The sequence below is a fragment of the Desulfovibrio sp. JC010 genome (assembly GCF_010470675.1).
Lineage (GTDB): Bacteria > Desulfobacterota > Desulfovibrionia > Desulfovibrionales > Desulfovibrionaceae > Maridesulfovibrio.
In genome coordinates, this window is sequence record NZ_VOIQ01000008.1 from 1 (window position 1) to 115,343 (window position 115,343).

Annotated in this window: 99 protein-coding genes, 1 other RNA gene, 1 pseudogene and 1 riboswitch (1 of these 102 running past the window's edge); of the genes and pseudogenes, 40 read left to right on the top strand and 61 right to left on the bottom strand. The window is 51.1% G+C overall.

What is annotated here, in order from left to right:
* Positions 1 to 105: pseudogene (locus FMR86_RS20825) on the top strand (IS110 family transposase); the annotation flags it as partial.
* A 262-nt stretch (positions 106 to 367) separates the two neighbouring features.
* Here the strand turns inward: FMR86_RS20825 and tyrS are convergent.
* The 20 genes from tyrS to FMR86_RS10265 all read right to left on the bottom strand — a co-directional run bounded on the left by tyrS (position 368) and on the right by FMR86_RS10265 (position 18,785).
* Positions 368 to 1,636 (bottom strand): tyrosine--tRNA ligase, encoded by a 1,269-nt coding sequence (gene tyrS, locus FMR86_RS10175; RefSeq protein ID WP_163351058.1) that lies wholly within the window; start codon positions 1,634 to 1,636, stop codon positions 368 to 370.
* Positions 1,637 to 1,783: 147 nt separating this feature from the next.
* Positions 1,784 to 2,572, bottom strand: a complete 789-nt coding sequence (locus FMR86_RS10180) for a TIGR00282 family metallophosphoesterase (protein WP_163351060.1) — start codon at positions 2,570 to 2,572, stop codon at positions 1,784 to 1,786.
* A gap of 239 nt (positions 2,573 to 2,811) precedes the next feature.
* Positions 2,812 to 4,368, bottom strand: a complete 1,557-nt coding sequence (gene rny, locus FMR86_RS10185) for a ribonuclease Y (RefSeq protein ID WP_163351062.1) — start codon at positions 4,366 to 4,368, stop codon at positions 2,812 to 2,814.
* 204 nt (positions 4,369 to 4,572) lie between these two features.
* Positions 4,573 to 4,756: non-coding RNA, 6S RNA (gene ssrS, locus FMR86_RS10190), on the bottom strand.
* Positions 4,757 to 4,793: 37 nt separating this feature from the next.
* Positions 4,794 to 5,042: a cell division protein ZapA gene (locus FMR86_RS10195; protein WP_163351064.1), complete on the bottom strand. Its 249-nt coding sequence runs from the start codon at positions 5,040 to 5,042 to the stop codon at positions 4,794 to 4,796.
* A 78-nt stretch (positions 5,043 to 5,120) separates the two neighbouring features.
* Positions 5,121 to 5,297, bottom strand: a complete 177-nt coding sequence (locus FMR86_RS20400; protein WP_203544846.1) for a hypothetical protein — start codon at positions 5,295 to 5,297, stop codon at positions 5,121 to 5,123.
* Positions 5,298 to 5,328: 31 nt separating this feature from the next.
* Positions 5,329 to 6,711 (bottom strand): bifunctional UDP-N-acetylglucosamine diphosphorylase/glucosamine-1-phosphate N-acetyltransferase GlmU, encoded by a 1,383-nt coding sequence (gene glmU, locus FMR86_RS10200; protein ID WP_163351066.1) that lies wholly within the window; start codon positions 6,709 to 6,711, stop codon positions 5,329 to 5,331.
* Between the two features lie 154 nt (positions 6,712 to 6,865).
* Positions 6,866 to 7,294 (bottom strand): F0F1 ATP synthase subunit epsilon, encoded by a 429-nt coding sequence (locus tag FMR86_RS10205; protein ID WP_163351068.1) that lies wholly within the window; start codon positions 7,292 to 7,294, stop codon positions 6,866 to 6,868.
* A gap of 14 nt (positions 7,295 to 7,308) precedes the next feature.
* Positions 7,309 to 8,712 (bottom strand): F0F1 ATP synthase subunit beta, encoded by a 1,404-nt coding sequence (gene atpD / locus FMR86_RS10210; protein ID WP_163351070.1) that lies wholly within the window; start codon positions 8,710 to 8,712, stop codon positions 7,309 to 7,311.
* 17 nt (positions 8,713 to 8,729) lie between these two features.
* Entirely contained in the window at positions 8,730 to 9,608 is an 879-nt protein-coding gene (locus FMR86_RS10215) for a F0F1 ATP synthase subunit gamma (RefSeq protein WP_163351072.1), read from the bottom strand.
* 15 nt (positions 9,609 to 9,623) lie between these two features.
* Entirely contained in the window at positions 9,624 to 11,132 is a 1,509-nt protein-coding gene (atpA, locus tag FMR86_RS10220) for a F0F1 ATP synthase subunit alpha (RefSeq protein ID WP_163351074.1), read from the bottom strand.
* A 4-nt stretch (positions 11,133 to 11,136) separates the two neighbouring features.
* The gene (locus tag FMR86_RS10225; RefSeq protein ID WP_163351076.1) at positions 11,137 to 11,688 is read right to left on the bottom strand and encodes a F0F1 ATP synthase subunit delta; all 552 of its coding nucleotides are present in this window, start codon (positions 11,686 to 11,688) and stop codon (positions 11,137 to 11,139) included.
* Entirely contained in the window at positions 11,688 to 12,242 is a 555-nt protein-coding gene (gene atpF, locus FMR86_RS10230; protein ID WP_163351436.1) for a F0F1 ATP synthase subunit B, read from the bottom strand. Before atpF ends, FMR86_RS10225 begins: the two co-directional genes overlap by 1 nt.
* A 45-nt stretch (positions 12,243 to 12,287) precedes the next feature.
* Positions 12,288 to 12,704 carry an ATP synthase F0 subunit B gene (locus FMR86_RS10235; RefSeq protein ID WP_163351078.1) on the bottom strand — a complete coding sequence of 139 codons (417 nt, stop codon included), beginning with the start codon at positions 12,702 to 12,704 and terminating at the stop codon, positions 12,288 to 12,290.
* Positions 12,705 to 12,846: 142 nt separating this feature from the next.
* Entirely contained in the window at positions 12,847 to 13,215 is a 369-nt protein-coding gene (locus FMR86_RS10240; RefSeq protein ID WP_163351080.1) for a polymer-forming cytoskeletal protein, read from the bottom strand.
* Between the two features lie 50 nt (positions 13,216 to 13,265).
* The gene (rodA, locus tag FMR86_RS10245; protein WP_163351082.1) at positions 13,266 to 14,381 is read right to left on the bottom strand and encodes a rod shape-determining protein RodA; all 1,116 of its coding nucleotides are present in this window, start codon (positions 14,379 to 14,381) and stop codon (positions 13,266 to 13,268) included.
* Complete coding sequence (gene mrdA / locus FMR86_RS10250; protein WP_163351084.1) at positions 14,381 to 16,177, bottom strand: penicillin-binding protein 2; 1,797 nt, start codon at positions 16,175 to 16,177, stop codon at positions 14,381 to 14,383. The genes rodA and mrdA overlap by 1 nt, the downstream gene beginning before the upstream one ends.
* Positions 16,164 to 16,625: a hypothetical protein gene (locus FMR86_RS10255; RefSeq protein WP_163351086.1), complete on the bottom strand. Its 462-nt coding sequence runs from the start codon at positions 16,623 to 16,625 to the stop codon at positions 16,164 to 16,166. Before FMR86_RS10255 ends, mrdA begins: the two co-directional genes overlap by 14 nt.
* A gap of 3 nt (positions 16,626 to 16,628) precedes the next feature.
* A complete protein-coding gene (gene mreC / locus FMR86_RS10260) occupies positions 16,629 to 17,519 on the bottom strand; it encodes a rod shape-determining protein MreC (RefSeq protein ID WP_163351088.1) in 891 nt (296 codons plus the stop codon).
* Between the two features lie 225 nt (positions 17,520 to 17,744).
* The gene (locus tag FMR86_RS10265) at positions 17,745 to 18,785 is read right to left on the bottom strand and encodes a rod shape-determining protein (RefSeq protein WP_163351089.1); all 1,041 of its coding nucleotides are present in this window, start codon (positions 18,783 to 18,785) and stop codon (positions 17,745 to 17,747) included.
* A 231-nt stretch (positions 18,786 to 19,016) separates the two neighbouring features.
* Between FMR86_RS10265 and FMR86_RS10270 the strand changes: the two genes are divergently transcribed.
* Complete coding sequence (locus FMR86_RS10270) at positions 19,017 to 19,985, top strand: TIGR01212 family radical SAM protein (protein ID WP_163351091.1); 969 nt, start codon at positions 19,017 to 19,019, stop codon at positions 19,983 to 19,985.
* A gap of 46 nt (positions 19,986 to 20,031) precedes the next feature.
* Here FMR86_RS10270 and pstA read toward each other — a convergent pair whose 3' ends face one another.
* The 3 genes from pstA to FMR86_RS10285 all read right to left on the bottom strand — a co-directional run bounded on the left by pstA (position 20,032) and on the right by FMR86_RS10285 (position 23,316).
* Positions 20,032 to 20,880, bottom strand: coding sequence for a phosphate ABC transporter permease PstA (pstA, locus tag FMR86_RS10275; RefSeq protein WP_373682474.1), 849 nt, complete (start codon positions 20,878 to 20,880; stop codon positions 20,032 to 20,034).
* 135 nt (positions 20,881 to 21,015) lie between these two features.
* Positions 21,016 to 21,879: a phosphate ABC transporter permease subunit PstC gene (gene pstC, locus FMR86_RS10280; protein WP_373682475.1), complete on the bottom strand. Its 864-nt coding sequence runs from the start codon at positions 21,877 to 21,879 to the stop codon at positions 21,016 to 21,018.
* A 618-nt stretch (positions 21,880 to 22,497) separates the two neighbouring features.
* A complete protein-coding gene (locus FMR86_RS10285; protein ID WP_163351093.1) occupies positions 22,498 to 23,316 on the bottom strand; it encodes a PstS family phosphate ABC transporter substrate-binding protein in 819 nt (272 codons plus the stop codon).
* A gap of 307 nt (positions 23,317 to 23,623) precedes the next feature.
* On the opposite strand from FMR86_RS10285, the gene FMR86_RS10290 reads away from it, so the two are divergent.
* The 4 genes from FMR86_RS10290 (at position 23,624) to FMR86_RS10305 (ending at position 27,331) form a co-directional block, all read left to right on the top strand.
* On the top strand, positions 23,624 to 24,973 hold the full coding sequence (locus FMR86_RS10290) for an NAD(P)/FAD-dependent oxidoreductase (protein ID WP_163351095.1): 1,350 nt from the start codon (positions 23,624 to 23,626) through the stop codon (positions 24,971 to 24,973).
* Positions 24,974 to 24,981: 8 nt separating this feature from the next.
* A complete protein-coding gene (locus tag FMR86_RS10295) occupies positions 24,982 to 26,058 on the top strand; it encodes a Xaa-Pro peptidase family protein (protein WP_163351097.1) in 1,077 nt (358 codons plus the stop codon).
* 222 nt (positions 26,059 to 26,280) lie between these two features.
* On the top strand, positions 26,281 to 26,562 hold the full coding sequence (locus FMR86_RS10300; protein WP_163351099.1) for a DUF4911 domain-containing protein: 282 nt from the start codon (positions 26,281 to 26,283) through the stop codon (positions 26,560 to 26,562).
* A 160-nt stretch (positions 26,563 to 26,722) separates the two neighbouring features.
* On the top strand, positions 26,723 to 27,331 hold the full coding sequence (locus tag FMR86_RS10305) for a TetR/AcrR family transcriptional regulator (protein ID WP_163351101.1): 609 nt from the start codon (positions 26,723 to 26,725) through the stop codon (positions 27,329 to 27,331).
* A 13-nt stretch (positions 27,332 to 27,344) separates the two neighbouring features.
* Here the strand turns inward: FMR86_RS10305 and murI are convergent, their stop codons facing one another.
* Complete coding sequence (murI, locus tag FMR86_RS10310; RefSeq protein ID WP_163351103.1) at positions 27,345 to 28,175, bottom strand: glutamate racemase; 831 nt, start codon at positions 28,173 to 28,175, stop codon at positions 27,345 to 27,347.
* Positions 28,176 to 28,326: 151 nt separating this feature from the next.
* On the opposite strand from murI, the gene FMR86_RS10315 reads away from it, so the two are divergent.
* Positions 28,327 to 28,809: an isoprenylcysteine carboxylmethyltransferase family protein gene (locus tag FMR86_RS10315; protein WP_163351104.1), complete on the top strand. Its 483-nt coding sequence runs from the start codon at positions 28,327 to 28,329 to the stop codon at positions 28,807 to 28,809.
* A gap of 108 nt (positions 28,810 to 28,917) precedes the next feature.
* Here the strand turns inward: FMR86_RS10315 and FMR86_RS10320 are convergent, their stop codons facing one another.
* Together FMR86_RS10320 and FMR86_RS10325 are read right to left on the bottom strand one after the other, a co-directional pair.
* Positions 28,918 to 29,685, bottom strand: coding sequence for a class I SAM-dependent methyltransferase (locus tag FMR86_RS10320; protein WP_163351106.1), 768 nt, complete (start codon positions 29,683 to 29,685; stop codon positions 28,918 to 28,920).
* A 91-nt stretch (positions 29,686 to 29,776) separates the two neighbouring features.
* Positions 29,777 to 31,303 carry a YifB family Mg chelatase-like AAA ATPase gene (locus tag FMR86_RS10325; protein WP_163351108.1) on the bottom strand — a complete coding sequence of 509 codons (1,527 nt, stop codon included), beginning with the start codon at positions 31,301 to 31,303 and terminating at the stop codon, positions 29,777 to 29,779.
* A 219-nt stretch (positions 31,304 to 31,522) separates the two neighbouring features.
* Between FMR86_RS10325 and FMR86_RS10330 the strand changes: the two genes are divergently transcribed.
* The gene (locus tag FMR86_RS10330; protein WP_163351110.1) at positions 31,523 to 33,592 is read left to right on the top strand and encodes a radical SAM protein; all 2,070 of its coding nucleotides are present in this window, start codon (positions 31,523 to 31,525) and stop codon (positions 33,590 to 33,592) included.
* A 59-nt stretch (positions 33,593 to 33,651) separates the two neighbouring features.
* On the opposite strand, the gene FMR86_RS10335 is transcribed toward FMR86_RS10330, so the two are convergent.
* The 4 genes from FMR86_RS10335 to FMR86_RS10350 all read right to left on the bottom strand — a co-directional run bounded on the left by FMR86_RS10335 (position 33,652) and on the right by FMR86_RS10350 (position 37,940).
* A complete protein-coding gene (locus FMR86_RS10335) occupies positions 33,652 to 34,227 on the bottom strand; it encodes a flavin reductase family protein (RefSeq protein ID WP_163351112.1) in 576 nt (191 codons plus the stop codon).
* A gap of 62 nt (positions 34,228 to 34,289) precedes the next feature.
* On the bottom strand, positions 34,290 to 34,676 hold the full coding sequence (locus tag FMR86_RS10340; RefSeq protein ID WP_373682476.1) for a MarR family winged helix-turn-helix transcriptional regulator: 387 nt from the start codon (positions 34,674 to 34,676) through the stop codon (positions 34,290 to 34,292).
* Positions 34,677 to 34,784: 108 nt separating this feature from the next.
* Positions 34,785 to 35,201: a bacteriohemerythrin gene (locus FMR86_RS10345; RefSeq protein ID WP_163351116.1), complete on the bottom strand. Its 417-nt coding sequence runs from the start codon at positions 35,199 to 35,201 to the stop codon at positions 34,785 to 34,787.
* A gap of 81 nt (positions 35,202 to 35,282) precedes the next feature.
* Positions 35,283 to 37,940 (bottom strand): cobyric acid synthase, encoded by a 2,658-nt coding sequence (locus FMR86_RS10350; protein WP_163351119.1) that lies wholly within the window; start codon positions 37,938 to 37,940, stop codon positions 35,283 to 35,285.
* Between the two features lie 158 nt (positions 37,941 to 38,098).
* On the opposite strand from FMR86_RS10350, the gene FMR86_RS10355 reads away from it, so the two are divergent.
* Complete coding sequence (locus tag FMR86_RS10355) at positions 38,099 to 38,467, top strand: cupin domain-containing protein (protein ID WP_163351121.1); 369 nt, start codon at positions 38,099 to 38,101, stop codon at positions 38,465 to 38,467.
* A gap of 25 nt (positions 38,468 to 38,492) precedes the next feature.
* Here the strand turns inward: FMR86_RS10355 and FMR86_RS10360 are convergent, their stop codons facing one another.
* The 3 genes from FMR86_RS10360 to lepA form a co-directional block, all read right to left on the bottom strand.
* Positions 38,493 to 40,775: an ATP-binding protein gene (locus FMR86_RS10360; protein WP_163351123.1), complete on the bottom strand. Its 2,283-nt coding sequence runs from the start codon at positions 40,773 to 40,775 to the stop codon at positions 38,493 to 38,495.
* A 195-nt stretch (positions 40,776 to 40,970) separates the two neighbouring features.
* A complete protein-coding gene (lepB, locus tag FMR86_RS10365; RefSeq protein ID WP_163351125.1) occupies positions 40,971 to 41,573 on the bottom strand; it encodes a signal peptidase I in 603 nt (200 codons plus the stop codon).
* 46 nt (positions 41,574 to 41,619) lie between these two features.
* Positions 41,620 to 43,425: a translation elongation factor 4 gene (gene lepA, locus FMR86_RS10370; protein ID WP_163351127.1), complete on the bottom strand. Its 1,806-nt coding sequence runs from the start codon at positions 43,423 to 43,425 to the stop codon at positions 41,620 to 41,622.
* A 1,164-nt stretch (positions 43,426 to 44,589) separates the two neighbouring features.
* Between lepA and FMR86_RS20830 the strand changes: the two genes are divergently transcribed.
* The 3 genes from FMR86_RS20830 (at position 44,590) to FMR86_RS10385 (ending at position 46,304) form a co-directional block, all read left to right on the top strand.
* Positions 44,590 to 45,303, top strand: a complete 714-nt coding sequence (locus FMR86_RS20830; RefSeq protein WP_373682477.1) for an RHS repeat-associated core domain-containing protein — start codon at positions 44,590 to 44,592, stop codon at positions 45,301 to 45,303.
* A complete protein-coding gene (locus FMR86_RS10380) occupies positions 45,304 to 45,750 on the top strand; it encodes a hypothetical protein (RefSeq protein WP_163351131.1) in 447 nt (148 codons plus the stop codon). It begins immediately after the preceding gene.
* A gap of 110 nt (positions 45,751 to 45,860) precedes the next feature.
* Positions 45,861 to 46,304, top strand: a complete 444-nt coding sequence (locus FMR86_RS10385; protein WP_163351133.1) for a hypothetical protein — start codon at positions 45,861 to 45,863, stop codon at positions 46,302 to 46,304.
* Positions 46,305 to 46,610: 306 nt separating this feature from the next.
* Here FMR86_RS10385 and FMR86_RS10390 read toward each other — a convergent pair whose 3' ends face one another.
* A complete protein-coding gene (locus FMR86_RS10390) occupies positions 46,611 to 47,030 on the bottom strand; it encodes a hypothetical protein (RefSeq protein ID WP_163351135.1) in 420 nt (139 codons plus the stop codon).
* Between the two features lie 411 nt (positions 47,031 to 47,441).
* Between FMR86_RS10390 and FMR86_RS10395 the strand changes: the two genes are divergently transcribed.
* Both FMR86_RS10395 and gltA read left to right on the top strand, forming a co-directional pair.
* Positions 47,442 to 48,287, top strand: a complete 846-nt coding sequence (locus FMR86_RS10395; protein WP_163351137.1) for a sulfide/dihydroorotate dehydrogenase-like FAD/NAD-binding protein — start codon at positions 47,442 to 47,444, stop codon at positions 48,285 to 48,287.
* Positions 48,277 to 49,692, top strand: a complete 1,416-nt coding sequence (gltA, locus tag FMR86_RS10400; RefSeq protein ID WP_163351138.1) for an NADPH-dependent glutamate synthase — start codon at positions 48,277 to 48,279, stop codon at positions 49,690 to 49,692. The genes FMR86_RS10395 and gltA overlap by 11 nt, the downstream gene beginning before the upstream one ends.
* Positions 49,693 to 49,807: 115 nt before the next feature.
* Here gltA and FMR86_RS10405 read toward each other — a convergent pair whose 3' ends face one another.
* From FMR86_RS10405 to FMR86_RS10420, 4 genes are all read right to left on the bottom strand, one after another.
* Positions 49,808 to 51,103 carry a serine dehydratase subunit alpha family protein gene (locus tag FMR86_RS10405; protein ID WP_163351140.1) on the bottom strand — a complete coding sequence of 432 codons (1,296 nt, stop codon included), beginning with the start codon at positions 51,101 to 51,103 and terminating at the stop codon, positions 49,808 to 49,810.
* Positions 51,104 to 51,377: 274 nt separating this feature from the next.
* Complete coding sequence (locus FMR86_RS10410; protein WP_163351142.1) at positions 51,378 to 52,574, bottom strand: dicarboxylate/amino acid:cation symporter; 1,197 nt, start codon at positions 52,572 to 52,574, stop codon at positions 51,378 to 51,380.
* Positions 52,575 to 52,654: 80 nt separating this feature from the next.
* Positions 52,655 to 53,029, bottom strand: coding sequence for a RidA family protein (locus tag FMR86_RS10415; protein WP_163351144.1), 375 nt, complete (start codon positions 53,027 to 53,029; stop codon positions 52,655 to 52,657).
* A 310-nt stretch (positions 53,030 to 53,339) separates the two neighbouring features.
* Entirely contained in the window at positions 53,340 to 54,038 is a 699-nt protein-coding gene (locus FMR86_RS10420) for a transcriptional regulator (RefSeq protein ID WP_239057212.1), read from the bottom strand.
* Between the two features lie 197 nt (positions 54,039 to 54,235).
* On the opposite strand from FMR86_RS10420, the gene FMR86_RS10425 reads away from it, so the two are divergent.
* Entirely contained in the window at positions 54,236 to 55,237 is a 1,002-nt protein-coding gene (locus tag FMR86_RS10425; protein ID WP_163351147.1) for a sensor domain-containing diguanylate cyclase, read from the top strand.
* A 1-nt stretch (position 55,238) separates the two neighbouring features.
* Here FMR86_RS10425 and FMR86_RS10430 read toward each other — a convergent pair whose 3' ends face one another.
* The 3 genes from FMR86_RS10430 to FMR86_RS10440 form a co-directional block, all read right to left on the bottom strand.
* Positions 55,239 to 55,979: a WecB/TagA/CpsF family glycosyltransferase gene (locus tag FMR86_RS10430; RefSeq protein ID WP_163351149.1), complete on the bottom strand. Its 741-nt coding sequence runs from the start codon at positions 55,977 to 55,979 to the stop codon at positions 55,239 to 55,241.
* A gap of 206 nt (positions 55,980 to 56,185) precedes the next feature.
* Positions 56,186 to 57,010 (bottom strand): TatD family hydrolase, encoded by an 825-nt coding sequence (locus FMR86_RS10435; protein ID WP_163351151.1) that lies wholly within the window; start codon positions 57,008 to 57,010, stop codon positions 56,186 to 56,188.
* A gap of 167 nt (positions 57,011 to 57,177) precedes the next feature.
* Positions 57,178 to 58,161 carry a glycosyltransferase family 4 protein gene (locus tag FMR86_RS10440; protein ID WP_163351153.1) on the bottom strand — a complete coding sequence of 328 codons (984 nt, stop codon included), beginning with the start codon at positions 58,159 to 58,161 and terminating at the stop codon, positions 57,178 to 57,180.
* 202 nt (positions 58,162 to 58,363) lie between these two features.
* On the opposite strand from FMR86_RS10440, the gene FMR86_RS10445 reads away from it, so the two are divergent.
* From FMR86_RS10445 to nhaB, 7 genes are all read left to right on the top strand, one after another.
* A complete protein-coding gene (locus FMR86_RS10445) occupies positions 58,364 to 59,764 on the top strand; it encodes a sigma-54 interaction domain-containing protein (RefSeq protein WP_373682470.1) in 1,401 nt (466 codons plus the stop codon).
* Positions 59,765 to 59,767: 3 nt separating this feature from the next.
* Positions 59,768 to 60,103 carry a dinitrogenase iron-molybdenum cofactor biosynthesis protein gene (locus tag FMR86_RS10450; protein ID WP_163351154.1) on the top strand — a complete coding sequence of 112 codons (336 nt, stop codon included), beginning with the start codon at positions 59,768 to 59,770 and terminating at the stop codon, positions 60,101 to 60,103.
* Positions 60,104 to 60,362: 259 nt separating this feature from the next.
* On the top strand, positions 60,363 to 60,725 hold the full coding sequence (locus tag FMR86_RS10455) for a response regulator (protein WP_163351156.1): 363 nt from the start codon (positions 60,363 to 60,365) through the stop codon (positions 60,723 to 60,725).
* A 41-nt stretch (positions 60,726 to 60,766) separates the two neighbouring features.
* A complete protein-coding gene (locus tag FMR86_RS10460; protein WP_163351158.1) occupies positions 60,767 to 61,312 on the top strand; it encodes a CBS domain-containing protein in 546 nt (181 codons plus the stop codon).
* A gap of 28 nt (positions 61,313 to 61,340) precedes the next feature.
* Positions 61,341 to 62,810 carry an SLC13 family permease gene (locus FMR86_RS10465; protein ID WP_163351160.1) on the top strand — a complete coding sequence of 490 codons (1,470 nt, stop codon included), beginning with the start codon at positions 61,341 to 61,343 and terminating at the stop codon, positions 62,808 to 62,810.
* Between the two features lie 141 nt (positions 62,811 to 62,951).
* On the top strand, positions 62,952 to 64,391 hold the full coding sequence (locus tag FMR86_RS10470) for a transferase (RefSeq protein ID WP_163351162.1): 1,440 nt from the start codon (positions 62,952 to 62,954) through the stop codon (positions 64,389 to 64,391).
* A gap of 48 nt (positions 64,392 to 64,439) precedes the next feature.
* Positions 64,440 to 65,930 (top strand): sodium/proton antiporter NhaB, encoded by a 1,491-nt coding sequence (gene nhaB / locus FMR86_RS10475; protein WP_163351171.1) that lies wholly within the window; start codon positions 64,440 to 64,442, stop codon positions 65,928 to 65,930.
* A 182-nt stretch (positions 65,931 to 66,112) separates the two neighbouring features.
* On the opposite strand, the gene FMR86_RS10480 is transcribed toward nhaB, so the two are convergent.
* From FMR86_RS10480 to FMR86_RS20695, 10 genes are all read right to left on the bottom strand, one after another.
* Positions 66,113 to 66,994, bottom strand: a complete 882-nt coding sequence (locus FMR86_RS10480; RefSeq protein WP_163351172.1) for a DMT family transporter — start codon at positions 66,992 to 66,994, stop codon at positions 66,113 to 66,115.
* 167 nt (positions 66,995 to 67,161) lie between these two features.
* A complete protein-coding gene (locus FMR86_RS10485; protein WP_163351174.1) occupies positions 67,162 to 69,474 on the bottom strand; it encodes a methyl-accepting chemotaxis protein in 2,313 nt (770 codons plus the stop codon).
* Positions 69,475 to 69,686: 212 nt separating this feature from the next.
* Positions 69,687 to 69,917 (bottom strand): hypothetical protein, encoded by a 231-nt coding sequence (locus tag FMR86_RS10490; protein WP_163351445.1) that lies wholly within the window; start codon positions 69,915 to 69,917, stop codon positions 69,687 to 69,689.
* Positions 69,918 to 70,075: 158 nt separating this feature from the next.
* Positions 70,076 to 72,133: a ribonucleoside triphosphate reductase gene (locus FMR86_RS10495; RefSeq protein ID WP_163351176.1), complete on the bottom strand. Its 2,058-nt coding sequence runs from the start codon at positions 72,131 to 72,133 to the stop codon at positions 70,076 to 70,078.
* Positions 72,134 to 72,334: 201 nt separating this feature from the next.
* Positions 72,335 to 72,496: riboswitch (cobalamin riboswitch) on the bottom strand.
* A gap of 265 nt (positions 72,497 to 72,761) precedes the next feature.
* On the bottom strand, positions 72,762 to 74,954 hold the full coding sequence (locus FMR86_RS10500; protein ID WP_163351177.1) for a methyl-accepting chemotaxis protein: 2,193 nt from the start codon (positions 74,952 to 74,954) through the stop codon (positions 72,762 to 72,764).
* A 307-nt stretch (positions 74,955 to 75,261) separates the two neighbouring features.
* Positions 75,262 to 75,672, bottom strand: coding sequence for a MarR family transcriptional regulator (locus FMR86_RS10505; RefSeq protein WP_163351180.1), 411 nt, complete (start codon positions 75,670 to 75,672; stop codon positions 75,262 to 75,264).
* A 15-nt stretch (positions 75,673 to 75,687) separates the two neighbouring features.
* Positions 75,688 to 76,422 (bottom strand): sulfite exporter TauE/SafE family protein, encoded by a 735-nt coding sequence (locus FMR86_RS10510; protein ID WP_163351182.1) that lies wholly within the window; start codon positions 76,420 to 76,422, stop codon positions 75,688 to 75,690.
* 177 nt (positions 76,423 to 76,599) lie between these two features.
* Positions 76,600 to 77,064 carry a Cys-tRNA(Pro) deacylase gene (gene ybaK, locus FMR86_RS10515; RefSeq protein WP_163351184.1) on the bottom strand — a complete coding sequence of 155 codons (465 nt, stop codon included), beginning with the start codon at positions 77,062 to 77,064 and terminating at the stop codon, positions 76,600 to 76,602.
* 98 nt (positions 77,065 to 77,162) lie between these two features.
* Positions 77,163 to 78,668, bottom strand: a complete 1,506-nt coding sequence (locus FMR86_RS10520) for an APC family permease (protein ID WP_163351186.1) — start codon at positions 78,666 to 78,668, stop codon at positions 77,163 to 77,165.
* 439 nt (positions 78,669 to 79,107) lie between these two features.
* Entirely contained in the window at positions 79,108 to 79,242 is a 135-nt protein-coding gene (locus FMR86_RS20695) for a hypothetical protein (protein ID WP_275406863.1), read from the bottom strand.
* A 13-nt stretch (positions 79,243 to 79,255) separates the two neighbouring features.
* Between FMR86_RS20695 and FMR86_RS10525 the strand changes: the two genes are divergently transcribed.
* Complete coding sequence (locus tag FMR86_RS10525) at positions 79,256 to 79,816, top strand: DUF4125 family protein (RefSeq protein WP_163351188.1); 561 nt, start codon at positions 79,256 to 79,258, stop codon at positions 79,814 to 79,816.
* Between the two features lie 6 nt (positions 79,817 to 79,822).
* Entirely contained in the window at positions 79,823 to 80,557 is a 735-nt protein-coding gene (locus FMR86_RS10530; RefSeq protein ID WP_163351189.1) for a sulfite exporter TauE/SafE family protein, read from the top strand.
* Between the two features lie 157 nt (positions 80,558 to 80,714).
* On the opposite strand, the gene FMR86_RS10535 is transcribed toward FMR86_RS10530, so the two are convergent.
* Positions 80,715 to 82,211: a sigma-54-dependent Fis family transcriptional regulator gene (locus FMR86_RS10535; protein ID WP_163351191.1), complete on the bottom strand. Its 1,497-nt coding sequence runs from the start codon at positions 82,209 to 82,211 to the stop codon at positions 80,715 to 80,717.
* A 334-nt stretch (positions 82,212 to 82,545) separates the two neighbouring features.
* Here FMR86_RS10535 and FMR86_RS10540 point away from each other — a divergent pair, with 334 nt between their 5' ends.
* From FMR86_RS10540 to FMR86_RS20745, 4 genes are read left to right on the top strand one after another with little or no spacing between them, the layout of a single operon-like run.
* Positions 82,546 to 84,999, top strand: a complete 2,454-nt coding sequence (locus FMR86_RS10540; RefSeq protein ID WP_163351193.1) for a glycyl radical protein — start codon at positions 82,546 to 82,548, stop codon at positions 84,997 to 84,999.
* 53 nt (positions 85,000 to 85,052) lie between these two features.
* Entirely contained in the window at positions 85,053 to 85,946 is an 894-nt protein-coding gene (locus tag FMR86_RS10545; RefSeq protein WP_163351195.1) for a glycyl-radical enzyme activating protein, read from the top strand.
* Positions 85,947 to 85,969: 23 nt separating this feature from the next.
* Positions 85,970 to 86,497 carry a C-GCAxxG-C-C family protein gene (locus tag FMR86_RS10550; protein ID WP_163351197.1) on the top strand — a complete coding sequence of 176 codons (528 nt, stop codon included), beginning with the start codon at positions 85,970 to 85,972 and terminating at the stop codon, positions 86,495 to 86,497.
* 25 nt (positions 86,498 to 86,522) lie between these two features.
* Positions 86,523 to 86,816 carry an ErpA-related iron-sulfur cluster insertion protein gene (locus tag FMR86_RS20745; RefSeq protein WP_163351200.1) on the top strand — a complete coding sequence of 98 codons (294 nt, stop codon included), beginning with the start codon at positions 86,523 to 86,525 and terminating at the stop codon, positions 86,814 to 86,816.
* Positions 86,817 to 86,895: 79 nt separating this feature from the next.
* On the opposite strand, the gene FMR86_RS10560 is transcribed toward FMR86_RS20745, so the two are convergent.
* Positions 86,896 to 87,159 carry a type II toxin-antitoxin system RelE/ParE family toxin gene (locus tag FMR86_RS10560; RefSeq protein ID WP_163351202.1) on the bottom strand — a complete coding sequence of 88 codons (264 nt, stop codon included), beginning with the start codon at positions 87,157 to 87,159 and terminating at the stop codon, positions 86,896 to 86,898.
* Entirely contained in the window at positions 87,143 to 87,367 is a 225-nt protein-coding gene (locus FMR86_RS10565; RefSeq protein WP_163351204.1) for a DUF6290 family protein, read from the bottom strand. The genes FMR86_RS10560 and FMR86_RS10565 overlap by 17 nt, the downstream gene beginning before the upstream one ends.
* Before the next feature lie 388 nt (positions 87,368 to 87,755).
* On the opposite strand from FMR86_RS10565, the gene FMR86_RS10570 reads away from it, so the two are divergent.
* Together FMR86_RS10570 and FMR86_RS10575 are read left to right on the top strand one after the other, a co-directional pair.
* Entirely contained in the window at positions 87,756 to 90,236 is a 2,481-nt protein-coding gene (locus tag FMR86_RS10570; RefSeq protein ID WP_163351206.1) for a glycyl radical protein, read from the top strand.
* Between the two features lie 343 nt (positions 90,237 to 90,579).
* Positions 90,580 to 91,512, top strand: coding sequence for a glycyl-radical enzyme activating protein (locus FMR86_RS10575; RefSeq protein ID WP_163351208.1), 933 nt, complete (start codon positions 90,580 to 90,582; stop codon positions 91,510 to 91,512).
* A 384-nt stretch (positions 91,513 to 91,896) separates the two neighbouring features.
* On the opposite strand, the gene FMR86_RS10580 is transcribed toward FMR86_RS10575, so the two are convergent.
* The 3 genes from FMR86_RS10580 to FMR86_RS10590 form a co-directional block, all read right to left on the bottom strand.
* Positions 91,897 to 93,081, bottom strand: coding sequence for a mechanosensitive ion channel family protein (locus FMR86_RS10580; protein ID WP_203544847.1), 1,185 nt, complete (start codon positions 93,079 to 93,081; stop codon positions 91,897 to 91,899).
* A gap of 82 nt (positions 93,082 to 93,163) precedes the next feature.
* Positions 93,164 to 94,603, bottom strand: coding sequence for a sigma-54-dependent Fis family transcriptional regulator (locus FMR86_RS10585; protein WP_163351209.1), 1,440 nt, complete (start codon positions 94,601 to 94,603; stop codon positions 93,164 to 93,166).
* A 17-nt stretch (positions 94,604 to 94,620) separates the two neighbouring features.
* On the bottom strand, positions 94,621 to 95,346 hold the full coding sequence (locus tag FMR86_RS10590; RefSeq protein WP_163351211.1) for a sulfite exporter TauE/SafE family protein: 726 nt from the start codon (positions 95,344 to 95,346) through the stop codon (positions 94,621 to 94,623).
* A 103-nt stretch (positions 95,347 to 95,449) separates the two neighbouring features.
* Between FMR86_RS10590 and FMR86_RS10595 the strand changes: the two genes are divergently transcribed.
* The 4 genes from FMR86_RS10595 (at position 95,450) to FMR86_RS10610 (ending at position 99,968) form a co-directional block, all read left to right on the top strand.
* On the top strand, positions 95,450 to 96,289 hold the full coding sequence (locus tag FMR86_RS10595; RefSeq protein WP_163351213.1) for an amidohydrolase family protein: 840 nt from the start codon (positions 95,450 to 95,452) through the stop codon (positions 96,287 to 96,289).
* Between the two features lie 531 nt (positions 96,290 to 96,820).
* Positions 96,821 to 97,939 (top strand): TRAP transporter substrate-binding protein, encoded by a 1,119-nt coding sequence (locus tag FMR86_RS10600; protein WP_163351215.1) that lies wholly within the window; start codon positions 96,821 to 96,823, stop codon positions 97,937 to 97,939.
* Positions 97,940 to 98,021: 82 nt separating this feature from the next.
* Positions 98,022 to 98,639 (top strand): TRAP transporter small permease subunit, encoded by a 618-nt coding sequence (locus tag FMR86_RS10605; protein ID WP_163351217.1) that lies wholly within the window; start codon positions 98,022 to 98,024, stop codon positions 98,637 to 98,639.
* 9 nt (positions 98,640 to 98,648) lie between these two features.
* Positions 98,649 to 99,968 (top strand): TRAP transporter large permease subunit, encoded by a 1,320-nt coding sequence (locus tag FMR86_RS10610; protein ID WP_163351219.1) that lies wholly within the window; start codon positions 98,649 to 98,651, stop codon positions 99,966 to 99,968.
* 181 nt (positions 99,969 to 100,149) lie between these two features.
* On the opposite strand, the gene FMR86_RS10615 is transcribed toward FMR86_RS10610, so the two are convergent.
* The gene (locus FMR86_RS10615) at positions 100,150 to 101,772 is read right to left on the bottom strand and encodes a tetratricopeptide repeat protein (protein ID WP_163351221.1); all 1,623 of its coding nucleotides are present in this window, start codon (positions 101,770 to 101,772) and stop codon (positions 100,150 to 100,152) included.
* Positions 101,772 to 103,058, bottom strand: a complete 1,287-nt coding sequence (locus FMR86_RS10620) for a hypothetical protein (protein ID WP_163351223.1) — start codon at positions 103,056 to 103,058, stop codon at positions 101,772 to 101,774. Before FMR86_RS10620 ends, FMR86_RS10615 begins: the two co-directional genes overlap by 1 nt.
* A 237-nt stretch (positions 103,059 to 103,295) precedes the next feature.
* Here FMR86_RS10620 and FMR86_RS10625 point away from each other — a divergent pair, with 237 nt between their 5' ends.
* From FMR86_RS10625 to FMR86_RS10640, 4 genes are read left to right on the top strand one after another with little or no spacing between them, the layout of a single operon-like run.
* Positions 103,296 to 104,921 (top strand): TolC family protein, encoded by a 1,626-nt coding sequence (locus FMR86_RS10625; protein WP_163351225.1) that lies wholly within the window; start codon positions 103,296 to 103,298, stop codon positions 104,919 to 104,921.
* Between the two features lie 8 nt (positions 104,922 to 104,929).
* A complete protein-coding gene (locus tag FMR86_RS10630; protein WP_163351227.1) occupies positions 104,930 to 106,678 on the top strand; it encodes a PAS domain S-box protein in 1,749 nt (582 codons plus the stop codon).
* Positions 106,678 to 107,346, top strand: a complete 669-nt coding sequence (locus FMR86_RS10635) for an ABC transporter ATP-binding protein (protein ID WP_163351229.1) — start codon at positions 106,678 to 106,680, stop codon at positions 107,344 to 107,346. The genes FMR86_RS10630 and FMR86_RS10635 overlap by 1 nt, the downstream gene beginning before the upstream one ends.
* Positions 107,343 to 108,518, top strand: a complete 1,176-nt coding sequence (locus FMR86_RS10640) for an ABC transporter permease (protein WP_163351231.1) — start codon at positions 107,343 to 107,345, stop codon at positions 108,516 to 108,518. Before FMR86_RS10635 ends, FMR86_RS10640 begins: the two co-directional genes overlap by 4 nt.
* A 15-nt stretch (positions 108,519 to 108,533) precedes the next feature.
* On the opposite strand, the gene FMR86_RS10645 is transcribed toward FMR86_RS10640, so the two are convergent.
* Positions 108,534 to 109,121, bottom strand: a complete 588-nt coding sequence (locus tag FMR86_RS10645) for a TetR/AcrR family transcriptional regulator (protein WP_163351233.1) — start codon at positions 109,119 to 109,121, stop codon at positions 108,534 to 108,536.
* Positions 109,122 to 109,272: 151 nt separating this feature from the next.
* Between FMR86_RS10645 and FMR86_RS10650 the strand changes: the two genes are divergently transcribed.
* Entirely contained in the window at positions 109,273 to 110,598 is a 1,326-nt protein-coding gene (locus tag FMR86_RS10650; protein ID WP_163351235.1) for an efflux RND transporter periplasmic adaptor subunit, read from the top strand.
* Positions 110,585 to 113,734: an efflux RND transporter permease subunit gene (locus tag FMR86_RS10655; protein ID WP_163351237.1), complete on the top strand. Its 3,150-nt coding sequence runs from the start codon at positions 110,585 to 110,587 to the stop codon at positions 113,732 to 113,734. The genes FMR86_RS10650 and FMR86_RS10655 overlap by 14 nt, the downstream gene beginning before the upstream one ends.
* Here the strand turns inward: FMR86_RS10655 and glmS are convergent.
* Positions 113,712 to 115,343, bottom strand: partial view of a glutamine--fructose-6-phosphate transaminase (isomerizing) gene (gene glmS, locus FMR86_RS10660; protein WP_163351238.1) — the 3' portion only. The gene runs 192 nt beyond the window's last position; 1,632 of the gene's 1,824 nt are visible here — the last part of the coding sequence; its start codon lies off the right edge, out of view; it ends in the stop codon at positions 113,712 to 113,714. The two genes, FMR86_RS10655 and glmS, sit on opposite strands and share 23 nt — an antisense overlap.

Below are 115,343 nucleotides of genomic sequence, written 5' to 3' on the forward strand. Positions count from 1 at the left end.
GGCAAAGCTCATAAAGTTGCGATGGTCGCATCAATGAGAAAGTTACTTGGCATTTTGAATGCCCTAATTGCTAACGACCAATATTGGTCTGAGCAGCCTGCGTAGCTTGACTTTTGCCACCGTTGCTCCGGCGGCTGGGGAAGGGAAAACTTTTGCAAAAGTTTTCCCTTCCCCAGACCCCATCCCTTTCAAAACCTTTTAATAAGCTTCGCTACGTTAGCGGAAAACCACCATAAATAAAACCGCACTATTTTGGACAAATAGTGCGGTTAATAATGTTCTCTGGCGAAGCCCTACTAAAAAAGTTTGGGATTCTTAAACCCTTTTCAAAGGGTTTAAGGCCCCCGGCAGGGCCGTCGGAGACATCCTACTTCAAAGTAACAAGACCGTAGTTCTTCTTACCTTTGCGGATCAGCATGCATTCGCCGCCGATGAAGTCGCCATCACCGGGCACGTAGTCGAACTCGGCAACGCGCTCGTTGTTGATGTACAGACCGCCGCCCTTGATATCCTTGCGGGCCTGACCTTTGGACTTAACCATACCGAGGTCAAGCAGAATCTGAGGCAGGTCGGGCAGATCGGATTTGGCGTATTCTACTCCGGGAGCAGCTTCCATGGCTCCGCGCAGGGTTGCGGCGTCAACGGACTTGATGTCGCCCTTACCGAACAGAGCTGCGGTTGCGGCCTGAACTTTTTCCAGTTCTTCCTTACCGTGGATCATAATAGTGGTCTCTTCGGCCAAACGCTTGTGCGCTGCGCGCATATGCGGAGCTTCTTCGTGCTCTTTGGCGATCTCGGCAATCTCTTCCTCGGTGAGGAAAGTGAAGTACTTGAGGAAGTTGATCACGTCACGGTCGTCGGTATTGATCCAGAACTGGTAGAAAGTGTACGGGGAAGTGAGTTCAGCATTCAGGAAAACTGCGTTGCCTTCACTCTTACCGAACTTCTGGCCGGATGCGGTGGTAATCAGCGGGAAGGTTACAGCAAAACCTTCGCCCTGCGCCTTACGGCGGATCAATTCGCAACCCGCGGTGATGTTGCCCCACTGGTCGCCGCCGCCGATCTGGAGCTGGCAGCCTTTTTCCTTGAACAGGTGATAGAAATCGTAACCCTGCAGGATCATGTAACTGAATTCGGTGTAGGAAATACCTACATCGTCGCGACCGAAACGGCCTTTCACGGACTCTTTGGCCATCATCCAGTTAATGGTGAAATGCTTGCCCACATCGCGCAGCATATCAAGATAGGAAATATCTTTGGTCCAGTCGTAGTTGTTCACAACCTCAGCTTTCTCGCCGGTGTTGCGTTCGCAGAAAGCTTCAATCTGAGCCTGAATATTTGCAGCCTGAGATTCCACTTTATCGATGGAAGTAAATTCACGTTCCTTGTCCTTGCCGCTGGGGTCGCCGATACGTCCGGTTGCGCCGCCGAGCAGGAAAAGGGGATTATGGCCCGCACGCTTCATGCGCACAAGGCAAAGCAGGGGAACAAGGTTACCGATATGCAGGCTGTCCGCAGTGGGGTCGAAGCCGCAATACATGTACTGACCCGGAGTATCCAGATACTCGCGTACCTTCTCTTCGTCAGATACCTGATTGATCAGCCCCCGCCACTTTAGTTCGTCATAAATGTTCATCGGTTTTCCTCTTTAATTATTATTTTGCCTTCGGCGACCCTGCCGGGGGCCTTAAACCCTTTTTGTAAAAAGGGTTTAAGAATCCCAAAAACTTTTACTAAGCTTCGCTGGGTGGGATCAACTCTAGGCAGTATTTTTACAGAAATTTTATACAGTCATGCGGCCTGAATTATATGTCTCAATGGAGACTGTCCGGCCTGTTTCTTCGTCTATTTCAAGCAGTACCCCCTGTAGCTCTACGGGGCCTCCTGCGACTTTCCATTTCTGGGGCAATCCGGTCACGAATCTTTTGATTACCGGATTGGGACTGAGGCCCAGACAGGATTCAATAGGACCGCACATACCGAGATCGGTGATGTAGCCTGTGCCGCCCTGAAAAATTCTTGCATCGTTAGTCTGCACGTGGGTATGGGTTCCCACCATGGCACTGATCCGTCCGTCCAGATAACGCCCGAGACTCTGCTTCTCCGAAGTGGCCTCGGCATGAAAATCAACAAGAATGATTTTGATCTCCGGGTCGATCTCGTTCAGAATTTTATCCGCTGTATGAAACGGACATTCTGCCGGATCCATGAAAACACGACCCTGCAGGTTGATGACCGCAACGTGCACTTCATCACGGACTTTAAAAGATGTCCAGCCCTTACCCCGCGTTCCTTCCGGCAGATTGGCCGGGCGGATAAGTTTATCACTGGTCTTCAAAAACGCATAAATATTGCTGTACTTCCAGATATGGTTCCCGGAGGTCAGCAGATCAATCCCGTATTCCAGAAGCTGCTGCGCATTCTTTATGGAAAGCCCGATCCCCTGTGACGCATTCTCCCCATTGGCAACAATCAGGTCAAGAGCAAGCTCCTCACGAAGATGCCTGACCTTAGCGGCAATGGCTTTGCGTCCGGGCCTGCCGAATATGTCACCAAGAAATAAAATACGCATGGGGTCAATAGATAAATTAAGACACGTCTATTCAAACAAGAGCTGAAACAACTAATCGGGATTCCAAAGGGACTTGTTCCTTTGGTCCCGCTGAAAGCGCCCGCCGGGAGGCTCCCCGAAGGGCCGCCGGAGGCTCCCCGAAGGGCCGCCGGAGGCGAAATCAAATCATCAAAAGCGCAAGCGCATCATATCAATTCTTACAAAAAAGGCCCGGTGAACCGGGCCTTTTCAGAAGTTATTTACTTTGCATAGCCCACCGAGCGTCGTTCGCGGATAACGGTCACGCGAATCTGCCCGGGATAGGTCATGTTGTTTTCAATCTTGGTGGCGATGTCCTTACAGAGCATATGGGTATTATCGTCAGAGACTCTTTCAGAATCGACCATAACCCTGATCTCGCGGCCTGCCTGAATGGCGTAGGCTTTGGAGACACCGTCAAATCCGGTTGCCACATTCTCAAGCTCTTCAAGACGCTTGACGTAGTTTTCCAGAAGTTCCTTACGCGCACCGGGACGGGCACCGGACAGGGAGTCGGCAGCCTGCACGAGGGTAGCGAGTACGGATTTGGGAGGCACATCTTCGTGGTGGGCCTGAATAGCGTGGATGATCTCTTTGGATTCACCATGCTTCTTGGCGAGATCAGCACCGATAACAGCGTGCGGACCTTCGATTTCGTGGTCCACGGCTTTACCGATATCGTGCAGCAGACCTGCGCGCTTGGCCATCTTCTCGTCGATACCCAGTTCAGCAGCCATAATTCCACAGAGGAAAGCCACTTCAAGAGAGTGCTGAAGCACGTTCTGGGAGAAACTGGTGCGGTACTGCAGCTGACCGATGAGCTTGACGATTTCAGGATGGATACCGTGTACGCCCACGTCAAAGGTTGCCTGCTCACCGATTTCACGCAGCTTAACGTCCATTTCCTGCTCGACCTTGTTGACGATGTCTTCAATGCGTGCGGGATGGATACGTCCGTCGTGGATCAGACGCTCAAGAGCCTGCTTGGCCACTTCGCGGCGCAGCGGGCTGTAAGCGGAAAGAACAACTGTTTCCGGGGTATCGTCGATGATCAGGTCAACACCGGTGGCAGCTTCAAGGGCGCGGATGTTGCGACCTTCACGGCCGATGATGCGGCCTTTCATGTCTTCGGAAGGCAGGGTCACAGCGGTAACGGTCTGTTCATTGACGTAGTCACCGGAGTAACGCTGGATGGCAAGGGCCAGAATCTTACGGGCCTTGCGGGTTCCTTCTTCCTTGGCTTCCATTTCAATGGCCCGAACCATTTTACCGGCTTCGTGGCGGGTGCGGCTCTCGATTTCAGTCATGAGCTTTTCGCGTGCTTCCTCAACAGTGAGGCCGGAAACTTCCTGCAGCTTGCGTTCGTGCTCATCTTTACGTTTTTCAAGATCTTCCTTCAGACCTTCGAGCTTCTTTTCTTTCTTGATCATACGCTTTTCAAGAGCCACAACTTCAGACTCTTTGCTGGCGACTTTCTCAAGCTTGTTTTCAAGACGCTCTTCTTTTTCCTGGAGGCGTTCTTCCTGGCGTTTCAGACCGCGCTCAACTTCTTTATACTCATTTTCCTGCTCTTTTTTCAGAGCGTATACTTCATCCTGCCCCTGAAGCTTGATCTCTTTTTTCATAGCTTCAGCTTCTTTACGGGCTTCCTGTACAATCCTGTCTGCCAATCCCTGTGAATCGGCCAGACGCTTGGAATTCACGTACCTGTGCAAGGCGTATCCGCCTGCGGCACCTAGGACTATTCCAATTATTATTAGAAAAATATCCCCAAACATGCCTTTCTCCTTGTGTATGTTGACAGGTCGTAGCGGACCTGATTCGTCATTACCGATCTGTTAAATCGGAAAAGATTATAACAATCTGCAATGGAAGGTAAGGCAGAGAATAAAAGCAGGCTGGGTGAGATAAGTTTTTAAGCGGTCTGGCAGAAATTAAATACAATTATCCTGTAAATTCGTACCAATTCTTAGAATCCCTGACGGGACCCCGGAGATGCCGTGTTGCCGTATACGTTAGAACCTAGTCTAACAGGTGGGCGCCGCCCCCGAAGTTTCAGGCTTCCCGGTCGAACCGGGCCTGCACACCACTCCGGCGATGCATGGCTCCCTTACTTTTTATATTGGTTCAAAAGCCATAGGGCAATCACGCACTCCCCAGGGAAATTTCTTATATCTTAAAAAGCAGTGCAATGCACAGCTTATCACTTCTCTAACAGCGCGTTAATCTTCTCTTCCATTGTTTCGAGCTTGCGGCTGTGTTCAAGGTAGTCATCGGCCAGACTGAGTGCCAGACAGGTAAGCAATTTTTCCCTGCTGACATCGGTCCCGCCCCGTGAAAGTGCACCGAATCTTTCTTCCAGTACATCTTTTGCGGCGTCTATTCTCTCTTTATCCGCATCGGTCTTGAATGAAATCTCAAGACCGAGAACGGGCATAGTGTAACGGGGCATATTATTCCGGTGACCGTAATCCTCTAGAATTTATATAAAACCAACCCACTGTTTTCAGATGGCCGGAGCTAAAATAATTTATTCGAGGGTACCTTCAACTTTATTCAGGAGAACCTCAATACGACTGCGGACATCGTCCTTGCGCTTTTTCTCCTGTTCAAGCTCCTCAAGAAGAAATGCATTCTCTTCTTCGAGTTGCTTAATTTTTTGCAGCATTTTATCGAAACGTTCTTCCAAATGAGCGATTATTTCCATAGTCCTAACCTAATACCTTATCTTTACAAAATCAAGACTTCTTAGAAGTCCGGGAAATGTTGACCTGCTTGCCTCTTGCGACGCCCAGATCTCCATCCTTAACATTCTTGGTGATTGTGGATCCGGCTCCGACCAGGGCACCTTTACCGATGGTCACCGGGGCCACCAGCGCAGTGTTGCTGCCGATGAAAGCACCTTCGCCGATAACGGTCTTGTGCTTGTTCACCCCATCATAGTTGCAGGTGATGGTACCCGCACCGATGTTTGCTCCGGCACCGATTTCACTGTCACCCAGATAAGTCAGGTGACTGGCTTTGGCACCTTTGCCGAGCACGGCCTTCTTCATTTCAACGAAGTTGCCGACCTTGGCCCCCTCTTCGAGAACTGCCCCGGGACGAAGTCGCCCGTAAGGTCCGACCATGCAGTCAGGGCCGACCTGTGCTTCTTCGAGATGGCTGTAAGCCTTGATCAAAGCACCGCCGGCAACAACGCTGTCCACAATGCGTACTTGTGACTGAATCACAGCACCGCGCGAAATTTTGGAGTGTCCGTATATTTCACAGGGCCCGAAAATTTCAGCACCCGGCTCAACGACCACACCGGGACCGACCACGACGGACTCCCAGTTATGCAGGGTAACCCCGCTCTTAAGCAGTCTTTCAGCGGTGCGCAGACGAAGCGCGGACTCGGCCTGAGCAAGTTCGAACGGACTGTTGATGCCCATAAGATCAATGGAGTTTCCAGCATTTACTGCGGTGACGTTCATGCCACATTCCACAGCAAGGTCAACAAGATCAGTAATATAATACTCGCCGCTCTTATTATTGTTGGTAAGCTTGCTAAGCAGTGTATCTACGGCAGTAATTTTCAAGCAGTAAATTCCGGCATTCACTTCCCCGGAAGCCGGGCCGTAGACAGCCTCATCATAATCCTTGGCTTCCACAATGGCGGTAACCTGACCTGAATCGTCACGGATTACACGCCCGAAAGCAGCAGGAACATCCGGGGTGATACTCATGAAAGAAAGGTCGGCACCGTCCTGTTTCACCGCTTCCAGAAAATCAGTAACAACCTGCTCCTGAATGAGCGGGGTATCGCCGTTGATGACCAGACAGTATTCAGCTCCGGCAGCCTTGATGCGTTCCCAGCCCATCTGCAGGGCATGGCCTGTTCCAAGCTGCTCGGCCTGAAGCACAAAGCGGTCTTTCATATCCGGAAAAGCCTCTTCCACCTGTCCGGCTTCAAAGCCGACAATGGTGAAAACAGACTCTCCGAGAGATGGTTTCAGGGCTTTATATACATAGTAGAGCATGGATTCACCCAGCAGAGTCTTGAGCACCTTGGGACTGTCCGAATGCATACGAGTTCCCTTTCCTCCGGCGAGAACAAGGGCACAAGCAAATGAATTATTCATATCAACTATTCTCCAATGTTTATTGCTCGACACTTGTTAGCAGGTAGATGGGCTTGCGTAAATATAGATTTGATGCGCTCCAATAAAAAAGGAGCAGACTGTAAACAGTCTGCTCCCTGATAGCCATGGGGCTTTTTGAGGCTGAAACTAAGCTCTAGTGAGTGGTAGTCCCGGCCTTCTGGGCCGCATCTTTGCAGCTTAAGCGTGCGAGTGCTCTCTGAAGAGCGGCCTGCGCGCGAGCGGATTCGATGCGATCCTGTGCTTTAGCCAAACGAGCCTTCGCTTTTTCCTGAGCTTTCTGAGCCCGAGCGATGTCGATCTCAACGGCCTTTTCAGCAACTTCGGCGAGAATGGTCACTTTATTGCTTCCTACTTCGGCAAAGCCGCCGGAAACAAAGATGTAGTGAGTGCGGTTACCTTCTTTAAAGTAGAGGTTACCTACGCCGAGAGCCGAAAGAAAGGGTATGTGATTGGCCATAATACCAAACTCACCCTCAATCCCGGGTGCGCCGACATAGTCGACTTCCTGGGAAAGGACCTTGCGATCAGGAGTAACGATTTCCAAAAGGAGCTTACTAGCCATAATCGCGTCCTATGCTATTTGTTTTTCTCTTTCTCAATGGCTTCTTCGATTGCGCCAACCATGTAGAAGGAGTTTTCAGCCATGTCATCGTATTCGCCGTCGAGGATTCCTCTGAAAGCCTTAACAGTGTCTTCCAGCTTTACGTATACGCCGGGGGTACCGGTGAATACTTCAGCAACGTGGAAGGGCTGGGAGAGGAAACGCTGGATGCGGCGTGCACGTGCAACAGTCTGCTTATCTTCGTCGGACAGTTCGTCCATACCGAGAATGGCGATGATGTCCTGAAGGTCTTTGTATTTCTGCAGAACCATCTGAACTTCACGTGCAGTTGCGTAGTGCTCGGCACCCAGAACATCCGGAGCGAGAATACGGGAAGTGGAGTCAAGAGGGTCAACCGCAGGGTAGATACCAAGCTCTGCAATCTGACGGGAAAGAACGAGAGTACCGTCAAGGTGAGAGAAGGTGGTTGCCGGTGCGGGGTCAGTCAAGTCATCCGCAGGGACGTAAACAGCCTGAACAGAGGTAATGGAACCTTTGTTGGTGGAGGTAATACGTTCCTGGAGTCCACCAAGGTCAGTACCGAGAGTCGGCTGGTAACCAACTGCGGAAGGCATACGACCGAGAAGTGCGGATACCTCGGAACCTGCCTGGGTGAAACGGAAGATGTTATCAATAAAGAGAAGAACGTCTTCACCTTCTACATCACGGAAGTACTCAGCGATGGTCAGAGCGGTCAGTGCAACACGAGCACGTGCTCCCGGAGGTTCGTTCATCTGGCCGTATACGAGAGCAGACTTCTCAAGAACGCCTGCGTCTTTCATTTCGTGGTAGAGGTCGTTACCTTCACGGGTACGCTCACCAACACCTGCGAAGCAAGATTTACCACCGTGCTGTTTCGCAATGTTGTTGATCATTTCCATCAGAATAACGGTTTTACCAACACCTGCGCCGCCGAAGAGGCCCATCTTACCACCCTTGGGGAAGGGTACGAGAAGGTCAACGACCTTGATGCCGGTTTCCAGCAGTTCAACTTTGGTGGACTGCTCGGTGAATTCCGGTGCTGCGCGGTGAATGGGCAGAGAATCTTTAGCGTCGATGGGACCCATTTCGTCAACAGGACGGCCAACAACGTTAAGGATACGACCCAGTACGCCATTACCGACGGGTACGGAAATGGATTCGCCGATTGCTACAACTTCCATGCCGCGGACAAGACCTTCGGTAGCGTCCATAGCAATGGTACGAACAACGTTATCACCGAGGTGCTGTGCAACCTCACACACCAGGTCAGGTGCGTCGGTGTTGTTCGGGTTGTCAATCTCGACCGCAGTCAGAATGTTGGGCAATTGCCCTTCAGGAAATTCGACGTCAACAACCGCGCCGATAACCTGAACAATTTTACCTGTAACTTTACTCATCAGAGTAACCCCCTATATTATCCTTTCAGCGCTTCTGCGCCGCCGACAATGTCCATAAGATCCGCAGTAATAGCGGCCTGCCTGGTCTTGTTGTAAAGCAGTGTCAGAGTTTCGGTCATATCGTCGCATGCTCTGGAAGCGTTATCCATGGCAGCCATACGTGCAGCGTGTTCACTGCAGGATGTGTCGAGAAGACCGCGGTAAACCTGAACCTTAACAAAACGGGGCAGAAGCTCTGCGAGAAGACCTTCAACAGAAGGCTCGTAAATGTATTCGCTGGAAGCACCGGACTCAGCTTCTTCACCTGCTGCGTCAGAAGACATGGGCAGGATCTGAAGGGTGGTCGGGGGCTGGCTGGCAACGTTTACGAACTTACCGAATACAAGGAAAACCTCATCAAGTTCTTCGGCAAGGTAGGCGTCGATAACTTTGTTACCGATGGAAGCGGCCAGATTAAAGTCGAAAGAGCTCATGTCATCGTTATATGCTTCGATGATTTCGTACTCAGTCTTCTTAACGGCGGCTGCGCCTTTTTTACCTACGCAGTAGAACTTTACAGCTTTACCTTCAGCCTTCTTTTCCGCAGCCAGTTTCAGGGCTGCGTTTATCATATTCGCATTAAAACTACCGCAAAGTCCGCGATCGGAAGTAGCGAGGACAATACCTACACTCTTGATCTCTTCGTGGACTTCAAGCAGCGGATGGACTGAAGAGTCCGCACCAGCTGCCAGATCGCCAAGCATTTCATAGAATTTGTCAGCATAGGGGCGAAAGCGCTCAATTCTGTCCTGAGCACCACGCAGTTTCGCCGACGCAACCATGTTCATGGCCTTGGTGATCTGCTTAGTCTTTTTAATACTGACGATTTGGTTTTGGACATCCTTAAGAGAAGCCATCAGTACCTCCCTGGATTAAGCTGTGAAACCTTTATTGAACTCTTCCAGAGCGGCCTTCAGCTTGCCTTCGATTTCGTCATCAAGAGCACCTTTGGTCTTGATACCTTCCAGAATTTCGGGCTTCGCGTTAGCGATGAATTCCTGGAGTTCGTCTTCGTATTTACGTACTGCGGTAACGGGGAATTCATCCATGTAGCCGCGAGTACCGGCGTACAGGGAGACTACCTGTTCCATAACGTTCATGGGCTTGTACTGAGGCTGCTTGAGAAGCTCAACCATGCGGGCACCGCGGTTCAGCTTCTGCTGGGTGGCCTTATCAAGGTCGGAACCGAAAGCTGCGAAAGCTGCCAGTTCACGATACTGTGCGAGGTCAAGACGCAGAGTACCTGCAACCTGCTTCATAGCTTTAATCTGAGCAGCACCACCAACTCGGGATACGGACAGACCTACGTTAACAGCAGGACGGATACCGGAGTTGAAGAGGTTGGGCTCGAGGTAAACCTGACCGTCGGTAATGGAGATAACGTTGGTCGGGATATATGCGGATACGTCACCTGCCTGGGTTTCAATGATGGGCAGTGCGGTCAGAGAACCGGCACCGAGGTCATCATTTACCTTACAAGAACGCTCGAGGAGCCTTGAGTGCAGGTAGAAAACGTCACCGGGGTATGCTTCACGTCCCGGAGGGCGACGAAGCAGGAGAGACATCTGTCTGTAAGCAACAGCCTGCTTGGAAAGGTCATCGTATGCGATCAGGGCGTGCTTACCACCGTCACGGTAGTACTCAGCCATGGTTGCACCGGTGTATGCAGAAATAAACTGCAGAGGAGCAGGCTCAGATGCTGTTGCAGAAATGATTGTGGTGTATTCCATTGCACCGTGCTTACGCAGAATGTCAGCAACAAGAGCAACTGCTGCTTTCTTCTGACCGATAGCTACGTAGAAGCAGTGGATACCGGAATCTTTCTGAGCGAGGATAGCGTCAACACAAATCGCAGTTTTACCGACCTGACGGTCACCAATTACGAGTTCGCGCTGTCCACGTCCGATCGGAGTCATTGCGTCAATAGACTTGAGACCGGTGTACATGGGTTCATGTACGGATTTACGTGCGATGATACCGGGAGCTTTAAGCTCAACGGGGCGTTCTTCTGCCGCTTCAATGGGTCCGAGACCGTCAATAGGCTGACCCAGAGGGTTAACAACGCGGCCCATGACTGCGTCACCAACAGGTACGGAGAAGAGTTTGCCGGTACGTTTTACCGGGTCACCTTCTTTAATACCGGTGTCGTCACCGAGGAGAGCAACACCGACGTTATCTTCTTCGAGGTTGAGAACCATGCCCATCAGGCCGCCGGGAAACTCGAGGAGTTCCATAGCCATTGCGTTCTCAACACCATGAACACGAGCAATACCGTCACCAACGTACAGTACGGTACCGGTTTCGCTCATTTCGACCTTAGACTCATAATTCTGAATCTGATCTTCAATGATCTTGCTGATTTCTTCCGCTTTAATCTGCATGGCCCTACACACCCCTTTTAATCTGTTCTTTCATCATTTGCAGCTGTGCGCGAATGCTTGCATCAAGAACTTTATCGCCAACCTGAAGAACAACACCTCCGAGGATGTCTTTATCCATAGCAAAGTCGAGTTCGAGTTTGCTTTTGAGCTGTTCTTCAAGACGTGCTTTAATTTCTTTCTGACGCTTAACGGTCAGCTTGATTGCAGTCACCAGTTTGCCACGGACGACACCCTGAACGTTGTCGAGCATTCCTGCGTAGTCGCTTGCGATTTCAGGAATTACGGACAGACGTCCTTTGTCGGCCAGAAGGCTGCAAAAGTTTTTAACCACAGGTCCTGCCGAGGTCTTCTCAAGCAGTTTTTCAAGCACGGCTTTCTTTTCTTCCGCACTGAAAACCGGATTCTGGAAGAGCCTCAGGGCCTCCGGGGAATCTTCCAGCATCTGGGACAACTCGGACAGTGCCTTACCATACGCCGCAAGGTCTGTTTCTCCCTGCTTCTGGCCAACGGAGAACAGCGCCTTGGCGTATCTGCGTGAGACTATGTTCCCGGTCATTAGAGCACCACCTTTGTTAAGTATTCATCCACCAGAGTCTCGTGCTGAGCTTTGGTAAGCTTGCTCTTAACGATCTTCTCAGCTGCTTCGATGACCTGATCGGCCATTTCAGCGCGCATTTCGTCAAGCGCAACGTTTACTTCCTGCTCTGCGGAGACTTTGGCCTGAGCTTTGATCTGCTCGGCAGTCTGCTCGGCTTTCTGGATGATCGCCGCCTTCATGGCCTCGCCCTGAGATCTGGCCTCGGAAAGGATGGAATCCTTTTCCTGTTCCAGATTAGCAATACTTGATTCGACGTCACGGAGCTTTTTCTCTGCAGCTTCCTTGCGGGACTGCAGATCGTTGAGCTCCTGCTTGATGCCTGACTGGCGTCCTTTAAAGAGAGAAGCGATTTTCTCGCCTGCAAACTTGTAAAGGATCCCAATAACGAGGATCAAGTTAAGTACACGCCAACCGAAGTTTGCCCAGGGAATCTCGTGCGCCCCTTCTCCACCGCTTGCATAGGCTGCGCCTGCTGCCAGCAGTACGGAAAGAGCGGTTGTTGCCATGATCATGTTTTTCCGCTTCAAGGCTAAACCCCCCTTCGATATTGATTAGGCCTAGCCAAGAACCTTGGCTGTAACCTTCTGAGCAAAAGCTTCAACTTCGCCACCAAGAACTTTCATTGCTGCACCCTTATCGGCTGCAACCTCCGCACGAGCTTCCTTCATAGTTGCGGCTGCAACTTTTCCGGCCTCGGCAAGCAATGTCTGTTCCTGAGCAGCTCCCTGATCTTTGAAGTCGTTCCGGATTTCCATTCCCTCTTTACGGGCAGAGTCCAGAGCAGCTTCGTAATCCTTAACCTTGGTTTCAGCCTGTCCGTTGAAATTTTCCACCTTGGAAAGCTGGTCGCTCATGAGCTCCGCGCGTTTCCTGATGATTTCGCGAATAGGACGAAACATAAGAAGGTTGAGAACAAGAAGGGTGATGATGAAGTTCGCTAACTGGATAAAAAAGCTAATATCTAAATCAATCATGCCTGCTCCCGAAAAGGTTGTGAATTTTTGTCCAAAGTCAGTTGCGGTGTAGCTAAATTTAGAGCTTGTGTCAAAGGGTTTCTGAAAATGAATCGGTTACTTTTCACCGATTAACCCCCGTGAACACTGGCTTGTTATTTTTTTAACTAATTTCTTCTGTTTCTGTTTCAACTGCCGGAGAGGAGCTGGAACTCATGGTCACACGCCCTTCCAGAACAGCTCCTTCTTCCACTACCAGAGTGGGGGTAACCAGATTACCCTGCAGGTTGGCTGTCTTATGCAGGACCGCTTTTTCATTGGCATAAACTTCTCCGGTCACCCGGCCGCTGAGAACCAGCTGGCCTACGCGCAGAACACCCTCAACCTTTGCTTCACGGCCCACAACCAGAGTTCCTTCGGATTCAACTTCGCCGTTGAAATTACCGTCAATACGCACAGCACCCTGAAAGTTGAGCTTGCCCTGATAATCAGTGCCGCTGCCTAAAAATGCATTTATTTCATCTCTTGCCATTTTAATCTCCTTTTCCCCTGAGCCGGTTTTGGAAAATCCGAACATGCGGCTTACCCCTGTTTAAATACGTAACGCCTCATGGAAACGTTCAAAACGAGTCCCACAAGGCACAAATTTACTACGGTGCCACTGCCGCCGTAGCTGATAAAAGGTAAAGGTATGCCTACTACCGGCATTAGTCCGAGGACCATACCCATATTGATAAGGATTTGCCAGAAGAAATAAAAGAATACGCCTGCCGCAAGATAGCTTCCGAACAGGTCTTTTGCCTCTCTGGCGGTAACAACCATCTGGTACAGAAAAACACAGAAAAGACTGAGCAGGGCCATGGCCCCGGCAAAGCCCCATTCCTCCCCGAAAACCGCAATGGCGAAATCGGTATGCTTTTCCGGCAGAAAACGCAGCTGGGACTGCGTACCGCCGAGAAAACCCTTGCCCCAGACCCGCCCGGAGCCGATGGCGATTTCCGACTGGATAATATGATATCCCGCGCCCAGCGGATCGCTGGCCGGGTTCATGAACGAGACAATGCGCCTTTTCTGGTAGTCGTGCAGGAAAAACCAGCCGATAGGAACAAGGCACGGTCCCAGAACAGCCAATGTCTTGAACAGCTTGGGCGTCAAACCTCGATACAGGATCATGCCGCCTAAAATGAGCAGGATATTCAGCCCGGACCCAAGGTCGGGCTGGGTGATGACCATGCCCGCAGGAATCAGCCCCACAGCCACAACATAAGCCAGTTTTTTAATATCCAGCGGATCGCTGCTGCGCGAAAGAATCTTGGCCCCGATGACCAGAATGGTGATCTTTGCCATCTCGCTGGGCTGGAAATTGAAAAAACCCAGATCAAGCCAGCGGCGGGCACCGTAAATGGTTTTACCGATCACCGGAACACAGGCCAGCAGAGCCACGGTAATCCAGAACAAAGGCCAGGCGATGGTCCGCAGATGGCGGTAATCAAAGAGCATGAAAGTGATCATGCCCGCAAAACCCATCAGCCCCCAGATGAGCTGTTTCTGATAGAAAGAGCTCACGCTCATTCCCTCTTCCAGCCTGAATCCACTGGCGGAATAAAGGTTCAGCACACCTACAAAAAAAAGCATGGCCGCCAGTCCCAGCAGGAACCAGTTCATATGGATAAGCAGTCTGCGGTCAATGGGGGACATTACTTCTTTTCCTTCCTGCCTTTGAAAATATGATCATAGATGGCTTTAACTATGGGTCCGGCACCGGAGGAACCGTGCAAGCCGTGCTCAACCATGCAGACCACCACGTAACGCTCGGTTCCTTTTTCAGCAAAACTGGCCATCCAGGCGTGGTCCCTGTATTTGTAAGGGATATCCTCGTCCTTCATTTTCTTAAGCTCATCAGTGAGCTTGACCACCTGCGCGGTCCCGGTCTTACCGCCGACAACCACCCCTTTCATGCGCAGCCTGCGCGCGGTTCCGCGAGGCTTGTCCACTGTGGCGATCATGGCCTTGCGAATTAATTCACGCTTAGCATCGGTAAGAGGAAGAACCCCTTGTTCTTCCGCAGGCTCCCCGGCCAGCAGCTGCGGCCTAAGCAGCCTGCCGCCGTTTATAAGTGATGAAATGGAACGGGCCACCTGTAAGGGAGTGACGAGGGTGTAACCCTGCCCGATGGAAAAGTTCAGGTTCTCGCCCGGATGCCAGATCTCACCGAATCTGCGTTTTTTCCACTTACGGGTGGGAATAAGTCCACCTTTTTCATGAGGCAGGGCAATCCCGGTGGGCTTGCCGTATCCGGCGGCAAAGGCATACTCGCTCATGCGGTCAACGCCGAGTTTTTTACCTAACTTGTAATAATATACGTCACAGGACTCGACCAGGGATTTTTCAAGATCAGTCTTACCGTGGCCGCCTTTACGCCAGCAGCGAAAAGTATACTTCCCCAGATTCATATGCCCGGGACAGAACACCGTGTCTTCCGGGGTGATCATCCCGTAATGCAGTCCGGCCCCGGCCACGGTCATCTTAAAGACGGATCCCGGGGGGTACACGGACTGAATAACCCTGTTCTGGAGCGGAGTACGCGGATCGTCTCGCAGAGCCACCCACTCTTTCTGGGACAGACCGTCAGTGAAAGAGTTGTTGTCATAGGAAGGGGCACTGACAAAAGCCAGAATCTGACCGTTATCCGGATTCATAACCACCACGGCTCCGGCTTTGCCCTCAAGCAGACTGCCGCCCAGTTCCTGCAGATCGAGATCAATGGAAAGATCAATATCCTCACCGGCAATGGGCGGATTCAGGATGCGCTCCTTGAGCCTGCGCCCGGTGGCGTCCACCTCATTCTGCCTGCGGCCCTTAATGCCCCGAAACCTTTTCTCCAGCACGTATTCAAGCCCCTGCTTGCCCACATAATCGCCTACAGCAAGATCCGGATCAGCCTCAAGCTCCTCTTCGTCCACCTCGGACACATAGCCGAGCACATGGGAAAGAAGAGGCCCCTGCAGATATTTACGCCGGGGACGCACGACAACTTCCAGTCCCGGCCAGTGCAATGAATTGGCTTCAATCACCGCCACCTGTTCAAAGGTAAGGTTGGGAACGAGAATAAGCGGCTCAAACGGCTTTACCCTGCGCCGGGATTTCTTAAAAACTTTCTTGAGCTTGCCCAGGTCCACCCCGGTCCACTGGGAAACAGTTTTCAGGGTGGCATCAAGATCCTTGCAGTCCTCACGGACAATACCCAGTGCGTAGGCCGGTTCGTTAACTGCCAGCAGATTGCCGTTCCGGTCCCTGATCAGACCGCGCGGAGCATAAAGATTATCCTGACGAAGCTGGTTATTTCGGGCCTGTTCGGAAAAATAATCGCCCTTATGTATCTGTAAATACCAGAAACGCAGGGCAAAAATGCAGAACAAAAGAAGGATAAGTCCCTGCAGCAGCAGAAGACCGTTCTTAGGGGGCTGCTGGGTTTTGGATTCATACAGGCTCATGTTTAAACCTTTGCGGATAAATATATTTCAGCAGAAGCCATTCGGCAGGAAAGACCACAGCCTGAAGTATTCCTTCGAAAATATAACGGTCGGGAACCCAGACCATATCGGCGAGCATGGACATCATTGCGGTCAGGGTCGGATGCAGCGCGCCGAGCACGCAACCGCAAAGCAGGGCGAACATCATGGACTGCACGTCAAAAAACATGGCCCCGCAACGATACAAAAAGAAAATGGATGAATACCAGACAACAGAATAGCCGAAAGGCAGCCCCCCGATTCCGTCTTGAATCAGGGACCAGATAAGGATCAGCCAGAAAACATGGTATTTCTTTTCAAGCTGAATACACAGCAGGATTCCCGGCGCAAGGAAATCCACTCCGGGTACAATTTTCTGCGCCCAGATTGCCGCAAAGCTGAAGCAGGCCCACCAGAAAGCGGAATACATGACCTACCTCCCTTCAGCAGCAGTGGAATTAGCAACCTGTGCCGTTGAATTGGCAGTCCCGGCAGTGGCATTGGAGACAGACGCTGCCCGATGCAACAGGAGAACCTCTTCTATGTTCTCCATGTCCACCAACGGCTCGGCCTCAACGTCAAGGAAAAGGGAAATATCGGAACGCTCAACAGAAACAATCTTAGCCACCGGCAATCCGGGAGGGAAAAGTCCGGCAAGGCCGGAGGTAACCAGAATCTCCCCTTCGGCGACCGGGGCGTTGAGCTTCATATATTTTACATTGAGAAGATCGCCCTCGCCATTACCGACCAGCAATCCGGTGGAACGGTGAATCTGTCCGCGCACGGAAATTCTGCTGTTCAGGTCGGTGAGCAGCAATGCTTTTGATGCACTGATCCCCGGCTCAACCACCCGGCCCACAACTCCCAGCGGAGTTATGACCGGAGTATCCGGCTCCACACCGGAGACAACACCTTTATTTATTATGATTGAATCGAGAGCGGCGGTAGGTCCCATTCTATGGGCAATGATCCGGGCACCGTCAGTATTCCAGCCCCGGAGGGGCTTTACTTCAAGCAGCAACCTGTACCGTTCGGCCTCAGCGGCCTTTTCACGCAGCTTCATGATCTCCAGCCGCATGAGTCCGTTCTGGGAGCTGAGCTGATCGTTGAGCTGTTTCAAGCCCACCAGATAAACATATTTATCCCAGAATTCCACAGACTGGTCATGAACCCATTCGCAGGGCCACAGAACCCATTTAACGATTTCAAGCCCGGTAAACCCGGCCAGACGGTCCAGCTGCCCCGACCTCAGGTTCCATGAATAGAGACTGAGGTAGACAAACAGGCCAATAATGACGGCTATAGCGGCACGCTTAAGCTTCACACTTAATCCTCTGTAAAAGAAAAGCAGAGATTGAAAACAAAATCAGAAAATTAAAAAGCTATAACCAGTAAGACGAGACTCCGGAATCAGAAAGTTGTAATCAATCTCAAATCCGGATGCGGTTAATTTCTGAGGACATAGTTTTTTACAGATCAAATCCGTAAAAAACTATGCCCTCAGCCGTAACTGGTGCACTCGATTCATCCGCGGCAAAAGAAGCGGATATTAATCAATAGTTACGTCTTTATAGATGTTTATTTCATCTAAAGCTCTACCGGAACCGACAACAACGGCATCAAGGGGAGTATCCACCACAGTGATGGGCAGATGGGTTTCCTGACTCAAAAGCTGGTCAAGCCCCTTAAGCAGTGCTCCGCCGCCGGTGAGCACGATGCCCCGGTCAACGATGTCGGCTGCAAGTTCAGGAGGAGTCTGTTCAAGGGCCACGCGTACACCCTGAACAATGGAATCCACCTGTTCGGAAATTGCTTTCCTGATCTCTTCGGAGGTGATCAGGATATTCTGGGGAATACCGGTCACAAGGTCACGGCCCTTTACTTCCATCTCGATCTCTTCTTCCAGCGGAAAAGCGGAACCGATCTTGATCTTGATGGATTCGGCAGTGGATTCACCGATAAGCATGGAGTACTTGCGCTTCACATGCTGCATGATGGCTTCATCCATCTTGTCTCCGCCCACACGTACGGAACGGGCGTAAACAATACCGGAAAGGGAGATTACCGCGATCTCGGAAGTACCGCCGCCGATGTCTACAACCATGTTGGAGGTAGGCTCGGTGATGGGCAGGTTCGCACCGATGGCCGCTGCCATGGGCTCTTCAATGAGGTAAACCTCACGGGCACCTGCGGACTGGGCACTTTCCTTGACCGCCCTCTTTTCAACCTGGGTAATCCCGGTGGGCACGCAGATCATGATCCGGGGACGGACCAGCCTGCGGCTGTTGTGGACTTTTGAAATGAAATGGCGCAACATGGCTTCAGTGACCTCAAAGTCAGCGATTACGCCGTCTTTCATGGGTCTGATCGCAACAATGTTACCGGGAGTTCGACCAAGCATCCTCTTGGCTTCCAACCCAACGGCGAGCACCTTGCTACCGCCGTTAACGTCTCTCTTAACAGCGACCACAGAAGGCTCGCTGAGCATTACGCCTTTACCTTTTACATAAACCAGTGTGTTAGCTGTACCGAGGTCGATTGCAAGGTCACTGGAAAACGAACCGAGTATCTTGTCGAAAATCGATGCCATATTAAACTGGAAACTCCAAAAAAAATGTGATTCTAAAACACCTCGCAGGAGGCGGACTTAACGTCTATCAAAAGAAAATCCTAGGAGTTAACTAGCAGAAGAAACTGCGGCAGGCAACACATTAGAGCACTTCGAAGGGTTGATGTATTTTGCTGATAACAATCTGGAAAACCATATATATTTTCAATCGTAATGATTAAAGGGCTTACCCCGCCCAGAAAAGGAGATTCCATGCACCGTTTTTACGGTCTGGCCGCCCGTCTGCGACAGAGCTTCGGGGAGCGGGTCCAGAAAATTCCACTCGATTTCGGATTCACCTGCCCCAACCGGGACGGACACCTTTCCCGTAAAGGCTGTATCTTCTGCAGCCCGCAGGGCTCCGGCTCCGGGCTGCACAAACTATCCATGTCCATCCCCGAACAATGGGCCCACTGGCAGGAGAAACTTTCCAAGCTGTACACGGCCAAACTTTACCTTGCCTACCTGCAATCTTATTCCAACACCTATTGCAGCATTGATGAACTCAAGTGCGCTCTCGAACAATTGGAAGGTCTGCCCGGCCTTGCCGGACTGTGCATCGGTACCCGCCCGGACTGCCTTGATGACGAAAAGCTGGTACTGATCAAAAATCTCGGTCTCAAAGAAACATGGATTGATCTCGGATTGCAAAGCTCAAACAACCAGACTTTGGAACGCATCAACCGCGGCCATACCGCCGAACAATTCGCCGAAGCCGTACACATGGCCCACGCACATGGGCTGGATGTCTGCGCCCACCTCATCGCCGGGCTGCCCGGAGAATCCACCGCCGACTTCCTTGAATCAGTCCGTTTTCTCAATGAACTGCCCATTGCCGGAATCAAATTCCACAACCTCTTTGTCGGCAAGGGAACCCCGCTCAAAAAAATCTACGATGCCGGAGAATACACTCCCATTGGAAAAGACGAATACATAGCTGCGCTGGTGCAGGCCATATCCATCCTGCGCACCGATATCGTCATCCACCGCCTTAAAGCAGACGCAATTCCCGGCGGCCTGATCGCCCCTGAATGGGTGCGCCAGAAACGCAAAGTGCTCAACGAAATTGAGCAGGCCATGAAGGCCCAAGGAGTCTGGCAGGGCTGCGCGCGGGACGACGCCCCGGATGAACCGCCTTTGTGGTATAGCGCAGAGCACAAACGAGAAACGGCCCGCACGTAATACGCACGGGCCGTTCCAAGCACGGTCAAGAGGTTGAGGATGAAAATTACTTGTTGCCTTTTCTCTGCATTTTGGCCCTGATGAAAATAGCCAGCATGTTCATGCTAAGTACAAGGGTGATCAGTACGAGTGAGGTTCCGTACTGGATGTGTCTTGTTTTTTCGATCTCAGTACCGGCGGTTGCCAGAACGTAGATATGGTAAGGCAGAGCCATTACATCATCAAACAGGGATTCAGGCATTTCAGGGGTAAAAAACACGGCTGCGGTAAACATGATCGCTGCGGTTTCACCTGCGGCTCTTGAGAGAGTCAGGATGGCACCGGTGAGCATACCGGGCAGCGCAGCGGGCAGAACAACCTTGTAGATGGTCTGCCATTTGGTAGCCCCGAGACCGAGGGAAGCTTCGCGGTAAGTCTGGGGGACCGATCTGAGAGCCTCTTCGGATGCGCCGATAACAAGGGGAAGTGCCAGCGCACCGAGGGTACAGACCCCGGCCATGATACTTACGCCCATGCCCATAACGGTCACAAACAGGGAAAGTCCGAAAAGGCCGAAAACAACGGACGGAACACCCGCAAGGTTATTGATTCCCAGACGGATGATGCGCACCAGTCTGGGGGAGGTAGCATATTCATTGAGATAGATCGCAGTGGCGATACCCCAGGGCAAAGCAATCATCAGCGCACCGTAACTGAGCACGATGGTACCTACGATACAGGGGAAGATCCCGCCCGCGGTCATGGATTCACGAGGATTCTCAGTGAGGAATTCCCAGCTCATGGCCGGCAGCCCGTAGTAAAGCACGAAGCCGACGATGATCAACAGTGCCAGACCATTGATGGCGGCAGCACCTTTGAAAAGCAGGAAGACCGCTTTCTGGATCTTCTCCCTCATTGAATAATTATCATTATCGCCGGGTTCCATTCTGGGCTCGGCCACTTGTACGTTACTTTCCATCATGGAATCCACTTGTTCTATTGTTTCAGCATTGTTCATTTCTTTCACCGATTTTATTCCCGTACGTTTCAATTACAGGGTAGCGGAACCGACCTGCTTGTATTTGTGGGCCACATAGTCCGCAATAAGGTTGAAAGCCATGGTAAACAGGAAGAGCACCATACCGATGGCAAAAAGTGCGTAGTAGTGATCGCTGTGAAAAGGAGCTTCACCCATTTCCGCAGCAATGGAAGCAGGCATGGGCCGAACCGGATCAAATATAGATCCGGGCAGCAGGCCCGCACCACCGGCAACCATAAGCACAACCATGGTTTCACCGATGGAACGCGCCATACCGAGAATAACCCCGGTGGAAATACCGGACAGGGAAGCGGGTACGATAACCTTGTAAATTGACTGCCAGTGGGTGGCACCCAGAGCAAGGGAAGCTTCCTTGAGTTCCGGCGGAACGGAGTAAAGCGCGTCTTCGGAAATACTGGTGATGGTCGGAACAGCCATGAAAGCGAGCATTACCGAGGCGTTGAAAAGGTTCAGGCCGACCGCGATATCAAAAGTGTCCTGCAGGAAAGGAGCAACAACAACCATACCGAAAAAACCGATAACAACGGATGGCAGGGCAGCCAGCATCTCAACTGCGGGCTTGACTATATTACGAATCCTGAGCGGCGCGATTTCAGCAAGATAAATTGCGGTCATCACGCCAAGCGGAATTGCGATCAGTGATGAAAGAGCAGTTACCGCACCGGACCCCACAATAAGGGGCCAGATACCGAAAGCAGGTTCTTCATCAGTGGGGTACCATTCATGGCCGAAAATAAAATCACCCACTGAAACATGCTTAAATATGGGCAGCCCTTCAACAAAGAGGAACAACATAATCAGGAAGAGGACCAGAATGGATGTAAACGCGGTGATCAGAAAAATTGAATGAATGATCCGCTCAGTGGTGCGCCTGCCAAGGGAAAGAAAAGATATGCCGAGAACAGCCAGTCCGAGAGCACCCAGAATTCCGCTAAATACGTACCAGCCGGTGGCTCTGGAAGAAACCATGCTCTGGGCACTTTCCTTGATCAGAGTCAGAATTTCTGCATCCTGTTTGCCCTTGGTACCCATGACAGCCGGATCAGTACGAACATGGGTATAAACCCTGTTCAACTCGGCTTTAAGCTCTTTGACTTTAAGATCTCTCTCGGCTTGAATCAGGCCGGATTCTTCAGTGCTCTCAGCAATTTCGTGGTTGGAGAGCATCATGACTTTCTTGAGCGCACCGACCGCGCTCTTGGAATAGTCACCCCTCTGAGCAACCTTTTCGGCTGAGGAAATAAAAATCTGTTCAGCTTCGGATCTTACGCCCAGTTTGTATGCGTAAACTCCGGTCATAACTGCGAGGATAATAAGCAGTAAACAGATGTTGCGGGACGTAATCACGACTTTTCCCCTGATATAAAATTTGTTTTAACTGTTCGCCTTAGAGACTTGAAATTCCGGGGGGACTTTTGAAGTCCCCCCGGACGTATTTATTCGTCGGACCCGGTTATTCCCGGAAAGCCTGTACTATTTTACGGGGATGAAGCCGGTATCAGCTGCAAGCTTCTGACCTGCGGGGCTCATCATGTAGTCGAGGAGAGCTTTGCTTTCGCCGGTGGGCTCGCCGGGAGTGTAGAGGTTCAGGCCGCGAGATACGGGGTAGGAACCGTCTTTAGCAGTAGCAACGGAAGCGAGTACGCCGTTTACTTCAACACCCTTGAGTTCTTTGTTCAGGTAAGCAAGACCAACGTAACCGATAGCTTTTTTGTTTTTGGAAACAGCCTGAGCTACAGCACCGTTGGAAGCCTGAAGAAGAGCACCGGGGAATACACGGTGTTTTTTACCGTCTTTCTTCATAACTTTGCTCTTCCAGCAGTCGTAGGTACCGGAGGAAGTGTCACGGGAGATAACAACGATTTTAGCATCGTCTCCGCCAACGTCTTTCCAGTTGGTGATTTTACCGGTGTAGATACCCCAAAGCTGGTCTTTGGAAAGCTTGGAAACGGGGTTACCGGGGTTAACAACGGGAACGATGCAGTCAAGAGCTACGATGAACTGTACGGGCTTGCGGCCGTTGTCGGTTGCTTTCTTGATTTCTTTATCTTTCATGTCGCGGGACATCATGGCGATGTCGGTGGTGCCGTCGATCAGTGCTTTAGCACCGTTGGAAGAACCGCCACCGGAAATGGAGATGGAAACATTGGGGTTGGCTTTCATGAAGGCTTCAGCAGATTTCTGCATCAGGGGCAGAACAGTGGTGGAACCTTTAACCTGAATGGAACCTGCGAATGCGGAACCTGTAAATGCCATTACCATTACAGCAACGAGAGCAATAATTTTTTTCATTTTGATTTCCTCCAAAAATGGATTTTTAATTTCAGACTCAGTTCTTGTTTACCGCGTCCGTTCTCTATCGTTGAGCAATGGTCTATCTGAACTTGGTTACAAACCTGTTACACGCAAAAGAAAGATCCGTTACAGTCCTGTCCGCGCCTGCTGAAAAAGCAAAAAACAACACAATTACAGACATATACGCGAAAACAACTTTCTATCATTTCTGAGACAAAAGAGTATTAGCCGGCATATCAGTTGTCTGGCATAAGGCTTGCTTTCATCTTGGTGTTGCTAAATTTATTCAAGTGGAGCAGAGAGTATGAAATCGAGATATGTCATAATTGGCGCGGGTCCGACCGGACTTGGTGCCGCCCGTCGGCTTTCTGAGTTGGGGGAAAAATCGTTTCTCGTGCTGGAAAAAAATTCCTGGCCCGGTGGTCTGGCTTCCAGCTTTAAAGACGAAAAAGGCTTTACATGGGATATTGGAGGACATGTCATGTTCTCCCACTATGAATATTACGACAACCTGCTGGAAGAACTACTGCAGGGAGAATACACCGAACATTTGCGTGAATCATGGGTGCGCATTCTCAAAAGCTGGGTTCCCTACCCTTTCCAGAACAACATCCGCTACCTGCCCAATGAGAAAAAGTGGGAATGCGTACGCGGACTTTTGCCCGGTGAGCGATCTGAAGAAACTCCCACAAACTTCCTTGAATGGATTCATTCTGTATTCGGTAAAGGCATCGCCAGATACTTTATGGAACCGTACAACTATAAGGTATGGGCCACCCCGCCGGAGAAAATGTCATATTCATGGATCGGCGAACGGGTAAGTGTAGTGGACCTGCGCTCTGTAATCAAAAACATCCTTCTTGAGCGGGACCAGCTCTCATGGGGACCGAACAACAAGTTCAAATTCCCCCTTAAAGGCGGAACCGGGACCATCTTCCGCAAACTTGCCGAAACTGTCGCCCCATACATTAAATATAACTCACAGGTAGCGGCCATCGATTCCGCAGCAAAAACAGTTACTGATTCCGAGGGCAACATTTTTGAATACGAACATCTGCTTAACACCGCTCCCATTGATATTTTAGCTTCCCGCTGGCTGAAATACCCGGCACAGAAACTGGTCAATGCAGCCGCAGCCCTTAAACACAACAGCGTGGTTGTGGCCGGGATAGGACTCTCTTCATCCCGCCCTGATTCACGCTGCTGGATGTATTTTCCGGAGAACGACAGCCCCTTTTACAGGGTTACCAATTTCCATAACTACTCACCGAACAATACACCTGAACCCAATAAAGGGCGGGCATTAATGTGTGAAGTATCATATTCAAACGACAAGGTTATCGATAAGCAAAACATCATTCAGCAGGTGGAAGACGGTCTGGTCAATACCACCATGCTGAAAGATAGCGAACGCAATGATATTGTATCCCGCTGGTCAATTAATGTGGATTACGGCTATCCAGTCCCTTGCCTGCAACGCGATGAAGCGTTAAAAGTTTTACAGCCTGCGCTTGAATCCATGGGCATCTATTCCCGTGGTCGTTTCGGCGGCTGGAAATACGAAGTCTCCAACATGGATCATTCCGTGATGCAGGGCGTAGAATGGGCTGAACGGATGATAAACGGGAAGCCGGAAACCACATACAGGATCTAGCTAAGTACATGACAATTTCCACCGCCACTTATGAACTTCGGCGGGAGAATGTCCGCAGACGGCTTAAAGACCGCGGGCACCCTCCTCTTCTGGTCAGTTTCGCAGCCAACCGCTACTACCTGAGCGGATTTGAACTTCACGATCCCCAGTGCAATGAAACCGCCGGCTGGCTGATCATTGATCCTGACGGACGCGATTTCCTGCTCACTGACCCCCGTTACCATGACGCAGCCCGCAAGGTCTGGAATGAAGATGACATATTCATCTATTCGGGCCGTAAATTCGATGCCCTGCGCGATTTTTTTAAATCCAGCGGGTTCAGCAAAATTTCTTACGATCCCAAATCCATAAACATCTTTGAGCATGAAAAGCTTAACGATTTCTGCGAGCTCAAACCTGTTTCAGGACTGGTTGAAGACCTTCGCCTGATCAAGGATGAGACCGAAATCAAGCTCATGGAAGAGTCCTGCGCACTGAACCACAAGGTTTATGAGCTGCTGGAACCCAAACTTGTACCCGGACGCACTGAAGCTGAAATAGCATGGGATGTGGAACAGCTTTTCCGCAACAACGGTGCATCCGAGCTTGCTTTCCCGTCCATTGTCGGTATCGGTCCCAATGCGGCTCTGCCCCACGCCATTCCCGGCAACGACAAGCTTGAAGACGGTTCTCTGGTGCTCATCGACATGGGCGGTCGCCTCGGCGATTACTGCTCCGACCAGACCCGCACCTTCTGGGTCGGCGATAAGCCTTCCGACCGTTTTCTCACCGTGCGTGATCAGGTTCAGGAAGCACAGATGGAAGCCATCAAGGTGTTGCGCCCCGGCCTGCCCATCCAGCACGCCTACCACACAGCAAAGGCAGTCTTTGAAAAATACGGGGTCGAAAAGTACTTTACCCATTCGCTGGGACACGGTATCGGCCTTGAAACACATGAGCCGCCCAGCGTCAGCCCCATTGCTTCCGGTGAACTGAAGCCGGGCATGATCATTACCATAGAACCCGGCCTCTACTACTCCGACTGGGGCGGCATCCGCTGGGAATATATGGTTTTGATTACTGAAGACGGATATAAGATTTTGTAAAACAGAATGCCTCCGGCGGCTTAAACCCTTTTGCAAAAGGGTTTAAGAATCCCAAAACCTTTTATTAAGCTTCGCTGGTTTTAATTTCGAAAGTAGTCATAACGAGCTACTTGCGAAGCATACTAAAAGGTTCTGAAAGGGATGGGGTCTGGGGAAGGGAAAACTCTTGCAAGAGTTTTCCCTYCCCCAGCCGCCGGAGGCATAACTACCTAAAATAATTATATGGCCCGTAGAAAAAGAAAACCGCGTCCGCGTCCTTTGCCCCCGCCGCCGGAAAATTCCAGCCGCATGTATATCCAGATTGCGCCATCTGATATCGCAATCTTTCGATTTCTCATGGAGGCCGTGGACAACCTCGCCCTTTTTACTATTGCTGATAGATTCAAAGGAATCCTGCTGCTGCGCTACAGCCCGCATCAGGAGCGGGAATTCCGGGAATTCATGAACGGAATGAAGCAGGAAATAGACATCAAATTCCTGCCCAATCCTTCCGATTCAGCATAAGCAATATACATTATTTCACTACACCAGCCCGGTGCGTTATCGCGCCGGGCTTTCATTCTTTCATATCAATATCAACAAACATGAAATTAAATTCATATTTATTGACAATATGAATATGAATTTATATTCATAAAATACATTTATAAATAACGGAGAGATCATGACACGATCACCGGTTCAGAAGAGAAGCAGGGAAAAGAAACGTAAGATCATTGTGGCCGGGATGAAGCTGTTTTCGGAGAAAGGATTCCACGAAACAGGAGTTACAGAGTTGGCCGCTGAAGCAAAGGTTTCAGTGGGGACTTTCTACAGCTATTTCAGAGACAAAAAAGACCTGCTGGATCAGGTTGCTGAAACATATGCGGCCAGTATTACCAAAGGTGTTTACGGAAATTTTGCAACGAACGCCCCCTATGACAAAAGCCCGCAAAAGATTGTTGAATACATTACCCAGACCGCACGGCAGGCCCACTCCCTCTCAACTGAACTGCACCGCGAAATGCTGGCCCTGAAAAACAGGGAAGCATTGATGGCTGAGCTGGATAAATCAATTGTGGAATCACTTCAGCACGGTGTGAGTGAAATATTGAATAATTGCGCTGATAAAATCAGGGTGAAAGACATTGACCTGAGCGCACGGCTGGTTTGTGGTGCCATTGAAGAAACCATGCATCGCTGCCTGCTTGAAAACGAAGAACCGGACATGGAAAAAGCTTTTGAAGAGCTGACAGAAATGTGTACCGGGTACCTTTTCAAAAGCAGTAAATAGCTTGATAAGCAAGCTAAAGATCAACCACGCTAACGTTAGTCGGATCAATATCGATCCCCAGAAAACTCCCGCCCACAGCTGCAAACCGTTCAGCAGAATCCGTTGCCAGAAAACGGGTCCGCCCTTTACCTCCGGCCTGATTCAACAGACTCAGGCTGCTCAATGTGTTTTTTACTTTCAAAGCTGTTGTTTCAGCTGAATCCACAATGGTGATACCCGGCCCGGCAACATTGGCGATGGCTTCACGCAGTACCGGAAAATGGGTACAGCCCAGCACAAGGGTATCCGGGCCATTGCTGCCGAATTCAGCAAAAAGCGGATGCAAATAGCGGGCGGCGATGGCCTCCACCAACTCCCCGTCAGTCCAGCCCTCTTCAGCAAGCCCCACAAATAAAGGACAAGGCCGGGCAATAATCTTTGCTTCGGGATGAAGTTCACAGATGGTATTCTGGTAAGCCTTGCCGTTTACCGTGCTCTCGGTGGCGATAACCGCGATATTACCGCTTCCGCTGGCAGCGCAGGCAGCAGCCGCACCGGGTTCAATCACCCCCACAACAGGGAGCGGCGCATATTCAGCGGCGAGTTTCTCAAGCGATACGGCAGTGGCTGTATTGCAGGCAATAACTAGCATTTTAATGGATCTGGAAACAAGAGCGTTCCCGGCCTGAAAAGCATAACGCACAATTGAGTCGGCACTTTTGGAGCCGTAAGGCACCCGGGCCGTATCTCCCAGATAAAGATAGTTTTCCCCGGGCATCAACTCCCGCAAGGCCCGCAGGACGGTTAATCCTCCCACACCGGAATCAAAAACACCGATGGGCAGGCCGGATTTTTCAATGGACACTCGATTACCCCGCTACATATTCATTTTCAACTGACGGTTTTTGTTGACATTTTTATATGAACTATTCAATGATATACTCAGTCTAACAATTTATACAATTCCCTCCAGCCTGCAATAATGCTGACTGAACCGGAAAACAGTGGAGCATATTATGGAAGAACGCAAGATGACAATCTTTGGAGTCGGACTAAAAATCTTTAAACCAACCATCATCTACGGCCTCGCCGCGTTGATCATCACCCTGATCTTTCCCAGAATATTCCTGATGACTTTCCTGCCCAGTGCGGCCTTCAACATTCTGGGCGGAATGCTGCTGGGTATCGGTATCGCATTTCTTTTTATCAGCGGAGTCACCGTAAAAAAAGCCGTAGCCGAACAGCGGCTGGAAACCACCGGAACTTTCTCTATTGTGCGCAACCCGCTCTATTTTGCATGGATAGCCTTCATCTTCACCGGCAGTGCCATCGCCACACAGGCATGGCTCCTCTTTGGAATGTGCGGGATAGCTTACTATAAATTCCTGCACCACATCCCGGAAGAGGAAAACATGCTCGAAGAAGCCTTCGGCAAGGAATATCTTGAATATAAAAAGCAGGTTCCATCCATCGTACCGAACCTTAAAGAGTTTCTCTAGAAAAGATCTAAACTAAATCATGAAAAAGTCCGGACTTAAATCCGGACTTTTTTTGTGGCAATTTATCATGTTCACGATGGGCGCTTCAACTGAAACGCAAGGAACTTATCATGTCCCGCCCGGACAGTGGTAGCGGGCGCGGTTTCGCGAAAAAGGAACCTTCTCGGCCCTGCTCTCAGGCAAGGCACAGGATTCAAATGTAGGCGCGTAACGGGTGGAGCTTTTTTCCATTACAATACAAAACAAGTCTCGCGGCAGAGCACCCTCTTCAATACGCTCGATGGATTTGATTTTGAATCCGCTGGCCAGTCCGCGAAGTTTTTCTTCGCAAAAAAAATGAACTGCGAACTTGCCGATCTCATAAAGATTCTCACCCAGATGTTCTCCGGCCCGGTAATGGCGATCAAAAATGGATCTCACAGAATAGACCACCAGTCCGCCCGGCTTAAGTACCCGGTGAACTTCGCTTAAAGCGCAGGAAATTTCTGCCATGGTCAGTTCCATGCACAGCAGCATGTGCGAATAGCAGGCATCATAAGATTCGGATTCAAAAGGAAGCGGTTTACGGATATCAAAGCAGCGGGGATCTACATAAGAAGTAAGGGAGGAGGAAGATGCTCTGGCGGCGATTTCGTCAACCGCCCTGCTGGAATAATCAAGTGCGGTAACAGTGATTCCGTCCTCAGCAAAAAGAAACGTATCCCGTCCCTGACCGCACCCGGTCTCCAGAACGGTTCGCACGTTATTTTCCTGAAACAGTTCAAGAGATTTTTGCGCAAGCAGACTGGGCTGTTGCCCGAAATAACTTTCAGACTCAGTAAAAACCTGATCCCAAAGCTCCTGCTGTGCTGTCAAAGCATTCATTACCGGCTTCATTACCCCTCCCTAGAAATAACCAGTAAGGTAGGTAATATTACAGCAAAGCAGACTTGGCAACAGCGGATGTGTGTCAATTCTGCCGCAATGGCTACCCCTGCCTGTCCATACTCCGGTAATTGATAGCCTCTGCCAGATGCGCAACCTGAATCATCTCCGCCCCGGCCAGATCGGCAATGGTCCGTGAAATACGCAGGATACGCGTGTAAGCACGGGCGGAAAGGCCAAGGCTACGCACTGCCTGCTCCAGAAAGCTGTGCTCAGCTTCACTCAGCTTGCAGAACTTTTCCAGCGATGAACCGGAAAGCTCACTGTTGGTCAGGATATCCATATCCTTGAAACGTTCGGCCTGAATCTCCCGCACCCGCTCAATATTGGCGCGCATGGAAGCTGAATCCAGCCCTGAGGAATCACGCAAATCCTTGTATTCCACAGCCGGGACTTCGATCTGCAGGTCAATGCGGTCCAGAAGCGGCCCGGAAAGCTTGGAACGGTAGCGGTTCACCGCCTGCGCCGAACAGGTACAGGCATGCCGTTCGTCAGTAAAATATCCGCAGGGACAGGGATTCATGGCCGCCACGAGCATAAAATCCGCCGGATATGAAAGGGACATGGCCGCACGGGAAATGGTTACCTCCCCGCCTTCAAGCGGCTGGCGCAGGACTTCGAGCACATTTTTTTTGAATTCCGGAAGTTCATCCAGAAAAAGAACCCCGCGATGGGCAAGGGAGACTTCACCGGGCTTGGGATATGCCCCGCCGCCGATGAGTCCGGCATCGGAAATGGTATGATGCGGAGCACGGAAAGGACGGGTGACCATGAGCGATTTATCCCGCTCCAGCTGACCGGAAACACTGTATATTTTGGTAACTTCCAATGCTTCCTCAAAAACCAGCGACGGCAGAACCGTGGGAATGCGCCGGGCCAGCATGGTTTTACCGCTGCCCGGAGGACCGATGAACAGCAAATTGTGATTTCCTGCCGCCCCGATCTCGATAGCCCGCTTGGCGTGTTCCTGCCCTTTGACCTCGGAAAAATCCATACCGAAGGACTGCCGCCCGGACCAGAGCAGTTCCGTATCAACCGTGGCCGGTTCCAGATTTTCTTCACCGATAAGAAAATTCACCAACTGCGAAAGGGTCCCAACGCCGTAAACCGGAAGACCTTCCACCACTGCGGCTTCATTTACATTATCCGGGCTGACGATCAGCCCCCTGGCTCCCTTGCGCCGGGCTTCGATAGCCAGCGGAAGCACCCCGTGCACAGATTTTACCCCGCCGGAAAGGGAAAGCTCCCCGGCCAGAAACCAGCCTTCAAGCGCGGACTGATCAATGACGCCCGCCGCACCGAGCAGGGACGCAGCCAAAGGCAGATCATATGCAGATCCGGCCTTGCGGATATCAGCCGGAGCAAGGTTCACGGTTATACGTGAAGGCGGGATGCGGTAACCTGAATTCTTGAGCGCGGAAAAAACACGTTCCTTGCTCTCCTTAACCGCGCCCTCAGCCAGACCGACCATGGTAAAAGCAGGCATGCCCTGCCGGGTCAGGTCCACTTCCAGATCGACTTTAAAACCGTCAATGCCCATGAGGGCTGCACAGGAAACTTTTGCTATCATTGAAATTCCGACCCTGAAAATTAGTATTTGTATTTATAATCGGCTTTTTGATATCCGGTTTAAACGCTCAAGGCAAGAGAGACACTCAGAAGATACTCATTAAACATGACCTTTTTCAGCATGATTAATCCCGCCTATGATTATTTTTGCCATTATCGCAGCCTACGTTTATATTATGTATGGAAGCAGACAACTTAACTCACTTAAAGGATCTGCAACGTGAAAGTATATCTCATAAAAGCATCGGCTCCCGGCCTGTTTAAAGAATATAAAAAATACATGGGTGCACCCCCACAAAATATTTTTTCCCTTGCCGCTGCCACTCCACGCGGTGTGCAAGTGGACATGTGCGATGAAACGCAGGACATGAAGCCCAAAATGAACACGGACGCGGATGTCATCGTTATCTGTTTTCATACCCCGGACGCCATCCACGCCTACAAACTGGCTGACAAATACCGCGGCAAAGGCAAAACCGTGGTCCTCGGCGGATTGCACGCATCATTCATGCCCGATGAAGCCCGGCAGCATGCTGACTCCCTGTTGATCGGTGAAGTGGAAGGAATCTGGACCAAGCTGCTCAAGGATTATAAAGCCGGAACACTTCAGAAACGCTACCAGCGCAGCAGCCCGGTGGATATGCCCAAACTGCGCCCCTACCCCACGGACATCATCCCGGTATCACGCTACAAGGGGATCTGGTCGGTGCTGGTCTCACGCGGCTGCGTTCACCGCTGTGAATTCTGCGTTATTCCGCCGTTCTTTAAAGGTAAATACCGTCTGCGTCCCATTGAAAATATTGTGGCGGAAATCAAGGCCGCCCCGGCAAAATGGTTCGAACTGCACTCCGACAACCTTACTGCGGACCGCGACTATGCCATTAAGCTTTTCAAGGCCCTCAAGCCGTTGAACATCAAATGGGTGGGTGAATCGACCATCAAAATGGCGCAGGACGAAGAACTGCTCCGCCTTGCAGCGGAATCCGGCTGCGAACTGCTGCTGTTGGGTATTGAGACTCCCTCGGCAGATGCCCTGTCCAGTTCCGGAAAGAAATTTGTTTCCCCGGCGGAAGTCCGCACGGCAATCGATAAATTCCATGAATACGGGATCAAAATCACCTCTTCCATGATCTTCGGATTCGATTCCCACACCCCGGAAATTTTTCAGCAAAGCCTCGATTTCGTGAATGAGATCGGCATTGATGAAGTGGAATCGGTCATTCTCTGCCCCTTTGCCGGAACTCCCCTCTATCACCGTCTGGAATCAGAAGACAGACTGCTGACCAAAGACTGGTCCAAGTATGATTGCAGTCAGGCCGTCTTCAAACCCAAAAACATGACTGCGCAGGAACTTGATGAAGGAGCCACATGGTTCTGGAAACAGGTAAAAAAAAAGTCGCCGCTTTCCGGTGGTGGAGTTACCTCTGCAACTGGTAGCCGCTCAGGCAGAAACAACTCCGGGAGAAAGCCCAAAATGAATACAGGCTCAAACATCAAATGGAAGTCCATGCTGGCTCTGCTGCTGATCGGCGCAGCCCTGATCATGGATATGCCGTGGCTCTGGGGGATACTTTTCCTGCTCTGGGTCATCATGGACCTTAAGAACAGGCAGACCTATCTGCTGGAAGATATTTCACGGGACAGCAATCCGGTACTGTACTGGATAATCGTAACCATGTGGTTTGGATTCACATTGACTGCATTGAGCTGGCACCCGGCTGTATACGGGTATATTTACCAGTATTTACCGGAAAAAAGCTATAAAACCGGAAGCCTGCCGGAATCTCTCATACCTGCTATGCCACAGGGCATAAGGCTAACAGGTGTAAAGACCGCCCATGCCTCGACTGAATTTCAGGAAATCAATTTCGGCATGAAGCTCAACATCCCGGAAAAGTGGGAGGTTTCACAGATAAAAACCGACAACGGCCCGGAAATCAGTGCTCGCGATCCGCAACATAGAGCGGACCTCACAGCCCTGCGCATCGACATGGGCGAGGAGCTTTCCGTGGCGGAAATAATGGGGATCATGGAAAACGAAATCAGCGCGGAAATTCCTTTTGTAAAACCGGAAAAGGGGACCGCTGTTTCCGGTTTCAACCCGCAGCATAAAAATTTTGAAATAAGTTTCAAAGAATATAAGGGTGAACTGCACAAAGAAAAACTGAATGTGATCATCGGCTACGGAAAGCTGAACAATGATGCCTACGTGATTATCGGCATCTGCGGGTCCGATGATCCGCCCACGCGAAAAATTCTGCTCGCGATCATGGAATCATTCAGACCGTAGACCAAGCCCCTGCAGTTATTCAACAGCAGGGGCTTGGCTATTCACACAAATCAACCAGCCTACTTCTTCAGCCGGTCCTTAAGCTCTTTACCGTCATGCCATGCCTTGCCGATCTTACGCCCGATAGCCCAGTAATGGTTATCAGGCATGGAAAGAGTCATGGGCTTGACCTTTTCAATATCGATGTAACCATCAGTCATGTACTTTTCTTCGGTCCATGTACCCATCAGTTCGCCGATGAACATAATATTGGTGTCCAACTCAACAGTTTTTACCAGCTTGCATTCCATGGCAATGGGGCACTCCCTGATCAGCGGTGCTTTTTTGAGTTCACCGTAATGAAGATCAAAGAACTGTGATTTATCGACCCGCTTACCGGAAAGCAGTCCCATCACGTCGGTTTCGCGATGCATTCCTTCATGGGGGATGTTGATGGAAAACTCACCGCTTTCAACAATACCCAAGCCGGTTGCGTGATTCTTATTCACGGTAATGGCGAAAAGGCATGGCTGGTAGTTAACCCGTGTCAGCCATGCCAGAGCCATGAAATTGGCCTTGCCGTTGTAATGGGTTCCGACAATAGACTGCGGTTCCGGTAAAATAAATGCGTTGTTTCCAATGTTGATTCGGCTCATGACCTTCTCCTTTTGTTTGCACATACACGTGTATATACAAATGAAGTTTTAAAAAAATATGCCTATGCGTCTTCCAGCTTGCGCCCGGCCTCAAAAATAGCGGAGGTAAGCAGCTTGCCTTCCTCTTCACCCAGAATTTCACTGTAGCGGTGATAAAGTTCCTTCCAGCCGGCAGCGATGGGCTCCTGCAAGGCCATCCCCGCTTCAGTGGGATAAACCTTGGAAAGTTTGCCTTCTGTCCTGCGCTCCACAAATCCCTTCTTAGCCAGACTATCCACAAAACGGGTCACCGTGGACGGAGCAAGATGCAGGGCTGCGGTCAACTCCTTCTGGATAATCCCGGGATTCTCGTTAACCAGCATCATCAAAAAAGCATGGGCCGGAGAAATCCCGGTCTCGGCAAATGCTTCATCAGCAAGCCTGCCCACTACCCGGGACAAGGTATTCACCGAGAAGAAAAGGCAGCATTTAAGATAATCTGATACTTTGGGCTGGTCACTCATTTGCACATACAAATATCAACAGAGTCAGACATGGTCAAGCACTTTCCTGGCCCATCAAGGCACAAATTCTCCCTTATTATCCTTGGCGAATTGAGCGATTTTATAATCCTCCTGTAAAAGATGTTCCACCAGCCAGTCAGCCAAAAGCTCTTTAACATCTTTGGGCGTAACTTCCTCGCGATGAAAACGGGCGGCCTGCAAGGCTTTAACACGATTTTTCAACTCTTCATGAAGCTGATGATGCTCAGCAAGCTGCGGATACTCAATTTCCTCCATATACTTTTCCTCGGTATTAAAATGGAGGACAGCATACTCCTTCAACTTGCTCAGAAGATCATCAATGGCCGCATCTTTCTCACCTTTTCCAAAGGCATCCAGAACATCGTTAACCATCCCGATCAGAGACTTATGCTGATCATCGATTTCCTCAACCCCGATCCCCAAACCATCATGCCATTCTATTTTAGCCATGAAAGCCCCCTGAGCTTGAACATTATTCAAGTGAGATCATCATACACCAAATTCCGCATCATGGGCAATTGCAACAAGACCTCACCGCAGCCCCAAAGCAGCATAAACAGCAACCATGTCCACGTTCTCACGGACCACACTTGCAAGGCGGTCCAGAGCTTCTTCCATATTAAATACCGACTGCACTTTGCCCAGCTTAGGCAAACCTTTACGCGCCCGCAGGGAATCCACAAACCAGCGCCGGAACTCGTCAGCATCAAAAATACCGTGCAGGTATGTCCCCCAGATCAAGCCGGACTTGGAACCGAAACCAAGGGCCTTGGAAACCGGGACTCCCCCGGTAATGCCCTGCGGGACAATAGCCGCACGCACCGTGGGCAGCAGAGGTTCGGTCTTACCGTGGTGGATTTCATAGCCCACAACCTCCAGCTTGCTCTGGGAATGCATCGCCAGTGTACGGGTCAGGGTCTTTTCCGGGGCAAGGGTGGTCTGCAGGGGCAGCAGTCCCAGCCCTTCGGCAGAACCGCCGGATTCAATATCATCCGGGTCGCTGATATACTGGCCCAGCATCTGGAATCCGCCACATATGCCGACAATCACCGCCTTGTCACGCAACCCGGCCACAGCCTCGGCCAGACCGCTCTCGCGCAAGTGGGCAAGGTCGGCAAGAGTGGATTTACTCCCCGGCAGAATGACTGCGTCAGGATTGCCGAGATCCTCCGGCTTATCCACTACCCGCAGGTTCACATCCGGCTCACCTTTCAGGGAATCAAGGTCCGTAAAATTGGAGATACGCGGCAGGTCGATGCAGACGATATCCACTGAGTCCTTGCGCTTGCCCTCAGAACCGGACTTCCTCAGATCTTCCTTGAACGAAACAGAATCCTCGTCCGGCAACCCGAGGTTATTGATAAAAGGTATAGTCCCCAGCACAGGCTTCCCGGTATGGCTGAGAGTAAAGTCAAAGGCCGGGGTCAGCAAAGAGGCATCCCCGCGAAATTTATTGAGCAGAAAACCGCAGACCAGTTTACGCTCTTTGGGTTCCAGCAGGTCCATGGTCCCGGCAAGGGAGGCAAAAACCCCGCCCCGGTCAATATCCCCGGTGATGAGCACCTTGGCCCCGGCATAATCAGCCATGGCCATATTCACGATATCATGCTGCTTAAGGTTGATCTCAGCCGGACTGCCCGCGCCCTCGATGACCATAACGTCAACATCAGAACTCAGGGATTCGTACGCATCTTTGACCGCCTCAAAAGCCGTGGGCTTGTACTCCACATACTTCTGAACTTTCATGTTACCCACGGGCTTGCCCATGACAATGACCTGCGAACCGATATCGCTGCCCGGTTTGAGCAGAATCGGATTCATGCGCACATCCGGGGAGAGCTTGCAGGCAGCGGCCTGTGTGACCTGCGCCCGGCCCATTTCCAAACCGTCGTCAGTAACAAAAGAATTAAGCGACATATTCTGGGCCTTGAACGGGGCGACCTTGAATCCGTCCTGCAGCAAAATACGGCAGAACGCTGCGGCCAGAATAGACTTGCCGGCGTTGGAGCAGGTTCCCTGAATCATCAGGGCCGGAGTCTTTTTGGCCTTGGGTGCGGAGACCTCCATGCCGGAGAAAGAACGCAACCCGTCCAGCAGGACCTGATTTTCCTCAGCAGTGCGCACGGCGATGCGGAAATAAGTGGAATCCAGCCCGTCAAAATTATCACAATGGCGCACCGCTACCTTGTTTTTAATCAGATGCTCGATGAGTCCGGCAGCGTCCATGCCCACCCTCTGCACCTGGCAGAGCATGAAGTTTGCCTGCGAAGGAAGTGCCCGGATACCGGGAACTTCCAGAATTCCCTGAACCAGTTCATCACGCAAACGGGTGGTGGTCTCAATTGTTCTGCGTTCGTAATCTTCATCACGCAGGCAGCGCAGTCCCACCTTCTGGGCCAGAATATTCACCGACCAGCAGGGCAGCTCATTCTTGATCTCCATGATCACGTCAGGAGCGGCAAAGGCCAGCCCCAGCCGCAGACCGGGGATGGCGTAAAATTTGGTCATGGAAACAACAGTGACTACGTTGGGCGGACGCTGCCCGGCCAACCTTTCCAATCCCGGAACAAAGTCGGCAAAGGATTCATCAATCACAAAGCGGGAATCAGGATGTTTACGGGCAAGTGCTTTCAGCTCCGCAGGATCGAAAGCGGTCCCGGTGGGATTATTGGGCTGGGCCAGAAAAACCAAAGCGGGAGATGCGGCCAGAAAAGATGAAAGCGTCTCAAAATCCGGGGCAAAACCGCGTTGCGGGTCAAGGGGGATATGCTCAGTCTTTAAACCTGCAAGCTTGCAGGAACGTTCGTAATCCACGTAGCAGGGCACCGGAATAACCGCCCGCTTGAAGTTTCCGATACGGGCAATGGCCGCAATCAGTTCCGAGGCCCCGTTGCCGGCCACGCATTCAGTGGGCCAGACCGAAAACTTCTCGCAGGCGGCAAGAGTAAGCTCCGAACTTTCCGGATCAGGATAGCGGTCAACCTCCGCAAGTGCCCGGACCACTTCCTGCTGCAACCACGAGGGAGGTCCCAGCGGATTGATATTGGCTGAAAAATCCACAATCTCGGAAGAAGGGCACCCGGCCCGCTCCGCCAACCGGCGCAGGTTGCCGCCGTGGGTGTATTTCCGTTTTTCAGCTTCTATTTCAGCAAGTTGTTCTTTTAAGGACTGCTCGTTAAAAGACTTCATACACTCTCTCCGTTGGGTGAAGGAAATTTGTATTCAAGGTATAACCGGAAATGGAACAGGGTTCAAATGGGAGATTGAATTTCAGACTGGCGAAACAAAGAGAAGCTGTATACCATCAGGAAAACTCCAAATTATCTACCCGAACCGGGGGAGACACCATGGATTATCAAGCCATCAATTTCAAGGACAAACTTTCGAAATTCCACGAACATTGGTCCCCGCGCGTAATCGCGGAGATGAACAACTACCAGTTCAAGCTTGCCAAACTCAAAGGAGAGTTCGTCTGGCATGACCATAAGGACACAGACGAAACTTTCATGGTCATTGAAGGGGAACTGGACATCCTCTTCCGGGACGGAAAAGTAACCCTTAATGCAGGCGAAATGTACGTGATTCCCAAAGGGGTGGAGCACAAGCCTGTTGCAGCGCAGGAATGCAAGGTCATGCTCATAGAGCCGCGCGGGGTGGTCAACACCGGGGACGCGGACGGCGGAGAATATACTGCGGAGAATGATGTATGGATTTAAGGGGACTTCAGCTGGACTGCTGCGATTAATCCACCCCCGAATACTTAACCAATATCCGCTTCACATCATCGATCCGGGTCGGCTTGGAGAGGTAATCGTCCATGCCTGCGGAAAGGAACTCCTCCTTATCCCCGGCCATGGCGTGGGCTGTGCAGGCGATAATCGGAACATCACTGTTTTGCGCACCGGCTTCACCTGCGCGAATACGTACGGTTGCTTCAAGCCCGCCCATATTCGGCATCTGAATGTCCATAAAAATCAAATCAAACGGCTCACTCTCTACACTCAGTGCTTCAATTACCCCGTGACCATCCACGGCAACCGATACAGTGCAGCCTAGTTTTTCCAGAAAACTTTTGAGCGTAAGCAGGTTTACTTTCTCGTCTTCAGCCACAAGGACATTAAATTCTTTTATGGAATGACCTTCATCGTCCTGATCACACCCGGCAATTCCCGACTCTGGCCGGGCCTCATCGAACTCCAGACTGAAATGGACCGACGTTCCGACTTCGAGTTCACTGGATATGGAAAGATTCCCGCCCATCAACCCAAGCAGCTTTTTCACAATGGCCAGTCCCAGCCCGGCCCCTTCATAATCGCGGGTCCGGCTGGCATCAGCCTGAGTAAACGAATTAAAAACAGACTCCAATTGGCTGTCTTCTATACCGATCCCTGAATCAGTCACTGAGAACAAAATTTTATGTTTGCCGGGCTGTGTACTTTTCAGCGGATAAACTTCAACTAGAACACTGCCGTCTTCAGTGAATTTCAAGGCATTACCGATCAAATTGTTAAAGATCTGGTGCAAGCGATTGCTGTCCCCCAGCAATTTCTCCGGCAGGCTTCCCGCCACATCAAAACGTAAATCAACATTCTTCTGGACCGCAACCGGTCTGAACAGGGCATAAGCCGACCCCAAAACATCCGCCAGATCAAATTCCGCATCAACTATCTGCAAATGACCGGACTCAATCATGGAAATATCAAGCACATCGCTGAGCAGTTGGGTCAGCCGTTTGCAGGACTGCATGGCAAAATGATAATGCTCATCCTGCTGCGGACTAAGCCCGTCCATATGCATTAATTGCAGCATGCCCATTATACCGTTAAGGGGGGTCCGTATTTCATGAGACATATTGGCCAGAAAATCCGATTTCGCAATATTTGCGGTTTCAGCCCCCAGCTTTGCTCCGATCAACTCTTCTTCGGTCTTTTTCCGTTCCAGCACCAACGCAACGTTTTTGCCGAACAAAGACAGGATATCGATATCCTCTTCCGACCACTGCCGAAGTGAAATCACAGAATCAAAACCTGCAAAACCCACAAGCCGGTCATTAAGATACATGGGTTCAATCAGCACAGAACGTATGCTTTGCGCTTCAAGCACCTCTTTATCCGGCAGGTCCTCCGGCAAAACGGATACATCCGGGATATAATACGGTTCTCTTCTGTTGAGCTTATCCCAGAGCAGGGTTCCGAAATCCTGTAAGTCCAGACTCTGCAACAGGTGAATCTGCGGTTCTATGTTTTCCGCACACCACTCATGGGTGTTGTCGCAAATGGAGGTATTACCGCGCATGAGAAAAATATAAGCCCGGTCGACTCCTGTGAACCGACTGACAGACATGAGGGCTTCATTCAGCCCTTCGTCAATTTTATCCACTGACAGGTCAAGAAAGTCAGAAGCAACTTTACTGACCAGATTTTCAAATACAATACGTCGGGCAAGCGAATTCTCCGCTTCTTTCCTTTTAGTAATATTAAGAGCGGTAAATGAAACACCCTGCGACCAGTCATCAGGATTAAGCGGCTTTGAACTCAGGATGACATGTATGATGCTGCCGTTCTTGTGCTGCAGCCGGGTTTCAACAGTACCGACACCCTTTTCCTTAATCTGGTCATATTTATATTTTGTTACGTAATCAAAATCATCATCACTGGGATATACAATACGGGAAGACTGACCGATCAGCTCCTCTCTGGAGTATCCGGTCATCTCACAAAAAAAATCATTCACTTCAAGCAGAACACGATCCACCACCATTCCTATACCTATGGGAGCGGCGGTCAACACAGTATTCAGCTGATTCTCTCTCGCCTCAAGCAGTTCCTCTGTCTTTCTCTGCCGTTTTACAAACAACGTATATAAATTAAAAACCGCACCGGTAATCATACCGAACACAAAAGGAACCGCAAACGCCTGCGGCATCAAAGGCCAGCCCATCAGGTACTTCTGTAAAGCGGAAAGCAAAGATAAAAGGATTGCACCGCAAATGGCTGAAAATATGAAGCGAAAGGCTGAAAGCATTCGTTCCTCCTGAATTAGCTCTATCATCTAACAGCAAGGGAACTCAATAATAAGGTTATTTCTTTTTCTTTCGACACTTCTCACAAAAAAACTAAAGCCCCGGTACAAACGTACCGGGGCTTTCATATAACCAGATTTCAACTATGCGCTAAAATCGCTATGGATTAGCACCACCCTTGATGCTTTAGACAAATGCTAGTGCAGGATGTCACCAATACGATCCCAGCGAACGGTCTTGGGACCGCCCCAAGACCAGTAGATAATCCACGCCTTTCCTAAGATGTTCTCTCTGGGAACATTGCCCCAGAATCTGGAATCGTTGGATCCATCGCGGTTGTCGCCCATGACGAAGTATTCCCCTTCGGGAATTACGCGGGGCGGCATGTTGTCGCGCAGTGTTGAAACGTGGGTGGTATCGGTATACTGAACGTAAGGCTCAACAAGCTCCTTGCCGTTAACGAAGACCTTCTTATTCTTGATCTCCACAGTATCACCGGGTACGCCGATAACCCTTTTAATGTAGTCCTTGCTGGGGTCGCCGGGGTATTTGAAGACAATGATGTCCTGATACTCGGGGTCGCCCACCGGCACGATCACCTTCCCGGTGAAGGGAACTTTCACGCCGTAGGAAAATTTACTTACCAGCAGATGGTCTCCGATCTGGAGGGTCTGCAACATGGAACCGGACGGAATCTTGAAGGCCTGCACAATAAAGGTTCGGATGAAGAGAGCCAGTATGAGTGCGATAAAAAGAGCTTCAATATATTCTTTCACAGTGCTCTGCCATCTGGGATTCATAATTAATATCCTTATAGTTTCCTGCGTGTTACACAGGGCGGGTCGTTTAGTCTTCGCCAGCTTTCAATACTGCCATGAAAGCTTCCTGCGGAATTTCGACATTACCCATCTTCTTCATGCGCTTCTTACCTTCCTTCTGTTTTTCCAGAAGCTTGCGCTTACGGGTAATATCCCCGCCGTAACATTTGGCGGTAACGTTTTTCCTGAACGGGGCCACTCGTTCTTTGGCGATGATCTTGCGACCGATCGCGGCCTGAATAACAATTTCGAACATCTGGCGCGGGATGGCCCGTTTCAGCTTGAGGGCAAGTGAGCGTCCGAAAGGATATGCGGAATCCTTATGGACAATGGCTGAAAAGGCATCCACCGGATCAGTGTTGATCAGGATGTCGAGCTTAACCAGATTCGATTCGCGGTAATCAATAATTTCGTAATCAAGGGAAGCATAGCCCTTGGTGTGCGACTTAAGCTTGTCAAAGAAGTCGTACATAATTTCCGCAAAGGGAACTTCATAAGTAATGATAACCCTTGAAGATGTCAGGTAACGCATATCCTGCTGAATACCGCGTTTTTCCTCACAGAGCTTGAGAACCGCACCAACGTACTCGTTAGGCACATGAATTTCAAGACGGCAGAAAGGTTCGGCCAGAGATTCGAGATCACCGCCGTCCGGCATCTTGCTGGGGTTATCAATTTCAAGCACTTCGCCGTTGTTCAGTCTTGCCTGATAGACAACTGAAGGCGCGGTAGCGATGAGTTTGGCCTGAAACTCGCGCTCCAGACGCTCCTGAATAATTTCCATATGCAGCAGGCCGAGGAAACCGCAGCGGAAACCGAAACCGAGAGCGGTCGATGTTTCCGGCTCAAAGGAGAATGCGGTGTCGTTGAGCTGCAATTTTTCCAGCGCGGCCTTGAGCGGCTCGTACTCGGCGGGTTCCACCGGATAGAGTCCGCAAAAAACCATGGGCTTTACTTCCTGAAAACCGGGAAACGGATCTTCCACCGGATCAGCGGCAAGGGTGACGGTATCACCCACGGGCGCGTCATTGAGTTCCTTCATGCTGGCGCAGAGGAAACCAACTTCACCGGCAGCCAGTTCCTTGGTCTTCTGCGGTTCAGGAGTGTAAACACCGAGAGTGGTCACATCAAAGGTACGTCCGGTGGAGTGGATCTGGATCTTGTCACCCTTCTTGAGGGTACCGTCCAGAATCCTGAACAGAACCACAACACCCTGATAGGAATCGTACCATGAATCAAAAATCAAAGCCTTGAGCGGCGCGTCCGGATCACCTTCCGGCGGCGGCAGATCCTTGACTATGGACTCCAGCACATCTTCCACATTCAGCCCGGTCTTGGCACTGATCATGATCGGATCAGAGCAGTCCAGTCCGATGACTTCCTCGATTTCCTGCCCAACGCGTTCACAATCGGAACTGGGCAGGTCCACCTTGTTGAGCACGGGTACGATTTCAAGGTCGTGGTCCAGTGCCAGAAATACATTGGCAAGGGTCTGCGCTTCAACGCCCTGAGTGGAATCAACCACCAAAAGCGCACCCTCGGACGCGGCAAGACTACGGGACACTTCGTAACTGAAGTCCACGTGGCCGGGGGTATCGATCAGGTTGAGTATATACTCCTCACCGTCCTTGGCTTTGTACGGGATACGCACGGTCTGAGCCTTGATAGTAATTCCGCGTTCCTGCTCCAGTTCCATCTTATCAAGGTACTGGTCCTTTTTCTCACGTTCGGAAACCATTCCGGTGATTTCAAGGATACGGTCCGCAAGAGTGGACTTGCCGTGGTCGATATGCGCAATGATACTGAAATTTCTTATTTTATCTAATTTAGCCATATGAAAAAAGTCGGCGGCCTCCAGGGGTCGTCGCCTTATAATATTTTATTCGGTCTTCCTTTTTTCCCCTTGGATCAAGGGTAAAGGGACTCCTTATTACGGTATTTGTGAGCCGCTGTCTAATATGTAATTGCGGTCCCGGCAAGCCTAATCTGTGGGGGACGGCCCGGAAACTGAATCTTAACGCCTGAAATTATTTTTATGCAAAAAGAAATGTTGCTATTTTCCTCTGGGCGGACCTGAATCCCCTGATTCAGGTCCGCCCTGCCCGCTATCCTTGATTCTGTAGGAGGACAAAAGCCCTTGATGAACAGGTCGTTACGGGCTTTTTCCATAAATTATAATCAAGGAAATTTTGTAATGCATGCAGCAATCACCCCCCAACAGCCGCAGACCGGAACAGGCCCGGACCTGCATGACGAGTTCGAACATGACGGCGTGGAGTTCAATCCTGATGATGCCATCCGGGTCACTCCCTTCGCAGTGCCGAACGCTCAAGAGCTGTTTTCCGTGCTGGGCACCGAAAGAAATGAGGACGGACGCATCATCCAAAAACTGCAATCCCTTGAGCCTTTGGACCACCACCTGCATTACGAATATGATGCAGGGGGCAGGCTGCACAAGGTCTGGAAAGGCAAGCAGATCATCGAGGAATACTTGTACGGCAAATACGGTGAACGCTACTTTGGTGCCACCCCGCAGACCGGACAACGCCGCTTCCTCTACGGTTCCGGCCTTCGTCTGGAAAAGGTCGGGAATGTAAAATATTCCTACGACGATCAGGGCCGTCTGATCAGAAAACAGGACGGCTGCGTTGTGACCAGCTACGAATATCACCATTCAGGCCAGTTGCAGCAGGTTAAACTGCCGGATGGCCGCCGCATTTCCTACACCATCGATCCTGACGGCAAGCGCACTTCCAAGTCCGTCAACGGCAAAGTCGTAGAAACATACCTCTGGCACAATTTAACCACGCTGACAGCCTTCACAGACGAGTACGGCAAGCGCACGGATTTCGCCTACGATAACGAAGGCGATCCCATCGCCATGCGTTGCGGTGATGAAGTCTACTACCTCGCTTCTGATCAGGTCGGCACAATTTATATGGTTGCTGATGATCATGGAAATGAGATAAGACGAATTATACGTGATTCGTTCGGAAACATGACTGTCGATACCAATGAACGTATATACATCCCCCTCGGCTTCGCAGCCGGACTGCATGACCGCGACACCGGGCTGGTCCATTTCGGACACCGTGAATACGATCCTTCCATCGGTCGTTTCATCCAGCCCGACCCGCTTGGCCTTGCTGGCGGAGATGTGGATGTTTATGGCTATTGTCATGATGATCCGGTTAACTTTATTGATCGGGTTGGGTTGGCTAAGGTGAGTGAAGAGGGAGCACCTGCTGATCCGCCAGATGAAGAGACTGATCCTGATAAGGAAAAGGAAAACGAAAATTTCTATTGGACGGTAACTCCCAAAAAGAATGCCTGCGAAAAGTGTCAGGCACTTAAAGGAAAGACCTTTGAGAAAGAACCTGAAAGACCGCACCCCAACTGTAAGTGCGAGATCGAGAGACATTTCAAGGGCTTCTACGTTAGTGGCATACTTCAAGGACAAGGTGACAGCGATAGCCATGAATTCGGTGCCAGCCAGAAAATAGTTGTTGAAGTGACGAATCTCGGTCCCTTTCTTGCCGGGGCAAGAATTCAGGTTGACGGCAGTGTATGGGAAAACACCGGGTGGATGGCTCCGGGCCAGTCCGATTCTTTTGAATTTACGAAATTCGGCGAGATACCGGTGCCATGGGAAGTGGCGATAACGTGCGATGGAGCCGACAACTGCACCATTACTTATTCCATAAGGGGTTAAATGAAATTCGCAACATTTATTCTACTCGTCGCACTGTTCATACCAACGAATAGCTCGGCGCAATCTATATTGCCGCTCTCTTGCGATGATGTAATCAAAACCGAGATATGGCGTCTTCGTGGAGAAGTTTGGCACTGTCCAACCAAAGAAGGTTATAACTATGTAGTCATGGCTTACCTGACGAAGGAAGCCCTGACACGCTCGGCTCAAGTATATGAGGCCACTGAAAAAATTATCGTTATGGTCGATAATTGCAAAATTTACACTAGACCTGTGCAAATTAAGGCTCAAGGTAGGCTCATACAAAGTGATGCTCCCACTTGGGACAACTTCCGTGGTGACGAAGCAGTCATTATAACCAAGAAAACCAAGGAAGCGGCCTTTGAAGCCGCCCGGATGATCTGTCCAAACAAAGTACCAACGGAGATGCTTACAGACGGAAGCTGACGGCTAGCCCAATAGAAATAAGCCCCCCGCAGCAAGTGCTGTCGGGGGAATTAACCCGTTCTGTCCCGACTGCAGACAACTGCACCATTACTTATTCCATAAGGGGTTAAATGAGATTCGCAACATTCATTCTACTCATCGCACTGTTCATACCAACGAATAGCTGGGCGCAATCTATATTGCCACTATCTTGCGATGATGTAACCAAAATCGAGGTATGGCGCTTCCGTGGAAAAGTTTGGTACAGGCCCAAAGAGGGCTATCACTATCCAATCATAATTTACCTGACGGAGAAGGCCCAGAAACGCACGGCTCAAGTATATAAAGCTACTGAAAAAACTCTCTTTATGACCAATAATTGCAGATTTTTCATTAGAAATGTGCAGATCAAGGCTCAGGGGAAGCTCATACAGAGTGCTGACCCCACTCGGGACAACTTCCGTGGTGACGTAGCAGTCATTATAACCAAAAAAACCAAGGAGGCGGCCTTTGAAGCCGCCCGGCTGATCTGCCCAAGCAAAGTACCAACGGAGATGCTTACAGACGGAAGCTGATTAACTAAGCCCCCGGACTTCGGTCCGGGGGCATTCATTATCAAACTACCTCACCACCAAAACAATCCCGCCCACTACAAATCACCCCCCCCAAAACAAAATGTTGCAATTTTATTACGAAAGCGATTGATTGACCCATCAATTTATATTAAAGAGATAATCAGGTCTTTTTAAAATTGATACTGCTACTGCATTACTTTCCACGGTCAGGTGTTAATAATTCCTCAGGGTTATAGGGAAAGAGGAATTATGCCGTGCAGCAAAAAAACGTTGTTTTGGGCCGTTGGTATGTGGATACTACTGGAATCAGACTTTGCCGAGAGCGCTGCCCGGAAGCGTATACTCAAGAGCACCGGACTGTCGGGAATAGGCATTAAGTGCCCTGGTCCTCATGTAACCGGAGCTCCCGGGATTGAACATGGCGGAATCCTCGGAAAAAGCCGTTTGGGTAAGAGCAAGCTGCTGATACATATTCTGTACGTGCCGCTCTTCGCTTTGAGTACGGGGGTAGGTTTTTGATCGGAATTCGCGCGAGGCTTTTTGCGTCTCGTCCGGTTCAAATTCGAGGTCCTTTGCAGTGAAATTTACACCGAGCTTGCCGATATTGAAGCCGAATTTACGCGTGGTCACGCGTGCTTTCACCTTTTCCACTTCAGCGGCAGTCTCTCCGGACCATCTCTTCGCATTATCAACATATTGGTTGATGCCCTGCGCTGCTATTCTCACTACTTTCTCCACCAGAAAACCGTTTCCGCGTACACAAAAAAAGGCCGACTGCCATCACTGGCAATCCGCCGTATCTGCGAGACTTTCGCAATCATCCTTGAAGGATACGCGGTATTTCCGGCTTCCGTCCGTGGAAGCTGATGAAAATAAACTTCTGCTAAGTTGTATTAATATATAATACGTAGCGGAAGAATTGGCAAGAGGGGCGAGCAATAGAATCACACTGAACATAAGGCTTTACCCGGCAGACACGGAAAAAATTTAAAAGACTGAAATAAAGCATAGCGAGGGAAGCGTAAATTTCAGTTTTTAACAGAAAGGGAAAAGCCAAAGCCTTATAATCAGTCTGAAACTTGCAATCTATTAGGGAAAAACTTAACTTCCCCTGAAACTTAAGCAGTGTAGGAGATTATGAGCAACAAAATTCTGATTAAAAAAGCACTTATCCCCGGCCAGACATCCATGCTGGTCATTGACTGTCCTCAAATTGCCAAGAAGGCTAAACCGGGAAATTTCGTAATTCTACGCATCCATGAAAAAGGGGAACGCATCCCCCTGACCATTGCTGACACAGACAAAGAAGCAGGCACCATCACCATCGTCTACCTCGTTGTAGGTAAAAGCTCCGCCCTGCTTGAAACACTGAATGAAGGGGACACCATCCTTGATGTCTGCGGTCCTCTGGGTAAACCGACCCACATTGAAAAGTCAGGAACCGTCATCTGTGTGGGCGGCGGTACCGGAATCGCGGCCATGCACCACATTGCCAAAGGCCACCACCTTGCCGGAAACCACGTAGTCGCCATTGTCGGCGCACGCAGCGAAAACATGCTCCTTTTCTGTACCGAACTGGGCTACTTCTGCCCCGAACTGCTCATCGCCACCGATGACGGCAGTACCGGACACAAGGGATTTGTCACCGACCTCCTGCGCGAACGCCTTGAACAGGACAAGGACGTCGCAGAAGTCGTCGCCATCGGCCCGGTTCCCATGATGGAAGCGGTAGCCAAGGTCACCGAACCCTTCGGCGTTAAAACCACAGTCAGCCTGAACTCCATCATGGTTGACGGCGTGGGCATGTGCGGAGCCTGCCGTTGCAGCGTCGGCGGCGAAACAAAATTCGCCTGTGTGGACGGCCCTGAATTTGACGGCCACGAAGTCGATTTCAATGAGCTGAGAATGCGGTTGACCCAGTACAAGGAACAGGAAGACCTTTCAATGCAAATGTTCAGGAGTTGTAACTGCCATGGTGAATAAACAGAATTTTACCCCGACCCGTACCCCCATGCCGGAACAGCCGGCTGACGTCCGCAACAAAAACTTCAGCGAAGTAGCCCTCGGCTACTCCAAAGAAGATGCCATGGCCGAAGCAGCCCGCTGCCTGCAGTGTAAAAAGCCGCTCTGCCAGAAAGGCTGCCCTGTTGAAATCGACATCAAGGGTTTCATCAAGCATCTGGCTGACGGCGATATTCCTTCCGCCTACCGGGTTATCAAGGAAACCAACGCCCTGCCCGCAGTCTGCGGCCGGGTCTGTCCGCAGGAATCCCAGTGTGAGGGAGCCTGTATTCTCGGCAAGAAGTACGAGCCGGTAGCCATCGGCCGTCTCGAAAGATTCGTTGCAGACACCTTCGACAGCGACTCCGCCTGTGAAATGATCACCGGGCACACAGCATGTTCCCTGCCCAATGACCAGTTCAAGGTCGCCTGCATCGGCTCCGGGCCTTCCAGCCTGACCGTGGCCGGATACCTTGCCGCGCGCGGTGTACCCGTAACCGTTTACGAAGCCCTGCACGAAGTGGGCGGCGTACTGGTCTACGGCATCCCGGAATTTCGTCTGCCCAAGAACATTGTTGCCCGTGAAGTGGGCGCGCTCTGGTCCAAGGGTGTGACCTTCCAGCCCAACTACGTGGGCGGCAAGACCGTCACTGTGGAAGACCTTTTTGAGGACGGCTACAATGCGGTCTTCATCGGCGTCGGCGCAGGTCTGCCCTGGTTCCTGAATATTCCCGGCGAAAACCTTGTGGGCGTTTATTCCGCCAACGAATACCTGACCCGCATCAACCTCGGCCGGGCCTACGATTTCCCCAACCACGACACCCCCGCACCCAAGGCCAAAAACGTGGCTGTAATCGGCGGTGGTAACGTGGCCATGGATGCTGCCCGTACCGCCCTGCGTCTGGGGGCCGAGAACGTCTACATCACCTATCGCCGTACTCAGGAAGAAATGCCCGCCCGCCTCGAAGAGCTGCACCATGCCATCGAGGAAGGCGTACAGCTTGAGCTGCTGACCTCACCCATCGCCATCAACGGCGACGAGAACTCGCATGTTAAATCCATGACCCTGCAGGTGATGGAACTGGGCGAGCCTGATGATTCCGGTCGCCGCCGTCCCGTTGCTGTGGAAGGCAAGACCAGAGAGCTGGAAGTGGATATGGTTGTCCTCGCAGTAGGAACCGGAGCCAACCCCATCCTGCTGGAAGCCACCCCCGGCCTTGATCTCAACAAGTGGGGCTACATCGTTACCGACGGCGAAACCGGCGAGACCTCCATTCCCAATGTCTACGCAGGCGGAGACATCGCAGGCGGGTCCGCAACAGTAATCTCAGCCATGGGCGCAGGTCGCCGCGCGGCTAAGACTATCGCGGAGAAATTGGGAGTATAGTTGGCTTCGCCGCTGCGCGAGCTTAATTATCCTAAAACTACAAAAGCCCCCCTGATGCTGGTCAGGGGGGCTTTTTTCGTCAGGTGACGAATTCAAAGGGGTGAGACAAATATATTTATGCTGCCGGGGCAGTGGTGTGTTTTCCGGTCATGATATCAAGGATGACCTTATCGGTCTGGACCATGCCAACGGAACCGAGCTGGCCCACGTTGCGGATGCAGGCTTCAATATCATCATCAAGGATGCCGTCCTTGCCGGGAATGGAGATGCCTTTCATGGACAGCAGTGCGGAGTTGATTGCCGCTTCCACAGCCGAAGCAACCTTCAAGGCGCAGGAGGTCTTTGCGCCGTCGCAGATCATTCCGGTAATGTCGCCCAGAGAGTTCTTCATGGCTCCTTCCACTTCTTTCAAACCGCCGCCGAGCAGAAGCACAATGCCGCAGCCGGAAGCGGTTGCCGCAAGAGCGGCTCCGCACAGGGCGGAAAGCTTGCCGAGGTGGCTCTTCATATGCACAGCGGAAAGATGGCTCAGGATCAAAGCCCGGACCAGCTCTTCTTCACTGGAATTACGGCGTCTGGCAAAGGCCAGCACAGGCAGAGTAGCGGTCAAGCCCTGATTACCGCTGCCGGAGTTGCTCATGACCGGCATCTGGATACCTTCCATGCGGGCATCGGAAGCAGCGGCAGTCATCTTGATGGCGTAGGAAACAATATCATCTGAGCGGATGCCGTCTTCAATGTCCTTGGCAATAGATCTGCCTACTTTCAAACCCCAGTCGGCAGTAAGACCTTCAGCCGCAACTTTCTCATTAAGTTCTACTGCTTCAAGGATAAAACGCAGATCTTCCAGCGGGGCCTGAGTAGCGTATTCAAAAATTTCTTTCATGGTCATGGAACAGCCGGACTCTGTCTTGTCCTCGCTAAGAAGCGGTGCGGAGAATATCTCTTCACCGTTCTTTTCTACCAGCACAATGGCTGCATGGGCACGGGCAATCACGCAGCGCGCGGAATCATCACCGTTTTCAACAATGGCTTCTACGTAGAGAAGTTCTTCGGTCTCAGCCAGTTCCACGTGCAAACGACCATCAGCCATAAGCTTTTTACCGGCTGCCAGCTGCTCTGCATCAAGGTCGCGCAGCACTTCCAGTGCAAGTTCGGATTTACCGCCGGTAACACCAACGGCGGCAGCAATATCCAGCCCGGTCATGCCGGTACCGGGAACGCCTACGCCCATACCGTTTTTGAGCAGATTGCCGCTTATTTTGACCACTACTTTCTCGGGCTCTTTGCCGAGGGTTTCAGCTGCCTTGGCAGCAGCAAGGGCAATGGCGACAGGTTCTGTGCAACCCAGAGCGGGAACAACTTCACGTTTCAAAATTTCTGCGAATTCAGACCATTTATTATTTATCATGATGATATGCCTCCGGCGGCTCTCCGAGGGCCAAAGAAACTTTTTAAAAAAGTTTCTCTGGACTCTTCAAAAACTTTTATTAGGGCTTCGCCAAGTTGGGTGGTCGATTTTGCTAGGAATTAATTCGACCTTACGTGGGAAAACGGATTGATATTTTTGTTTAAATCTTCGCCTCCGGCGGCAAAGCCCTACTGAAAAGTTTTGGGATTCTTAAACCCTTTTCCCAAAAGGGTTTAAGGCTCCCGGCAGGGCCGCCGGAGGCGAAATCATTTCATTAAGAAGTGCGGGCTTTGTCGAGTTCACCGTTACGGTTGAAGATACCTTCCATCATGAGAGCGAGTGCACCGTCACCGGTAACGTTACATGCAGTACCGAAGCTGTCCTGCAGGGCGAATACTGCCAGCAGCAGTGCAACACCTGCGGGATCGAAGCCGAGTACACCTACTACGATACCAAGGGAAGCCATAACGGTTCCGCCGGGAACACCGGGTGCGCCGATGGCGAAGATACCAAAAAGCAGGATGAACATGGCCATGGTTCCTACGGAAGGCAGAGTGCCGTAGAGCATCATGGAGATGGTCATGGCAAAGAAAGTCTCAGTAAGAACGGAACCGCAGAGATGGATGGTTGCTCCGAGAGGCACCATGAATTCAACGGTATCCTTACCCAGAGCCTTGGATTTACCTGCGCATTCGAGGGAAACAGGCAGGGTTGCTGCACTGGACATGGTTCCAACCGCAGTGAGGTATGCGGGCGGATAATGCTTGAATACTTCGAGGGGGTTACGTTTGGAAATGATTCCTGCAAGGGTGTAGAGGAAAGTCAGCCAGATGAAATGACCGATGAGAACGATGACAATAACTTCAAGGAATACGGGAAGCTGTTTGGTCAGGCTGCCTTCGTAAGCAAGACCGGCAAAGGTGGTTGCGATAAAGAAAGGCAGGATGGGGATAATGATGCGGCTGACAACCTGCATCATGATGTTCTCGAATTCACCGAGCATATTTTCAAAGGTCTTGGCCTTAACCCAGATGGTGGCGATGCCGAGTACAACTGCGGTAACCAGAGCGGTCATGACGGACATGATCGGCGGAATGGAAAGCTGGAACACAACTTCGGGCAGTTCGCGCAAACCTTCAACCTGTGTGGCAATGGAAAGATGCGGAATGAGAGCATATCCGGCAACAGCGGCCATGGTGGCGGCACCTGCTGCGGAAAGGTAAGCGAGACTTACGCCCACACCCAGCATCTTGGATGCATTCTGGCCCAGACGAGTAATTGCGGGGGCGATGAATGCGAGGATTACGAGGGGTACAGTATAGAAAATAAACTGACCCATTACATATTTAGCAGTAACCACAACTTCCATTACCGCATGGTTGGCAAAGAGGCCGATTCCGACACCGGCGGCAATACCGATGAGCAGTTTGATAATCAGCCCGAACTCTTTGAACTTGGATTCATTTGACATTTTTTCCACTCCTTTCCTTTAACAGGACCATAGCCGGACCCCTGAAAAATCACCCGGCAGCACCACGGTCCGAATTTAATTTATTTTACCGCAATAGCCTCGATCTCAACCAGAGCGCCGAGGGGAACATTAGCCACTTCAAAGCAGCTGCGTGCGGGGTAAGGCTCAGAGAAGTAAGTAGCATATACTTCGTTGATAGCTGCGAAATCTTCGATGTTCTGGATCAGCACGGTGGTTTTGACCACGTTGTCCATAGTGGTGCCTGCTGCTTCAAGAACGTACTTGAGGTTATCAAGGGCCTGTTTGGCCTGTGCACCGGGACCTTCAGGCATTTTTCCGGTTTCTTTATTGATGGGCAGCTGGCCGGAAGTGAAAACCATATTTCCGGATTCAATTGCGTGAGAGTAGCAGCCTACTGCTGCGGGGGCTTTCTCACTTACAACTACTTTTTTCATTGTTCTCTCCTGTATGGATATTTTTTCTTTGAGTTCAGAAACAACCTTCACGTTGTGTTGAAATCCGGTATAGCGATAAGATTTTTACGCGTCAATAAAAAATTATTCAAACGAGAAAAATTTATTAAAGTCAAATTAAAAATTTATTACAAATCCATTTAGAATTTATTTTAATAAATATGACCAATTTAAATTTCGAAAAAATGATTATTCACTCACATTTTTATCGATAAACAAAAAACCGGACCAAACCCCAAAAGGGTTCGATCCGGTTTTTCCGGTTGTGTCAAGTACTGCCGTGCGGCAAAAATTATTTATCGTTGATCTTCTGCAAATACCGGTAGACGGTTGCTTCCGAGACTACCAGATGTTTGGCGACATCTTTGATAGCCCCCTTGAGCATAAAAACACCGCGTTCGTTCAGAGTGGAGACCACATCCATTTTTTCTTCGGAAGTCATGCGCTCCGGCAGGATGTTAGTGTCTGCGATCACACGTACAATCAGGGATTCAGTCAGGTCTTCCATGGATTTGGGAAAGGTTTCGCTGTGCTCCTCTTCTTCAGGAACATTGCCGAACTCTTCTTTCTTAACTGAGCGGTCAAACCCGGCACTGTGGATGACTTTATTGATCAGTTCCCGGGCGGCCAGCATGTCCGAAGTATCCATGTTCAGACAAAGCATACCCAGCAGTTCGCCCTCAGAATCCTTGATGAAATATGTTGCTGAATGAAGGATGTGTCCGTTGCGCCCCTCGGTGGTGTAGCCCATCATCCAGTCCTTTTCGCGGTAGACCTCATCCACCAGAAACTTCAGGGCCAGATCGGTCAGCGGAGCGCCCACACCGCGCCCGGAAATATGCTCATTGGCAATGGCCAGCACGGACTTTTCCTTGCTGGTGGTATCGTGCAGGACCACTTCGCAATTATCCCCCAGAAATGTTCCCAGAAACTCCACAAAAGGGACATAATGATCGATCTTACATGATATAATTTTGGATTTGGCAGGCAAAGGACTCTCCCTCATAATAATTTTTTATCAGCTCCAGAATTTTTTGTACTCATGATAAAAATTTTGTCAATCATCCAATTCAACTTTAAAAACGATCCCGGATTTACAGGAAAATCTAATACTGTATTTTTGCTTAAAGCCGGGGTATGTACCTAATCACCCACCAACTAAAACCTCAAAGACACGACAGACAGACCATGACCATTGATAAATTCGACTTTGACGCAACCCTGCTGACCGTAAATTTCGCCACCCGTTTGCTGGCCATGGAAGTGGACCCCGACATTCTTACTGACCGGGTTCTGGAAGCTTTCTGCGATCTCGGCAACTGTCAGGATGCGACCCTGATGATGTATGACGAGTACCGCCAGCTCAAAGGCGTTGCTGCCTCCCTCAATCAGCGCAGATTCATCATCGATGAGCAGATTCCGCTGAACAAGGCCATGGAAGAGGCCGCACAATCCCTGAAGCCGGTAGTTCGCCCGGTCTGCGATGATTCAATCTATCCCCTGCCTTCGGAATGCTGCGATTCGGAAAAGACCTGCCTGTGTATCCCGCTGGTTGGTTCGCGGGACCGCATCCGGGGATTTGTAACCCTCTACCGCCCTAAAGATCAGCAGTGGGATATTTCAGAACTTTTCCAGCTGGGCATCATATCTACAGTTGCCGCAATTTCCATTGAAAACTCGCGCCTCTTCCGCCAGACCATCGAAGACAGCCTGACCGGACTGTACATGCGCCGCTACCTGTTCATCCGGCTGCGCGAGGAAGTTCAGCGTTTCAAACGCCGCGGCGGTCCGCTCTCAGCAATCATGCTTGATATCGATCACTTCAAATCCGTAAATGACACCTACGGCCATGCCACCGGAGACGTGGTCCTGCGTACAGTTGGACACATCCTGCACGACAGCAGCCGTCAGGGGGTAGACCTGCCCTGCCGTTACGGCGGCGAGGAATTTGTCATCCTCATGCCCGGTTCAGAAAAAAAAGAAGCGGAAATAGTAGCGGAAAGAATCAGGGCTGCCTGCGAGGCAAAAGAAATTCACGCCCCGGAAGGCAAGGTCAAAGTAACCATCAGCTGCGGAATCTCATCAATTGAAGAATGTCAGGAACCTTCCGCAGAAGAACTGCTGAAAATCGCGGACCAGCGGCTGTACTGCGCCAAGGAGACAGGCCGTAACAGAGTGGTGAGCAGGTAGGTTACCTAAAAAACTTTTCCCGCAACAGCTTCAGCGCAAAAACCGTATTGGTCACCAGATAACGTTTCCACATGCGCCGAGGCTCCTGCACCAGACGATAAAACCATTCCAACCCGTATTTCTGCATGAACTCAGGCGCACGCTTGGTCTTTCCGGCCAGAATATCGAAGGTTCCGCCCACGCCCATCACAAAACCCACACCGAGCTGTTCTTTCCAGCGGTTGATAAAATTCTCTTTTTTAGGGGAAGTTATGGCCACAAAAAGCATTTTCGCCCCGGACCCGGCAATGTCCCGCACAACAGACTCTTCATCGTCCCAGAAATAGCCGTGGTGATATCCGGCGATTTTCAGCCGGGGATATTTCTGCTCAATCGCAACAACAGCTTTGTCCAGCACTTCCGCTTTTGCGCCCAGCAGATAAACAGGATCGCCTCCCTCCGCCGCCCTTTCAAGCAGCGCGTGAAACAGATCAATCCCGGCAACCCGTTCCTGCACATCATGGCCCGCAAACTGTGCGCCCCAAAGCACACCCATGCCGTCGATGTTAACGATATCGCAGCTCTGCACCGAAGCACAAAGCTGTGCGTCCCGGCCCATATTGACCAGCTTGGCAACATTGACCACCACATGCTGGGTGAACAGGCCGTACTTCAAACGGCTGAAAATCTCGTCAACCGTCTCAGCCATGGTCCACGCATGCATGCGCGCATTCATGAAATTTATGATTTTATGATTGATCATTTTAGATGCCTCCGGCGGCCCTCCGGGGGCCAAAGAAACTTTTTGAAAAAAGTTTCTCTGGACTCTTCAAAAACTTTTAATAAGCTTCGCGAGTAGCGTACTAAGACGACTTCCATTTGAACAAACAGCGAAACCCTAATAAAACGTTTTGGGATTCTTAAACCCTTTTGGAAAAGGGTTTAAGCCCCCGGAGGGTCGCCGAAGGCTTAAAGACTGAAAAAACGGTGAGCGTTCTCTGAACAAATCCGCCACAGCTCATTCACTTCCATTTCTTTCAGCTCCGCCACTTTTGCGGCAGTAAATACCACGAACGCGGGTTCGTTGCGCTTGCCGCGCCACGGCTCCGGGGTCAGGAACGGGCAGTCCGTTTCCAGCACCAGCCGATCCAGCGGAATGGACTTCACTGCTTGCTGCGCAATTTCGTTCTTCTTATATGTAACAGGTCCGGGCACAGAAATATACCAACCGTGATTGATAATGCGTTGCGCGGTCTCAGCATCCCCGCCGAAACAGTGCCAAAGCAGCGGTTTACCGGACCAGCCGAAATCCTCCAGCACTTCAATGGTCCGCTCATGGGAATCGCGGCTGTGGATGACCACCGGAAGGTCCAGTTCATCGGCCAGCTGAAGCTGCTTGCGGAAAACATCTTCCTGCACATCATACGGCACGCGGTCCCAATAGAAATCAAGACCGATCTCACCCACTGCTTTCAGCCGCGGGTCAGCCTTAAAAGCTTCGCGCATGGCAGCGATGTCTTCTTCCACAAACTTACCGGAATCATTGGGATGCACGCCGAGCAGAAAGAACACTTCCGGGTAATCCGCGAAGAGTTCTTTATTTTCATTGTACGCCCGCGGTCCCAGAAAGACGTTACCGATACGGCCCACGCCGCTTTCTTTGGCCCGGGCCATTACTTCCGGCAGATCGTCACGGAAATCATCCAGATCCAGATGGGCATGGGTCTCCACGCCCGGAATATCAATGCCCACGCTCTGGGGCAATGCTCTGTTTTTCTTTTTTTTCTTAGCCATAAGAGTATATTGATGCGCTTCGCGCTATTTGATGAAAGGATTTCGCCTCCGGCGGCCAGAGAAACTTTTGCAAAAGTTTCTCTGGACTCTTCAAAACCTTTTATTAGGGAATTTGAACTTGCACGGTAAGCTGTGCCTCAGGGGCGTCAATTTTAAATAAAAATTTCTTAAAAATTATTCCAAATACTCAAAACCGTCCTTTCCTGCTCTTTCATTGTATAGGAACGGATGGTCTGTTGCCCGGCTTCCAGCGCGCTGTCAAGGACGGGACCGCCATCGCGCCAGAGGATGATGGCTTTTTCGAGATTGAAGGCTGCGTCGAGCACGTCGGCGTCTGCGGACCAGAAACCGTTGCCGGACCACGGGACTTCGCGCAGCGGCCACCACGGCTTGAAAGTCGCACCTTCAATCTGGCGCATATAATCCCAGCCGCCAAAGCCGGAAAAGCCGACCGGGATGCAGCCGGAAGCAAGGGATTCCAGCGGCGGCAGCGGGCAGCCTTCCGGGAACCCGGAAACAAGAAAAATATGGCAGGAACGCAAGGTCTCGGCCACGCCCTGCGCATCCATCCCGGCAATCTCCACCCAGCGGACCTCGGCCCCCTGATTGCGCGATTCAAAAATAGATTTAATCTGGCTTACAAGGGCCTTGTTCTTACGCGGCATGTAAGCGATGCGAATCTTACCGGACGGTTTCTTGTCCGGGGCATGAAATAACCCCGTATCAATGCCCGGTCTCAGGATCGGCGAGACCTTGCCTACGGTCTGTTGCATGAACCACTCCACCGGATGGGAAACCGCCAGAAAGGAAACAGGCAGACTGGCCCACGAAACCCCTTCCGGCAGGGACGAAAACAAATAAGCCCAGTTCTGGCAGTAAACCACACAGCGCGCTCCCGCGTTCAAACCCGGCGCAAGGCTGTTTACCCAGCCTTCGGGAACCAGCCATAGATCATCCGGTGTAAGCTGCACATCATCCCAATGAATAGGTTCAGGGTAACCCTCGGCCAACTGCGGCATCCAGCTCCCCTTCTCACGCATGACAAGCTGCACATCATGTCCATGCCGGGCGAGAATAGAAGCTATCTGGCAAAAAACAGTAATCCCCCCGGTAGCTTTGCGAACCGGAGGTATAAATATATATGTTTTCATAATTTGTTCCCTTGGGCGAAACATACAATTGTTTAAACAGATTGAAAAGCATTCCCCCAAACGAAGCGGCGAAGCCCCGATAAAAGGTTTTGGGAGAGTCCAGAGAACCCTTTTGCAAAAGGGTTCTCTGGCCGCCGGAGGCAAAATCTTTCCATAAAAAAGCGCGATAGCGCATCATACCTATCCATGTTACTGAAACAATGTGACACATGAATCCCCATATATAATCAACGGCCTGATGGACCAGCAGTTCTTGTTGCCGGACCTTTTGAACGAGGTCCCTATCGGCATTGCGGTTCTGGACATTGAAGGCCGCATCAAGCTTGCAAACCGCGCATGGCAGACCATCACCGGTGCCGACCCTGAATCCATGCAAGGCCTTAAATGCTATCTGGGGTTGCGTTGCGACTACTGCTTCAAGGGCTGCCCGGTCATGGCCGATAAGGCTGATTTTCAAACTGTCTCCGTTGATGCGGATATTATTGACCGCACCCGCACCAAAGTTCCCATCCGGCTGAATATCTCGCCCATTGTTAATAATAAAAATGTGATTTCGGGATATGTGGAGACCATTCAGGACATCCGGCAGGTTGCGGAACTGAGCAGCTCGGCCAGCAAGGCTTACTCGCTGGGCGGACTCATCGGCACCAGCCCGGAGATGGTTAAAATTTTCAGCATGGTTCCATCCATTGCGGCCACAGATTCATCGGTCCTGATCACCGGGGAAACCGGGACCGGTAAAGATGTTCTGGCCGAGGCCATCCACAATGCCTCGGACCGGGCAGGCGCACCTTTCATCAAGGTCAACTGCGGTGCCCTGCCGGAGACTTTGCTGGAATCGGAACTTTTCGGTCATGTAAAAGGCGCATTTACCGGGGCCAATGAAGACCGGCCCGGACGCATCAAACTGGCCCACAACGGCTCTTTCTTTTTGACCGAGATCGGGGACTTACCCCTGCCCTTGCAGGTCAAACTGCTTTCATTTCTGGATGACAAAGTAATCCATCCACTGGGCAGCTCGCGGGGCTTCAATGCTGATGTGCGGGTTATTGTTGCCACCCACCGGGACTTGAAACGCATGGTGCAGGAAAAGACCTTCCGCGCCGACCTGCTCTTCAGGCTGAATGTTGTGCATCTGCACCTGCCGCCGCTAAGGGAACGCGGAGATGACATTCTGCTGCTCAAAAATCATTTCCTGATGGAATATTGCAACAAATTTAACAAGAAAATAAAAGGCTTCACAAAAAAATCAGCCAAAATTCTATCCGCATACCGCTACCCCGGCAACGTGCGTGAACTGAGCAATATTGTGGAATACGCGGTCAACTTCTGCGACCGGGACATCATCGGCTCCAGCCACCTGCCCGCCTACCTTACCGAGCAGGACATCCTGCGCCCGGTAACGGAAACAACTCATGCCGCACAGGAACGGGGAGTTCCTGTTGAATATTCCTCAGCCCAGAGCTGGGATGATGCGGAGAAACAGATGATCATGGATACGCTGGTCAAATGCGGAGGCCGTAAAGGTGAAGCAGCCAATATGCTCGGCTGGTCCCGCTCCACCTTCTGGCGCAAGATGAAAAAACACTCCATCAGCGGATAACACATGTCACATAAAATCATGATCCCCCTTCACAACGATGAGGTTGCCCCCCGCTTCGACCTTGCTACCGACGTACTGCTGGCAAAATTCCGCTCCGACGGCGAAACCAGTGAACGTATCATCGTCCTGCCGCAGGCTTCCGCCGATGACCTCTGCGCCCTGGCCACCTCGGACAACACCGATGCCGTGGTCTGCGGCGGCATTGATGACGAGCATTACCAGTACCTCAAATGGAAAGGCATCGAGGTCCTCGACGATGTCATCGGTCCGGTTAAAAAAGTCATGCAGGCATATAAGGACAACAAGCTCGCCCGTGGTGACAATTTTTACATGGTTTAGCCCTCTTTTCTAACCCCCCGAAAATCAACTATCATTTGTAACCACTCTCTGTTTTTGTTTCTTTTTGTTTCATAATGTTTCTTGAGAAAGTTTTCACAATGATTCACTTTGTTTCAACAAAAAGAAACAAAAAACTTCCCTGCAAGGATAAAAGTCTGGTATAAATGGAATTATTTTATCTGGCACACCGAGTGCTTTTAGAGAACGGGTGCTGCAGAGGCCGAATTCCCGGCCAGTAGCCAAGACAACGTTTTAAAACATGAAAATAATGATTGTTGAAAAGGACTCGGAATTCCGTGAACACCTCGTACTGCGACTAAGGGGTGAAGGCCTGACTGTCGCAGAATCCGGAAACCTTGATGAAGCTGAAGAGTTCATACGCGAGAATGAACTTCACGGCATTGTCCTCGGTCTTTCCGGATTCGGACGCAGTTCCTTGAAATTCATGGAGGATATTTCACCAGTCGTTCCTGATTTGAAAGTTGTTTTAATAAACCGGCACAATAAGATTCCGCTTTCCATAGAAGCTATGAATCTGGGGGCATGTGCTGAAATTTCAGTTCCGGTGGATATTGCCGCTCTGGTAAAGACATTGCGCAGGTTCTGCGCCCAGGCAAACTGAGCGGAAAAATCCCATACGGACAACCTACACAGGGGGAAAACGTGAACAGTATTAAAGTTAAAGAACTTATGATCCCGGTTGAAGAATACAACCGGGTCACAAAGGAAACCACACTTGTTGAATCCATGCAGTGTCTCATCCAGCAGGGAGAAGACAAAAACCTTCCTCATCCCCACCGAGATCTGCTGGTGGAAGACGAGAACGGCAAGGTTATCGGCAAGGTAACCATGCTCGACATCTTTAAACACATGGAACCTTCCTACTTTAAAATGGACGACCAGCGTCATCCTAACGCACTGAATATGGATTTCGTCCAGAAAGTATACCGCGATTTCAATCTCTGGTCCGAACCGCTCAGCGAACTCTGCCGCAAAAGTGCCGGAGCCACTGCGGGTGAAATCATGCACGTACCTGCAAACACCGAACTGCTGGACGAAAACGACAGCGTCGATAAGGCCCTGCATGCTTTCATGCTCGGGGTACACCAGCCCCTGTTGGTCCAGAAGGATGGACTGGTCACCGGGGTACTGCGTCTCGGTGATGTTTTTGAAAAAGTAAGATCCGCAATCCTCGCTTGCGAGATATAAACAGCCTAATTGCAAGGAGCTTAAAAAAATGACTGCTGAAGTTGCAACCAAGCCCGGATTTGATTTCAAGAGGCTGTTCTTTATGCTGCTGGGCGTCGGCCTTTTCGCCCTCGTCTACTACTGCCCGGCGTGGCCCGATGCCGTTGATCCCGGCGGAGAACATTTTGTACTGACTAAAGAAGCCAAGGGCGCCATCGGAGTATTCCTGCTGGCCGGAACCTGGTGGGTATTTGAAGTTGTACCCATCGGCGTAACCTCTCTGGCCATCGGCGTACTGCAGGCCATGTTTTTTATCCGCCCGGCCAAGGTGGCCTTCAAGGATTTTATGGACCCCTCGGTTCTGTTTATATTTGCTTCCATCATGATCGGACTCGTCTTCACCAAGACCGGACTGACCAAGCGTCTGGCCTACAAGATGCTCATGGTTGTGGGTGAAAAAACCAGCCGCATCTATCTGGGTGTATTCGTTGTAACCGCGCTGCTGACCCATATCATGGCTCACACCGCTGTTGCGGCGACTGTTTACCCGCTGCTGCTGGCTATCTACTCCCTGTACGGAGAAGGCGACAAGCCCACCAAGTTCGGTAAGGGTCTGTTCATCGGTATGGCTTACGTGGCCGGTGCCGGTTCTATCGTAACCCTGCTCGGTGCTGCACGTGGTGCGGTTGCTCTCGGTTTCTACAACGAGATTCTGGGCAAAGACGTAACCTTCTTCGAACTTACCTACTACATGGCACCCATCGGCTGGGCCATGGTCTTCATCCTCTGGGGCTTCTTCATGGTCTTCCTGAAGCCTGAAAAGGACGTCATTCCCGGCCTGCGCGAAAAAGCCAGAGAGCTTAACTCCCAGATGGGTCCGCTTTCACGTGATGAAAAAATGGCGGCAATTCTGGTTGGTGGCGTTATCCTGATCATGAGCCTGCGCTCCTTTATCCCTGAACTGAAGGCCATCGACAAGACCTCCATCATTCTGGTCTCGTCCATCTCCTTCTTTGTATTCAAAATTCTGGACATCAATGACCTTGAAGATATTCCCTGGAACATCATTCTGCTCTTCGCAGGTGCCATGTCCATCGGTTTCTGCCTCTGGGATACCGGCGCGGCCAAGTGGATGGCGGTGAACTGGCTGGTCCTCTTCCAGGAGTCAAGCGGATTCATCTTCATCATGTCCATCGCCTTCTTCGTAATGATGATGACCAACTTCATCATGAACGTGGCGGCAATTGCGATCTCGCTCCCGGTAGCACTGGTTATCGCGCCTTACCTCGGCGTTGCACCGGAAGTAATCCTCTTCGCAGCACTGGTTGTTGCCGGTATGCCCTTCCTCCTGCTGGTGGGTGCGGCTCCCAACGCCATTGCTTACGATTCCAAGCAGTTCACCACCGGGGAATTCTTCATGTACGGTATCCCCGCAAGTGTAATTCTGATGATCGTAACCGGTATCTTCGTCAAGTTTATCTGGCCCATCATGGGAATGCCTGTAAGCTTGCCGGGTTAGCCGTATAGGGTTATAAGGAAATATTAAACATAGGGCAGGACGGTCCCGGCAAGGCGTGCCGGGACCGTCCGATTTGTACAAACCCTGCTTCCGGTTTCCGCCTACGACTTCCGGTACTCAACCAAAAAGCGAGAAGGATTTATGAAACAGCTGAATAAGCTTATTGACCATATCGTCAGCCGTGTGAACGTCAACCTGCGTGAGCCTCTTGTGGACGTGGGCCCTTATATTAAAGGACTCATCCCCGAAGACAGCTTCGCCCTCTACTACGCGTTCTATTCCCTGACCAACAGCCATCCGCTCATGTTCAACTTCCGCCACTCCAGCCTTGGGGGAACCTACTTCCTCGGCAAGTGCAAAGTAAACCATTCCATCCTCTATAAGAGTGATATCCGTGGTGACGAACTGAAAAGACAGGGCAGTGAGGTTGAGGTCAACGGCCAGAAGATCAAGCTCCGTGACGATGAAGTCATTAAGATCCGCGACAGTTTTCTGATGAAAACCCTCGTCCACAACAACTCCCACGACCCTGAAAACCTTGAGTGTTTCAAAATTTCAAACACCGTATCTCTGCATTACGCAAACATTCACGGCACTTCCGTGGAAGGCTGTTTCCTTGAGCCTTTCTCCTCTGTTGACCTCTCCATCATGCATGACTGCGCTGTCGGCGCATACTCCTACGTACAGGCGGGAGAACTTTCCCATAAGCGCATCAAGCCCGGACGGATCTGGGTCAAAGCGGACGGTGCTTTTGAGTTCAACTACCAGTACCCCGAAGAAGTCCTCGAAAAATACATCCGTATGGAAGACAACAGACCCAAGGGTATCCTCATGGACTTCTTTGATGACCGCAAAGAAGACTTCGTACCCATCTATTCTTCTGTTAAGCCCGAGCTGCCCATCGACGTTCCCGAGGGAGCATCGGTCAGCCCCTATGCGGTTATCAAAGGTGACTGCAAGGTTGAGAAAAACGTTCTCGTGGCCCAGAGGTCATACATTGAGAACTCAACTCTCGGCCCCGGTGCCAACGCGCAGGAAAACTGCTACATCATCAATTCCGTCTACGAAGGTGAAGTTGTCACCCCGCACGGCGGCAAGGTAATCCACACCCACATGGGCAAACGCTCCTTCGCAGGGTTCAACTCTTTCCTCAACGGTAAAGAAGGTGCCAAGATCGAAGTGGGTGCAGGAACCATATTGATGCCGCATACTATTATCGATGCGAAAGAACCGATTAAAATACCTGACAACTATCTCGTTTGGGGCTATATCAGCAAGCAGGAAGATCTCGAAATGCACTCGATTCCTCTCTCGGACTTCGCTGCACTCAAAGGCCAGTTCCGTCTCGGTAACATGACCTTTGAAGGTATCGGAGCCAAATTTGTTGATGGCTTCAGGCACCGTATCGAACATATTCTCGAAGCAAACGGCGCTTTCTGGGACGGTACCGAAGAAACCGCGGGCCATTCCCAGCAGACTCAGGACATATCCTTCAATATCCTTCAGCCCTATCCTGAAGGAGAGTTGCAGGGACTTTATCCGGAACTGACAATCGACCCGCTGGTACCCAGCGATCTGTAGAAAGCACTGATCACTTGGTCCCAACACAAAAGGCAAAAGGAGTAACCCGTGCCCAAAACAATGTCACAGGCATTGCAGAAGAACCTTCTAGGTAATTCTCCCGACTGGTACAAACTTACCATTATCGGTTTTCTCGTGCTCAACCCCGTTCTTATGGCTGTAGCCGGTCCTTTCATCACCGGCTGGGTGTTGATCGGACAGTTTATCTTCACTCTTGCAATGGCCCTTAAATGCTATCCTCTCCCCGCAGGCGGACTGCTCGCGGTTGAAGCAATAGCGATCGGGCTGGCCTCACCTGAAACTGTTTATAACGAAACAGTACTGAACTTCCCGGTAATTCTGCTGCTGATGTTCATGGTCGCCGGTATTCATTTTATGAAAGACATGCTCCAGTATGTTTTCACCAAAATCATTACCCGCATCAAATCAAAAATCGTTATTTCACTGCTCTTTTCTCTCTCCGGCGCAGTGCTTTCCGCATTCCTTGATGCGCTGACAGTTACTGCTGTAATCATCGCGGTTGCCTACGGATTCTACGGAATCTACCACCGCTTTGCATCCACCGGTAAATGTTCACTGACCGACGACTCCCTGCTCAAAGGCGAGTGCGTCAACCACCTTGCTGAATTCCGCGGTTTCCTCAGAAACCTGATGATGCACGGTGCTGTAGGTACCGCTCTCGGTGGTGTGTGCACCATCGTAGGTGAGCCCCAGAACCTGCTCATCGGTAAGACCATGGGTTGGGAATTCATTGAATTCTTCATCAGGGTTGCTCCGGTATCCATGCCTGTTCTCGCGGTAGGTCTTGTGACCTGCATTATGCTGGAAGTGACCGGCATCTTCGGTTACGGCTACCAGCTGCCCCAGAACGTGCGTGAAATCCTCGAAGAGGAAGACCGCAAAAACGACGAAGAAATGAGCCTGAAGAAAAAAGCAGCCCTGTTCACTCAGGCCTGCGCAGCTCTCTTCCTCGTTCTCGCTCTGGCCTTCCACATTGCTGAAGTAGGTCTCATCGGTCTGACCGTTATCGTCCTGCTTACCGCCCTTAACGGCATCACCGAAGAACACCAGATCGGCCACGCGTTTGAAGAGGCCCTGCCCTTTACCGCGCTGCTGGTTGTCTTTTTCGCAATTGTAGGCGTCATCCACGAACAGCATCTCTTCGCACCGATCATTCACTACGTGCTCGGCCTTGAAGGTAAAATTCAGCTGGCTGCCTACTACCTTGCCAACGGTATCCTTTCCATGATTTCAGATAACGTATTTGTTGCGACAGTATACGTTTCCGAAACCCTGAAAGCATTCCAGAACGGCGTTATCGGCCGTGAACAGTTCGACCTGCTCGCAGTTGCAATCAACACCGGAACCAACATTCCCAGTGTTGCAACTCCTAACGGACAGGCAGCATTCCTGTTCCTGCTGACCTCCGCCATTGCTCCGCTCATCAGGCTCTCCTACGGCCAGATGGTCAAGATGGCTTTCCCCTACACCATCACCATGTCTATCACCGGCCTCGCCGCGACCTGGTACTTCCTGTAGGAATCAGCAGTATAGCTTAAACGCAAAAGCCCCCGCTGTGGATTCACAGCGGGGGCTTTATTTTGATGCGCTATCACGCTTTAAATTAATCGCATTTCGCCTCCGGCGGCCAGAGAAACTTTTTGGAAAAAGTTTCTCTGGACTCTTCAAAAACTTTCAATAGGGCTTCGCCGGGATTGTTATCAATTCCCGATAGCAGCCTTACGTTTCAAAAGCTGTAAATTAGGCAGGATAATCCCCAGCAGAATAAATCCCATCCCCGCAATCTGGACCGGGGCTATATGCTCTCCGAGCACAAAGGCTGCCAGCAGTACAGTTGTAACGGGTTCAATGGTGGAAAAAATAGCAACATTGGCACTGCCGATGGCGTCCACCGCCCGGTAGAGCTGGCTGATTGCCAACGCGGTGGGAATCAGCCCCAGCCCGACGGCAATAAACCAGCCCTGCATATTAAGATCAAATATTTTCAGCGGGGAAGAAAGCGAACTGAAGACTAGGGCCATACATAGAATCACATAAGGCACAATGGTCTTGGCTTCATCATTACGGGTAAAAATCTGGATCACGGTCAGGTAAACGGAAAAGCAGAGCATGCAGCCGAGGGCATACATAATCCCCTGAGTATCAAGCTGTTGCGCAAAGGCATTATAAAAGACCAGCCCGCTGCCCACAATAATCAGGCCCAGCGCAGCAAATACCGACCTTCCGGGCCGCAGCTTCAGGAAAACAACCGCGATAAGAGTCGTCATCAGGGGATAGAAATAGTAAATGAGCGAAGTGGTCGAGGCCGGGATGTGTTTCAGGGCCATGATAAAAAGCCATGATTGCAAAGGATAAATACCTATACCCAAAACAGCAGCCTTCAAAAGAACTCTTGGACGGACTTTCAGCAGCTTGGGACTCGTCACTCCCAGCCAGACAAAAAGAGCAATTGCCCCCACGGTGAATCGGTATTGCACCAGTTCCAGCGGCTCCAGCCCCATTCCAAGGCCGATCTTAAAAAAAATTGCCAGCGTTCCAAGCCCCAAAGCGGAAAGAATAGAATAAATCAGCCCTTTAACCATCGCAGTCTCCACAAATAAACATCAATTATTCAGGAGCCTACACCCGGCACTTATAAAAAACAACAAGGGCTGCCCGCGCACGGACAGCCCTTTGTTGTTATGATTTATTAAAACCAACGAAAAGGTTTTGGGATTCTTAAAAAGCGCGAAGCGCATCATCTCTATCTTTATCCCTGCATACGCCCGATAATCCCATCCAGCTCTTTGGCCAGTTCAGACATACGGCTGACCGCTTCGGCAGATTCATTCATAGCCTGCGCAGTCTCACTGGCAATGGTGTTGATCTGCCCGGTAGAGCGGCTGATCTGTTCACTGGCAGCGGATTGCTCCTCAGAAGCAGTGGCGATGGAACGGACCTGATCCGCAGTCTCGGAAACCTTTTCCACGATTTCCTTCAAAATGTCCCCGGACTCATTAATCAATCCGGTGACGTCCCCGATTGCTTTGGTGGATTTTTCGGTATTGGCAATGTTGGTCTTGGCACTGTCCTGAATGCGACTGATGTACTCACCTACCTCGCTGGTGGCATTCATTGTGGATTCAGCAAGCTTGCGCACTTCATCGGCGACCACAGCGAATCCGCGTCCGGCATCACCCGCACGGGCGGCCTCGATGGCGGCGTTAAGGGCCAGCAGGTTGGTCTGGTCCGCAATATCACTGATCACACCCATGATATTGCCGATACCGTCGGCCTGCTTACCGAGATCAGCCATATCCTTCTGCATCTGGTCGGACTGCTTCCTGATCAGGGAAATGGTTTCAACGGCCTGCACCACCCTCTGCTCACCTTCACCGGCCTTCTGCTGTGAAACATCGGCCAGCTCGGCGGCGGTAGAGGCATTACGGGCCACTTCAAATACAGTGGAATTCATCTCATCCATAGCAGTAGCAGCCTCACTGGCCATAACTGACTGTTCTTCTGCACCACGGCTGGATTGTTCCACCTGAGCGGCCAAGGCTTCGGAAAAACTGGAAACCTGATCAGACACCTCGGTAGCACTGGCTGCAGCCTCGGAAATCATAATACTGTTTTCTTCAATTTGTCGCTGCTGCTCACGGATTTCAGTCATATCGATCCAGATGGTGACCGAACCGAGCATCTTGTGGTCCATATCATAAAACGGAGTAGTAGAGACCATAATATTTTTATGTTTCCCGCTCATAGTCGTGTATTCGACTTCCTGTTGAATCTGATGTTCTTCCTCAATGGCTTTCTGGGAAAGGGTCTTGCGGCCTCTTTCATTATAAAAGAACTCGCCCGGATCCATACCCACAGCCTTTTCAGGACCGATCTTACTTTCAATAAGTTCACAAATCTGGGAGTTGGCCCAGAGGATATTATTTTCAGGGCCGACAATGGAACACGGCAGAACCAGACCGTTAAGAACGCCTTCGGAAAAACCGAGCTTGTTTTTCAGCTCCGCCACCATGAAGTCTATATTTTCGGAAAGATCTTTGAGTTCGCAAACAAATTTTCCTTCAAGCTCAGCCTTAAAATTGCCGTGGGCAATCTCGCTGGTAAAATCACGGATGACAGCCATGGGACCGGTAACCTGCTTGCGGATGGTCAACACAATAGCCCCCACAAGAATCAGGATCATTACAGCACCCATGCCGATAAGTACATTACGCTGTTCATGGGCAGTACGGCTCAAGTCAGAAACATAAGCGGACATGCAGACCACCCATCCGGTGGAAGGTACAACCTGAAAAGACTGGACTTTGGCCCGTCCTTCCCATTCATATTCGGTTTTGCCTTTGGAAGTTGCAAGACTGTCTTTAACAAACTGGTACTTGGATATATCTTTCAGGACAAGATCCTGACTTACCTTATGGGCAATGATACGACCTTTTTGATCCAGAATATAGGCATAGCCGTCTTCACCGATGGTAATATCGCCGATCATGGCCTGCGCATACTGCTGCCAGTCCACAGACATAAGGAAACCGCCAAGGAGTTTGCCCTGTGCGTCATGCACCGGAACAGCCATAACCACGATAAAACGATCATCAAGCACCGATTTCAACACATCGGATACCGCAAACTGTTTACCGTTCAAAACCTCGCGCACATACTGGCGGGAACTTAAATCCGCCCCTGCCGCACTCTGTCCATTGGATTTAACCCCGAAGACAATCTTCGCGCTGCGGTCAAACGCGGCGAGGGTTGCCAGCTTTTTATTATTTTTGATCCGGTTAAGCAGCTGTTTCTGTGCCCGTTCAGCGGCTGCACTATCGACAAACCCGTCCCGCACATCCTTGTTGCCGGCAAAGGCAAGCAGACTGCTGCGCGACTGTTTTAAAAAATTTTCTACATCATTTGTCAGCTTATTATTCAGAACATTCATATTCTGTTCCTGAATATGCATCACCGCAGAGTTGGTCATGGAACTGACCACAACCACAAACGCAGCGACAGAGACAAAAACGACAGCCGTAATCAAAACAGCAAGCCCAGTATTTATACTCTTAAATTTCATCCTAAACCCCTTATTATTAACAATTGAACACGCGCCATTGATGCATGAACGAGAACATTAATAATAAATTTTCTTTAAATCCTATTATTTTCGGGCCATAGCGATAAATTTATAATTGCCCAATTTAATTACTCAATCTGGATTAAACCACACCAAAAAAGCCCACTCTACAAAATGCAGAGTGGGCTTTTCATTAATACTAATCGTCTATCTTATTTGGACTTATTGTAATCTTCCAACAGCCCGTTCATTTTATTAAGCAGTTCACCACGCTCCTGAGCGACTTTTTTCCACTTCTTCTTTTCACTTTTCAGGGCCTCCACAGTGTGCAGCAGGTCCTGAATGGTGTTGGCAGGGTAGCCGTGCTTGGCATAGCTTCCCTTGCGAAGCTCTTCATCATTTCTCTGGCGCAGGGCGCGTAACTGGCTGGCTGATAATATCATACTCATATACTGTTAATGGTTCGGGTCAGTACACAAATTACATCCTGAAAACCGCCAACGCAAGCAATTACAAAATTTTATAAATACTACGCAGCAGAAGGTCCGGGAAAAATTCCCCGGACCTTGATTTTAATCTGTGCAGCTGAAAAGAACCAGTCCTAGCATGCGCATGAAGTCTGGCTGTATTCAGTCCTTTCGCGATACTCTTCCTTTTTACCCTTGTTCCAGCGGTTGACCGGACGGTAGTAACCCACAATGCGGGTGTATACCTCGGCATCCTTGCCGCAATCGGGGCATTCGAAGTGCTCGCCGTAAATGTAGCCGTGATCCTCGCAGACCGAAAAGGTCGGGGTCACCGAGATGTAAGGAATCTTGGTGTTGGTCATGGCCTTGATAATGAAGTTCTTCAGAGCGGTGGTGTCGGGCACAGCTTCACCGAGGAAGGTGTGGAACACGGTGCCGCCGTTATAAAGGGTCTGCAGCTCGTTCTGGTGCTCAAGGGCGTAGACAACGTCCTCGGTGGAACCTACGGGCAGCAGGGTGGAGTTGGTGTAGTACGGGGTATCACCACCGGAAGTGAAGATGTCGGCGTAGAGATTCTTATCGATCTTGGCCAGACGGTAGCAGGTACCTTCACCCGGAGTCGCTTCAAGATTGAAGAGGTTTCCGGTCTCTTCCTGAAACTCAACAGTCAAATCACGCAGGTGGTGCAGAACCCTCTGCATGAGGCGTGAGCCGGAGGGGGTGTCGATGCCTTTGCCCAGCAGGTTGTGGCAGGCTTCGTTACCGCCGATCAGACCGATGGTGGAGAAGTGGCCCTTGAAGCCGTTCTTCAGGTAACGCTGGGAGAAGGGAAACATGCCGTTCTCAAAATTGGCGGTAACCAGCTTGCGCTTGTACTCAAGGGAATCCTTGGCCTGAGAGGCGTACTCGGTGATAAGGTCGAGAAAATCTTCCTCACCCTGTGCGAGGTAGGCCAGCTTGGGCAGGTTCAGGGTGACAACACCGATGGAACCGGTCAGGTCTCCGGCACCGAACAGGCCGCCGGTCTTCTTGCGGATCTCGCGCAGGTCCATCTGCAGCCGGCAGCACATGGAACGCACGTCCTCAGGATTGAGGTCGGAGTTGATGAAGTTCTGGAAGTAAGGCGCGCCGTATTTGGCGGTCATCTGCAGGAGCAGCTCGCCCACTTCGCTTTCCCACGGAAAGTCCGGGGTGACGTTGTATGTAGGAATGGGGAATGAAAAAATGCGGCCGTCGGAGTCACCTTCGAGCATGACTTCAACGAAAGCACGGTTGATCATCTCCATTTCCGCTTCGTATTCACCGTAAGTAGTATCCTGAAATTCACCGCCGATAATGACCGGTTCGCTGGCAATGTGCTTGGGCGGAACAAGGTCAAAAGTGAAGTTGGTGAACGGGCTCTGGCCGCCCCAGCGGGAGGTGGTGTTCAGGTTGAAGATCAGCTTCTGCACGATCTGTTTCACACGGTCATAGTCCAGACCGTCGTGACGGATGAAGGGAGCGAGGTAGGTATCAACGTTGTTGAAAGCCTGCGCACCGGCCCATTCGTTCTGCAGGGTGCCGAGGAAATTGACCATCTGTCCGGTTACGGAATCAAAATGGCGTGCCGGACCGGAGGAGCAGCGGCCCTTGAGGCCGAAGCCGTCCAGCAGCAGGTCACGCAGAGACCAGCCCGCGCAGTATCCGGCAAGACCGAAAGAAAGGTCATGGATGTGGAAATAACCGTGCTCGTGGGCCAGCCTGATTTCCTCAGGATATTTTTCAAGGCAGTAACGGGCCTGAACCGCTCCGGACATGTGCAGCATCAGTCCCTGAAAGGAGTGGCCCATGTTGGAGTTTTCATTTACGCGCCAGTCGGAACGGTCGAGGTAGCTTTCGATGGTTCCGGCGATATCGAGGTAGGTTTCATCCTGACGGCGCAGTTCGCGGCGTTTTTCACGGTAGATGATGTAGCGTTCGGCAACAGAGTAGAGACGGTTCTCCATGAGTACCAGCTGGACCATATCCTGAACCATTTCCTGTTCGGGAACATCCACTTCGGCAAGCTTATGCTCAACCTTGCGGCCGAGACGTTTACTCAGCAGGGGATCTTTGATGCCGCTGGCTTTGAGGGCTTTAAAAATCGCTTCAGAAATACGGTCTGTAGACCAGGATTCGAGACATCCGTCACGTTTGAGAATTTGTTTGGGCATTAAACTACCTGTTAAAATTTTGTCCGCACACATCACCGCCACGCCGGAAAAAGGACGCAGAAAAGGATGCAACCTCCCCAGATTGCAAGCCCACGGCCCAGCCGTGTCTCATGGTGGTGTGGCAATTGGCGCAGGAGGCCCGGTAGGCGCATCCCGCAGGACTTTTGAAACCGGAAAAATGTCAGAAACAAGGTTTCCGGTCAGTTTGATTCTACCTCAGGCCGGGTTGCTGGCTCGGGGATAATGCACAGAATGCTTCCCTCACAGCGGCAGGACCGCCCCGGATTCAAACCGGGTTCCCGTCGTGTCCGTTCACAAATTGCTCAGAAAGCAGCAACGGACTCCTGAAGTGCTGACGACTGAGAACAGTCTACCAGACTTAAGACTGCGGTCAAGACTCTCTAGACTTTTTCTTAATGGACACCCTCTCAGCCCTTGGGGGGCTTGGCATAATCAGTGTAGAACAATAGTTTTCCACAGTTGTTCTTTACATGTTCAAAACCATTTAAGAGGTTGATTTAGAGGGAAAATATCCTGACCTTTTTCACAAAAATTCAGCCGGACAAAATTGCCCGGCTGAAATATTTTTTCGCATGGCTGTAACAGCAACTAAAACCTGATTGCGAGCCTAAACCGTTCGGCATTCCTCCCGCAATCCATCAATCAATGAACGCAATTCCATTGCCAGAATGGAAAGATCCTTTGCCGAATCATTGGACTTTTCCATGGACTGGGTAGTCAGCTCCGCCATTTGATTAATATTTTTGGACGACGAGTTAATTTGGTCCGAAGATACGGACTGTTCTTCAGCTGCAGCAGAAATATTCTGGACCTGTCCTGTAACACCGTTCACAAGGCTGACTATCTCCTCCAGAGCCTCCCCGGCCTGTTCAGCCAGACGGGTACTGTCCAATACGGATTTGGCTGCTTGCTCCATGGACTGCACATTGGCATGGGAACTTTCCTGAATGGCTTCAACAACAAGGCTCACATCCTTGGTGGCGTCCATGGTCTTCTCGGCCAGCTTGCGAACTTCATCAGCCACCACGGCAAAACCGCGTCCGGCATCCCCGGCTCGCGCAGCCTCAATTGCCGCGTTCAGGGCCAGCAGATTGGTCTGGTCTGCAATATCGCTGACCACGGACATGATCCGTCCGATATCCTCGACCCGGACATTCATCTGGTTAAGACTATCCTTGAGCTGCTCACTCTGTTCCTTGACACTGAATATGGAACTGATGGCTTCCCCGGTCATTTCCGCGCCCCGGTTGGCGGTGTCCATTGCTTCCCCGGCCCCGACCACAGCGTCTGAACAACTGCGGGCCACGCCCTGAATGGAGCAGGTCATCTGATCAAGGGCGGAAGTGGATTCGGAAAGGCTGGATTGCTGTTCCCGCGCCCTTCTGCTGGAATCAGCAACATGATTGCTGATTTCATCCGACGCCACAGAAAGACCGCTGACAATCTGCTCCAGATTGCGGACCACATCCAGCACGCCCTGCCTGCGAGCATTCTCCGCTTCCTTCTGGGCTTCGCTCAAGCCTTGCAAGGCTTCCCGGGCCGCCTCCGCCTCACGCTCGGCAGCAGCAGTGGCCCTCTCCACCTTTTCCCGGTCTATCTCAATCACATGCATCAGACTGTTGAATGAATCAGCCAGATCCCCCAATTCACCATTACCCTCCTGCTTAACCCGGAAGGACAAGTCGGCAGTACCCTGGCCTATCTCGCGGCTGGTGCGGGCCATATCACCGATAATTCTGCGCAGAGGAAGAATGATGACCCTGCGGCTGACAAGAATCAAACCGATTCCGATCAACGCAGCCAGCGCACTCAAACCGCTGACTAAATATACGGCCCGCTGCTGCATGTCATTGTAGCTTTCCACCTGCGCCGAACGGATGGAGTGCTCAAGTCCGATCAATGCCGCACGAGCCGTATCCATGGCCTGCATGGATTTATTCATTTTCAGGCTGAGGCTGTAATAGGACTTGAAGACTTCAAGATATTCCCCGGTCAAATCCACAATCTTATTAAACAATTTTGCCTCACGCCCCTTTGTGAACAAGGGGGCGAACTGCGGATAGGATGCACCCATGGATGAATCCGGATCAATCCCCATGAGTTTCTCAATATCAACAATAAGCCCGGACCCGCTGGCCGCATCTTTATAAAGGATGAAATCCTTGGCCATTTCCTGAAAACCGAGAGGCTTGTTTAGCAGGATGGCTGAAACCTGACGTTTGGCTGCCAGTTCATTCAGTCCGTCAATAGAGCCGGACATATCCTGAAGAAGAGTGCCAAGATCACGTCCCTGCAGGGCTTGGGCCTGTTCCTGAAGTGCCGCATTCTTCCCGGCCTGTTTTCTGGCACTGCGCTCTATACTCTTCTGCAGGGAAAGTGCCTGCCCAAGAATATCTACGGAAATTTCGCGCAGCCGCTTAACCTGCCCCACCCCTTCATTGAACTGCACCTGAAACAGGCTGAAACTGCGATCAAATGAATTAAAAGACTCTTTGAGATCTACAAGCGAAACACGTGCACGCTTATCAGCAATAGAAGTCATAGCCGCATCAAGATCAGCGTTCATAGAACGTACTTTATCATTATATGTGTCAAGCAACGCTGCTCCGCCATTCCCTTCTTTACTCATGGAAAGTTCTTCGCGGTGGACCAGCCAGTCCATGGCCACAGCTTGCGCCTCAGCACCCATGCTTATTATTTCATCCAGACTATTACGAATTTCCATCTGTCCGGTCAGCCTTTGCAGAGTGAATATGGAAAGAGCTCCCAGACACAGTGCACACAAGAGAAACAGCAGCATCCCGACTACAATTTTATGCGATAATTTATATGTATATTTCATAGCTCGTTTCGTTTTTTGAAAATGATTCCTGTTTTCATGTAAAAAATACAATTGACGCACCTATTGCGACTTCATGTGAAGTAATGAAAATGAGAATTCTTTTCAATCAAAAAACAGCATTAAAATAATTATACGGGTATTTTTTAATTCAGGCATATTTATCGCCACCTTCAAAAAGACAAAACTCCCTGTAATTTTGGAAAATTACAGGGAGCTTTGTTTTTGAACAAAAGTTTTCCACAGATGTTCTAAAAATGTTCGTAAATTAAAACATCCCATTCATCTTTTCAAAAAAGGACAGTAAGGCAGCACGTTCCTCATCTGAAAATTCTGCGGTCAACTCTTCAGTTAAGCGCAGGTGCAGACGATCATGCTCTTGGTACATTTCCTGCCCGGTTTCAGTGAGCTCCACGAGGATGGAACGGCGGTCGGTCTGGTGCGGCTTGCGGCAGACGAATCCTTTGTCTTCAAGACGGTCCACCAGCACGGTCAGGGTTCCGGTGGTGATGCCCATGCACTGGGCCAACTCTTTCATACGCATATCGCTATGAATGCCCAAGACTTCAAGAGTATGCATCTGAGGTAGAGTTAGTCCCTTTTCACGCACAACATCATGCTCCCACGAAGAAAGCTTTTCATAAAATTCAATCACCGCATGATTGAGCTTATTGAGCACATCCACCTCGTATATTTATATAGTTGTATAACTGTAGAACGCAAAACCGATGGTCATCAGCCCGGCGGTACGCATAACCAGCGGCTCCACCCAATCCTGTTCAAGGGTGCGCACAAAAGATGCCGCCCGGTAAATGGCATAGATCACTGCCGCAAGGGCAATGGCCGTACCCAGCGCATAGCTGGCGAAAACAGCAGTTCCCTTGAAGACGCTGCCGGAATCAAGGGCATATTTATACATGATCGCCACTGTGGGGCAAGGCACAATCATGTTCACAAATCCAATGGAAAACAAGCCCCATGCTGTCACACTGCCCAATGCGCTCACCCCATGGCCGGAGCACGAACACCCGTGGCCGTGGTGGTGATCATGATGCTGGTGGTCGTGAACATGATCATGGTCGTGGTCGTGGTCGTGGTCGTGGTCATGACTGTGCAGGATTTCTGGCTTAATCAATAGAATGCCGCCCAGCAAGACCAAAATACCGATTGTCACCAGATCCACAATATGGGTCAAAGATTCGGGAATGGTCAGGGAAATGGACCCGAGAGTCAATCCGAGAATCAGACAGGCCAGTGCTGTGCCGGAAGCAAAGGCAGCAGTAAGGGAGAAAACCCGCTTTCCGTCTTTTTCACCATAAACAAAGGGTGCCAGCACCAGCCACGAATGCCCGCAGGGATTGATCCCGTGAATAAGGCCCAGAAACAGGCTGGATTGCATTGCCACCAGAAATATTGAATCAAAATCCATTTTGAACTCCGTATAGTTTGAATATCAAATTAAACTTGTTTCAAACTACATATCTTCAGATTAGTTTGAATGTCAAACTATCTGTCAGACGAAATACATCTCACCGCTGCACAAAAGAAAAACCCGCTCGACATCAATCGAACGGGCCAGTTTCTCAATAGATTCAAACTAAGACTTTTATCGTGCTATCCCGGCAAAACTCCCATGCAGCAATCCCGCTAAATCCTGCGGGCTGAGCTCAATATCCAGCCCGCGCTTGCCGCCGCTGACATAGATAGTCTCGAATTCTTCTGCGGAAATATCAATGACCGTGGGCAAAAGCTTCTTCTGCCCCAGCGGGCTGACCCCGCCGACCACGTATCCGGTGGTACGTTCCACGAGCTTTACGTCAGCCATAGCGATCTTTTTGACCTTCACGGCCTTGGCGAGAGCCTTGAGGTCCAGCATTTTCATGACCGGAACCACGACTACGAACAGGTCTTTTCCGCTTCCGGCGACCAGAGTCTTGAAAACGCGCTCCGGGGCAACGCCCAGTTTTTCCGCTGCTTCCTTGCCGTAAGCCTCGGCGGACGGATCATGCTCGTATTCATGGACCTTGAACTGTATCTTCTTTTTCTTGGCTATATTTATTGCAGGTGTCATGGGGAGCTTTTTACACAAAACAACAAATCCCCGCCAGCATTGCTGACGGGGATATATGTTCATTTGGCAGAAAGCGATTCCTGCCGGGAATTTATTAACTACTCGGAAGCAGTCTGGGGCTGTGCCTGAGCTTCTTTGCTCTTGAAGAAAACAGGAATATCTTCACGGCCCAGAATACTCTTGCGCACGACAGCTTCAGGAAGGTTCGCCCATTCACCCCTGCTGGAGAAATAGAAGAACACACCCATGACTACCCAGGTAACCATGCACCAGCGGGAAGCCTCACTGATGTATGCCGGGGAGCCGGGAATAAGCAGCAGCACGATGGAAAGCACGGAAGCCAGAATACCCATCACGCAGCAGAACTGCTTGACCAGACGGTCGGAAACGCCCTCGGACCCCATCAGAACACGGCGTGCTGCAAGGCAGGAGAATAGATACCCGATACCGGTACCCACGGAACTCATGTCCACAATCCAGACCACAACGGAACGTCCGGCAAAGGGGGTCAGCAGGACGATAGCCATGGTGAAGAGCAGGGCTTTGTGAGGTGTGCGGTATTTGGGATGGATATCACCGAACCATGCAGGCAGAATGCGACCGCGAGCCATGCTCAGCAGCAGACGGGAGGTGGCGATGTAAAAACCGTTGATCCCGGTGCAGACCGCGCCCATAACCGCGCAGGCCAGAACAACTGCGCCCAGCTTACCGAAAGCCATGGCCGCTACTTCGCCTGTGGCCCATGCGGTTCCGCCGGTGGCGCGCATGGCGTCCATTTTAGCCAGCATTTCAGGAACGGGGATAGCAATACCTACGGCCAGAGTAACCAGAGAATAAAGAACAACACCGCACAGAATGGCGATGATCATGATGTTGCGTGCACGGGCCGGCTCAAAGGTGAATTCCTCTGCGGCCTGCGGCACAGTATCAAAGCCCACAAAGAGAAAGGGGGAGATAGCGAAAATGATCAGTACGCAGGAAAGCTCGGAACGGTGCTCTGCAAACAGGGGTGCGAGGTTGCCGAGTTGCGCGGTTTCAAGGGAAGCGGAACCGGTGAACAGAGCCACGATACCGATAGTCAGCAGGAAGGCCAGCATAACCTGCAATTTACCTGCAAAGCTATTGCCGCGATAGTTCATCCAGCCGAAAAGCAGGGTTGCCGCGGTCATGAGAATTACTTCACCTGTATAAACCTGCCACCCGGCTATGGAGTACAGCGGTCCGAATTCAAAGACCCCCGGAAAAAGGAAACGGAATATCAACGCCAGTGCGGCAACGTCGATGCCGATGATGGCTATGTACCCAAGCACGAGTGCCCACCCGCAGACAAAAGCCGCAGTGGGTCCAAAGCCGACATAAGCATATGCAAACGCGCCGCCTGCAACAGGGGCGTACTTGATCATATAGCTGTAGCAGACCGCTACAAAGCAAATCAGAAATGCGCCGACACCGAAGCCGATCAGGGTACCCATGATACCGGCCTGCGGAAGAAACATATCACCGGGGAGAACAAAGCACCCCCAGCCTACAATTGACCCCAGCGCCAGTGCCCAGACCTGCGCGGGCGACATTGATTTTTCTAATTCCAGTTTTTCTTGTGACATCAGATTATCTCTTTGTTTTTATGAGTTCGCGGCAGACACCCCGAAAAGTGCCCAACCCCGGCAGCTGCTCCTCCTCTAACCTAAAGCAACCGCCTGCTGTGTGTGCGGATTGCGAACCTGCCGCACACATAGCGCCATGCTCCCGCTTTATGCGGCATGGCCCTCCTCTCCTTTGCAAAGAGCGAACAAACATTCATAAACTTTCAATCCTACCTGAATCAGCGGCTCTACCACCAGCCGCCGCCTGTTTTAAGCAAACAGAGTGCCAATTCGTGAATTTCTTCACCATCAATATAATAGCCAGAAATAACTGGTAAAATTTTTAAAACCATCAACAACGTCAATAAATGTGTTTTAAAATATTTTTCTTTTTCGAAAGTTTTTTATCTTTTTAAAAAATTTTCTTTGTTTTGCATTTACTCACTCCCAAAGCGGCCGATTACTCACCCGCCGGACCTAAAACCTTGACTTCAGCAATCAATTCAAGATGATACTGAAAAACATACAATTTCAGCAGCTGAATTCCCTGAAAAGGCACCCCCTTTGCAAACCGAAAGCATGTTACTTTTTTCATAAAGGAGCCCCCAATGGCCGAAGATAAACGTATACAAATCATAGAAAATATCATCGCACTGGAACTGGACATGTTCCTTGCAGTGAAGAACCGCGGCGGCACCGCTGCCTGTCAGGAGCACCCGGATTCTTTCCGCATCATGCGCAACATGACCCACGGAGTAATGCCGGACGATTACCTTGAATCCTACCTCGCCGACCTTGAAAAAGCAGTGGCCGACAAGCGCAATCTCATGACCGAAAAATACGCGCTCATGGAAGGACTCATCCCGGTACAGAACGATTCCCCGGCCATTGCCGCCATCGTCCAGCTGGAAAGCGAATGGCGCAAGGAAGTAGCCGCCCAGTTCCCCCGCGCCGTGCATCCTGACGGACACCAGTCCTTCTGCATCTACCTTGGCAGTGAATTACAAACCTACTCCTCCGGAACTCTGGACATCTATCTGAATTACGCCCGCTCCGTGCAGCAAAAACACGGCAACCTCGTGCGTGAAAGATACGAAATCCTCATGCGCAAGCTGGGTTACGAGTCCCTCACCCATTGCGAAGAATCACTATCCAAACCAACAAAGTAAAATTTCATGTTCGATTCACCACACACCCTTGTTTTCCTGCTCTGGCTGATCGGCGGATTTGTATCCGGGGTCAGCGGTATCGGCGGGGCCATGGTCGCTGTTCCGGCAGCGGCAATGTTCATTCCCATGCAGGAGTTGGTTCCCCTTGCCTGCCTGCTTAACGTCATCATGGACGGCAGCATCGCGGCCATGCATTTCCGGCACTGCCGCTGGTCCGCACTTAAGCCGCTGCTGGTCGGCTCCGTACCCGGAGCTTTTGCCGGGCTGTACATCCTGACCTTTGTTTCCAGCACCATCCTACAGGGAGCGGTCGGTGCGCTGCTCATCTATTACGTGTACTGGCAGCTCACCTTCAAAGTCAAAAAAACTCACCCGGAATCATGGTCACGGGGCAGTGCCGCCGGATTCGGAGCCAGCCTGCTCGGCACGGCTATCTCATTCGACGGACCGCCCATCGGGGCCTACGGTCTCTATGTAGGCTGGGCACCGCGCGTATTCCTCGGCACCCTCGGGGTCTTTTTTGTTATCCGGGCCACTTTCACCTGCATCCTGCAGGGCAGTGCCGGGCTGATCACCCCCACGGTAATCGACTACGCCATCTACGGAGCACCGGCTACACTCATCGGGACCCTGCTATCCTTTCCGGTAATCAAGCACATCAATCAGGATTTATTCCGCAAAGTGCTCATGACCGTAATCGCACTGGCTGGAGTCGTCTGTCTGGTCAGATCATTCCTTTAATTTGATGCGCTATCGCGCTTTTTATTAAGAGATTCTCCCTCCGGGGGCCAGAGAACCCTTTTGCAAAAGGGTTCTCTGGACTCTCCCAAAACCTTTTATTAAGGCTTCGCCGTCTTTTTATTCGAAGACCGTCTTAAGAAGCTAAATGCGAAGCTTGTTAAAAATCTTCTCCAATTCCTAATTGCTGAATTTTATAGCGCAAACCGGCCCCGGTAATCTGCATAATACGGGCGGCCTTGGCCACATTGCCGCCCGTTACTTTGAGTACGTTCTTGATGCATTCAATTTCGTACTGCTGCACGCAGCTTTTAAGCGGAACCACGCTGTTGCGCTTGATCAGGCTGTAATCAAAGAAATTCTTGCCGAGCATGGACTCTTCAGCCTGCGGCGCGGCCGTTTCAGCACTTAGAGGTGTAGGCATGTAAGAATTTTCGCAGGCTTCGCGGAAATGACGGGGCAGATTCTCCACCCCGATAGAATACCGTTCGCCAAGCAGGGCAAGGCTGCCCTCGATAACGTGGAGCAACTCGCGCACGTTACCCGGCCAATCGTAATCGAGGAACATCTGAAGAACATCCGGTTCCACCCCGATGAGTCCGGGTGAACTGGTCTGTTCCGAACAGGCAATGAATGAACGAATGAGCACGGTCAGGTCTTTCTTGCGCTCACGCAGCGGCGGAATGGCTAAGCCCACCACCGCCAGACGGTAAAACAGGTCACTGCGCAGGATGCCATAACTTACGGCATTAAGCGGAGCTTCGTTGAGGATGCTGATCACCCGTACGTCCACGGGAATTTCCTTTTGCGAACCGAGCCTGCGGACCCGCTTCTCCTGCAACACGCGTAGCAGCTTGGCCTGCAAACCAAGCGGCATGGAGTTAAGTTCATCCAGCAGCAGGGTTCCGCCGTCCGCTTCCTCAAACAGACCGGGCTTATCCGGGGCATCGGTGTAGGCCCCTTTGGAGGTACCGAAAAGAATGGCTTCAAGCAGGTTCTCCGGGATAGCCGCGCAGTTCTCGGCAATAAAAGGCTTTTCCCTGCGCTCGCTTTCCATATGGATGGCCTGCGCGAATACTTCCTTACCGGTACCGCTCTCGCCCCAGATCATGACGTGCGAAGAAGACCTGGCCGCAGTGCGGGCCTCGGCCAGCACCTCGCGCAGGGAATCATCCTCGCCCACGAGGGAATCAAAGGTGTAATATGAATAGTTTTTATCGCGGGCTGCGGACTTGCGGGACCGCTTCTTGGAATCACCAAGAGGCACTGATCCGGTCCAGAGGGTGAAGGTGATTACCCCATCCTTACGACCCTGATCGTAAAGCGGGAAAAAGTCGGAAACAGTCCCGGCAAGATAGTTGTTGGTGGTCTTGTAAAGGTAGCTTTTCTTCAGAATCGGCTCATTTTTACGCAGACATTCGACTGTGGGAATGCAATCCAGCTCGTGAGGCACGTAGAGCTTGGTGATGTGCTGCCCTTCCACATGGATGCGTGAAAACCCGTCCGCCTTGCGCTGGATGGGGTTCATGTACTCGCAATACCCTTCACTATCCACCACCGCCACTCCCAGTCCCAGATCATCCCAGATGGCAAGCATCTCCGGGGTCAGCACACTGCGGCGGCTGACATTACGAAACTTTTCCCTGCTAAAATACATTTTTCACAACCTCTCTCTTTCCCCGGAACGGCTCAAAACCGGTTTGAACCTCCGGTTGCTGATGGGGTCGATAAATAAAAAAATATTTTTTGGCAAATAAAAATTTTAATCAAAAAAGAAAAATTTCTTTCTTTTTGCTTTTCCACCCCCTTCACACTATCAACGCCGCTTGTGCGCTTTTAAACACTTCTATTTCAAAAGCTTATAGTAATTTTTTGCCCACAAAACCGTCTCTGGCACAGCCCGTGCTAGTGACGGATTTAACAAGCGAACGAATCAAACTTTCAATCTACCTAAAAGACCAAAAACAATAGCACAATCACAGGAGATGGAAATGAATACTACCCTGTCTGCAAAAGAAGAAACCAGAACTGCCGAAGGATACGGCATCAACTGGGATACAGCTGAAGACCGCGTCAAGGAACTCAAGGATTACCTCATGAACGCTCCGCAGGTCATGGACCCCGAGCGTCTGAAGTTCCTGAACGAAGTATATGAAAAACATCAGGGTGAACCTGTAGTATATGTCCGCGCCAAAGTTCTGGAACGTGTACTAACCCAGAAAAAAATCTTTCTCGACGGCAACCCCATTGTAGGTACCCTTACAGGTGTGCGTGCCGGTGTTTACGCCTACCCCGAATGGAACGTCTCCTGGATCAAAGAAGAAATGCAGATGGCCAAAATGGCCTCCCTCGGCGAAATGAAAATCCCCGCCGAGACTCAGGAACTGCTCGAAAAGACCTACAAGCTCTGGAAAGGCCGCACCGCCATCGACCAGAACAACAAGATGTACAAGGAAAAGTACGGTGAAAGCGCGAAGAAGTACGCCAAAGCAGGCATGTACTACGAAAACGTTTCCGTTGCTTCCGGTTCCGGTATCGCTGATTACGGCATGGTGCTGAACAAAGGTATCCGCCACCTTATGGAAGAAGTGCGCACCCGCCTCACCGAAACCCAGAACACCCTTGCCAACCGCGACAAGATCGACCTTTACCGCTCCATGCTGATCACCTTTGACGCGGTAATCAAGCACTCCCACCGCTACGCTGATCTGGCTGAAAAGACCGCGGCTGAAGAATCCGATCCTAAAGTAAAAGCGGAACTGCTGGAAATCGCAGAAATCTGCCGCCGCGTTCCCGAACACCCGGCCCGCAACTTCCGCGAAGCTATCCAGTCTTTCTGGTTCACCCACCTCTGCGTGGCAACCGAGCAGATGGCCTGCGCAGTTTCCCCCGGTCGCTACGGCCAGTACATGTACCCCTTCTTCAAAAAAGACATTGACGAAGGCAACCTGACCCGCGAGCAGGTTCTGACCATGCTCAAGTTCCAGTGGATTCGTCACCTCGAACTGGGCGAATATCAGGGCAACTCCTACGCGCTGACCCTTTCCGGACACACCGGGCAGTCCATGACCATCGGCGGTGTGGATAAAGACGGCCGTGATGCTTCCACCGAACTGGAAGAGCTCATGCTCGAAACCCAGATTCAGATGAAGAGCATCCAGCCCACCCTGACCCTGCTTTACCATCCGAAGCTCAAAGAATCCTACATGCAGAAAGTTGTTGAGTGCATCCGCGGCGGTTCCGGCCAGCCCCAGATTTTGAACAACAACGCAGTTATCCAGCGCACCCTCGCCCGTTTTGCGCAGTACCCCGACGGCATCACCCTTGAAGATGCCCGTAACTGCGGTAACTACGGCTGCGTATCCACCGGTGTCTGCGGCAAAGGAAGTTTCATCACTCAGGAAGACCAGCCCTGCCTCGCAAAAGTTGTGGAACTGGTGCTTAACAACGGTAAATGCCCGGTAACCAAGAAAAAGGTCGGCGCAGAAACCGGAGATCCCATCACTTTCGAAACCTTCGAAGACCTTTACGAAGCAGTAAAAGGACAGCTGGACAACCTGTTCCGCATTTCCCGCGCCCACTCCGATCTCAGCCAGATGGCCCGCCTGCAGGTTGTACCGAGCGTATTCCGCTCCGCCATGTACGACGGCTGCATTGAAAAGGGCATGTGCGAGGAAGCAGGCGGAACCCGCTACCCGCAGGTCAACCCGATCATGACTGCAGGTATCGATGCCGCCAACTCCATCCTCGCCATCAAGCACCTTGTATACGATACCAAGGCTGTAACCATGGAAGAGCTGCTTGAAGCACTCAAGGCCAACTTCGAAGGTTACGAAGAACTGCGCCAGATGTGCTTTGACGCACCCAAGCACGGCAACGATGTGGAAGAAGTTCAGGAAATCGTTCAGCGTTTCTACCGCGATGTGGATGAAATCCACCACTCTCAGGGTCCGGACTGCTTCGGACAGCGTACCCCGCTTGATGCATACTCCCTTTCCTACCACAACTACTTCGGCGGCATGATGGGCGCACTGCCCAACGGTCGTAAAGCAGGCGTGGCCCTCACCGACGGCAGTGTTTCCGCAATGCCCGGTACCGACAAGGAAGGCATCACCGCACTGATCAAATCCGGTGCTGAAGCAATCGATACCGTCCGTTACGGCGCGAACCACTTCAACGTGAAGTTCTCCCCCTCCGTACTGGAAGGTCCGCAGGGCGCGAAAACCCTGATCTCCCTGATCAAGACCTACTGCGATTTCGGCGGATCTCACATCCAGTTCAACTGCGTAAGCTCCGATACCCTCAAGGATGCGCAGCAGAACCCGCAGGATTACTCCGACCTTATCGTACGCGTGGCAGGCTTCAGTGCCTACTTCACCCGCCTCGACTGCGGCGTGCAGAACGAAATCATCAAACGCACCGAATACGACGCAGGTCGTTGCTAATTAAATAATAAAAGGGGAGAGCGCTTCGCGCTCTCCCCTCTCTCGGAGCTACTATGTCACAAGGCATGATTTATAATATTCAGCGTATGTCGCTCCATGACGGTCCGGGCCTGCGTACAACTGTATTTTTAAAAGGCTGCCCGCTAACCTGCTTGTGGTGCAGCAACCCGGAATCGCAGCAGGTCAAACCGCAGCTGATGTGCTTTACTGAGCTGTGCACCGCATGCGGAACCTGCTCCGAAGTCTGTCCCAGCGATGCCGTTATCGAGATTGACGGCAAGTTCGGCTGCGACAGCGACAAATGCACCAGCTGCGGAACATGTACTGAAAAATGCGCAGGTAAAGCCCGTGAAATTTCCGGCAGGACCATGACCGTTGAGGAAGTCATGAAAGAAGTGCGCAAGGATTCGCTCTTCTACGATAACTCCGGCGGCGGGGTGACCTTCGGCGGCGGCGAACCTACCTCCGGCGGGCAGTTCTTCCTTGATATGGTCGAGGCTGCGGTGAATGAAGGCATCCACGTAACAGTTGATACCTGCGGCTACTGCCCGGAAGAACGTTTCGACAGGACCATCGAACTTGCGGACCTGTTCCTCTTTGACTGTAAACACATGAACCCGGAAGAGCATAAAAAACTGACCGGGGTGGATAACAAAATCATCCTGCGCAACTTGGGCGCGGCCCTTTCTTCCAACAAGGAAGTACGGGTGCGCATGCCGCTCATGCCGGATATGAACGATTCCGAAGAAAACATCGCGGCCATGGCAAAGTTCCTGAAGGGATACGGACACGACAAGGTGGAAGTCATGCCCTGCCATGCTTTCGGACGCAACAAATACGCCGCCCTTGGCTGGGAATACAAAATGGACCGCGAATACACCCCACAGCAGCTGGATGAAGTTTTCAAACGTTTCGCTGACCACGGCCTGAAAACCGAGATCATCTAAATATTTTTTAACGGCGCAATAAAATGAACTGCTCACTGACTGAAAAGCTGATCTGCGAAGCCGGCGGACGCGAAGCAAAGGAACTATACGGCAGCGATGCCATGTGCTGCTCCGAAGCTGTGCTCTGGGTCATCAACCGCCAGTTCCATGGCGGCTTGAGCAAAGAAACGGCTGTTGCGCTGAGTAAAGGTTTCTGCGGCGGCATCGGTGACGCGGGCTGTGTCTGCGGCGCGCTGTCCGGCGCGGTCATGGGTTTGTCCCTGATCCTCGGCAAAAGACCACTCCCCGCTGACGAGGATCAGGTGCGCTCCCTTTGCAAAGAACTGCACGACCGCTTTCTTGCAGAACACGGCAGTGTCTGCTGCCGGACCTTGAGCCGGGACCGGGACCCCGATTCAGAATCAAAAGGCGTCTGCCTGACTTATGTGCAGTCCGCAGCTGCGATCTGCACCGGACTGCTCCTTAATCCGGCATCTGCTGGACTTTCTGATGAGCAAAAGACCGGACCATATATAAATGAATCAACAGCGGAACAGACCGCTTTGATATAACCGAAACCATTAATGGAGAGAGAATATGTTTAACGTTACCGTTCCCGAAGAGATGCTTGAAAAGCTCCGGGACATGCTTGAAGACGAAGATGAAGAGTCCTGTGTACGCCTCCGTGAATATAAGGTAGGCGGCGGCTGACACGCTAAAATAGTGCTCGGTCTGGGCATTGACGAAGCGGATGAAGACGAAGACGTGCAGGTTGAAGTAAGTGATGTTCCTTTCATCGCCGAAGAAGACTTCCTCACCAAATACGGCAAAGATTTTTCCCTTGTTTTCAATGAAAACAAGGAAGTTGTACTCACTGCGCTCAGTGCGTAAAGAGCTCCATCACCATACCCTTTAGCGAAGTACCCCTTTCGCTGCGAATCCCCCTGCAAACTCCCTTGCGGGGGGATTTTTAATGTCCACCGTATATATTACGCCGGTGTCCGGCTTCAACAACAAGAACAAGCAACTTTTCGTCTTCAAGTTTTGTCAACACCCGGTAATTTCCAACCCGGTAACGCCAATATCCTGCAAGGTTACCGACCAGCCCTTTCCCCTGATCTCTAGGATTCTCCGGCAGGTTGTCCATGTAATCAACAATGCGCAGGGCTGTTTGTTTATCCAGCTTACGTAAGCTCTTCTTGGCCCGTGCGGTATATTCAACCTTCCAAGCCAAGGTCTTTTCTCACTTCTGCGCTGGTAAATGTTTTCTTGCCGCTCTCCAGATGTTCTTCATATGCCTGAACTGCAAGCAGGTGATCTTCTTTATCTTCAAGAAAACTTATAATCGCTTTCTTAGCGTAATAAGACTTGGTGCGCCCGGTCTTTTCAGCAAGCTGAGTCAACTTCTGTTCAATTTCTTCAGGTAATCTTACGGATAACATTTGAGTATCCTCCTTGTCATACATGTAAGTCTTGTATGACAGATGGTCAAGATTTCATAATTCAATAGGGATTAATTCCGACAATTTCACAACGGGCATGCCCCGGTTGCAAAACAACAACCACCCAAATGCCGTTGCAAAACTGCACAAAGTAATTACTCCCCGTTTTACTTGAATAAACCGGGTTTGACTCCATTCTGTTTCCGAATTGCAACGCAACCCATTTTCCCCTCAGATCGACCTCAAAAACACGCCTCCATAAAAATACAATATTTACAAACACTTACCTAGGGTGTCGATTTTGGCACACTCCATGCTCAAGGGAAAAGTAATTCGCCCACAATTGTGGTCAAAATTTTTCCACAGTAAACATAGAAGGAGAATCCAAATGGAATGTTGTCGTTCACCTCATGAGCAGATGCTCGAAGATAAAATCGCAGGTAAAACCAACCCTTACCGCGAGACACACAAGCGTGTTTTCAAAATCCTCGACACCATCGAGAACCAGAAGCCCGCAATTGATGTAGAGCGTGCTCTTTACTTCACCAAGTCCATGGAACAGACCGAAGGCCAGCCCCTGATCCTGCGCTGGGCTAAAGCAATGAAGAACGTTGCTGAAAACATCACTGTATACATTGATGATGACAACCTCCTCTGCGGCCGCGCCGGCTACCCCGGTCGTTACGGTATCCTCTACCCCGAACTGGACGGTGACTTCCTCGACATGGCTGTTGAAGAACTGCCCAAGCGTTCCGGTTCTCCCTTCTCCATTACTGAAGAAGACGCTAAGACCGTTATCGAAGAAATCGCTCCTTTCTGGAAAGGCAAGACCTACCACGAAGCTCTGAACCAGGCTCTGCCCGAAGAAGTACACACCCTGACCTACGATGATCCTGAAGGTCTGATCTCCCGCTTCATCGTCAACGAAACTTCTTCCTTCCGCTCCTCCCTGCAATGGGTTCACGATTTCGAAAAGATCCTCAAGCGTGGTTTCGGCGGCATCCGTGCTGAAGCACAGGAAAGACTCGACAACATCGATACTTTCTCCCCCAAAGCCAACACCAAGGAAATTCCTTTCCTCGAAGCTATCGTAATGATCTGCGACGCTGTTGTCCTCTGGGCCAACCGCCACGCTGATCTCGCTGAAGCAAAAGCTAAAGAAGAGAAAGATCCTACCCGCAAAGCTGAACTGGAAACCATGGCTGCTGTTTGCCGCAAGGTTCCCGAACAGCCTGCTACCAACTTTCACGAAGCAGTACAGTCCCAGTGGTTCACCCAGATGTTCTCCCGTCTTGAGCAGAAGACCGGTACCATCATCTCCAACGGCCGCATGGACCAGTACCTCTACCCCTACTACGAGCAGGACGTTGAAGCAGGTATCCTTGACGAAGACAAGGCTATCGAATTCATCGAGTGCATGTACGTAGGCATGGCTCAGTTCATCGACCTCTACATCTCCCCTCAGGGCGGCGCATTCAACGAAGGCTACGCACACTGGGAAGCTGTTACCGTCGGTGGTCAGACCAAGGACGGCGTTGATGCTACTAACGATCTCACCTACCTGTTCCTGCGTTCCAAGCGTGAGTTCCCGCATCACTACCCCGACCTCGCTGCACGTATCCATGCACGTTCCCCCGAGCGTTTCCTCGCTGAAGTTGCTGAAACCATCAAAGAAGGTTCCGGTTTCCCGAAACTGATCAACGATGAAGAAGTAATTCCCCTGCACCTCTCCAAAGGCGCAAAATTCGAGGAAATCTACGACTACGCTGTATCCGGCTGCGCAGAAATCAGAATGCCCAACCGCGACACCTACACTTCCGGTAACCCCTACATCAACTTCGCAGCAGCGGTTGAGATGGTTCTTTACAACGGAAAGATGCAGAAATACGGCGACAAGCAGCTCTCCATCGCAACCGGCGATCCCTGCTCCTTCAAGACCTGGGATGAGTTCTACGATGCTTACAAAGCACAGCACAATAACTTCCTGAAGAACGCTTTCGTTCAGCAGGCCAACGTTATCCGTCTGCGTAAGAACCACTTCGCAACACCTTTCGGCTCCGCAATGCATGACCTGTGCATGGAAAGCTGCACCGACCTGCACCAGCCCGACGTACCCGGCGGAATCGACCTCGGTTACTTCGAATTCATGGGCCTCGGTACTGTTGTTGACTCCCTCGTTGCCATCAAGAAACTCGTCTTCGAAGACAAGGTTCTGACCATGGAACAGGTTATCGAAGCTTGTAAAGCAAACTTCGAAGGCCACGAAGACGTTCGCGCAATGCTCCAGAACATCCCCTGCTACGGCAACAACGATCCTTACCCGGATTCCATTGCCAAGGAACTGGACGAACTCTGCGTATCTTTCGCACAGAAATACCAGATGGAACTCGGCGTACACCTCGACGTTCGTTACGTGCCCTTCACTTCCCACGTACCTTTCGGCAAGGTTGTATCCGCTACTCCTAACGGCCGCTACGCATTCACCCCGCTTTCCGACGGTTCCTCCGCATCCCACGGTGCAGACAGAAACGGTCCCACCGCGGTTATGCTCTCCAACTACACCACCAAGAACTTCAACTACCGTGAACGTGCAGCACGTCTGGTAAACATCAAGTTCACCCCCAAGTGCGTGGAAGGAGAAGAAGGCACCAAGAAGCTGGTAGACTTCATCCGCACCTACTGCGACCTGCGCCTCTGGCACATCCAGTTCAACGTAGTTAACGCGGACACTCTGAAGAAAGCTCAGGAAAACCCCGAGCAGTACCGCAACCTGATCGTTCGTATCGCCGGTTACTCCGCATACTTCTGCGACCTCTCCAAGGATCTGCAGGACGACCTGATCAGAAGAACCGCACACGAAACCATCTAGTAGCTTAAAGATAATCAACACCCTTTAAGGCCTCATCGTGAGTCCGGTCGGCGGGCTGATCCTCCTCAGCCCGCCGACTTTTTTAAAAGCAATATGCCTCCGGCGGCTCAAACCCTTTTGATTCACCACTTCCTGTGGTTCACCCCTTCGGGGCGTTGCCTTACAGGAAACGTCCAAATCCGCTTTCCTGCGGATTTGTGGCAAAAGGGTTTAAGAATCCCAAAACCTTTTAGTTGGCTTCGCAGCTGCGCTGGCAAAACTGGTGTTAATCCGGCACCTGAATCACTTCCTTCTAATTTTCTTGTCCGTCGTAAAGGCAACCTCGGGCTAAAAGGCAGACACAATGAGTTCTCTTCTTGATAAAAAGCAGACCGGCATAGTTTTCAGCGTCCAGAAATATTCCGTTCACGACGGTCCCGGCATCAGGACTCTCGTATTCCTGAAGGGCTGTCCTCTGCGTTGCGCATGGTGTTCCAACCCCGAATCACAAAATTTCCAGCCCGAACTGGCCTACAACCGCAACAAGTGTCTCGGCATTGATAAATGTACCCGCTGTGTGGATCACTGTTCTTCCGGTGCCATCACTTTCGGCGAAGATGAAAAAATAGATCTTGATCACGATCTTGCCAAAAATGAGCTGCATCTCGCCAAGGCCTGCCCCGGCAATGCCATCATTGTATACGGTGAAGAACAGAGCGTGGACAAAGTGCTCAAACGTGTTGAGGAAGATGAGATGTTCTACGCCCGTTCCGGCGGAGGCATGACCCTTTCCGGCGGTGAGCCTTTCGCCCAGCACGATTACGCACTTTCCCTGCTCCGCGAAGCACGCCGCCGTCACATCAACACCGCTGTGGAAACCTGCGGCGCAGCCAGCTGGGATACCATTGAAGCCTGCATGCCCTACGTGAACACCCTCATGTACGACATCAAATCCATGGATGACGCCAAGCACAAAGAATTCACCGGGGCTTCCAACAAACCGATTCTTGAAAACCTGAAAAAGATCAGGGAACATTTCCCCAAGGTCAAAATCAGGGTCCGCACCCCCGTCATTCCCGGCTTCAATGACACAGAAAAAGACATCATGGATATCATCGATTTCGTATCCAGTCTTCCCGGTGAAAAATGCGAATACGAAGCACTGGAATACCACCGCATGGGCCAGCCCAAATACGAAAATCTGGGCCGTGATTTCCCCCTTGATGCTTCCATGCAGCTTGACGGGGAAGTGTTCGCCAAAATCAAGGTTCTGGTGGACAAATACAATAATTTTTAACCCGTGGTTAATGGGAGCGGATGCGTTGTGGTTTGTGGATTTGAGTGCAATCGAATCATCTTTGGCTCGCATCCGCTCCTATTTTAGACTGGCTGACCGCCATCTCCGGTTAAGTACGGGTTAGTCTTTCCACTCTGCAGCACCACGGGATGTTCCCGGACCATCCCTTCACGTTCCCTGTATTCGGGAACATCCCGGCAGAGTTTTTTTTTAATTTAAGAATGCATAACCAGCAGACTTAAAGGTCGGCATACCAAATGGACCCCGCAACAAACGTTACGGGGTCCATTTTTTAAGTTACTGGTTGCTTATAAAAATACCCCCGCAGATTTGTCTCTGCGGGGGTATTTTTTTGGGGTCTGTTAAACAATAGTCTTTTGCCGCCTATTTCTTCTCCGGCACAACAAAATTCTCAGCAGCAACACCGGGCACTGTCTCCACATAAATAGACTGCGAGGGAAATGCGAAGCCGGTCCCGGCCTCAACTTCGACTATATCTTTGATGCGGTATGCAAGGTCTTCCCTTATCTTCAGCCATGCCAGCCAATCGGTGGTCTTGGTGAATGCGTAGAGCTGAAAATCTATGGAAGAATCCCCGAACTGGACCACACGCATGAAAGTTGAAACCTCAGGAGGATGCGCGAAGTCGTCACTGCCCAGAATATATTCCATGACCCGTTCCTGAATCAGCTTCAACTGTTCTGTGGAAGTGCGATACTCCACGCCGATATTCCAGAGTATGCGGCGATGGGTCATCTTGGAAAAATTGATCAGGCAGTTGTCGGAAAGGGCGGAGTTCGGCACATAAACAGGGGCCTTATCAAAACGGCGTATCCGCGTGGAACGAAACCCGATGAACTCAACTGTTCCATCGACCTTACCATCGACAGTGATCCAGTCCCCCACGTCAAAACGGCTTTCGGCGATGATGGAAATCCCGGCAATAATATTCTGAAAAAGATCCTTGGCACCCAGCGCGACAGCCACACTGAAAAGTCCCAGCCCGGTGAGGATAGGCCCGATATCAATACCGAAAAGCTCAAGAATGCTCGCCACACCCATAAGGATGACAAGAAACTTGACCAGCTTGATCAGCCAGTCCACCAGAGACGGGGTCAACACCTTCTCAAGCTTACGGAAAATTTTGGTGGCCACGGAAACAAGATTAAAGGCAGACCAGAAAATTACGAATAGAATTAGAGCCTTAACAACGGTATTGGTGAACGTCTCTACAGGCAGAGGCAGATCCAGACATTGATCCGCAAAGAACAGCCCCAGCACTACCGGAATAAAACGGACAGGTTCTGCAAGGGCTTTAAGGACGCTGGCTCCGCCCTGAGTCTCATGCTTTTCCAGCATGTTCTTCAAGCGGTTCATGGTGAACTTGGTCAGGAACCGGCGCAGGATTATGAAGAACAGGAAGACACCGACAGCCTGTCCGATGTTGATCAGACTGATTCCCGGTATGCCGTTCTGCCAGACATCCAGTCCCATTTCCTGAATACGTTCAAACCAGTCGAACAGAGTCGGTGCATTCACTTCAGATGCTTGTTGCGTTGCATTATCCATAGCAGGTCCCGCCTTTAAATTTTGTATAATTTACGCCTAGACCTTAGCAGAGAAGAAAAAGCTGTCAATGCAACAAAAAAAACTACTTCCCGTCCACCTCAACCCCGGCCTTCTTCAGCTTCCGGAAAACAGTTGTCCGGTTAACATTCAAAGCCTTGGCCGCCTTGGGGATGGAGCCGTGAATCTTCACCGCGTTGAGCAGGACCTGTGTTTCAAACTCGGCCATGATTTCCTTGAGGTCCTTGCCCCCGTAGCCGTCCATATTCAGTTCAAGACCATGTGAAACCTTGGAAACCGCACTTTTCTCGATCATGGCGGTGGGCAGGTTTTCGATCTGGATCAGGTTGTTGTCACAGGTCACCACGAGACTGTGAATCAGGTTTTCAAGTTCACGGATGTTACCCGGCCAGCGGTAGTTGAGCATGACCTCTTCGGCGTAGGCGGAAAGGCGGACCTGCCTTTTGTAGCGTGTATTGAACTGCTTGAGGAAGAACCTGATGATGGCGTGCAGATCCTCTCCCCGGTCGCGCAGGGGCGGAATGTTGATGACCGCAACCTGCAAGCGGTAAAAAAGGTCGCTGCGGAAGTTACCGTTTTTGACTTCTTCTTCAAGATTGCGGTTGGTGGCGGCGATGACCCGCACATCAATCTTGCGGGTTTTGGTGGCCCCCACCCGCTGGATTTCACCGTCCTGCAATACGCGCAGCAGCTTGCCCTGCATGGGCATGGGCAGTTCCCCGATCTCATCGAGAAACAGGGTGCCTTTATCAGCCATTTCAAAAAGCCCCAGCTTGCCTTTGGAATCAGCCCCGGAGAATGCTCCGGGCGCGTAACCGAAAAGTTCCGACTCGATCAGGTTTTCAGGAATACAGGTGCAATCGACCTTGAAAAATGAATTGTTCTTGCGCCCGCTGTTGTCGTGCATCTCACGGGCCATCACGTCCTTACCTACCCCGGTTTCTCCGAGATAAAGGGCCGTTGCATCAGTTGTGGCCACCCGGTGAACCTGCGCGAAAAGATCTTTCATGACCTTGCTCTGCGGGGCAAGATACAAGGTCTCGGACTTCTGGTTGATGCCGTGCTGATATTTATCAATAAGCTGACGCTGAGCCGCAACCTGATCCTTGAGCTGTGAAATGAGCGCGATGTCACGCACGTAGGTGACCACCAGCTCCACATCTTCATCATAATCAAAAATGGGATGGGCGGTGAGCACGACCTTGCGACCCTTTCCGGTAACCTGCACAGTGGTAGAGCTTTTCTTTGTCTCAACCACTTCAGAGTTAAGGACCACGTCAAAAACGCCTTCACTGACCAGATCCTTGACATTACGCCCCAGAAGATCACGGGATTCCAGCCCGGTCAGATTCTCATACATGGTGTTCACAGCCAGCGTCTCCCCGTCCTTATCGGAGATGTACAGCCCGTCACTCATGGTATCAAAGACCTGACAAAGATAATTTGAAATTACGTACTTGTATTTCTGGGAAATTCTTTTGGGGTAAGCTTCATCATATTTCATAATTGAAATCCTGTTGCTTAAATGCAGGAATAAAGAATGGAACTGCCTGCAAACAAAATCAAGGCCAGCAGAACCTTGCGGCTGGTCTCTTTTCTGAAGTTACGGGAGCAGCGGATGCCCACCCAGCCGCCGAAAAGAGCGGCAGGTCCGGCAGCCAGAAAATAGGCCAGAGTCTGCATATTTTGCAAGCCTGCAGCCATCTGACCGGAAAGTATGGCGAATCCGGTCAAAATAAAACAGGCACCCAACGTGCCTTTGGCCGCGTCCGCAGTCCAGCCGGACATGGCCGTGTATACCCCCAGCGGAGGACCGTTGAATCCGAAGGCCGAACCGAAAAAAGTTGAAAGGGTTCCGGCCAAAAGTCCCCAGCGGGAATCAATCCCTCCCGGCCCGCTCTTTTCCAGAAACAGGGCATAGACGGCATAGCAGATCAAAAAAATCGCCATGAGCATCTTCAGGGTCTCATTGGGCAGGGAGCTGATAAGATAAACACCGGCCACGGTACCGACAATCCCGCCCAGAAAAATATAACGCAGGTCGATCCACTGGATATATTGCCTGAAATTCCAGCCCAGTTGCAGATTCAGGCTGAGCACAATCAAAGTCGAGCTGGGAACCGCCACGTTCATGGGGATGAACGGGACCACCATGGGCATGGCCACCATGGCCGCGCCCAGCCCTGCAATATGGTTGACTACCCCGGCAATGAACCATGCTGCTACGTATATTAATAGATCTTCCATTTCTTTTTTCTAGCAATTTTTATGCAAGCCGCTCAGCTTGGCATCATGCTTGCTCAAAGAGGGTTACTTAATTTCGCATTAATACTTTTTAAGGAGTAACCAAATGAACGTTATCGATTTCAGATTCAGACCCAATACCCCCGAAGTTATCAACGGCATTGCCAACAGCGCAATGTTCAAGGATCTCTGTGAAGCAATTGAATTCCACAAGCAGAAGCCCGAACCTTTTGAAGACATCATCAAAGGTCTGGACGAGAACAACGTGGTCAAGGCTGTAATCACCGGCCGCGACTGCGAAACCACCTACGCATCCATGGCCAACGGCAACGGGGCTGTGCTTGATTTCTGCCAGAAAGCACCTGAAAAGTTCATCGGTTACTGGGGCATCGATCCGCATAAAGGCATGGACGCAATCCGCGACCTGCAGAAGGCGGTAACTGAAAACGACTCCATCCGCGGTGCTGCCGTAGACCCGTACCTCGCCAAGATCTACCCCAATGATGCCAAGTACTACCCGGTTTACGCCAAGTGCTGTGAACTTGAGATCCCCATCATTTTCACCACCGGAACCGCAAGCTTTGTGCCCGGCGCGGTCATCGACCACGTAGCCCCCCGCTACATCGACTTCGTAGCCCGCGACTTCCCGGAACTCAAAATCATCATGAGTCACGGCGGCTACCCCTGGGTCAACGAAGCGATCATCGTAACCCAGCGTAATAAAAACGTATACATGGAAATTTCCGAATACGAACTCTGGCCTCAGGCAGAAGCATACATGCAGGCAGCCAACACCATCATCGGCGAGAAGCTCATGTACGCTTCCGCACACCCCTTCATCGACTACCGTGAACAGCTTGAAAAGTACGCAAACCTGCCTTTCGAAAAAGATGTTTACGAGAACGTTATGTACAACAACGCAGCAAGAGTTCTCGGCCTTAAATAGTTCCGCAAAGGACCTCACTACCCGCAACTGCTCTAAGCAGTTAACCCCCGGAAAAACACCTTTCCGGGGGTTTTTCTTTGTCATTTCAAACACATAAACATCCGGTGCATTTCTGCAACCCGGTGCATTTCTGCAACCCGGTGCATTTCTGCAACGACTATACGGTATCCCTTAGAAATTCAAGCAGATATTAAGAAGTGCCTTCACTTCGCCTGAATCCCGGTTGCCATTTTGCAACAAACGTTTACAACTGGAAACATGTCCGTTATCCAGCAACCATCTTTTCGCTTTTGAACATTATTTACTGTTTCCCTTCACTGTGCCGGACAATACGTTTGTTAAGAACAGGTAACACGGCTATAAGATAATTTAACATGCAGCGCAGAACGCAGCCAAAGCGTGAGCGAGCACTCATGGCACAGCAATTGCTCTACAGCCCAGTATCGCCCGGCTGTACACACCGGACGAGGTGACGGACCTCAAATGAGGGGTAGGCTCTTAACCGTAACTATTTAAACGTAGGATGAGGCAATGACTAAATTTAAATTTCTCGCAGTAGCAGTCCTGATGACTCTGCTGACTGCTCAGGCTGCCTTTGCTGCCAAGTATGAACTGAAACTGCAGACCGCAGTGCCCAGTTCCAGCATGTACTTCAAGACCATGAAACGTCTTGGTGATCGCATCGAGACTCTCTCCAACGGCGAAATCAAAGTTGACGTCTACGCAGACGGCGCCATCGTTAAAGCATTCGAAATCATTGACGCTGTTTCCGAAGGCATCATCAACGGCGGTCAGGCCTGGACCCACTACTGGTCCGGCAAGCACCCCGCAGGTCTTCTCTTTGCTGCTCCCACCGCAGGTCTCGGTAAAGGTCTCGACCAGCGTTCCCTCCTTTCCTGGGCTTGGGAAGGTGACGGTAACCAGCTCCTGAACCAGTACTACCAGAAAGAACTGGGTTACGATATCGTTGCATGGCTGGCTATGCCCATGGGTCCCGAACCTTTCGGTTGGTTCCCCAAGCAGGTTAAAGATATGGCCGACCTCCGCACCATGAAGTTCAGGGCCCCCCCCGGAATCCCCGCTGAGACCTTCAACTCCATCAAAATGCCTGTTGTATCCATGCCCGGTTCCGAAATCGTTCCCTCCGCACAGCGCGGCGTTATCGATGCAGCTGAATGGATCTCCCCCGCAGACGATGCTCTCCTCGGCCTTGCTGATGTATGGAAGCACTACTACCTGCAGGGTCTCCACCAGGCTCTGTCCATCGGTGACATCTACATCAACAAAGACTGGTTCGAAGCTCTGCCCAAACACCTGCAGGCTGTAATCAACGTATCCATGAAGGCTACCGTTGCCGACCAGATCGTAATGAACGTTTCCCTGAACTCTCAGGCTCTGAAAGAACTCGTTACCGAGAAAGGTGTAGTTCTGGAAGAAACCCCTGACGAATACTTCGCTGAATACGGCGCAGCAGTACCCACCATCCTCGCGAAATACGCCAAGAAGAACGAATTCTTCAATCAGGTTCTGGGTTCCCTCAACGACTGGGCTGACATGACCGTTCCTTACACCGTAAAGGTGAACGGCCTCTACTACAAGATGGGTAAAACCGCCATGGACAGCGGTGCTACCACCAACTTCAAGAAGTAAGTAGTAAAACATCCGATACAGGGCCGTGGACGGCAATTTCCACGGCCCTTTTTAAATAACCATAAGTCTAAGCGAGGTCATCGTGCAGGCCAACACCTCTGCGCCCACCAACCTGACGCCTCCGCCGAAAGCGGATAAAATCGTCAAGACGCTCGACAAGATCAGCGATGTCTGGGGTAAACTTGCCTCCTATCTGGTCGCTCCCATGCTTGTCGCACTCGTCTACGAAGTCGTCTCCAGATATTTTTTCAATGCCCCGACCATCTGGGCGGGTGACGTAGCACTTATCTGTTACGGTATCTATTTCATGATCGGTTCGCCGTACTGCCTCAAGGAAGGCATGCATATCCGGACCGACTTCCTTTACTCCCGCTGGTCCATCAAGACCAAGGGACTCGTGGATTTCATCACCTATCTGGTGCTGTACATCCCGACCCACATTGTCTTTCTGGAAATCGGCTGGAAGTACTTCTACAAGTCCTTCAAGCACAACGAAGTTATTATCTCCAGTCCCTGGATGCCTATCATCTGGCCCATGAAGCTTGCGATTCCCGTGAGCCTCGCGCTGATGATCCTGCAGGGTGTTTCTGAAACCATCAAAGCTTACTACGCATGGCGTGATGAAGCCTCCTACTGGGGCTCTTACGATGACCACGACGAGGTCTCCGAGTGCCAGGCTGTAAACCTTGACGAAGTGTAGGTGATCGACATGGAATATACTCAATTACTCGGGGTTTTATCCCTTTTCGGCCTGATCGCCGCCTTCTGCACCGGCTTCCCCATCACCTTTACCATGATGTTTATCGGTCTGGTATTCGGTTACGCGGGCATGGGCAAACTTGTTTTCTACCTCATGAACCTGCAGTTCTATCAGGTAATGAGTGACCCGGTTCTCGGCGCAATTCCCTTCTTTCTAGTCATGGGATACATACTAGAGGGAGCGGGGCTAATGGATGGATTGTTCCGGTCAATCCAGAAACTCATGGCTCCGATCCCGGGTTCCCTGTACGTCGCTATTGTTATCACCGCGACCATCTTCGCAGCTGCCACCGGTATTGTCGGCTCCTCCATTACCCTCCTGTGCGTAATGGCTGCCCCGGCCATGGCCCGAAGTAATTACGATACCCGAATGGGTGCAGGTGCCATCGCCGCAGGTGGTACGCTGGGGATTCTGATTCCGCCCAGTATTATGCTGGTCGTCATGGGCCCCATCATCGGTGTTCCCGTTACCGACCTCTTTGCTGGCGCTGTTATCCCCGGCATGCTGCTCTCCGGTATCTACGTAGTATACGTACTGGTCCGCTGCTTCCTGAACCCCAAGCTTGGACCGCCGCTCCCGAAAGAACTGCGTGCTGAGTCCATCCCCGCACTGCTCATTGAGATCGTCAAGGGTGTTGTACCCCTGATTCTGCTCATCGGTGCGACCCTCGGCTCCATTCTGGCCGGTATGGCAACCCCCACCGAAGCATCCGCATGCGGTGCCCTTGGTGCCCTGCTGCTGGTCATCGGTTACGGCAAGTTCGACTGGAAAAAGCTTCAGGGTGCCCTGTACTCTTCCATCAAGCTTTCCGCCATGATTCTGGTCATGATCGCTGCGTCCAACTTCTTCGGCTCAGTGTTCTCCCGTCTCGGCGGTGCAGACTGGCTCTCCAGCCTGCTCATCAACATGAACCTGCCCCCGTACGCAATGATCGGTATGATCATGGCCATGGTCTTCCTGCTCGGCTGGGCCATGGAATGGGTACCCATCGTACTTATCGTACTGCCCATCGTTATGCCCACAGTGCGCGCACTCGGCATCGATCCGCTCTGGTTCGCAATCATCTACGCAGTAACCCTGCAGACCTCATGGCTCACCCCGCCTGTTGCGCTGTCCTGTTACTTCATTAAAGGATGTATCCCCAGCTGGAAGCTCGGAGACATCTACCGCGGCATGTTCCAGTTCATCGCATGTCAGGTTGTGGGTATCGCCCTCATCCTCATGTTCCCCGAACTGGTTACCTGGCTGCCCTCCATCGTGAACAAATAAAATTCACTATGCTGGACAAACCCCAATCTGTGCGCACAAGCAGTGCTGCTAACCGGGGATAGTGGATAAGTTCCATAGTCAAATTAAAAGCCCTGCAAGTCTGAGAGGATTTGCAGGGCTTTCTTGTATGTGGTGGTTGGGTGAATGTTTGATGGAATAAGAGAATATTAAGAACGGGGAGTTATTTGGAATCTTTGTCGTTGTTTTCTTCGGGGAGGGGGTTGGCGGCGGCGTAGGCTTCCATTTCAGATATCAACATATTCGTTTCTTCTGCTTCTGAATAATTCATCAATTCCTTAAAATTTTTAAGTGCTTCATGAAGCAATGGCAAACCATCTTCATATCGACCACTATAACACAAAACTTCGCCAAGCAACCGACCGACAAATGCCTTACCATCACGATCACCACTATCATTAACTATCCCAAAAGCCTTTTCTAAAAAAGGTAAAGCATCAGAACCTTTTTGGTAAAAAACAATCTGTGCAATATCAAAAAGTGTAATTGCACAATTCTGTAGATCCCCTATCTTTTCATAAAACTTCAACTGCTCCTTGTGTATCCGCAATGCTTCGTCGACCATCCCTTTTTCAGTCAAGATACGCCCAATATCTCTACGGACACCAGCACTACTTATCGATTCTCCAAGAGAATCAAAAATACTCAGACGCTCTTCATGCACCTGTAAGGCTTCATCAATTCGATTTTTATTTTTATAAATCCTTGCAATATCTCCTAAAGTAACTGCTCGCTCCCTAGTATCATTAATTTTTAAAAACTCTTCTATCTGTCTTTCATGCAACCTTAATGCATCATCATCTTGTCCTTTATCACTCAAAATCCTAGCCATTTCACCTAAGATTATTGCACACTCTCTATTACCCCCTATCGCTTGCCATTTTAAATACGCCTCCTTAAATAAACTCTCTGCACGCTCAGTCTCGCCGATTTTTCTCTCAACTCTAGCAAGAGTGGTCAGAAAAGCAGCCACAAAATCAGCATCATCTTGATCTGACTCAAGAGCAATATCTAAACCTTGCTCTGAAATACTTGCTGCAAGGGAATAATCATAGTCTAAAAATGCCATTTCACTCATGTCGTAAAGAGCTTTCAACTTATTATTACTCTCTCCCATCTCCTCCGCCAAGCCAACAGCACCCTCAAAAACCTCAATAGCCTCATCCCACCGATAGAGCTTTCCAAGGCAATCCCCCAAATCCATCAAAACCTTAAATCGCTCTTCGTCATCCAAGCCCAAGCCAAGCCGGGATTTCAGAAACTCTACACGGTTCGACAAATACTTCTCATCAGCAAATTCAGGCTCGTATTCACCTCGGTCCATGAATGGTCTTTCTGGATTAGGAATCTTTATACGCAAGGAGGCAAAATCATAAAAATCGAGGGCATAACGAAGGATCAGATCAACAAAATAGGACGGAAAGAAAAAAACAAGCAGCTTATCTAAATTATCCAACTTCTCACGGGCCATATTAAAACTTCGAAGCATCCTGATTTCTTCTTCACGATCACCTTTAGCGAGGCCGCTCATATTCAGGACGCAAAAGACCTTAGCTTCAGAAAAATCCTTTACGGCTGACTCAATAAAATTTGCCGGACGAAAATCGTCCGGCATATATTCAAGGTCAATGGAAACAATCTTTTTAGAAATTAATTCCGTTTCAAGGAAGGAAACGCAATTGTTCTGAGACCTTCGGTCATTAACTTCAACAATAACAAAACCAGAATCAGCATTCTCGAGATAATCTACGACCTTCTCTAATTCCTGAAACCTATCGGGATACATTATTTTATCTCGCCCTTACCCTTAAGATAATCTTCTACTGCTGGATGCAATCCACACCAACGGTCACCGTTGTATTCGATTACTGCGAGACAGCTAAGCATTTCTTTGAGGCTATCGTCCTGTAAAGGTTTCTTGTCTTCACTTTCATATAAATCTTTCAATGCTACAAGGTGCTTACGTTCAATACAGCGTTCAAAATCACTGCGCATTTTCACATAAGCCTTTTGAGCAGATTCCACAGTGATTGATGTGGACTTCCTATCTTGACTACGCTCAGTCAATGCGGCGTCCTGAACCATTTTAAGAATCAATCGGATCGCCCCGCCAGACTTTTCAATTATTAGATCAAGAGCTTCGTCATTAATCAAAGAAAGATCAAACCTGCGTTCCAGCAAGTCCTTCAAAGTATTACGACCTTCTTCATATGGTGTATGTTCTTTTGTATTCACCTTAATCATACTTAGTAAGACTGCATGATCAAAAGATTCTTCAATAGCACGAAATTTTTCAGAATAATGCAGAAAGATAGGGAAAGTATAAACTACATGTAAATTGAAACTGGTTAAAACCTTGCTGTGATTAAGGAACAGGTTTTCAGCGACTTCAATATCCAATTTATCAAGGTCTTCAATAATCAACAGCATTGTTCTGTCATTATTGCCATATTTGCTTGAAATATCAGCGATCAAATCATTTGTATCTTGTATCAGGCGACTTATCTTCGGCTCAACATATCTTCTGACGGTCTCCTTTGATTCATTCCCAGTCTTAAAAATACCACCTATATGTGTAGTCAAAAGCCCCAGTAAACCTCCTTTGACTTCAACACCGCCACTGATTTCATTTTTTGAAAAACTAATGTCCTCGAGAAGTGTCTCTCCATGCCAATACGAAACCAAATTATCCAATACAGTTTGATCGACTTCGATTTCATCATCAATAGCGGATTCATAAAGTTTGGAAAGAATGATGAATAAAACGTCAATGTGCTGAAGGCTATTCCCATCAGCCTCATCAAGAATAGAAAACTTTATAACCTTGAACTCATCTCCAAGCTCTTTTTCAACCCGGTAAAGTTCTGTAGATTTCCCTGAACCACGATGCCCCATAAAAAGAACCTTTTGAGGGTCATCAACATTCATAGAAAAATAGTCACAAAGCTGAAAAGCAATGTTGGCCCCTCTTGCATCGTCAGTCTCTACAAAAAAAGAATCATAACTATCGCCCTGCAAGGGACTGGTCTTGGTGACACGCAGCAGCTGCCCTAAATCTTTTGCTTTTTCCATTTCCGGCTCCTGAAAATATAAAAATAACTGCGAAAACAAAAAACCGCAGAAATATATCATGGTTAGTGTGCTCTTTTATATGCGTGGGCACAAGCGCAGTCAAGCAAGCCTGAGGATCATACTACTTAACACCCCTGCAACCCTTCCCGCCTTTACGAAAAAGCGGATTAATATTAAGTTACCGCAGTATTTTTATAAAAAGGCACCCCATAAACATAATATTTACCTGCTGCACCCATGAACCTGACTGCCAAGCTGCTACGGAAAACACCAATCGCTTTAGTGCTGCTGATACTTTGCGCCTTGTGCGTTGCAGCACCGGTTCATGCGCAGAACGGAACAGGAGCAGCGGCAAACAACTCCACCCTGACCCTCTCCATGGATGAGGTGGTAAAGCTGACCATCCGTAACAACTCCAATGTAGCCACCAACTACCTGCAACGCGTTACTCAAAAATTCGATCTTGAACAGGCTGAAGCCAAATTCGAACCGGTCATCAATATTGACGGCACCTTCAATGCTGAAGCCTTTCAGCGGAACATGCATATTTCCGATAACGGCACCCAGTCCCCGGCATCGAAATGGGATGCCGGAGGCAAGGCGACCATCAGCCAGAAGATTCCCACCGGGGGAACGCTCTCGTTCGTCTGGGACAACAACTACTCTGAAAACAAAGCGGGGACATTGTCCTACGACGGAGATACCAACGTTACCCGTGAGAAATCATACACCCGGCAGGCCACTTCTGAATGGCGGGTGGAACTGACCCAGCCGCTGCTTAAAGGAGCGGGCATAGATTACAACATGGCCTCCATCCGGCTGGCCCGTATTACTGACAAACGCAACATCCTTTCCCTGCGTGACAACCTCAGCCAGCTGATCAACAGCGGGCTCAACCTCTACTTCACCTTCAAACAGGCCAAGGAAAACCTTGAAATCCAGCGGCAGGCCCTTGAACGTTCGGAACGGTTGCTGGAAGTCAACAAATTCAAACAGAAAATGGGCCGCATGGCCGCCAGTGACGTGGTTCAGGCTGAAGCAGACGTGGCATCAAGCAGGCTCTCCCTTGAAGAAGCCCGGAACAGTGTTGATGAAGCCCGGCGCAACCTGCTCAACCACCTTGAGATGGACCCCAATCTTGAAATCGAACCGGTGGAAGATAAAATACGGGATGTGGAACCTGATTACGACCGTTGCATGCAGGTGGCCCTGAAAAACAACCAGGCTTACATGGGCAGTGTTTTCAGTGTATCAGAAGCGGATATCAACGCCATGATGGCCTCAAACGACCGCATGTGGGAACTGAACCTGAAAACAGGATACGGCCAAACCCATACTGAAAAAAATTCTTACACAGCATCCACAAATGAAGACGAGCTCTCCGCCGGGGTGGAACTGAAAGCCCCCATAAATCTGTGGGGTGATGATCTTCTGGACCGTAAAAAAGCCCTGCTCACCGCCGAGGTAAATAAACGCACGACCCGGCTGGAACTGAAGCGGGCCAAAACCAACCTGCAGACCGAAGTTGCAAATGCGGTGCGCAATGTCAGGATGCGCTGGAAGATGATCCAACTGGCCAGGAAAAATACCGAGCTCAAGGCCCTGCAGCTGCAAAACGAAAACACCAAACTCATGGTCGGACGAACCACCAACTTCGAGGTGGTCTCCTACCAGAACCAGCTTGTGCAGGCCCAGCTCTCGGAAACCTCAATGCACCATGCCTATGTACAAGCCCTGCTGACCCTTGACCAGTTGCTGGGCACGACCATGGAAACATGGGATGTTGAATTCAAACATGACGACAAACAACTTGAAGACAACATAAACGACCGGATCCGTCCTCAGGTCTGGACCTGGTGGTAGGAAATATCATGGATAAAATGCTCATCAAGCCCTTCAGGGAAACAATCTTTCAGGTCATGAATGACGGGGTCATGATCCTTAATGACAAGGGAACTGTAACCGGAGCCAACCCCGCAGTGGCAAAAATACTGGGCGTCTCCGGGGATGATCTTGAAGGCATGCCGCTCATGGCTGTTGTTCCCCCGGTGGAGGAAAATGACGAGTTCATGCAGACCCTGCTGGACTCGGTCTACAAAGACTGCATGATCAGCAACCGGGCCACCCCGTACCACAAGGAAAACGGGGAAAAAATTTATCTCTCGGTCAGCGTATCCCGGCTGAAAGACAAAGAGGGCGGGGTCGGCGGAGCGGTGCTGGTCCTGCGCGATGTCACCGAGATCGAAAAACTGCGTCAGGAAGAACGGCAGCTCAATCAGGAATTGACCCGGGCCATGCGCGATGCCGAGGAATCCAACAAGGCCTTGAAAACATCACTTACCCAAGGCAAGAAAGTCCGGGTCATGCTCATTGCGGCGGTATTCTGCTTTTTCAGCGCACTGGGGGCTTACTTCTGGCTCAACCCGGTTGATCTGGAAATTCCGGCCGGCCTCCAATCCACTAAAACCAATGCTGAAACAACGGACTTTCAAAGCATGAAAGTCACCCCGCGCCCCTTTTCACGGTCCATCTCCCTTTCCGGGGTGGTCGCCCCTCTGGAAGAGCTGACCCTTGTGGCCCCGTTCAACGGGATTATTACCAAGACCGACTTTTATTACGGGGAACGCATCCCCCGCAACCAGACCATCCTCACACTGGACACCTCGGAAATCGCCAGCAAAATGCGCTCGGCATTCACCGAATACATTAAGGCCCGCAAAAAATTCTACGAACTGACCCACTGGAAAAACACTTCCGAAGTGCTTAAGGCCCGCCGTGAACTGGAACAGGCCCGGCGGACCCTGAACAGCTCCAAAGCAAAAGCCGAAGAAGATAAAATGCTCTTTGATAAAGGCATCATCCCCCGAAACCAGTATGACAGCACCTTTCAGGAACTGAAAAGCAACGAATCACGGCTGGTCTCCGCTAAGGAAAATTACCGCGACGTACTTAATAAAGGGGACAAGGAATATCTGGAAATCGCCCGCATGGAACTGGCCAATGCCGAAACCAACTACGAATCCCTGAAGGCCAAAATGGCCAAGGCCATGGTCGCGGCTCCTGTTTCCGGGGTGGCCCTGCGGCCCAATGCAAAAAACACCGATGCCAAGGAAATTACCAGCGGCATGAGCGTTACCGAAGGCCAGCCCCTGCTCTCCATTGCCAGCCTTGAAGGTCTGTCCATTTCCGCCAAAGTGGACGAACTGAACATCAACAGCCTCAAGCTGGGCCAGCCGGTAACAGTCACCGGGGATGCCTTCCCGGACCATCGCCTCAAGGGTGAAATCGCCCTGATTTCCTCACAGGCGGGAGGAGAAGGCAAGGTGCCTACCTTTGAAACCACCATCCGTTTGCCGCACCTGCCAAAGGATATCGGCAAGAACGTGCGCATCGGCATGACCGCCAACATGCAGGTTGAAACATACGCCAACAAAAAAGCACTCATGGTTCCTTTTTCGGCCATCAACAGGTCCGGAGGACAAACCTTCCTGCGGGTAAAAGAAACGGACGGTTCTGTGCACGATGTAGAGGTCCAGACCGGATACACCACCATAAATGAGGTGGAAATCGTCTCCGGAATCAAGCCGGGCACGACCATCCTGCTCATGGAAGGCATGTGATGATCAGCATTGAGGACGTCCATAAATCATATCGGCTCGGCTCCGTTGACGTAGAAGTGCTCAAAGGGGTCAACCTGAATGTGGATGAAGGAGAGCTTGTGGCCATCCTCGGATCATCCGGGTGCGGTAAATCCACGCTCATGAATATCCTCGGCTTTCTGGACCAGCCATCTTCCGGTGTATACCGTTTCAACGACCAACTTGCCGACAAACTCTCCGATGACGAACTTTCCACCATCCGAAATAAAGAGATCGGCTTTGTCTTCCAGCAGTTCCATCTGCTGCCCAAGCTGACCGCCCTTGATAACGTCTGCTTGCCCCTGCTTTACCGGGGAGTGCCTAAAAAAGAGCGGGTGCAACTGGCCCATGAAATGCTGACCAAAGTCGGCATGGGTGAACGCGGCGACCACCGCCCCAACGAACTTTCCGGCGGCCAGCAGCAGAGGGTGGCCATTGCCCGCGCCCTGTGCGGCGGGCCTTCGCTGATTCTGGCCGATGAACCTACCGGTGCACTTGATACAGCCACGGGCAAGGAGATCATGGACCTTTTCCTGAGCCTCAACAAAGAAGACGGCATCACCGTGGTCATCATCACCCATGACCCCGGACTGGCAAAACGGTGCAAGCGTTCCATCCGCATGCGCGACGGTATACTGGAGGGCGCATGATCTTAGGGGAAAACATCAAGGAATCATTCCGTTCGCTCATGGGTGCCAAACAGCGTTCCATTCTGGCCCTGATCGGCATTGTCATCGGCATCGGCTCGGTCATCGCCATGGTTACCGTGGGCCAGATTGTGGAAAACGAAGTCATCCGCCAGTTCAAAGAAATGGGGACCGATATCTGTTCTGTGCAGCTTGACGGCGGCAACTTCCAAGATCGGCAGAGTTTCAGTCTGGAAAACGTGCTCAAGATTCCGCAAGGCTGTCCGACTATCCGTACTGTTTCGCCCTATGTTTCCATGTACGCGGACCTGAAGTTTTCCGGCAAAAGAACCAGCAGCCCGGCACTGGGCGTGACTGAGCAGTTCGCAAAGCTCTACAAGGTCCCCATAAGCAAAGGACGGTTCATTTCCGATCTGGACGGTAATTCCGCATTCTGTGTGCTGGGCAGCAGCAAGGTGGAATGGCTGAAGGAAAACGGGGTTAACGATCCGGTGGGCAAACAGGTCATTTTTGATGACCGCATTTTCACCGTGGTCGGTACCGCAGCAGCGGTTCCCATGGGCACATTCACGCCCTACGAGATCAACGAAGGGATCATGGTTCCCATCAAGACCGCCCTGCGCAGTCAGGACCGCCCGACCATAAACACCTTCGGAGCCAGAATGCAGGAAAGCGGCATCAGCGAACTGGCAACCGAACAAATGAAAAGATATTTCAAGCTCACGGCCAAAAAAGAAATCAGGGTCACCAGCGCGGAAGAACTGGTCGCCCAGATGAAAAAACAGATGCGTATGTTCACCGCCCTGCTGGGAGCCATCGGCTCCATCTCACTTATTGTGGGCGGAGTGGGTGTCATGAACGTGATGCTGGTTTCGGTTTCCGAGCGAAAGAAAGAGATCGGCATCCGCCGGGCCATCGGTGCCAAAGGTAGAGATATCCAGTTCCAGTTTTTGGTGGAATCCATCATCCTTTCATTCATAGGCGGCATGCTCGGCACCGGACTGGGGGTGGGGGCCACGGCCATCATCTGCAACTTTGCCAACTGGGAATTCTTTGTTTCCGAAGAGGCAATCTTCCTCGGCGTAGGCGTTTCCGCCGCCGTGGGAATCTTCTTCGGTTACTACCCGGCCCGGCAGGCATCAGCACTCAGCCCCATTGATGCACTGCGCTCCTGATTGCCTGCGCTGACTTTATCTGCCCAGCACGTGCAGCAGCCCCCTGCGGAAAAGCAGGGACATATCCCTGCGTTCTTTTGCCGAGGGTTTTTCCAGCTTGAATATTTCCAGAGCCACAATCTGAATACCGACATAAAGAGCCAAAGAGCTGAATGAGGTTTCCCCTTTATCAGCACCCAGCCTCTTCAGATGCTTTTCCAGAGCACGCAACACTATCTCGTCGGATTTTGTAAGCAGCTTGCCTACCTCTTTGTTGCGTCCGCTCTCGGTCAGCACCTCAAGATAAACCTGCATCTCTTCCTGCTCATCCAGCTCCAGAATGGCGTGAATGGTAAAATCCACCAGCCCTGTCAGTGAATCCACATACTGCATTGCTTCAACAAACTGCCGGGCCTGCTCCAGTTCCTGCTTTGCAAAATGGACAATCATCTCATCCTTTGAACTGAAATAATGGTAGACAGTGCCGGGACTCAAACCTGCCTCCCGGCAGATATCCGCCATACTGGATTGATGAAATCCCTTGGCGGAAAAACAATTTCCCGCCGCCTTTAGAATCTGTTCCTTGCGCTTCTGCGTCCCTTCTTTGCTGACCGTTCTCGCCATGCTGACCTCTTTTGTTTTCTCGAATGATCGTTCGAATTTAATTGACACGTACCCCGGGCTGTGTCAATTGGAATTCATCGAGCAATCATTCGAATAATGATCAAGCTCGCTAAAATCCGAAAACTGAACGCAGCAGAATACAGAGGACCTCATGCCGTCGCTGAAAAAAATAGCATTATACGGACTCATCGCCTTAGCCGTTATAACAATCATCTTTGTCTGGCTCTGGCGGATGGATGAGATACAGGCCATTGCCCATTCAAACACAGCCACCCGGCCGTCTTTACGGGTCAGCACCCATAACGCCTCCTTCGGTCCGGTATCCAGCTGGATCATGGCTGAAGGACGGGTTGAAGCAGTACGCAAGACCTCGCTCCAGTTCGAAGAAGCGGGCAAAGTTGTTTTTATCGCCAAGGACGAAACAGGCAATGCATTACGCGAGGGCACCGCAATTTTCGGTCCCGGCGAAGATGCAAACGGCCAGTTGCTGGCCCGCATAGATTCCCGGGACAAGCATGCGGAGGTATCCCAATGTGAAGCGGACTACCTTGCCGCCCAGCGCGAACTGGACGGGTTGCGGGCAACCATGAAGCAGGCCGAAGAGACCCTCAGCGAGGCAGAGCAGGACCTTGAACGCAAAAGGAAGCTCTTTGAACAAAAGTTTCTGGCCCAAAACATGTTTGATCAGGCCCGCTTCCGCTTCACACGGGCCAAAGCCGCCCTTTCGGTAGCCAAAATGAACATCGCCACCGCGCAGGCCAAACTGAACCGCGCCCATGCGGAACTTCGCAAAGTCAGCCGCGCCCCGGAAAAACTGGAAATCCGCGCCCCGTTCAGCGGTATCATCGCCCGCATGAACATCAAGGTCGGGGATTATTTCCAGCCCTCGGATGTGAACCATTCCAGCAAGGCGGAGCTGGCTGCCACAGCCCCGCTGACCATCATTGATCCCAGTGAGGTGGAGGTGACCCTGCATCTACCGGAAAAACAGGGCCGCAGGGTCCGCAATGGGCAGAAGGTGCTGGTCAGTCCCGGATTTGAAGGCTGGGCCAAAGGTACCACTTTTGAAAACGCACCCAAGGTAGAAGGCAGAGTCTGGTCGGTAAGCCCGCAGATTGACGGCAAACGGCGGGCGGTCAGGGTCAAGGTCCGCTTGAAACAGCAGGAAACTGTCATTCCCGACGGCATGTTCGCCAGTTGCTGGATCATGGTTGAGCACAAAGAAAATACATTGCGTATCCCGCTGGGAGCCATGCTCTACGACGGACCGCAGCCCTATACTTTTGTATGTGAAAACGGCACCGCCCACAGACAAAACCTGCAAACCGGACTGCGTGACAACCGTCATGTTGAAATCCTGCAGGGAGTCAAGCCCGGAACTCCGGTAATTCAGTCCGGTCGTAAAAAGCTGGTCGAAGGAGCACCTGTTTCCATCATTGAGCAGAAAATACCGGAGAAAAGTAATGCCGAAAAATAAACAGGATACAATTTTCTCCTTCTTCTTTCTGCGCCGGGTCCCGGCTGTAATCTGGGGACTGGTCCTGCTCGGCTTCGGGCTGGTGGGCTATCATTCCATGAACAAAGAAGCATTACCCGACCTAGAAATACCTACCTTTTATGTGACCACTGTCTGGGAAGGGGCCAACTCGGCCATGATGGAAAAATCCATCACCCAGAAAATTGAAAAGGAACTGCGCGGCCTCAAGGCAGTGAAGCGGGTCCGCTCCACATCCACCTACAGTACTTCGCTCATTATCGTTACTTTTGAAGCGGACTGTTCCATTCAGGACAGCCAGCAGCGTTTGCGCCAGCGGGTGGATACCGCCAGAAATGAACTCCCAGGAAGTGCCAAAGCCCCGAAAATAGAATTTTCCACAGTCAACGACATCCCGGTAACCACCGTGGCTCTTTCCGGGGAAGTAAGCCGCAGCGTGCTGGAAGAGCTGGGCCGATCCCTGCGCCGGGAACTGCGCCGCATTCCGGGAGTGCGCAAAGTGAACAAAGTCGGCATCCGCAAGGAGGTCGTCCACATCCAGCTGCACCCGGACAAGCTTAAAGAATATGGCATTCCCGCATCCCTTGTACGTGAAAAAATCACCCGCAACGGGGCGGACGCTCCATGGGGCAAATTTGAAAACCGGGACCTCAACTTCTCCCTGCGCATGGACGGGGTCTACAACGAACTTGAAGATTTGAAAAACCTGTTCATCGGCAAACGGTTCGGCGGGGGCATTGTCCGGCTGGAAGACATTGCCACGGTCAGCAAAAGCCACATGCGCGGAGCCCAGCTGGCCGCCTTAAGCTGGGAAGGCGGGGAATTTGAAACTGTTGTGGGGCTGGAAATCCTCAAATCACCGGGCTACGACACCATGGATATGGTGGACAAAATCCGCCGGGAACTCAGCAAAACCCAAAGCAGTACCTTCTGGCCGGAAGGTGTGCACTGGCATCTGACCGGAGACCAGTCGGAAATGATCCAGACCGAACTGGACCGGGGACTAAGTAACGGCTGGCAGGCCATGCTGGCGGTATTCTGCGTGCTGCTGGCCCTGCTCACCTGGCGGGAGGCCACAGTGGCCGCCCTGTCTGTGCCGCTGACCCTACTGGGAACAGTGGCCGTGCTCTGGGCCATGGGCTACACCTTCAACCTGCTGGTCATCATCGGCATGATTATCGCGCTGGGCCTGCTGGTGGATGACTTTATCCTGATCATGGAAGGAATGCACGACGCCCTTTTCCTCAAAGGGATGCACTTCGCCGAAGCGGTCAAATACACCATCTCCACCTATGCCGTACCTTCTTTTTCCGGCTCGCTGACCACTATTCTGGTCTTTACCCCGCTGGCCATGATTCCCGGTGTGGACGGTAAATTCATGCGCGTGATCCCGGTAACCGCTGCGGTCTGCCTTGTGGTTTCCTTCATTGTCTCCATCATCATCGGCCCGGCACTGCTGCGTCCTTTTTTAGGCAAGCACGGCAGCCATGAACCGGGCTTTGTGGACAAGCTCTCCCATAAACTGGAAACAAAACTGACCCGCTGGCTAAGCAGCAATGTGGTGGCCGATAAGAAACGGGCCGGACTCTGGCTGGCCGGGGCTCTGGGAATCTTCATGTGCAGCATTGTTGCAACCGAAGGAATGCGGGCCACCCTCTATAATGATGAAGACGGGCGCACCATAGGCATCAGCGTGGAACTGGCCCGCGACACCCCCATTGAAGAGACCGCACAGCTGGCAGAAAAACTCAGCCGCATCCTGCAAAACAAACCATACATACAAAACATCATGCGTGTTGTGAGCGGCAAGGACGCTTATTCAAAGTCCTCGGATTTCGATCACATGCGCGGCGAGCAGACCCCGCACATCATGGGTTTCGGCTGCTATCTCATTCCCGGCAAGGACCGTGAGCGCATCGGCTTTGACTATGTGCCGGAACTGCAAAAGGAATTTCAGGAGGCACTGAAGAACCAGCCCGGAGCCAAGCTTTACATAAACGCCCAGCGCGGAGGCCCGGAAAACGGGGACCCGATCCAGATTCAGGTCAGCGGAACCGACTTTAATGAACTTCGGAACATCTCCCGCCGGATCAAGGAAGAGCTGCATTCCATTCCCGGAATCTATGATGTGCGTGACAATCTCGGCCCGGCCCGCTCCGAGCTGCGTTACACACCCATGCGCGAAGCACTGGACCATCATGGCTTAAGCACCGAAGAACTGGCCAACCAGATGATGGTCTACATGGAAAATGAAAAAATCGCCGACTACCAGCTTCCCGGCACCGAGGATGATCTTGAAATTCGCATCGGCACATGGTGGCCCAGCCAGAACGGTAAAATGGCCGGCCCCAAAAGCTGGAACGAACTGGCCGGACTGTCCATCATCAATGAAAAAGGGGAATCAATCCCGCTGGAAAGCGTAGCCAATCCGCACATGAGCACGGCCACTCCGCTCATCCTGCATGCCGACGGCAGACGCGCGGTTACTGTGCTGGCCAAAAACACGGGCATCTACCTGCCGGAAGTAGTTGAAAAAATGCATCCGGTGCTTAAAGAAATGCAGCAGGACTGGCCCGAAGGCTACACCTACACCATCATCGGCGATGAAGAAGCGGACGAAACCTACGCCAACATGTTCAAAGCCTTCTGCGGCTCGATTATACTGGTCTTCGCCATTCTGGCCCTGCTTTTCGATTCCCTGCTCTACCCGCTGATAATCCTGAGCACGGTACTCTTTGCGCTGGCCGGGGTCTTCTTCGGCTTCATGCTCTTCGGGCTGCCCTTTTCATTCTCCGCAGCCATCGGCATCGTGGCACTGGTAGGTATCGTGGTCAACGACGCCATCATCGTGGTGGAAACCATCCGCAACCATCTCAAAGACGGAATGCCGCTCTTACAGGCCGCAGCGCGCGGGGCGGCAGACCGTTTGCGCCCCATCACCAGCACCACCATCACCAACTTCGCCGGACTGACCCCGCTGGCCCTCTCGGACCCCGGCTGGGCTCCCATCTGTCAGGCCATCATCTTCGGGGAAATCACCGCCACAGTGGGAGCAATTATCCTTATTCCGGCTTTGTTTGTGGTGCTGACGCGGACTACTCCACAGTCACACTCTTAGCCAGGTTCCTCGGCTGATCCACATCCTTTCCGAGGTAGTCGGCTGTTTCGTAGGCGAAGAGCTGCAAGGCCGGGAGGGCGATGAAGGTATTCAGCGGGCCCCATACTTCGGGGAGAGACCAACGCTGTTCCACGTCAAGTTCTACTCCGGGGTTGGTCAGGGCGATAATCTCACCGCCACGGGCCTGAACTTCCACGAGGTTTGATTTTACCTTGGGGAACAGCTCGTCATTTAAGGCCATGGCAAAGGTCGGGAACTTGGGGTCGATAAGCGCGATGGGGCCGTGCTTCATCTCACCGGAAGCGTAGCCTTCGGCGTGGATGTAGGAAATTTCCTTCAGCTTGAGCGCGCCTTCAAGGGCCAGCGGGAAGTAGAGTCCGCGACCGAGGAAGAAGAAGCTGCTGGCTTCGGAATATTCACGGCTCAGCTCCTGAGCACGGCTGCGCATGGCCGGAAGGGCCGTTTCAAGGATTGAAGGAATGTTACGCATATCCGCTGCAGCGCGGCTGTATGTCTCAGCATCAATCACGCCTTTTTTCTTGCCCCAGTAGAGGGCCAGCAGCAGGAGCGCGGTGAGCTGGCTGCACATGGCCTTGGTGGAAGCCACGCTGATTTCAGGTCCGGCCTGAGTATACATGACGTAATCGGACTCGCGGGCCACGCTGGAACCGACCACATTACATAACCCGATGATGGACAGCCCTTTCTGCTTGGCCAGCTTGATTCCGGCAAGGGTGTCTGCGGTTTCACCGGACTGGCTGATGGCCAGAGCCACACCGCCCTTGGGCAGCAGGGGATCGCGGTAACGGAACTCGGAAGCAATCTCCACTTCCACGGGAATCTTGGCCCACTGCTCAATGAGGTATTTACCCCACAGCCCGGCGTGGTAGGAAGTTCCGCAGGCGATGATGTGCAGTCTTTCCGGCGGTTCCAGACCTTCAACTTCAGGCAGGGTAATTTCATTATTGGCCTGATCCACGCGTCCGGCAAGGCAATCGGAAATAACCTTGGGCTGTTCGAAAATTTCTTTGATCATGAAATGCTTGTGTCCGCCCTTCTGCGCGGCCTGCACATCCCAGTTGATGGTCTTGATTTCCTTTTCCACCGGATCAAGGGTCTCGGCATTGAAAACTTCCCAAGTGGAGGAAGTGATCTTGACCAGTTCGCCGTCCTCAATGAATACAACTTCGCGGGTATAAGGCAGGAAAGCCGGGATATCGGATGCCACAAAATTTTCACCGGTCCCAACACCCATGACCAGCGGACTGGCTACGCGGGCGGCATAGACAGTGCCCGGTTCGTCAATGGAAACCACGGCGATGGCGTATGCACCATCAACCTGCTTCAGTGCCCACGAGACGGCTTCCAGCATGGTGGGGTTGTGTTTACGGCCCTCGGCAATGAGGTTGCAGAGTACTTCGGAGTCAGTATCGGAACGGAATTCATACCCTTTGGCCATGAGTTCAGTCTTGATTTCCTGATAGTTCTCGATGATCCCGTTATGGATCATGGCCATATTTTTATCATGGTCCAGATGCGGATGGGCGTTGCGTTCCACAGGTACGCCGTGGGTAGCCCAGCGGGTATGGCCCACGCCGAAAGTGGAGTT

Excerpts from the sequence above, each read along its gene's own strand:
- FMR86_RS10485 (WP_163351174.1), bottom strand. The coding sequence starts at position 69,474 with ATGAAATTTAAGAGTATAAATACTGGGCTTGCTGTTTTGATTACGGCT.
- FMR86_RS10500 (WP_163351177.1), bottom strand. The coding sequence starts at position 74,954 with ATGCTGCTGTTTCTCTTGTGTGCACTGTGTCTGGGAGCTCTTTCCATA.
- FMR86_RS10300 (WP_163351099.1), top strand. The coding sequence starts at position 26,281 with ATGGCCCGTAGAAAAAGAAAACCGCGTCCGCGTCCTTTGCCCCCGCCG.
- FMR86_RS10395 (WP_163351137.1), top strand. The coding sequence starts at position 47,442 with ATGAGCAACAAAATTCTGATTAAAAAAGCACTTATCCCCGGCCAGACA.
- FMR86_RS10410 (WP_163351142.1), bottom strand. The coding sequence starts at position 52,574 with ATGTCAAATGAATCCAAGTTCAAAGAGTTCGGGCTGATTATCAAACTG.
- FMR86_RS10630 (WP_163351227.1), top strand. The coding sequence starts at position 104,930 with ATGGATAAAATGCTCATCAAGCCCTTCAGGGAAACAATCTTTCAGGTC.
- FMR86_RS10470 (WP_163351162.1), top strand. The coding sequence starts at position 62,952 with ATGAAACAGCTGAATAAGCTTATTGACCATATCGTCAGCCGTGTGAAC.
- lepA (WP_163351127.1), bottom strand. The coding sequence starts at position 43,425 with ATGGCTAAATTAGATAAAATAAGAAATTTCAGTATCATTGCGCATATC.
- FMR86_RS10490 (WP_163351445.1), bottom strand. The coding sequence starts at position 69,917 with ATGATATTATCAGCCAGCCAGTTACGCGCCCTGCGCCAGAGAAATGAT.
- FMR86_RS10405 (WP_163351140.1), bottom strand. The coding sequence starts at position 51,103 with ATGATAAATAATAAATGGTCTGAATTCGCAGAAATTTTGAAACGTGAA.
- FMR86_RS10480 (WP_163351172.1), bottom strand. The coding sequence starts at position 66,994 with ATGGTTAAAGGGCTGATTTATTCTATTCTTTCCGCTTTGGGGCTTGGA.
- atpA (WP_163351074.1), bottom strand. The coding sequence starts at position 11,132 with ATGCAGATTAAAGCGGAAGAAATCAGCAAGATCATTGAAGATCAGATT.
- FMR86_RS10580 (WP_203544847.1), bottom strand. The coding sequence starts at position 93,081 with ATGGATAATGCAACGCAACAAGCATCTGAAGTGAATGCACCGACTCTG.
- FMR86_RS10565 (WP_163351204.1), bottom strand. The coding sequence starts at position 87,367 with ATGTTATCCGTAAGATTACCTGAAGAAATTGAACAGAAGTTGACTCAG.
- FMR86_RS10335 (WP_163351112.1), bottom strand. The coding sequence starts at position 34,227 with ATGAGCCGAATCAACATTGGAAACAACGCATTTATTTTACCGGAACCG.
- FMR86_RS10295 (WP_163351097.1), top strand. The coding sequence starts at position 24,982 with ATGACAATTTCCACCGCCACTTATGAACTTCGGCGGGAGAATGTCCGC.
- FMR86_RS10620 (WP_163351223.1), bottom strand. The coding sequence starts at position 103,058 with ATGGAAAAAGCAAAAGATTTAGGGCAGCTGCTGCGTGTCACCAAGACC.
- FMR86_RS10320 (WP_163351106.1), bottom strand. The coding sequence starts at position 29,685 with ATGAAGCCGGTAATGAATGCTTTGACAGCACAGCAGGAGCTTTGGGAT.
- FMR86_RS10610 (WP_163351219.1), top strand. The coding sequence starts at position 98,649 with ATGGAATATACTCAATTACTCGGGGTTTTATCCCTTTTCGGCCTGATC.
- pstA (WP_373682474.1), bottom strand. The coding sequence starts at position 20,880 with ATGAGGGAGAAGATCCAGAAAGCGGTCTTCCTGCTTTTCAAAGGTGCT.
- FMR86_RS10615 (WP_163351221.1), bottom strand. The coding sequence starts at position 101,772 with ATGTATCCCGATAGGTTTCAGGAATTAGAGAAGGTCGTAGATTATCTC.
- mrdA (WP_163351084.1), bottom strand. The coding sequence starts at position 16,177 with ATGAGCCTGTATGAATCCAAAACCCAGCAGCCCCCTAAGAACGGTCTT.
- FMR86_RS10655 (WP_163351237.1), top strand. The coding sequence starts at position 110,585 with ATGCCGAAAAATAAACAGGATACAATTTTCTCCTTCTTCTTTCTGCGC.
- FMR86_RS10450 (WP_163351154.1), top strand. The coding sequence starts at position 59,768 with ATGTCACATAAAATCATGATCCCCCTTCACAACGATGAGGTTGCCCCC.
- FMR86_RS10225 (WP_163351076.1), bottom strand. The coding sequence starts at position 11,688 with ATGACCGGGAACATAGTCTCACGCAGATACGCCAAGGCGCTGTTCTCC.
- FMR86_RS10590 (WP_163351211.1), bottom strand. The coding sequence starts at position 95,346 with ATGGAAGATCTATTAATATACGTAGCAGCATGGTTCATTGCCGGGGTA.
- FMR86_RS20830 (WP_373682477.1), top strand. The coding sequence starts at position 44,590 with ATGACTGTCGATACCAATGAACGTATATACATCCCCCTCGGCTTCGCA.
- FMR86_RS10235 (WP_163351078.1), bottom strand. The coding sequence starts at position 12,704 with ATGATTGATTTAGATATTAGCTTTTTTATCCAGTTAGCGAACTTCATC.
- FMR86_RS10240 (WP_163351080.1), bottom strand. The coding sequence starts at position 13,215 with ATGGCAAGAGATGAAATAAATGCATTTTTAGGCAGCGGCACTGATTAT.
- gltA (WP_163351138.1), top strand. The coding sequence starts at position 48,277 with ATGGTGAATAAACAGAATTTTACCCCGACCCGTACCCCCATGCCGGAA.
- FMR86_RS10495 (WP_163351176.1), bottom strand. The coding sequence starts at position 72,133 with ATGCCCAAACAAATTCTCAAACGTGACGGATGTCTCGAATCCTGGTCT.
- FMR86_RS10315 (WP_163351104.1), top strand. The coding sequence starts at position 28,327 with ATGGAAGAACGCAAGATGACAATCTTTGGAGTCGGACTAAAAATCTTT.
- atpF (WP_163351436.1), bottom strand. The coding sequence starts at position 12,242 with ATGATCATGGCAACAACCGCTCTTTCCGTACTGCTGGCAGCAGGCGCA.
- FMR86_RS10350 (WP_163351119.1), bottom strand. The coding sequence starts at position 37,940 with ATGAAGTCTTTTAACGAGCAGTCCTTAAAAGAACAACTTGCTGAAATA.
- FMR86_RS10530 (WP_163351189.1), top strand. The coding sequence starts at position 79,823 with ATGTTCGATTCACCACACACCCTTGTTTTCCTGCTCTGGCTGATCGGC.
- FMR86_RS10195 (WP_163351064.1), bottom strand. The coding sequence starts at position 5,042 with ATGCCCCGTTACACTATGCCCGTTCTCGGTCTTGAGATTTCATTCAAG.
- FMR86_RS10385 (WP_163351133.1), top strand. The coding sequence starts at position 45,861 with ATGAGATTCGCAACATTCATTCTACTCATCGCACTGTTCATACCAACG.
- FMR86_RS10305 (WP_163351101.1), top strand. The coding sequence starts at position 26,723 with ATGACACGATCACCGGTTCAGAAGAGAAGCAGGGAAAAGAAACGTAAG.
- FMR86_RS10635 (WP_163351229.1), top strand. The coding sequence starts at position 106,678 with ATGATCAGCATTGAGGACGTCCATAAATCATATCGGCTCGGCTCCGTT.
- FMR86_RS10205 (WP_163351068.1), bottom strand. The coding sequence starts at position 7,294 with ATGGCTAGTAAGCTCCTTTTGGAAATCGTTACTCCTGATCGCAAGGTC.
- rny (WP_163351062.1), bottom strand. The coding sequence starts at position 4,368 with ATGTTTGGGGATATTTTTCTAATAATAATTGGAATAGTCCTAGGTGCC.
- FMR86_RS20400 (WP_203544846.1), bottom strand. The coding sequence starts at position 5,297 with ATGGAAATAATCGCTCATTTGGAAGAACGTTTCGATAAAATGCTGCAA.
- lepB (WP_163351125.1), bottom strand. The coding sequence starts at position 41,573 with ATGAATCCCAGATGGCAGAGCACTGTGAAAGAATATATTGAAGCTCTT.
- tyrS (WP_163351058.1), bottom strand. The coding sequence starts at position 1,636 with ATGAACATTTATGACGAACTAAAGTGGCGGGGGCTGATCAATCAGGTA.
- FMR86_RS10430 (WP_163351149.1), bottom strand. The coding sequence starts at position 55,979 with ATGATCAATCATAAAATCATAAATTTCATGAATGCGCGCATGCATGCG.
- FMR86_RS20695 (WP_275406863.1), bottom strand. The coding sequence starts at position 79,242 with ATGAAAAAAGTAACATGCTTTCGGTTTGCAAAGGGGGTGCCTTTTCAG.
- FMR86_RS10285 (WP_163351093.1), bottom strand. The coding sequence starts at position 23,316 with ATGAAAAAAATTATTGCTCTCGTTGCTGTAATGGTAATGGCATTTACA.
- FMR86_RS10345 (WP_163351116.1), bottom strand. The coding sequence starts at position 35,201 with ATGGCTAAAATAGAATGGCATGATGGTTTGGGGATCGGGGTTGAGGAA.
- ybaK (WP_163351184.1), bottom strand. The coding sequence starts at position 77,064 with ATGACACCTGCAATAAATATAGCCAAGAAAAAGAAGATACAGTTCAAG.
- FMR86_RS10625 (WP_163351225.1), top strand. The coding sequence starts at position 103,296 with ATGAACCTGACTGCCAAGCTGCTACGGAAAACACCAATCGCTTTAGTG.
- rodA (WP_163351082.1), bottom strand. The coding sequence starts at position 14,381 with ATGTCCCCCATTGACCGCAGACTGCTTATCCATATGAACTGGTTCCTG.
- FMR86_RS10550 (WP_163351197.1), top strand. The coding sequence starts at position 85,970 with ATGAACTGCTCACTGACTGAAAAGCTGATCTGCGAAGCCGGCGGACGC.
- FMR86_RS10645 (WP_163351233.1), bottom strand. The coding sequence starts at position 109,121 with ATGGCGAGAACGGTCAGCAAAGAAGGGACGCAGAAGCGCAAGGAACAG.
- glmU (WP_163351066.1), bottom strand. The coding sequence starts at position 6,711 with ATGAATAATTCATTTGCTTGTGCCCTTGTTCTCGCCGGAGGAAAGGGA.
- FMR86_RS10640 (WP_163351231.1), top strand. The coding sequence starts at position 107,343 with ATGATCTTAGGGGAAAACATCAAGGAATCATTCCGTTCGCTCATGGGT.
- FMR86_RS10425 (WP_163351147.1), top strand. The coding sequence starts at position 54,236 with ATGACCATTGATAAATTCGACTTTGACGCAACCCTGCTGACCGTAAAT.
- FMR86_RS10510 (WP_163351182.1), bottom strand. The coding sequence starts at position 76,422 with ATGGATTTTGATTCAATATTTCTGGTGGCAATGCAATCCAGCCTGTTT.
- FMR86_RS10255 (WP_163351086.1), bottom strand. The coding sequence starts at position 16,625 with ATGTATTCCGCTTTCTGGTGGGCCTGCTTCAGCTTTGCGGCAATCTGG.
- FMR86_RS10440 (WP_163351153.1), bottom strand. The coding sequence starts at position 58,161 with ATGAAAACATATATATTTATACCTCCGGTTCGCAAAGCTACCGGGGGG.
- FMR86_RS10600 (WP_163351215.1), top strand. The coding sequence starts at position 96,821 with ATGACTAAATTTAAATTTCTCGCAGTAGCAGTCCTGATGACTCTGCTG.
- FMR86_RS10290 (WP_163351095.1), top strand. The coding sequence starts at position 23,624 with ATGAAATCGAGATATGTCATAATTGGCGCGGGTCCGACCGGACTTGGT.
- FMR86_RS10520 (WP_163351186.1), bottom strand. The coding sequence starts at position 78,668 with ATGTCACAAGAAAAACTGGAATTAGAAAAATCAATGTCGCCCGCGCAG.
- FMR86_RS10545 (WP_163351195.1), top strand. The coding sequence starts at position 85,053 with ATGTCACAAGGCATGATTTATAATATTCAGCGTATGTCGCTCCATGAC.
- FMR86_RS10270 (WP_163351091.1), top strand. The coding sequence starts at position 19,017 with ATGCACCGTTTTTACGGTCTGGCCGCCCGTCTGCGACAGAGCTTCGGG.
- FMR86_RS10180 (WP_163351060.1), bottom strand. The coding sequence starts at position 2,572 with ATGCGTATTTTATTTCTTGGTGACATATTCGGCAGGCCCGGACGCAAA.
- FMR86_RS10465 (WP_163351160.1), top strand. The coding sequence starts at position 61,341 with ATGACTGCTGAAGTTGCAACCAAGCCCGGATTTGATTTCAAGAGGCTG.
- FMR86_RS10650 (WP_163351235.1), top strand. The coding sequence starts at position 109,273 with ATGCCGTCGCTGAAAAAAATAGCATTATACGGACTCATCGCCTTAGCC.
- FMR86_RS10265 (WP_163351089.1), bottom strand. The coding sequence starts at position 18,785 with ATGGCATCGATTTTCGACAAGATACTCGGTTCGTTTTCCAGTGACCTT.
- FMR86_RS10215 (WP_163351072.1), bottom strand. The coding sequence starts at position 9,608 with ATGGCTTCTCTTAAGGATGTCCAAAACCAAATCGTCAGTATTAAAAAG.
- FMR86_RS10415 (WP_163351144.1), bottom strand. The coding sequence starts at position 53,029 with ATGAAAAAAGTAGTTGTAAGTGAGAAAGCCCCCGCAGCAGTAGGCTGC.
- FMR86_RS10585 (WP_163351209.1), bottom strand. The coding sequence starts at position 94,603 with ATGAAATATGATGAAGCTTACCCCAAAAGAATTTCCCAGAAATACAAG.
- FMR86_RS10360 (WP_163351123.1), bottom strand. The coding sequence starts at position 40,775 with ATGCTTTCAGCCTTTCGCTTCATATTTTCAGCCATTTGCGGTGCAATC.
- FMR86_RS10540 (WP_163351193.1), top strand. The coding sequence starts at position 82,546 with ATGAATACTACCCTGTCTGCAAAAGAAGAAACCAGAACTGCCGAAGGA.
- atpD (WP_163351070.1), bottom strand. The coding sequence starts at position 8,712 with ATGAGTAAAGTTACAGGTAAAATTGTTCAGGTTATCGGCGCGGTTGTT.
- FMR86_RS10455 (WP_163351156.1), top strand. The coding sequence starts at position 60,363 with ATGAAAATAATGATTGTTGAAAAGGACTCGGAATTCCGTGAACACCTC.
- FMR86_RS10380 (WP_163351131.1), top strand. The coding sequence starts at position 45,304 with ATGAAATTCGCAACATTTATTCTACTCGTCGCACTGTTCATACCAACG.
- FMR86_RS10325 (WP_163351108.1), bottom strand. The coding sequence starts at position 31,303 with ATGATAGCAAAAGTTTCCTGTGCAGCCCTCATGGGCATTGACGGTTTT.
- FMR86_RS10570 (WP_163351206.1), top strand. The coding sequence starts at position 87,756 with ATGGAATGTTGTCGTTCACCTCATGAGCAGATGCTCGAAGATAAAATC.
- FMR86_RS10595 (WP_163351213.1), top strand. The coding sequence starts at position 95,450 with ATGAACGTTATCGATTTCAGATTCAGACCCAATACCCCCGAAGTTATC.
- FMR86_RS10575 (WP_163351208.1), top strand. The coding sequence starts at position 90,580 with ATGAGTTCTCTTCTTGATAAAAAGCAGACCGGCATAGTTTTCAGCGTC.
- FMR86_RS10525 (WP_163351188.1), top strand. The coding sequence starts at position 79,256 with ATGGCCGAAGATAAACGTATACAAATCATAGAAAATATCATCGCACTG.
- FMR86_RS10355 (WP_163351121.1), top strand. The coding sequence starts at position 38,099 with ATGGATTATCAAGCCATCAATTTCAAGGACAAACTTTCGAAATTCCAC.
- FMR86_RS10435 (WP_163351151.1), bottom strand. The coding sequence starts at position 57,010 with ATGGCTAAGAAAAAAAAGAAAAACAGAGCATTGCCCCAGAGCGTGGGC.
- FMR86_RS10535 (WP_163351191.1), bottom strand. The coding sequence starts at position 82,211 with ATGTATTTTAGCAGGGAAAAGTTTCGTAATGTCAGCCGCCGCAGTGTG.